We start from the raw sequence: 115343 nt of genomic DNA, 5'->3' as shown, positions 1-115343 counted from the left end.
GATTAATTGAATATTTGATTTTAAGTAACTGAATTTTTTGAGTTAAGTGTATTGGCACGAAAATTGGTTAGCAACACACCGATGTAAAACCAGTTAAAAAGGCCAAAAACATAAACTTTCTTAATTTTGGATAATCAAATACAACTTTATCTGGGAATAATCAAGGTATTTTATCGCATTTTTTGTTTTTTTCTTGATACGAACTTTTGCTATGAAGGGAGATTGATTCATCAGAAAAAAGAAGGTGTGGATAAATTTACAGTAATGAGATGGGTCCACTGAAAGACCCATCCATGGTCTTATTGGCTAGACGCTTGAATCGCTGTCAATGCAATCGTATAGATGATGTCATCGACTAGCGCTCCACGGGACAGATCATTGACTGGCTTGCGGAGGCCTTGCAGCATTGGACCAATACTGATGAGGTCAGCACTTCGCTGTACAGCCTTGTAGGTTGTATTCCCGGTGTTAAGGTCAGGGAAGATAAAGACAGTTGCCTGACCAGCAACAGGGCTTTCTGGCGCTTTCTTTTTCGCAACGTTTTCGATGATTGCTGCGTCGTACTGCAACGGTCCATCGATCACAAGATCTGGACGTTTTTCTTTGGCAAGTTTCGTTGCGTCACGGACTTTATCTACGTCTGCACCACTCCCTGAGCTACCTGTACTGTAACTGATCATGGCGACTTTAGGCTCTATTCCAAATGCTGCCGCAGAGTCAGCGGACTGGATCGCAATATCTGCCAATTGTTCTGCACTCGGATCTGGGTTAATTGCGCAGTCCCCATAGACCAGAACCTGATCAGGGAGCAGCATAAAGAAGATGGATGATACGAGGTTGTAGTCCGGTGATGTCTTGATTAACTGAAGGGAAGGACGGATGGTATTCGCTGTTGTATTCACCGCGCCGGAAACCAAGCCGTCGACTTTATTCGTCGCAACCATCATTGTGCCTAGGACGACGTTGTCTTCTAACTGTTCTCGCGCAACAACTTCTGTCAAACCTTTATGTTTTCTCATCTCAACCATTGGTGCGACATAGTCTTCACGAATATCTTCAGGTTGAACGACTTCAACACCACCATTTAGACTGACACCTTGCTGCTCTGCAATCCGAAGGATCTCTTCACGATCTCCTAATAGAATACAGTTTGCAATTCGTCGCTCAGCACACATTGCTGCGGCTTTGATGGTTCTTGGCTCGTTTCCTTCAGGTAAAACAACGGTCTTGTTGGCTTTTTGTGCCAACGAAGTTAGCTTGTAACGGAAAGCCGCAGGGGAGAGTTTATTGATTTGTGGCGCGTGCTTCATCAGACTCGCAAGCCAGTCTTCATCAATGTGTCTTGCAATGTGATCTTTCACCCGTTCAATCCGCTGGGAGTCATCACTTGGTACTTCAACATTAAATCGTTGTAACTTGAGTGATGTTTGCCATGTATCATCGTCTGTGAGAAGAACAGGAAGTCCTGTATCGAATGCTTGTTGACACAGCTCCATAATATTTGGCTGTGGATCAAATCCACCCGTGAGTAACAATGCACCGATTTTAGTTCCGTTCATTGCTGCGAGCGCGGCCGCGACGATGACATCACTGCGATCTCCTGGCGTCACGAGCAGGACACCTGGTTTCACATGATTTAATACATTCGCAACTGTCCTTGCACAAAAAGTGACGCTACGAAGACGTCGGTGTTCCATGTCTCCCGCAGAAATAACTTTTGCACCGAGATCGTTCACCAAGTCCTTGACGCGAGGTGCGATCAGGTCGAATTCCCATGGGATTGAACCAAGCAACTGGAAATTACTTTTTCTAAATAATGAGATGCTCTGTACACGTCGGACTGCGTCCTTTTCTTTCTCCGGATCGAATAAGTCTGCCCGGTCGGCTCTTGCGCGACCTTCCTCATCAATTGGCGCATTGACCTTGTTAAAGATACAGCCAAGAACACGTTTAGACTTGATACCGCCGTAATTTGCTGCAGCGATTTCTAATTTATCTTCAATTTCATCCAGTGAATCATTGCCCGGTGTGAGGACGAAAACGACATCAGCACCAAGTGTCTGTGCAATTTCGCGATTGACCCGACCAGCATATGGCTGTTTTCTGGTTGGAACCATCCCTTCGATAATGGCGACTTCATCATCAGCAACGTTTTGTTCGAAGCGTTCGACGATTTCTTCGAGAAGCACATCCCCTTTACCATCACCAATCATTTGCTCAGCATAAGCAACATCAAGTGGTTCAATTGGTGTAATGTTAGAGTAGAGTTTTGTGATCTCGGTTGATTTCTCTGCCTTTTGCTGACTATTTCTTGGCTGAAAAATAGGCTTGAAAAAGTTGACGTTCGTCCCTTGTCTTTCCAATGCGTGGACAATCCCCAGACTGAGTGTCGTTAATCCGACACTCGTTCCAACTGGGATCAGCATGAGCCGTTTTGCCATTATTGTTCCTCCTGCGAAGATGTCAGCATTGCAGCATCGTTTGCAATGACCCACTCTTCATTTGTAGGAATAACAAGTGCTTGAATTGCTGAGTCTTTCAGGATATTACCTGATTGACCAAAGCGTGCTGCGAGGTTACGTTCTTCATCCAACTCCAGTTGGAAAATCGCTAATTGACGGATAACTAGCTCGCGAATATAAGACGAGTTTTCACCAATACCGCCAGTAAAGATAATGGCATCCAGACGACCTAATGGCACTGTATAGCTGGCGATATATTTTGCGATACGGTATGCAAAAATTTCGAGCGCCAGTTGTGCACGTTCGTTGACTTGCTCCGCAGCTTCTTCCAGGTTTCGGCAATCATTGGAAATCTCAGAAATGCCTTTCAATCCAGAAGACTTGTTTAGGATTGCGTTGATTTCTTCTGGCGCGTACCCGAGTTGTTCATTTAAAAAGTTAAAAATGCCCGGATCGATATCTCCACTGCGCGTTCCCATCACCAAACCTTCTAATGGTGTCAGACCCATGCTGGTATCAACCGATTCGCCATTTTTGATCGCAGCAATGGAGCAGCCGTTTCCGAGGTGTGCGGTGATGAGGTTACATTGTTCAACAGGTTTACCAAGAGCTTTTGCTGCTTCATTCGCAACGAAATAATGACTGGTACCGTGGAAACCGTATTTACGAACGCCGTGGTTTTGGTAAAGTGAATAGGGTAGTGCGTACAAGAATGCTTTTTGCGGAAGGCTCTGGTGAAATGCGGTATCAAAGACCGCTACCTGCGGTAGTTCAGGAAAAGCAGCCTCAGCAGCATCAATCCCCAGCAGGTTTGCTGGATTGTGAAGTGGGGCAAGTTGACTCTTCTTACGGATGGTTTCTTTGACTTGTTCATTGATGATGACAGACTGTGTGAAGTTTTCTCCGCCGTGGACAACGCGATGTCCCACAGCGATCAATGATGTATCAAAGCCCATTTGCTTGATGATATTGACCAGCGCTTCTAATGCTTCGTGATGCGCAGCATGGGCTGGGAGTTGTTTCTTTTGTTTATCCTGTTGAACTTTCCAAGAGATTTGCGGGTCTTGTTCACCAAGTTTCTCTGCTAGTCCAGACAGAGAAGTGTTGCCACTTTGCGTGTCAATCACGGCAAATTTTAGTGAAGAACTACCGCAATTTAGGACTAGTACGCAAGAAGAAGTCATTCTATTTCCTTAGTTGAGTTACTGCTAAGCACCGTATCGATTCATCACGACGATTCATCAGACAATTTATAACCACACATGTATAAAAAATTGTAGACTCACCTGTGCACTTTCAGGTGAATTAGATGATGTTTTGATGTCACTTCTGGTACAAGGTTGTGCTCCTACCTTGGTATGGAGCGTGCGCGTTTTAAAAGGAATTGTATTTTACCTGATGTTTTATGCTATGGTTAGTTCAGAACGCAGTTTTTGGAGTGAATATGCAAAAAAGTTTGTTTGCACTGATTAAGGACGGTCAAACTTATAGCGAGGTATGGCCAGTGCGCCAGGAGCTAGTGGGGTATTTTCCTGAGTTACGGGTAATTCAAGCCACCCAATTTGCAATGAAAACCATGCCTGCCCTTGTCGCCATCTCACTTGTTGTACAAATCAGCTTTTTAGGAAACACCTTCCTCCCTTCTGCATTAACCATTGCCATTCTATTATTGTCACTACCCGTTCAAGGTTATCTTTGGCTTGGCAAACGCGCGAACGAAACACTCTCGATTGCTTTGATAGGATGGTATCGCGAGCTGGAGCAAAAGCTTCGCCTCAATGGAAACGAAGTCCCGCAGCTCCACACAAAACCACGTTATTTTGATTTGGCTTATCTACTCAAGCGGGCCTTTGATGAAACGGACCGCGCGTTTAAACAAGATAATTTTTAAATCTACTTTTTTGACTGCACTTATTGGACGCCTAGTGATGCTGAGCATTGGTAGCTCGCAATATAAAAATCCAAAGTCATCTCAAGAGGAAGTCGAGATGTTGCATGGGCTATTTTTTCTGGTGTGAATTTCCAGGCAAAAGGGGTCATCTGGATGAGCGTTTTTAAATCACTATCATCTTTGAGTAGAATCGTCGTTTTTAACTGCTCTAAAAACATGCGCTGAAAACCGGCCGGTGTACTTTCAACTTCGTGTGGACGAACAGTTGGGTAAATCATTGCACGGAGTTCTTGCAGGTGAAGTGGTCCTGGCATCACACTGACCAACTTTCCATTTTCTTTTAATACACGGTGTGCTGATTCTGGGTAGAAAGGCGCGAATATCTTAATGATACCATCACAGCTATTTTGCTTGAGTGGCAGGGATTTGGCAGAGGCAACAGCAAAATGTACATCTGTCGCTTGTTTGGAAGCATAACGGATCGCAACTTTGGACACATCAATACCAATGACATCACCCGAGAATGACGTTTGAATTGCTTTTGTGTAATACCCCTCTCCGCAACCTAAATCCAACACACAAGCATCTTCTTCAAACTCTTCTAGACACCGTTGCACGACTTTCTTTTGAAGAGGTGTATAAAAACCTTGAGCAAGAAAAGCGTGTCTTGCCTGCATCATCGCCAAGTTATCACCAGGCATTTTTGAGTTTTTTTGTTGAACAGGTAGCAGATGATAATACCCTTCTTTTGCCAGATCAAAGCTGTGATTATTTTCACAACATAATTGTTTGTCTTTTAAATGAAAGGATGTATGACAGATAGGACACTGAAAATAGGTCAAAAATACATTAGTCATTGAGGTATTCTTTTTCATAAAATGTGGCAACCCACTCTGGGCGATAGGTGATCATAAGGGTTATTGCCATGCCATTCATTGTTGCTTCCGGAAACCAGACTAAAGCGGAAAAGTACAAGTAGCCTTGTAGGATCTGTTCCCATGAGTAGATATCATTCGCAGCAAATAAAAAGCTGTAGCTGAACATTGTTAAGATGATGCTGATACCCGCGGTAAGGAAACAACATAAGAAGACATAGATAAAAAAATGCCTTGGCAAATAATTGTAGATCACCACAAATACTACGTAAGAGAACCAAATTGGGAAAAGGCAGCCCAAAATGCCGTTGACACCAAGCATCGCCCAGCTTTGTACTCCGAAAACAGTTTGAGCCAACAGGGCAAAAAAACTAATAACGGTTGCGACGCGCCAGTTGAATATGAGTGTTGCTGCTGTGAGGCAGACTAGGTGAACCGAAAGGCCATCGAGAACACTGGCTCGGAGCGACCACATAAACCCAAGGAAAAAAATGCAGGCAAATATACGGTGCTGATAGGCCGTATCTTGAATCATACGACCAATGGGTAGTTGCCTGGCACTTTGGAAAACGAGAAGCAAATATACCATCAGTGCACTTCCTGTGATGACATTGAGTGTATTCAGTGCTTCCATTTGTAAGCCTATGGATTAAAAGTAGCCCAGATTGGTGCGTGATCGGATGGTTTTTCGGTCCCTCTCAATTCATAGTCAATGCCTGTTTCTTGTAAATGTGGGATGAGGGACTCTGTTGCCAGGATCACATCAATGCGCAGGCCGCGGTTATCGACAAAGCCTTTCGAGCGATAGTCAAACCAGCTGAATTGATCGTCGACTTCTGGGTTTTGTAGTCGGAATGAATCTGTGAATCCCCAGTTGAGGAGTTTATCAAACCATTCTCTTTCTTCTGGTAAGAACGAACATTTGCCTGTTTTTAGCCAACGCTTACGATTGTTCTCGCCAATACCAATATCTAAGTCGGTCGGAGAAATATTCACGTCACCCATGACAATAATATGCTCTGAAGGATCGTGGTACTCGTTAAGGTAGTTCATTAAATCCGCATAAAACTGACGCTTTGCTGGGAACTTTGTTTCATGTTCTTGGCTTTCTCCTTGAGGAAAGTAGCCATTCAGAACTCGAACTTTTTCACCATTGGCAAGTGTAAAAGTCCCCATGATCATACGGCGCTGTGCATCTTCTTCGTCAGTTGGATACCCTTTTTGTAGGGACTCTGGCTCCTGCTTTGTGAGGAGAGCGACACCATAGTGAGCTTTTTGTCCATGATAGGCAACGTGATAACCCATTGCCTCGACATCTTCGAGAGGGAATGCTTCATCATGAACTTTGGTTTCTTGAAGACCGATGACGTCAGGTTGATGTTTATCGATCATGGCTTGTAGTTGATGCAAACGCGCACGAAGTCCGTTGATATTAAAGGAGATGAATTTCATATTAATGCTATCGTATTCTGCTAAATTAAATTAATCAATAAATTCAGTTGCTTAACTATTGGTTGTCGTTTCTAAAATACCGTATTACACCATATTGCAATTCCCTATTTCAGGGCCTATGTGCTACTGTAACTGCCTCTATGGAAAATACGGTGTCACATATGATTTTTACGGATAAAGGAATAAAAGCTCTGAAGCCAAAAGAGCAAGCGTATATTACTACAGAGGATACAGGCACACGCGGAGAAAGTCGATAAGGCAAACAGACATAACCCGGTAGAAAATGAGATTTAACTGTTTTGCATTCTTTGTTCAAGGTCTCAATAATCCAGTACAAATAACCCAGTTGAATAAACAACTGGGTTATTTGGTTCTGTAATTCCTCAAAGATTTCGGTGGATGTTCAGACCAACTTAGTAGTAGTACTCTGATTCGTCAGTGCTATAGATATACTCGCCTTCGTCGTCCTGTCCAGTCCATTTGTCTTCTTTCAATACGGGTCGACCCTTGCTTTCGAAATAATCGACCATTGCAGCTCTTTGACTCTCTGTTTGGGCCATGTTTGCGTTACGGCTGAAGCGCATATCAGTAACCATTTCCTCTAAAGAGACACTTTTATCGACTCTTTCTGCTGCCATACCAACCAGGACCTGGCCTGTTCTTCCAACACCAGCGTTACAATGAATGAAGGAATTTCCGCTATCTCCAGACCAGTCATTCATCAGGCTACCCATTTTCGCCATTACATTGCCATTAACGGGTGTCATATCTGGCCAATTTGTCACGTGCATGACAGGAACTTGATGAGATGCTTTCGTTTTTTTATCCACAATGGTTAAGTTATAGATATCAGCTTTAACTTTAATCATTTGACCATGCTTGTCTTTCGTGTAACCAAGAGAAATTGTTTCTTCGTAATCGGATGTCGCCTTGATATTTGCATCGCTATAACCTTTTGTAAAATAAGGTGTGAGTCCCTTTTTTTGCATCTCTGAGTTTGTTGTTAAAGCCGCTAATGCAGGTGCTTGGCGATCCATCATTTCACGTAAATGAACCCCGACTTGAGCCTTCGATGGAAACTGGGTTGCAATCCCAATCTTTTGACCTGCAATAGATACTTGGTTTCCATTCAGCTTAGGATTGATGCTTGTCGCGATATTTGTTTTAATGTTACTAAAACGATCTCGAGCTTCATCAAATGCTAAATGCAATTGATCGGTGAACTTGAAATCATTCATCTGTTCTTTCAGGTGATTCATCCGAATTTCGAATTCCTGCTTTTTAGGACGAATAATTTGAATACCGGAAGTATCCTTATTGGAGATCTCTCTTAAGATCGTGGCTTTGGTATTTTTTAAACGGATTTGTTCTTGAACAATACGACCAGATTTTTCGAGCATTTCATTCTTATCAACGAGTGTCATTTCAGGACGACCGTCTTTAAGGACTAACATGCCAAACATTCCTGGTTTACTGCTACTTTCCCAAAACTTTGGTGTCTCAGTCGCCGCATTTTTATTTGGTCGAGCTTCAAGAAAGTGAGGGCTTGCTTTAATGAGTGTTTCATGAAGTTGCTTCTGCATCTTTTTGACATCACCGACAGTAATCTTGTCGCGACCACTTAGCACGCTGCTGATCATCTTGTCAGCAGAAGTCTCATCAAGCCCGCTCTTTGTGAGCATTGCTTTGACTTCTTGCTTTGCGTTGTTTTGGTGGTTGATTCGGCTAGACTCATTCTTAAAGATCTTCGCGGAAGAGTTTTTTACATAGATATTATCTTGACCTTTAGAACGTAGTTCTTGGGAGTCATTGGCATTACCGAATTTATCGACAAGTTGATTTAAATTAGTTGAGCTAATATTGCTATTACTGTTACCAATCATAATGTTACACCTTAATTTTTAAATAAATGAATCATGCACTCGTAGCGCTTTTGTATTGCTTTGAGGTCATTTAACCTCGAATGATAGATGAGCTACTGTACATAGTTTCATCTACTTCTGACTTACTTTGATCTCTCAATAATTCTGCCCAATTATCTTTTAAGATAAATAAGTTACTCATAATCTGGGAGAGTTCACTTGCATCGATATCGGCAGGTTGACTCATTTGCAAATGAATACTGTCATCCTGTGTACTGGCTGCAAAATGTGCCCCGCCTGTGTCACGATATAGAAAATTGAATTTCAACAACATTTGATACTTTTCAATGTTGAGATCATCAAGGGCAATGTGACTATTTATCGAGATGAGAATTTCATTTTTTTCTGAAATGAACTGGATTGTCGTATCCACACCCTCATCGTTTACTAAACTCCACATATCAACATCACTGGATTGATCAATTAATTGAATATCCATTAGGTAAGGGAGCTGTAGGACTAACGATTTAATTTTTTCACCACTCATGGAAATTGCCTCATTAAAAAATTCCGATCATTTATCGTGTTTAGCAAGTCACCGATTGAGCATTCTAAAAAAGAAATCAAATTATTCATTCTGGGTAAATACCACTTTGTATTGATGTTTCTTTACTAATCTGTCAGTAACTGAAATACGAAAAAGGTTTTGTTAAAGTGTAAATTATTGCATCAAGTATAGATTTTAAATAACGAAATTATCATGTATTGAACATCCGAAAATATCTTACAGATAGCTATCAGAATAGTGGTATGATGTATTAATGTAGGAAAACTGGATGGATGCATCGCTTCATCTATAGCGGATTTTCAAGATAAGAAAAATGACTGATCAAAGGGAATAAATGAAACTTACACATTGATACATATTCTTTAACACATTCCTAATGATGATGAATTGTATCCAAGTGTGCCTCAGCATCTTCAATTGCTTCTTTGAGTTTATTGTCTAAATGCTCTGCCATTTCAGCTAAAAAGCTTGCTTCTGATAACATACAGTGTTTCATGGAGGTTGCAGCTTCATATAAATCAATAAAACCAGTGTTAACAGCAACATCACGAATGGCATTCACAAGTTGTAATAGCTCTAGGTTTTTATGTTGGGTAAGAAGGGATTTGACGTCACCAACATGGTGCTTGAAATTGTGTAAGAATACCGTGAGTAAGATATCGTATAAAACAAACTCATCGTTATCTTCATTATGGGTAGATGCCTGCTTACAGGTTTTGCTCTTTGTGACCATACTTTGATCCATTTCGCTATTTAGCGTACGAAGGTACAACGCTGTACCATATTGTGTTCCTAATATTTAACTATATTTACAACTCATGATTTTGTCTAATTTATAGGTATTCATTCAATGAATTAATCCTTAAGTTTTATTATTGCTTTTATCAATGGCTTTCAGTCGCTTCACCATATTGATTGATCATGTATCTTCTTTAATAAAAGAGATGCGGTTATTGATATAGGAACATCATTTTTGGACACTATTAAGGTATATTTGGCCGAAATGAGAATTATTGTTAAAAAAAAGTTGACCTGATTAAAAAATAACCATATTATACACCTCGATTTCGCCATTGTTCTTGCTGTTTTCTGTATGGAGTTGTTGTCGATGCGTTTGAATCAAGGTTTTACACTGATTGAATTAATTACGGTGATGTTGGTTCTTGGAATTATGGCTGCGAGTGCTGCCCCCCGTTTTGTCAGTTTACAGGATGATGCACAAGCTTCGAAAGTGAAGTCTGTTGCAGGCGCATATAAAACCGCTGTTGACCTTGCCCATTTAAAACTTATTTCTAGCGGCCGACAAGCCCCAGCAGAAAACGTTGAAGTATTCGGTAAAGGCCTTCTTGCAACACTTGATTTTAATGCTCAAGGTTTTCCATCTCAGCACTTTTTAGGTGCAAATGAAGCAAACCCGACAACAAACAATGTGGATGACTGCCTTTCATTATGGCGTGCAATGATGGATGGTGGTATTGAGACACAAGTTACCCATGACATTGCAGAAACAGAGAAAGAGTTTCTTGCAGAATATACAGGAGATCAGTCTTGTAAGTACTCCCTGATTTCAAATAACAAGCTTTCTTTCTCTTATGATTCATTGACGGGGAAAGTAAACGTGGATGCTGATTACACTGCATAATCTGCTGTTATCGAAGTATCATATGACTAAAAAAGGGAGCATCGCTCCCTTTTTTGATGAAAAGAACTTAGATTTTTAGTTTTCGATCAACCCAGTGATTCACGTTTGCTTCTAGCAAGTTGAGTGGAAGTGGTCCATCTCTTAAGATAATGTCGTGGAATTCACGAATATCAAAACGCTCATTCAAACTATGCTTTGCTTTTTCACGCAATGTAAGAATTTTAAGCATCCCAATTTTATAAGCAGTCGCTTGTCCCGGCATGACAATATAGCGATCAATCGCTTTCACAATATCGCCCTCAGGATTTGGTGTATTTCGTTTTAAATAATCAATTGCTTGTTCTCTTGTCCAGTGCTTCGCGTGCAGTCCAGTATCGACGACAAGGCGACAGGCTCTCCAAAGCTCCATTGCGAGGCGACCGAAATCTGAGTATGGGTCCTCGTAGAAGCCAATATCTTTTGGAATTAACTCAGAGTAGAGTCCCCATCCTTCAACATATGCAGAAATAAAATCGTATTCCCAGAACTTACGAAACATGGGCAGCTCATCCAGTTCCTGCGTGATAGAAGCCTGCATATGATGGCCAGGTAATCCTTCATGAAACGCCAATGCCTCTAACTGGTAGGTAGGCATATCCTTCATATCATACAAATTGGTGTAGTAGTAACCAGGACGCGAACCATCCATTGATGGGAATGTGTAGAATGCTTTTCCTGCTGATTTTTCACGGTAGGCCTCCACACGCTTCACGACTAACTTTGCTTTTGGTTTCGTGATAAACAACTCGTCCAGTTTTGATTCCATTTGCTTCAGTTTGAGGTCGACCTGGTTCAAGTAAGCTTGGCGACCGGCTTCTGTATTTGGCAGCGTAAAACGTTTGTCATTTCGCATAAAGGCGAAGAAGTCTTGCAGGCTTCCCTTAAACTGGACTTCTGTCATGATGTTTTTCATTTCCAGGTGGATCCTGGATACTTCTTCAAGGCCAATCTGATGAATGGTCATTGCATTCATGTTCGTACTGGTCGTTGTTTTTAATCGGTAACTGTAATATTTACCACCGTTTTCAAACTTCCAAACACCATCTTCGTTGTTAGCCTGTTTTGCTAATTGCTGAACAAAGCTAATTAGCTGAGAGTAAGCTTTGGCGACATCTGTTTTTAGTGCATCAATTGCTTCAGCTTCCAACTGGGTCTTTTCTTTGTTGGATAATTTTGTCTTGACCAGCTTGCTTTTAAAATCGGCTAAAAGCGTGCTGTCTTTGCCTGCTTCAAATGGTGCGCCTTGTAAAATATTTCTTGCGTCCTGGAGAACATAAGCAAATACAAATTTTGGGGGCAGGATACCTTTTTTTGCCTGCTCCCTTGTGATGGTTTCCACTTGAGCGAAAAAGAGCTGCATCCCACGCAAACGCTGGATGTAAGCAAGCGCATCTTCTTTGGTATTAATTTGATGTTGATTGATCAGCATTGATGGGAGTATCGATTGAACACCGTTCATCTGATCTAACATATATTGATATTCAAACCATTCCAGTTCTTTTTCCTTTTGTTCTAAAAAGAACTGCATCAGCGTCAGGTTTAACTTGTCACTATCGGACAGGCTGGTTCTAGGAATTGTCTGTAAACGTGCTTTTTGTTGTTGAATGATGGTACGTGTTTGTTCTCTGTATTCTTTCGAAATGTTATCCCATTTATCCTGATCGGTTTTAATACCCAGTGCTGATTGACGTATTGGACTTCTATTGAGCACAACCTTGGTATAAATATCATCAAGTAATTGTGTCAACTGAACGGCCGGCTGTTGCTGCTGGACATTCACTCCCGGTAAACCTTTGGCTGCTTTTGGTGGTACAGCTTCATCATTCGAGCAGCCTGTAAGCAGGGAAGTGATGCAAACAAAATATGCTAGGGGTTTCATCTTCATAAAATGGCTCAGTCATTTTTATTCGATAAAAAGCGTCAACAACTCGTTTAAGTAACGACTCCCTGTTGGTGTAACTTGCCAGCTATCCTGGTTTTCCTTGAGCAAGCCCTTGGCTAATGCTTTTTTTATCGGTGTTTCTATCATACTCAGAGGTAACCCGGTCATGGTAGAAAAGCTATCCTTAGGGCATGGTTCTACCAATCGAAAACGGTTCATAAAAAATTCGAAGGGGCGATTCTCTGTTTCAATATTTTGTGATTGATATAGATATGGCTTTGCCAGATCCATATATCCTTTGGGATGTTTGACCTTCACAGTCCTTAAAATAGTTCCCTCATTGGGGAAAGAAATTTTACCATGTGCACCACATCCAATTCCGAGATAATCGCCGAAACGCCAGTAATTCAAGTTATGCTGACACTGGTGACCAGGTTTTGCGTAACCAGAGATTTCATATTGTTCAAACCCGGCTGAAAGAAGCAGCTGATGACCTTGTTCCTGTATATCCCATAATAACTCGTCTTCTGGAAGTGTTGGTGGCTTGGAATAAAAAAGGGTATTTGGCTCGATTGTTAATTGGTACCAAGATAAGTGGGGTGGCGAAGTGTCTATGGCCGTTTTGAGATCGTATAGCGCATCTTCCATGGATTGATTGGGAAGGCCATGCATTAAATCGACATTAAAGGTTTGGAATCCACCATCTTTTGCGAATTGAATTGCATTTAATGCTTCTTCTGGACCATGGATCCGCCCGAGTTGAATGAGCTTTTCAGATTGTAAACTTTGGATCCCCATGGAAAGTCGAGAGAGTCCAGCATCATAGTATTGTTGGAATCGCTTTGCTTCGGCAGTTCCCGGGTTTGCTTCCATGGTGATTTCAATATTAGGTGCGAAAGGGACTCGGGATTGGATCTCGTTCAACAACTGAGCCATTCCTTCAGCAGAAAACAGGCTGGGCGTACCCCCTCCGATAAAAATAGTCTCAAGGGTACGACCTTGCACATACTTGAGGTCTTGTTCTAAATCATGGAGCAGGTGTGCGATGTATTCCTGTTCTGGGATAACGCCTTTCTGAGCATGGGAGTTAAAATCGCAGTAAGGACACTTTTGCACACACCATGGAATGTGGATGTATAAGCTAAGTGGAGGCAGTTGCATCACCGGGAACGTATTCAAATATCTACCCCTTTAATGCAGCTAAGTGCTGGATCAAAGGCTTGAGTGCTTGCCCGCGATGACTGAGTGCGTGTTTTTCTGCTTTTGAGAGTTCTGCGGCTGTCCGTTGTTTTTCCTCAACCCAAAAAACAGGATCGTATCCAAATCCACCTTCACCTTGTTGTGTTGCAACAATACTTCCTTCCCACTGACCAAGAGAAATAAATGGGATCGGATCTTCGTGACTTTGCATAAAAACAAGTGAACAAATAAAACGTGCTTTTCGTTGCTCATTGTCGCCAAGTGATTGAAGTAGTTTGTCAATATTGTCCTGATCAGTGGCATTTTGTCCTGCGTATCGGGCTGAGTAGACACCCGGTGCACCGCCAAGGGCGTCGACAGCAAGTCCAGAATCATCTGCAATGGCAGGAAGGCCAGTATGTTGTGCTGCATGTCTGGCTTTAATAATCGCATTTTCAACAAATGTGGTCCCAGTTTCCGCTACCTCTGGTACATCGAACTCGCTTTGCGGCAGAACTTCAATCCCGTATTCTTCCAAATAGGATTGCATTTCTTTGACTTTTCCTGCATTACCAGTTGCGAGAACTACACGCGTCACATTCATTGTTTTTCACCTTTCATTGATAAACTGGAGCGCGATTTTACAGCAAGACGGGGCCTGACGAAAGCAAAGGATGAGGAGATTGAAAGTCTGAATATTTTTGAAATTCGAACTATTCTCTGATTTTATTTTAGAGATACATCGTTAAGATTTACGCTTTTTGTTTCACGGTAAAAAAGATGAGTTTTCAAAGAATAGGAATAGGTAACGCACATTTAGAACTGAAGTCGACTATTGAGGAACAATGTCAGCAGCGTGCAAATCAAATTCATTATGTTCATCTATCCCAAATCGCCCTTAATGAATATGCCATGTGCATCGATGCGAAAGATGTACCCTCAATTGAAGAAATTGGCCAGTTGCTCAAGCAATCAAATGCACTGGAAACGAAAGGAGTCGTTGTTATCAAATCAGCGTCACACCTAGCGACGCAATTACCTGATCTACTTAAGGAGATTTATCAGGAAACGGGTCAAGACTTTGAGGGAAATGCAAGTCGCACGCTGCGAAAAAAAGTATACAAGTCAGCACAGAATGTCTTCCACACAACCCAGCTCCATCATGCGATCACGCTGCCCCAACATAATGAAGCGGCATATCACAACGCTTACCCTAAAATCATGGTTTTTTATTGTAAGACACCCGCATCGAAAGGAGAGGGCGCAACACCGTTGACGAAAAATAATGATTTAGTTAGAAAACTTCCGAAAGCTATTCTTGAGCAGTTACAGGAAAAAGGTTTGTTGTATCGTCGTTATTTACCTTCTCAAACATCACCTGTAACGCAAGCTTTTCATGGTTTCATACAAGAACTCGCATTGGGGACAGCATTTCCATATGCCAGTTGGCAGCAGGTTTTTGATTGCGAGAACCGTCATGTACTTGAAGATAAGCTGAAAAATTTAGGAGCGAAGCAATACACTTGGATGCCAAATGGCGGTATTTGCTATGAAGTACATAAGTTGCCGGATGATCCGGTGTGGTTGTCACCCTTAGGGTTTTATCGTTTTGGCTCAGATACAGAGTCGGGTTTGAGATCATTGCTTGAGCAAATGTTTTCTTTGATTCAACAAAGCTGTCCTCATCTGGATAGTGATGAGATAAAGCAAGAGGTCGATCAATTAAGTCAGCTGAACCTGACATCAGGTTGGCCGTGTGATCTTGTTGGCGTGCCTATTTCAGAGGGAATTTTGCAGCAAGTGCGTCGTACCATGATCGACCAGACAGTTCGGTTTGATTGGGAAGAGGGCATGATCATGATTTTAAATAACCATCTGGTGATGCATGGACGTGAACAATTTCGTACACCAGAGCGAGAAATTCATGTTGTTTTCGCGTAATCGTTCCTTTATCAGGTCTGGACAATTGGCTTGAACCTCTTTATAACGTGAACGAATAACAATCACAAAACGGAGCAGGATCAAGCCGTTCACGGTTTTGCTCGACGCATGATGAGGTATAGAAAGTATGAGTTCATCCAAAGCATTATTGTCGATCCGTCATTCTACACAGATGAAGGATGGAGAAAATCAAGCAGCAGCGATCGAAGCGCAACTGGCTCATTTTGGCATTTCCGCAGACAGTGATTATGGTCGATTACTTGGTGAGTTGTTGCATGGTTTGTTTCATGTCAATCTCAAAGCGACTGAGATCCAAAGCCTGACATTAGAAACTCTTAGCAAACTCGATAGAACACAGAAGCAGTCTTATTTTAATGCGAAAAAATTTATTGCTTTCCAGCTTGCCAAAGTGATCCATAATTTTCACCCGTCTTTTAAAACCTTGACCTATGAATTAGCGGCAGACTCTGGCAGCACACAATCCAGTTATGTATCGGATATTATGGGAAATGTCCCTGCACTTTTCTCTGCCTCGCCAGTGATCACAAAAACGGCGACTTATACCTTTGCTTCAACGGAGTGGATAGCAGATGCTTTTAGCGGGAAGGAGAGTACCCATCATGTATATTCCCGATTGATGAATCCAACATCGATATCTTTGGCGTTAAAAATTGTTGAGTTGGAGGCTGGTCCTTATCGTCAAGATTATATGGCTTGGAACTTTAACAGCGGTATGGCGGCGATTGATGCATTATTTTCTAATGTGTTGAGTTATGGTGATATTCTGATTGTCAGCCGTAATATCTATGGTGGTGTATATCAATTACTACATGATTATTATGCGAAAAAGAGCAAACTAAATTGTCAGCTGGCATGGTTTGATGGAAGCTCAAAAGAAGACTATGAAACGTTTTTAAAGACAGTTCAGGAGAAATACCAGTCACAGATTGGACAGGGGGCAAAAGTCCACACCTATATTGAATCGCCATGTAACCCTCATGGTGTGCTCCTTGATGTACCTGGCATTTGTAAAGTCGCTCACCAACATGGACTGCTTGTCATGTTGGATTCAACCCTTGCTACACCAATCTTGTCTCAACCACTACAACATCAAGACAAGCAATATCGCCCGGATTATGTGCTACATAGTTACACAAAAGATATCGCGGGACATGGGAATGTCATTGGTGGAGTCGTGATAGGTGAAAACCACCGGATGTTTATTCCAAAAGGAGAGTCCAGCCAAGGTGTGGACTGGTCGCAAACGCTATTCTGGGATGTGTACTACATCAAGGGCGGCTTCTTAAGTTCAGAGTCTTGCTATGAAGTGTTGACGGGTTTGAAAACACTAGAACTTCGTATGAAGCAAAAAGCGATAAATACGATGGTGCTAACCAGCTTTCTTTCTTCCAACAAGCACCTGTCTGTATTTTCCCCTTATGTTGATGATGGCCAGCAAAAGCAGCTGCTTGAGCAAATGTTCGTATGTGGCATGCCTAGCCCACTGTTTTCTGTGAACTTTGAATCTTTGAATTTACCAACCTCAGTCTTCACATCATTTCTTGATTCATTGGAGCCTGCGTTTTCTCAGATGGTGAGTATTGGGCAGATCAATACAATGGCACTTTGTCCTGCACAGACAACTCATTCTGAGCTTAGCCGTGAAGCGCTTGCTGACGCCGGGATCACCCCAACGACACTTCGGATCTCTGTAGGCTGTGAGTCGGTTTTATCTTTGTGTGAGCATTTACGTGCAGTAAGTACGCAGTTTATCGATCCCCATTACCATGGATTTTCAGAGAACTTTATGACAAAAATGGATGTGCTGAACTTAGTTGAAGAAACCACAGTGAATGCACATCGTGCATATTTAAAGGAAACTTTAAAGAATTAGCTTTGCATCGTATCAAACTGTGCTTTGGTCATACCAAAGTACAGTTTATCGTCACTGCGATTGGCATCTTGGTAGTAACCCTTCGAACACCCTTCTTGAATATAACCCGATTTTTCCAATACGCGAGCGGAGCCCATATTCCCAGCATAACAATCGGCAGTGACTTTGTGTGCCTCTAGATCATCAAAGGCTATCAGCGTCATGAATTGACAGCCGAGTGTTGCCAGTCCTTTACCCCAAACGTGTGTCGGAATTTGATAGCCAATTTCGTAATTCCCCGGATGAAAATCGATTGGTGCAAGACCAATTTCACCACAAAACTGATTTGTATCTTTGTGACGGATAATGAGGTTAACTGTATTCGGGAGACGATTTTCTGATTTTGCTTTTTCAATTTCTTCAATGATGGGCTGAAAATAACCTTGATAAACTTCATGTGGGGAAGGGGCGAAAAACAGATATTTCGATACTTCAGGGTCATCCAGCATTTTACAGATATCAGGTAGATCATTCGCGGTGAGTAATGCAATATCGAATTCGTCATTGAGTGGAATTGATGGGCTTGAGAGTAATTGTTTGAGCTGCGATGGGTTTGACATACATCCTCCTTCTTCCTGAAAAGAAAGAGGATTTCATTTTATAGATGAATTGTCCAGAACTATAAGCTTTGACTATTGACCGTGAGGACAACATCAATATTCCCACGGACAGCATTGGAATAAGGGCAAACCTGATGCGCTGTTTTGACCAAAGACAGTGCTTGTTCATCTGGTAAATCTAATAAAGTTTCAAGTTGCACGGTTAATGAAAAGCCACCTGATTCATTCGGGCCAATGCCTACTTCCGCAGTGACGGGGGCTGTATTGAGTTTGATTTTTCCTTCTCTTGCGACATGAAGAATGGCATTGGAAAAACAAGCTGCATAGCCTGCCGCAAAAAGCTGTTCTGGGTTGGTTGCACCGCCATTGCCACCCATTTCTTTTGGATAGCTTAAATCGACCGCCAGTAAACCATCTTCTGTTGCAACATGCCCATTTCTGCCAGCGGATGCAGTTGCTTGTGTTGTATAAAGTGTCTTCATCAATATGCTCCAAATAATAAATAGTTAACAATTAAATTGTGTGCAATTATATTTTTGGCAATATTATATTGTGCAATAATTGAAAAGCAACTACATTGTGCGCAATTTAAAAAATTGAGATTTATTATGCCTGTAAAGTCCACTTTACCTCAGGTCTTAAAACTTGAAAAACAGGTGTGTTTTCCTTTGTATAGCGCTGCGAATGCGATGGTTCGTGCTTACCGTCCATTATTGGATAAACTTGATCTGACGTACCTTCAATACCTTGTCATGATGGTTCTATGGGAAAACGATGGGATAAATGTGAAGGAATTGGGCCATCGGCTCTATCTAGACTCTGGGACACTCACACCAATGCTGAAACGCATGGAAGCAAAAGGCTATGTACTGAGAAAGCGTGGCGAAGCAGACGAACGTGTACGCGAGTTATATCTCACAGAAGCGGGTAAGCAGCTGCAAGAAAAAGCGCTGTCTATTCCAGAAGCGATGGCCTGTAAGGTGGCCATGGCTCCGGAAGAACAAAAACAACTCAAAAGTCTCTGTGAAACACTGCTGACTCAGATTGAGGAAGGGTAAACTCAAATAATTTCATTGAAAACGACGAGGAAAAAATCTGACGCAGCTTGTTGAATATAATCAGCATCCTGAAAACGTGATAACAGCATGCTACCTTCTAGCGCATTGAAATATAAGCGGGCGGCTTGCTCTGCGGGAATCCTCGTCTCAAATTCTCCTTGCTCAATGCCATCTGAAACTTGCAGAGCTACCCAATGTTCGTTGAGATTGACGAATGTCTGTAATGCATGTTGAAGGTGGTCTGTGAGTGAGTAAAAATCAGAGGCGTACATCCCACATAAACAGAGCTTATTCGAACGGCGGACGGAAATAAATATATCGGCAAGAGCGATCAGTTTTTCTTTTGCGCTACATTCTCGAATCGCGATTTCTTCCAGACTTGCTTGATATCGGGCTAAATAGCGTTCAAAAACAACAACAGCTAAATCTTGTTTGGTTTTATAGTGATAGTGAATACTTGCTGTTTTGATACCCAGCTCATCTTGTAGGTCACGAAAACTAAACCCATTGAATCCACGCTCTTGGATCAATTGCTCAGCTAAGTCTGCGATTTTTGCGGCAGTTGGATTGATATCTTTCATAGAAATGCTTCTCATACCTGATTTGCCGTGAATGTAGCATGGAGATTGGAAACGGAGCAATCAATTCTACCTATTGGGAGATATATCTCAAACAGGGCAGAACCCCTGTTTGAGATTTGGGATGCTCCTTATACAAGCTTTACATTGAGTTGTATCTCAGTGCCTGCAAACAATCTTGAAATTGGGCACTTCTCTTTTGCGATATTTGCTTGTTCCATCAAGACGCTTTGCGTTAAACCTTCCGCGCTGACTTCGCTACTTAGTTCGATCAAAGTAATTTTTGGACCGTCTTCATCTCCCAAATGCACTTTCGCTTGTGTTTTGATCGTTGGGACCAAATCCAATTCGCTGAGTAGAGCGGAAAGAAACATGGAATAGCAGCCTGCATGAGCAGCACCGACGAGTTCTTCCGGGTTTGTACCTGGACCTGTTTCAAAGCGTGAAGCGAAAGTAAATGGTCCTTCGACATCGCCATATTGCATGTTGCCTTTTCCTTTTGCCAAAGTCCCTTCCCAGATTGCGTTTGCTTGTTGAATTGCCATGATTATTTCCTCGTGTTGAGAGTTTCAATTTAATATAAAAGTAAAAGAATAGCCGTTAGTTTCTGCCAGCCATGACGCCGCCATCGACATCAATAATGCTACCTGTGATCCAACTGGACTTTTCGAACAATAAAAACTCAATTGTGTTTGCGATATCGTCCGGTGAACCAATTCGCCCGATTGGATGAAAGTCGTTAAATCCTGCTAATGCATCATTGATTTCGTTTTCAGCAATAAATGACTTGTAGATGGTGGAACGTACGACCGCAGGTGCAACAGCGTTGACGCGGATCCCATGTTCTGCCAATTCCATTGCTAGGTTTTTTGTCAACGCATGAAGCCCTGCTTTTTGCATGGAATATGCTGAAGATGGTGTTGCTTTGACTGCTTGGTGCGCCCACATTGAGCCGATATTGACGATCGAACCACCACCATGCTTTTTCATATTCTTCGCTACTGCCTGCGTGATAAAGAAAAACGACTTATTGATATCCAGTTGAAGATCATAGTCTGCTTCTTCGTGCTCTAAAAAACTCACTGGCTTAAAGTAACCCGCTGCATTGACCAGATAACGTAGATGGCGTGATTCATTATTCAGTTTTTGAATCAGTGAATCGACGGCGCCTTTGTTTTAAAGATCAACTGCATAGGGCTCAACTTGTCCACCTGTTTGTTGTTCTAAATCTTGTTTTGCCGTAGTGAGCTTTTCAGGATTACTTGATAGCAGTAATACAGGTGTTCCTTCGGTGAGTAAGCGCTTCGCCGCTTCTTTACCCATGCCTGATGAACCACCAACGATAATGGCAAGTGTATTTGATTTTGACATTTCTTTTCTCCAACAGCTATCTACTAGTAGATAGCTGTTCCAGGTAAAAATAAAGCAGTGTGTGCGAAGTTGCACCAACACCGCTGCCTTGGGATCTAATATAATGAGATTGAATAAAAGGATCAATCGATTTATCTATCTATTGGTAGGTAAATTTATTATCCATATGATTTTTAATGAAATTTAATTTTATGTGATGTGATTATTCGAAATGAATCGCCTTAAAATGGCGCTGAAAACTGAGTTTTAATACAAAATAACAGGCTTGAAAAACAAAAGGGTCATGCGCATAGAAAACGTCTGTTTCATTTGAAAAATGTCTGTTTTCAACTAGGTTTACTTGAGGAAAAATGAATCGTTGGGATAGGTTAATGCGCTAATTTACACCTGTCTTTTATGCCTTTCTAAGAAAATAAGATCTGAAACCCTATGAAAAGAGCACCGCTTAGCGTCACCTTACCGATTAGTGTGTCTTTGATAGCAGTACCTTTTTTTATATCTGCACAAACTGAAGAAGATTTAAGTGATTATTCTTTGGAAGAGCTGATGAATACGCCTGTTTCAACTGCATCACTTCGGAACCAATCAGCATTTGAAGCGCCTTCAAAGGTCAGTGTGATCCAGCAACAAATGATTCAAGATCGGAATTACCGTTATCTCTCTGATGTACTCAAAGATCTTCCTGCTGTGCGACTCTCATTGTATGCTGCCTCTCCTGATTCAGGATCATCAGAGATGATTGTGCGAGGGATACGTGGCAATAATAAAGTGGTGTTGATGTGGAATGGACAGCGGCTCAATCATCCAGATTCACAGCCATTGCATATTACGCCGTATTTGTATCCTTTAGCAGATGTCGATCAAATTGAAATTATTTATGGGTCATCCTCAGCACTCTATGGCAGTGATACGGTGAGTATGACCATCAATATGATTTCATCCGCAGAAAAAGCGCTTGGTGATACAACTTGGCAAGTTGCGGCAGACTATGGGCGGTACTCAGAAAAAAAAGCGATGATGAGATATATGGGCTCATTTGGTCAGATTGATACATCGTTTTTGTTTGATATTTATGATACGGATGGTGTTGATTTTTCTGGCTTTGAACAATTCTACAGCCGTTATCCGGATGGGCCAGGTGTTGATGCCGGATTTACCTTTTTTCCAAAAGGAGAAAGAGATCCATTCTATAACCCAAGTGAGCGCAGTATCACCGCGAAACTTCGTTTTGAGCTAGATAAACTTGCAATCCAAACTTACTATCAACGATTACAGACCCAAACGCAGTTGGGTTGGTCACCATTGACATATGAGGCGAATGGTAAGTCTGGGCATTACATTTTTAATCAATTTGGTTTTTTCCTGACCCATCAGTTTGAGGTGGGCGAGGGTGTGATGCTGGAGTCCTCCATCGATCATACACGAAATAAACTCGATCCTGACTCCCATTGGAACCGCCCAAATGCTGGACCATTTCGTATATACAGTGACTCATTAGAACCTCGTGGCAAAGGAACCAGAACGTTTAAGCTGAATTATGGAAACCGAACCAAAATTGATGAACGTCTCTTTTGGAAGGCAATGGAAAATAAACTACATATGATTGTTGGCTTATCACTGACAACAACAGATATGATGCCAAAAACTGCAAACTTGGATGACCCACTTTCTTACGATGATTCTTTTTCAAATCAGGTGAAGGATACACAGAAATTCCACAACCTCACAGAAACGAATATGGGCGTTTTTGTACAAGGTCAATATGATTTTTCCCAACAACTGAAACTAACCGTTGGTGGACGATATGATAATCACAGTCGCTACGGCTCGACTTTTAATCCTCGTGTGGTGCTGAATTACTATGACGAAAAAACTGGCTGGTTCGCAAAAGGAATCGCAGGCACTAGCTTCTTAGCCCCTGCTGCATTTTTTACTTTCGATACCTTCTTGGTCCCAAGAGATTCTCAACAGGTACCAAACACTGATTTAAAGCCAGAAGAAACCAAAAACTTTGAGCTGAATGTTGGGAGAAGCTTTGACAATATAGTGCTAGAAGGAACAATCTTTCGGACTCGAATTGATAATCTGATCATGCAACGTCAAGTCAAAACAATTGAACAACTCACGGATGCGCAAGGCCCATATACTTTTACGACACTCCACACGGTCAACTCGGGTGAGACAGAGATTGATGGTGTATCGCTTGAAGCGAAAGGTAAGTTTGGAGCGAACTTATCGCCCTATGCTTCCTACACTTATATTCGTGGTGAAACAAAAGATACGACCAACAATGGGCAACCTTATGACTTGATCCATAGTCCAGATCATCAATTCAAGCTTGGATTAGACAGCAAATGGCTGGATGACAAACTCACGTTATATACCGAAGCACACTACACCGGAAAAGCGAAATATCATCCAGATAATTTCCGTCTTCCGGCATCTGACAATCAAGGACGTCAATTTGAAATGGCATCATTTTGGGTTGTTGGACTTGGTGGGAAATATGCGATCAATGAGACATTTAACGTCAAATTGGACGTCACAAACCTATTCGACAAATCCTACGACCAACCAATCGTCGGACAAGAGACATCAAGTTGGACAAGGATTGCGGCGACGCCGGGTGTGCCAAGACAATATTCGATCGGTGTATCTGCAAGATTTTAAAGTATTCTCACTCGGAAGCTGCGTATATGCTTCGGATCAGGTAGGATAGCGATTTTTGAAGTCTGGGGAATACCATGAAAATCTGGGTGGATGCGGATGCTTGTCCTGTTGTGATCAAAGAAATCTTATTTCGTGCTGCGGAGAGAACACAAACGCCATTAACGTTGGTGGCAAATCACGCACTGCGCACACCGCCTTCCAAATATATTCGTTCAATTCAGGTGATGCCCGGCTTTGATGTTGCCGATCATGAAATCGTAAAGCGCATGGAAGCGGGCGACTTGGTGATCACAGGCGATATTCCACTGGCGTCAGAAGTCATCGATAACGATGGGGAAGCTCTCAATCCACGTGGTGAACGTTATACCAAAGAGAACATCAAACAAAGGCTGAATATGCGTGACTTTATGGATACGCTTCGTTCAAGCGGAGTTGAAACTGGTGGGCCTTCAGCACTCAGCCAAAGAGAGCGCAAAGCTTTCTCGGATGAGTTAGATAAGTTATTGAGTCAAAAAAAATAACGCCTGTTCAAATTGATTGAAGTTCAAGTGCATTTGCCCCACTTGATACCAAAAAGCATGATTGGATTGGGTCATATATGGGGATTTTTGATAAACCAACACAGGCAAAACTTGGCCAATATATTTTTGTACCTGAAAAAGTGTAATTACGACATGGATGATACATTGCCGAAGAATGACGACTGACATGCATTCCCAGTTGAAATGAGAATTTAAAAGTGGGCAATAAAATGCCCACGATTTTCATATCAATGAATGATCAATAACGAAAACGATCAGGCACTGGCGTCGTATACTGTGGTAATCTGCGGCTAAAGCACTGGATGCCTGTATTATCTAATCCACAGACTGTATCATTATTCATTACAACTTTGCTTGGATTATCGAATGTGTAAGGGAGTGGACGGAAGTTCTCTCCACCAACCCACCATGCTAAATAACCACGATCATCTAAAGAATAAATTGAACGGGTTTTACTCGATAAAATGGTATTTGGTTTTAATACTGGGCTTGATAATTTGCTTGGTACATTCCCCCAACATTGTAGACCTTCGTCACCAGAAGCACAGGCGTATTTATTGGTGACAGCCAAATGTGTCGGGTTAGTCACCGTTGGTACATCGACAGCAATGGATGGTTTAGAGTCGTATTTTTTTGAGCCCCAGCAACTAATTCCGCCATCATGTTTGATACACGCAGTATAGCGACCGACATGAATTGGACCTGGATTCACAAGTGCGTTGTAGTCTGGGATCGGTACCACACCATACTTGCTCCACTGGCCATTATGATTCCAGCACTTGATACCTTCATCATCTACAGCACATGCGTCTGACCCACTGATTCCAACATAAACTTCTTTTGGATTCACGAAATTGACTTCACTTGTACGATACCACTTTGAACCGATAGTTCTTCTTAAACCGTGATATATGTGATCCCAGCAGTCAACTTTCCCATCATAAACAGCACAAGCCGCATTTCTTGTGACATCAATATGGGTCATATTTTTTAGTGGTTCAGGGGTTGGTTCGAAAAAATCGTTTCTACTTTCAATCGCCCAGCATAATGTGCCAACCAAGTCTGTAGCACACGCATACCCTTCAAACATAATGATATCCAGAATTTCGCTCTTTTTCTGGAACGAGAATGCAGCGGTTTTGATTTCGCTGGTCGTTTGATTGTAGGTATTTAAATGATAGGTGAAGTCACCCGCTGGGAAGCTCTCGGGAATATTGAGTTGTTGCCCTGATTTCTCGTAGCTTTGTCCAGCATCTAAAGAGATAACGGTTGGTGGTAGTGGCATGTAAACCTTTCCATCTGGAAAAGTAAAATAGCTATAAGTTTCCAACTCGATAGTATCAGCGCCTGTGTTTTGAATCGACTGATTATAATCGAGCAACCCCCCTGTTCTTTGGAGCACAGGTTTTTCGTCAGAAGCGGTGAGTTGAATATCAACTGAAGCGAAACTTGAAAATGGCATTGAAAGTAATGAGATAAAGCTCCAAGCGCGTTTATTGAACAACATAAGCTCTCCTTTGTTTGAAAGACCAATAAACAGTGCACAAATAGGAAACACATCAATAATGATGGGTGCACGGCGCGGGATTATAACTTTAGTTTAATGTTTGTAAATCAAAATGTTGCATTTATTTTTGTTTAACCGAATATCGATCCTGATATGTGTGTTTTATCATCTTAACTATCTGATTTAGGTCCATACTCTCTAATTGAGTATGAGCGATTCAAAGCGATTATCTTTGCTTTGATTTCCTTCTTCGTGACCAGAGTATTGCCGTCAATAATATGGTGAATAATAGGTGAAAACGACCATGTCCACTGACCGCTGTCTGGATTTTACCACCATCAGAGTCAGTACTATCACCAGTGGGTGGCTCTGGTTCGCCGATGCCTACACCATCATCCGAAGGGGCACTGCTATTGTCGACAAAATCAGCTTTACCATCATTATCTGAGTCTTGCAGTGTAAATGGCTCTCCTGCGGGTGTTGCATCTGGGTCGACTTGGTCAGTCAGACCATTTTGATTTTGGTCGATAGAGTTATCAATGACCCCATCATCATTATTATCAGAGAGAGTTGTTGCGTTATTCGTCTCTTCGAAATCTGTGAAACCATCGTTGTCACTATCTACATCCAGAAAATCTGGCGTGCCATCAGCATCGGTGTCGACTGGCTCACTGGTTGTAGAAATCGAGTCGTTTAAACCATCTCCATTGGTGTCTGTAAAATTATCAATAACTCCATTACTATCTAAGTCATTGTCATTCGTACTATTTGACTCGATACTATCTGGTATTCCATCTCCATCACTATCTAAATCAATTTGGTTTGGCAGACCATCATTATCTGTATCTGCGGAGCCTTCTAAGGTATCCGTAATACCATCATTGTCATCATCCAAATCAATAACATCAATGACGGAATCCTGATCCGTATCTGTTGTCGCATCGAGAACTGAGACACCAAAGGCTTGCGGTAAGGGATCGATCGCATCTGGTACACCATCTTCATCAGTATCATTTAACGTCGCGTCAACTTTACCGTCTGAGTCGGTATCAAATGGCTGTGCCTGCGGGTTACCCTCGATATCAAATGTGCCATCATCATTACTATCTAAATCGAGATAATCTGGCTGAGCGTCATTATCCCCATCTGGCGGTGTTGTAACACTAACGTTTGAATCAATAGTCCCATTGTTATCTGCATCAGGCAGGCCCGCTTCCACGACGTCCATTTGAGAGTCGTTATCACTATCTAAGTCGAATTGATTTGGGCGGCCGTCTAAGTCTTGGTCATTCAGACTTGCCGTATCTGCAATACCATCCAGATTTGCATCATTCCCATTTCCATCGAGGGCATTGATAATCCCATCATTGTCATCATCAGCAAGGTCGAGTGTACTGAGGTTGAGCTCAATCGTATCGGAGAGACCATCATTATCACTATCTATATCGAGGTAATTTGGGATCCCATCACGATCAAAGTCATTCGGTATGAACGCGTCATCAATACCATTGGAATCAGCATCTGCCCCATTGGTATTCGACACATCAAAGCTGTCATCTAAACCATCATTGTCGGCGTCATTTCCCGAAAGGCGGCTTTCCAATGCATCGGGTACGCTGTCGTTATCGCTGTCTCGGTCGAGATGATTAGCGATCCCATCACCATCGGTGTCGAGTGGTTCCAGAGCATCATCAATCCCATTGTTGTTTGTATCGTTCCCGCTTGTTTGATCAATATCAATGGCGTCATCAATCCCATCATTATCTGCGTCATTACCGGATAAATTAGGGAGGTTTGAGGCCTCAATCGCATCAACCAACCCATCATTGTCTGAGTCAATATCTATCTGATCACTGAGGCCGTCGTTGTCCGAGTCGCCATTGCCTTCAAGGATATCTGGGATACCATCATTATCTGAATCTGAGTCCAAATAATTGGGCGTTCCATCACCATCGGTGTCGATGGGTTCAAGACTATCATCGATATTGTTACCATTCGCATCAACCCCCCCTGTATTATCGACATCAATCGCATTGTCAATGCCATCGTTATCCGTATCACTCCCAGAGAGGGTAATGCCAATTTCGTTGGTATCCGATATGCCATCATTGTCAGAGTCTGTGTCTTGGAAGTTCGGGATGCCATCACCGTCGATATCTCCAGCACCTTCGCTCGCGTCAGGGATCCCGTCTCCATCGCTCTCGATATCAAACTGATTTGCGGCTCCATCGGCATCTTGATCAGACAGACTGGCATTATCGGCAATACCATCTTTGTTGGTATCATTCCCATCTCCATCAAGTGCATTGATGATGCCATCCAGATCATCATCATCCAAACTTGAACCAGTGAGATTTAGCTCGACTTGATCACTAAGCCCATCATTGTCACTGTCTGTATCCAGGTAGTTAGGTTGCCCATCATTATCAAAGTCATCTGGAGTAAACGCATCGTCAACCCCATCACCATCGGCATCAACACCATTCGTATTCGTTACATCAAAACTATCATCCAGCCCATCATTGTCCGTATCAGTACCAGAAAGCCTGCTCTCCAGTGCATCTGGGACCTTGTCATTATCGCTGTCTCGATCTAGATAGTTTGCAGTACCGTCATTATCTGTATCGAGTGGCTCAAACGCGTCATCAATCCCATTATTATTGGTATCATTACCAGCGGTTTGATTGATATCAATGGCATCATCAATGCCATCATTATCTGTATCAATACCTGATAAAGTGGGGACAGTTGCGGCCTCGATTGCATCGACGAGTCGATCATTATCCGAATCGATATCAATATAATTGGCTAAGCCATCTCCATCAGGATCACCTGTTCCTTCGATATGATCCGGGATACCATCATTATCAGAGTCGGTGTCCAAAAAGTTGGGTGTACCGTCACCATCACTATCTAAAGGCTCACGACTATCGTCGATATTATTCCCATTGGCATCAATCCCGCCTGTTGCATCAACATCAATCCCATCATCGATTCCGTCAGCATCGGCATCGGTCCCGAGTAAGATTGACCCGAATTCATTTTTATCTGGAATGCCATCATTATCGGAATCGGTATCGAGTGTATTTGCCAAACCGTCACCATCGGTATCCCCATTGCCTTCAAGAAAATCAGGGATGCCATCGTTATCTGAATCCAAGACGATTTGGAAAGGGATATTCACTTGCCCAGTATTTCCTTCTGGGCTGGTAACGTTTGCAGTATAGGAATAAGTACCTGAAGCAATATTTGCGGTTGGTGAACAGCTCCAGGTATTACTCGGTGCTGCTGCAACAGCCGTTGCGGTGCAAACAGTAGTGCCATTCCCATCTTTGATAATGATGACTGTCCCAGCTGCGAGCCCAGTTGTACCAGAGAAGGCCGGTGTCTGATCATTCGTCACCCCAATTTGATTCGCTGTTAAGCTTGGTACTGAGGTGACAATTGCGGGTGTTTGCGTTACTGTTGGGGCGTTATTCCCTACAGCGTCGGACACATTTGCTGTAATCGTCAATGTACCATCACTAAAGCTGGACAAATCAAGAGCATTTGCTGTCCAGGTTCCACTGGAGACTGCTGCTGTTGTCGACACTGTATTGCCTGCGCTATCTGTCAAACTTAAGCTAACAAATTGCCCATCTTCGGCATCCGTTGTGCCACTTAGTGCTACACTGTTCAACTCTTGGCTGTTGTAATTATTGTCACCACCACTGCCATTATTAGTAATGCTTACATTGGGCAGGGCCGCATCTTTCACGAAGGTTTTATTTGTGGTTCCTGTATTGTTGAAACTATCTGTTTGAGAAGCAGAAGCTTGAATGGCTGTATTCCCATCAGCCAGGGGTGAGACATCAAAGGTTGCTGTCCAGTTTCCGCTGTTACAAGCGACTGTTTTTGTTCCACCGGGCGTAAGCCCGGTGATCGTGACTGTCACGTTTCCTTCAGATGTTTCGCAACTTCCTGTGATTGGATAACTTGTTTGGTTATTTGAGGTCGCAATCGTTGTGCTTTGAATACTCATAGTGGGGGCTTGCAAGTCATAGGTCAGCTCATCAGTCGTCGTATCTGTGGATTGATTCTGCGCTGCATCCTTCGATACGACTACAATATTGTGTTGCTGAACACTTCCTATATGGGTGAGAGAAAAAGTACCAGAAACAGGTGTTGTACTGGTGTCGATACTCCAGTTTCCTGATTGTGGTGTGACAACGCGATAGGTTGCACCTGCAACAGTGACATCAAGTGTGGTGAATGCTTCTGCTGTTCCTGTGATTGTTGGTTTTTGATTTCCGCCCGACGTTACTGCATTGACAGTTGGTATGGTAGGAGGTGTTGTATCCACAGCATTTGAACTGGGTGAGGTAAAAAAAGTCTGACTATCTGCATTGCCATCAAAGGTATAGTTCCTTCCAAGAAATATGGCTCCATTTTGATAAATAACTTCAACAGAAGATGTGGGTTGAAATGCAATATAAATGGCGACATTCGTATCATTGCCTGATGCGGAGTCAAAGTCAGATGTAAATTTAATTTCTGTGTCACCAGAACCGTTAACTTGCTCTACGGCTGAAATATTCGTAGCAGGGCTGCTTTCCAATATGTAGTCCGCGACATGATTTTTGAGTACACGTACAGATTCAATTGAATCAGTATTCGTCCCATCAATATCCCCAATCAAGGCAGCAGGGATCACCGTAATCGGATCCGTAGATGCGGGGTTATTTATATCATGCTTGTAGAAATTGAAATGAAGTTTCACGACTTGACCCACGGCCTCTAAACGGACGATGGCATCATCGCTTCCCGTAAAAAAGCCAAGACTGTTTGAATTGGGGTGGGTGTTTTCGATGACCTCGATTTCAACATCAAAATCAACTCCATCTAATGTGCCTACTTTCTGCCATCTGGCCTTTGTACCGATTGAACCAACGTTCGTGCCATCCCCAGCTGTGGTTGTAATCACACCTTGAAATGAGAGTTCAGTTCTGGAAAATGCGGGGGTTGCGCAGAATCCGAGGCACAACAAAAGTATGAAGCTGAGTTTCGTTTTGCATAATTCGCTGAGGATTTTCATAAAATACCATACGGATCATGTGATGAAAGAAAGCGTTGTCATCATTCTTATGTATGAATGAGTATGGATGGATTTATGAAATATACAAAAGAGGGCGTGAGCGAAAGCTTGTCGTTCAACGCTTTCGCTCACGCAGCTTGGTTCACTTATCGTGGCTGACAGATCAGGATATGAATTTTCTTTTCAATTACTTCATCGAAAATGCTTTTTGTCCATTCCTGATGCAGCTCGGCATCCAATATTTGGAGTCCAGCTGATTGAAGGAGTGCTTCAACACTTGGTCGGTCATAGAGTGTAAATCCATAGGATGTAAATGGGAGGCGTTGCATAAATTCGCGATCGCCAAATGCAAGACAAAATCGACCATTGGGTTTGAGTACGCGTCGAATTTCTGCGAGTTGTGCAGCGGGATTTTCCCAGAAATATAGCGTGTGAACCGTCATCACTTTATCAAAGGCGTTTGTGTCAAAAGGAAGAATACTCGCATTTCCTTGTAGAAACGCCACTTGGCTTTCTGTCATCAATTGTGCATTGTGCTTGCTGGCAGCAGCGACCATGTCAGCAGACCAATCGACGCCAATATAAGAAATATTGCGCGCCTTTTTTAAAAGATCTTGAACAAAAACACCATTCCCAGGCCCAATTTCAAGGAAATGATCGTGATCTTCCATGCGAAGTTTATCAAAGCATCGCTGGTTTGTAAGACCATTCGAAAGATTCATTTCTTCAGCTACGTCAAGTGCATCGGTTCCGGATGGACACCGGAGTTGGTCAGCAAGTACTTCATATTCCATATCATTTCCTTTTTTATCCGATAGACATGTCTAGAGCACAATATCAGAGATGAGGAGCGGTTTAAAAAGCGACTAAAAAGGAAGGATTTGAGAATGAATACAAATGGAGCCGTAGGTTTACGGCTCCGAGGTATTGTGTTTTATTTGGTGGTCTGATTAAAGCTACCGACCTCTTCACCAGCCGCCTGCTTATCTGCATGGTAACTGGAGCGAACGAAAGGACCGCATGCAGCTTGATCAAAACCAAGCTTATCTGCGACTTCTTTAATGCCGTTAAACTCGTCCGGCGAAACATATCTTCTCACCGGTAAGTGGTGTTTACTGGGTTGCAGATATTGGCCAACAGTTAACATATCGACGTTATGTTCGCGAAGGTCGCGCATGACTTCCAATATTTCTTCGGTTTCTTCACCAAGACCAACCATAAGCCCTGACTTTGTTGGGACATCCGGGTGCATTTCTTTGAAGCGACGAAGAAGTTCTAGAGACCACTTATAATCCGCACCGGGCCTAGCTAAACGATAGAGGCGAGGGGCGGTTTCTAGGTTGTGGTTGAATACATCTGGCTTCACATCCTTGAAGACTTCAAGTGCGCGATCCATTCGACCACGAAAGTCTGGGACGAGGACCTCAATCTTAATGTTTGGGCTGTATTTCCGAATTGCGGTAATACAATCCGCAAAATGCTGTGCACCACCATCACGGAGATCATCACGGTCTACGGAGGTGATCACCACATATTTGAGTCCCATATCGCGAATAGTGAGACCAAGCTTTTCTGGCTCTTCTGCTGATGGAGGCAGTGGTCGGCCATGGGCAACATCACAGAATGGACAACGGCGAGTACAAATATCCCCAAGGATCATAAACGTCGCAGTACCATGGTTGAAACATTCCGGAAGATTCGGGCAGGACGCTTCTTCACAAACGGAATGCAAACCGTGTTTACGCATTGCACCTTTGATGGCGTCAATTTTATCGCTACTACGAGGTAGTTTTATTTTTAGCCAATCTGGTTTGCGAAGGACTTCATCTGGTTCAGTCGGGAGGACTTTTACCGGGATAAGTGCCATCTTGTCAGCATCTCTGTATTTGACACCAGGCTCAATTCTTACTGGCTTAGTCATTGTTCTCTGTAAACCCTGTTTTATAAATAATATCAGTTGCGTCTAAGCGCTCGGCAATCTGTGTTCCTAGTGCTGTTGCAACATCGTCAAAACCAGCTTGTTGGGACAGCTGGCTGAGTTGAACCATCTCCAGTCCGGCGTAACCACATGGGTTGATCCGTAAAAAAGGCTCAAGATCCATATCAATATTCAGGGCAAGACCATGAAAGGAACACCCTTTACGAACACGCAGCCCCAGCGATGCGATTTTTTTATCATCGACATAGACACCTGGCGCATCCGGTTTTGGATAACTGTTAATTTGAAACTGTGCTAATGTTGCGACAATCGATTCTTCAATGAGCGTAACAAGCTGTCTAACGCCTAATTGGCGACGTCGTAGATTAATGAGCAAATAGATCACCAGTTGCCCTGGACCATGATAGGTGACTTGTCCACCACGGTCGACCTTGACAACAGGAATATCACCCGGTGCAAGCAAATGTTCTGCTTTACCGCCTTGACCTTGGGTAAACACAGGTTCGTGCTGAAGAATCCATAGCTCATCTTTTGTTGCATCATCACGGTTATCCGTGAACGACTGCATTGCTTGCCAAATTGGCTGGTAAGGCTGTCTGCCAAGTTGTCGGAGGATCAGCTGTTCATGTCCAGACATGTTATAGTTCCAAGCTTTGGCACTTCAGTTACAGAACGTAGCGGACAAGATCAATATTGCCAAGTTCGGTGTAAAGTGTCTCGATATGTTCTTTGCTTTTGACGGTGACAGAAACCGTAATGGAAAGGTAAGTTCCTTTTGAACTTGGCTTGGTCGTCGGACTGTATTCACCCGGCGCATGTTTTTGGAGGACACCCATGACGATTTCAGGGAGTTTCTCGTCAGCAACCCCCATGATTTTAAAAGTGAATGGGCAAGGGAATTCCAAGTATTCGTCGAACTTCGTATTTTTGACTTGCTTTACCATGTAGATGCAGCTCCAAATCACAGCATAAATAAAAACTGCGCTATGTTATCACAACAATAGCGCAACCTCTATGGAAGAAACAGGAGGAAAAGCGCACGAAAAACCGCGCGCTTAGATGGGGTTGTTATATATCCAGCTGGAGGCGAATATAATCAAACATTTGGCTAAACCAACCCCCTTCAGCAACATCACTTAATACAACGAGCGGATACGTTGCAACATCTTCACCTTTGAGTTGTAGGTGGAGTGTGCCAACAACATCACCTTTTGCCAGTGGTGCTTTCAGCTTTTTATCTAGCTTAAAGTTTGCTTTGAGATTTTTGCGTTGACCCCGTGGAATGGTGATTGGTGTATCTGTCAAAATACCTAAATCGACCTGTTCTTTGTCGCCCATCCAAACACGTTGAGAAGCAAAGACTTCCCCTTGCTTGTATGGGGTGACTGTTTCATAAAAGCGGAATCCATAGTTGAGGAGCTTTTTGCTTTCGACTTTTCGTTCAACTTTACTTTTCGTTCCCATGACAACAGCAATAAGTCGCATCTCTCCTTTTGTACCCGAAGAAACAAGACTAAACCCTGCTTTGCTCGTGTGGCCAGTCTTTAGCCCATCTACATTCAGGCTTTTATCCCAAAGCAAAGAGTTGCGGTTGTATTGTTTGATGTTGTTATAAGTAAAAGCTTTTTCTTTATAAATTGCGTATTCATCCGGCGTATCATTGATGAGTGCTTTTGCTAACGTCGCCATATCTCTTGGCGTTGTCATATGTTCCTTAGCATCAAGGCCGTGGCTATTTTCAAAAAATGAGGAGGCCATACCTAAGCGTTGTGCATGGGCATTCATCAAATCTGCAAATGCTTCTTCACTGCCAGCAATATGTTCAGCCATTGCGACACAGGCATCATTACCACTTTGGATGATAATCCCTCTGTTTAAGTCAGAAACAGCGACTTCTGTACCAACTTCAATAAACATCTTGGAAGAGTCAGGAAAGTTTTTTGCCCAAGCATTTTTACTAATTTTGACTTTATCGTCGGTTTTCATATTGCCAGCTGCGATTTCACGACCAATGATGTAACTCGTCATCATTTTCGTCAGACTGGCAGGGGCGAGTTTCTTGTCAGCATTCTCTTCGGAAAGCACCTTGCCAGTTGTGTAATCAATTAAAATATGTCCCTTTGCTTTGATTGCAGGTGGTGCAGGGAGAATATCCGTCGCTTGGACAGAGGTGATGGTGAAGCTCAGTAGCGTCCCAAAAAATAACGTTTTCATTTTTTTCATGGATAATAGTTCAAGTCTGATTGGCTGTTGTCATTTTTCATATGCGAGAAAGGGAATTATCTGCCAGCAATTATATGCTGTAAAGCGGAAAAGCGCTTTCGTAACCTTTCTCTGTAAGTTTTTGCTTAATGAGCAAAGCACGGTCACGATTTGTCATTGGACCCAGACGCAGTTTAAAAATTCCGTCTTTATTTTCGATCAGATATTTTAAATTGAGCGATGTGGAGAGTTGGCGACCAATATTCTCAAGTTTTTGTTTATTAGAACTGGCGATGACCTGTACAAACCAGTTGCCCTTTGGAGCCGTTGCTTTGTTTTTTGGTTTTGCGTTGGCTTGTTGCTGTGCTTTACGCTGCTTGTCGAGTTCTTCTTTCGTGACAAGTTCAATATGCACTTTTGCGGTGCCTGTATGATAGACGCCCAGTTTATAAGCGGCAGCATAAGATAAATCAATGATCCGTTTTCCATGAAATGGCCCCCGGTCATTCACACGGACAATCGCTGACTTTTGGTTTGATAGATTTGTGACTCGTACATAACTCGGTAAGGGGAGGGTCTTATGAGCCGCAGTCATTGCGTACATGTTGTAGACTTCCCCATTCGATGTTTTATGCCCATGGAATTTACGGCCATACCAAGAAGCAACGCCCGATTGCTCGAACTTGGTTGGTGCAATTAATGGGGTGTAACGTTGCCCAAACACCTGATACGGTTTATTACCAATGCGACTTGGCGCTTCAACCTTAGGGTTGGGGTCTTTGGACTCCAACGTTGAAGGTGGACGAAGTGGTGCACTGTCATGTTTGTGTTGATAACGGCTTGTTGACTCACAAGCACTGAGTAACGTGATCATTGATGAGATCACTAAGGTACGACAAACTTCCATGGGTTACCTGTTATATATTTTCTTATTCGTTGCAATTGCGTTGAGGATACCAAACCCAGCCATCAAGGTGACCATAGATGTGCCACCATAGCTCACTAAAGGCAATGGAACGCCAACAACGGGAAGCAGGCCAGAGACCATCCCGATATTGACAAAAAAGTAAACAAAGAACGTGAGCGTTAAGCTTCCTGCAAGCAGCTTGGTAAATGGATGCTGTGATCTTGCAGCAATCAATAGCCCTCTACCGATAATAAACATGTAAATCGCGAGTAATAACCCAATACCAATGAGGCCAAACTCTTCACTGAAGACGGAAAAAATAAAGTCGGTATGTCGTTCTGGCAGAAACTCGAGTTGTGACTGAGTTCCCATGAGCCAGCCTTTGCCTTCAAGGCCACCTGAGCCAATCGCGATTTTGGATTGAATAATATGATACCCAGAACCAAGGGGATCACTTTCTGGGTTGAGGAATGTCAGTACGCGTTGCTTTTGATAATCACGCAGTAGATAAAACCAGAGAATCGCGCCAAGGGGAATACTTAAGCATCCAAAAAATCCAATCAGTCGCCAAGACATGCCCGCTAGAAAAAGTACAAATATTCCTGAACTGGCAATCAACAATGAAGTGCCAAAGTCAGGTTGCTTAAAGATTAATAGTGTTGGGACTAAGGTGATCGCAAAGCCTGCCGCAATATGGATAAGTCGAGGCGGCATTGGTTGGCGGCTGATATACCAGGCGACAGTCATCGGCAGGACCATTTTGAGTATTTCTGAGGGCTGAAATTTAATAAAGCCAATGTCCAGCCACCGTTGTGCACCTTTACCAACATGCCCAACAACAAGTACAGCCACAAGTAGCATAATACTGATTAAATACACTGGAACGGATAGCCGCCGATAGACAAGTGGCGGTATTTGAGCCACAGCAAAGCACACAAATAGTGCAACGCCAAGGCGAACTGCCTGACGATTCATGAGGCCCATATCCTGGCCACTGGCACTGTAGACAACGACGAGGCTAATACTCATCAGACTAAGGAGTGCAAGCATCAAAGGCCAATCAATGTGGAAAGTGGAAAGCCAGTCAGCTGGCGTTTTTTTCTTATCGGGATAGTGCATGGCGCACTCCTACGGAAGAACCAAAGTAATAATCCATGACCTGCCTTGCGATTGGGGCAGCCTGAGAGCCACCTCCGCCCGCATTTTCAAGAGCGATGACCACAACAATTCGAGGGTCATCGTATGGTGCAAAGCCGACATACATCGCATTATCCCGCTTACGTTCGTCGATTTTTTCCGCATCATATTTTTCATCTTGTCCAATTGTGACAACCTGCGCGGTTCCTGTCTTACCTGCTGAGTCGTACACAGCACCTTTAAAAGCTTTATGCGCAGACCCTGTTTGTTTGGAAACAGTTGTATGCATCGCACTTAATATAATGTCCCAATGTCGATTCTTTTTCAGTTGAATCGGGGGTTTTTCCTCAATCACATAAGGTTGTTTTTGCTCACCAACCTGAAAGTTTCTGAGTAAGTGCGGCGGGTAGTAAACACCTCGGTTGACCAATGCCGTGATTGCTGTCGCCAATTGAATTGGTGTTGTTGTCCAATAGCTTTGTCCAATGCCGACAGACGTTGTTTCCCCTGGATACCAGGGTTTGCCAAAGCGTGCTCGTTTCCAGCCTTTTGATGGCATGATACCACTGTTTTCTTCTTTGATATCAATGCCTGTTTTTTCACCAAAGCCAAACCCGGTCATAAACTCACTGATCCGATCAATTCCCAATCGATAGGCGAGATCATAAAAGTAGGTATCACAGGACTCTTCGATAGAACGATAAATATCGACCTTACCGTGTCCCCAGGGCTTCCAGTCTCTGTATTTATGTGTTGAACCGGGGATTTGGTAAAAACCAGGATCAAAGATGGTTGTTTTTTCTGTCACGAGACCGGATTCCAACCCCAGTAGTCCCATGAGAGGTTTAATTGTAGATGCGGGTGGGTAGCGCCCCTGAGTCGCTCGATTAATGAGTGGACGATCAATTGATTGTAGCTTTTTATAATCCCTTGAAGAGATCCCGTGAACAAAGAGATTTGGATCATAACTTGGGTTACTGTAAAGAGCGAGAATACCCCCATCTTTTGGATCCATGACAACAACAGCGCCACGGAGTCCTTTCAAAGCTTTTTGAGCAATTTGTTGCAGCTCAACATCCAGCGTCAGGTAAATATCTTTTCCAGGAACCGGTGGGGTTGTTGATAACCGACGAACGACACGTCCCCGGTTATTGACCTCGACCTCTTCTGCACCCACTTTGCCATGCAGGACTTTTTCGTAATACCGCTCAACCCCGTTTTTCCCGATATCGCGTGTTGCTTTATATTGTTCCTCTAGCCCCTCTTCGGTGAGTTTCATCAAATCTCGTTTATTAATTTTTCCGACATATCCCAATGCGTGGGTAAGGACACCTTTGTAGGGGTAATAACGTTTTAAACGGGCTTCGATACTGACACCGGGAAAGCGATGCTGGTTGACAGAAAAAGTTGCAAGTGCGGTCTCATCCAGATTCGTTTTGAGTGGGATACTTTTAAAGCGACGCTGTCGTTTCATTTCTTTAAAGAATGATGCTTTATCTTCATCACTAAACCCTATCAGAGTCTGGAGTTCATCAACGGTGTCTTCAATATTTTTCACCTTTTCTGGAATGACTTCCAAATTGAAGATGGGCTTATTCGTTGCAAGGAGTCGACCATGGCGGTCGTAGATCAATCCTCGATTTGGTGCAATCGGTTGGAGTTTGATCCGATTGAGATTGGATTTTGTCTGATAGAGCTCATGTTGTTCAACCTGCAAATGATAGAGGTTGATGAACAAGATGAGCACAGCTATCGTCACAATAATAAAAGAGAAAAATGCGCGACGGGCAAATAAATTCGCTTCAGCAGAATGATCCCGTATCGCGACTCGCTTTCGCGACATAAATTTTATTATTCCCTATGATAAGGATGATTTTGATTCACACTCCAAGCACGATAGAGACTTTCTGCGAGCAAAACGCGAACCATAGGATGCGGGAGCGTTAATGGTGACAGGGACCATTTTTGCTCAGATGCTTGAATACACTCAGGCGCCAAACCTTCTGGTCCACCAACAAGCAAACTGACATCCCGACCATCCAATTGCCAACGCGCCATTTGGCTGGCGAGATCTTCAGTGGCCCAAGGTTTGCCCAGAACTTCCAACGTGACAATTCGAGATTTTCCCGCAGCGGTAAGCATCAGTTCGCCTTCTTTTTGCAAAATGCGCGGAATATCTGCATTCTTGCCACGTTTTCCTGCTGGGATTTCAATCAGTTCCAGCGACATATCTTTTGGAAAGCGCCGTGCATATTCACTATAGCCTTGCTCAACCCATTTTGGCATTTTTGTGCCGACAGCAATGAGCTTTAGCTTCATCCTAGCCCCAAAGCTTTTCGAGTTGATAGAACTCGCGGGAGTCTTCCTGCATGACATGAAGGATCACATCACCCAAGTCAACAAGAACCCATTCACCTGCATCCTGGCCTTCAATACCCAGTGGTGCTTCGCCTGCTTTTTTTGCCTCTAACGCAACATTTTCAGCGATCGACTTTACGTGACGGCTGGAGCTACCAGAGCAAACTACCATAAATTCCGTCACACTACTTTTACCTCTGACATCCAATTTTTGGATATCTCTGGCTTTCATATCATCAGCTTTGTCAACAACAAACGCGAGAAGTTCCTGGCTATCCAAGTTTTTCACCTTCTGTCTAAATCAGTCATCAAATTACAAACGGTGGATCCTAACATGATGCCGCCTTGAAAAAAACAGGCTGCGATTATCTTTCATCAATATCACAGTAAATGATGCAAAATTACATTGGTTTTCCGTAAGATCAACAGACCCTAACGATAGAGTCCCATTTGTTGGATCATCGTCAATGTCTTCGGGTGGAGGTCCTGCGATGTTTCTGCTTGCGCAAGTTGCTGACGAACTTGTGTTGAAGAAACATCACTTTTTCTCGTTTGGATAAAAAGAAGTTTCCCATGAAGGGATTGTTGAAGCTGTTTGCTATCTGATACTCGGCCATGATCAATGATGGTTTGAATTTCAGGAACCGGCGCTAAAGTATAGCCTGGTCGCTCACAGATGATGAGATGACAATAATCGAGTAATTCTTGATAACGATGCCAGCGATGAAGTTGATTGAGTGAGTCCATCCCAATAACAAAACCAATCGCATGATTGGGAAACTCATTGCGAAGCTCACGTAAAGTATCGACAGTGTAGGATGGGGTCTGACGATTCAGTTCACGATCATCCAATTTAAAATTTGGATAATCTGCAATCGTTTCTAAAACCATGTGTGCTCGAACTTCAGAAGAAACGCCTGGTGGCGACTTTAGTGCAGGAATATGGCACGGTAAAAAGTGGAGTGCAGTCGTATCCAGTTGTTTGGAAATATCCTCGGCAAGTCTTAAGTGGCCAAGGTGAATGGGATTAAAAGTTCCACCAAAGTAGATTAATAAAGGGTTATCGGAGGATTGACTCATCATCTGGGCACTTTAGTTGTGATGCTTTCGCGGTACAGCAGTGGATGCAAATTTGCGTTAATGTGATAAATGGATGTTTCAGTTGATCATCTTTAATTGAGATATCAAAAGACTGTAGTTCATCCAGTAACGTCTGTAGATTTTGTTCCGAAAGGCGACTCCAGGCAGTTCGAAATGCACCTTGGCGCTTTTTCCAGATGCCGTGCTTTTCCCAAGGAACCATGCCGACAGATTGATATTCTACTTTGAGTTTTGAAAGAAGAAGGAGGTCTCGGGTAAGCGCCCAAGTGATTAGTGTTGGTTCAGTGTGATCTTTCTTCAGGCTCTTGAGCATCATCAGCGTACTATGGCTGTTTCCGGATAAAACGATATCCACGAGTTGATAAGCTGTAAAGTGTGACTGATGATTGAGCAGTGGCTCAGCATCCTCATAGGAAAGGTATTGGCCAGCATGACCAATAAGCGATAATTGTTGTAACAACTGATCTGCGGCAAGTAAATTTCCCGCATAAAAAGTTTGGATTGCCTGGATGAGATCTGGCGCACATTGCAGGTGATATTCTTGTGTTTTTTGTGCAAGCCATTTAGCAAATCCTCGGCCATCTTGCGGATAACAAGTGATCAGCAGCTGCTCATTCTCAATTTTTTTGAGCCAACGGCTCCGGTTATCCTCAGGGAGCAGTTTTTCTTTTGAACAGAGAAAAATAGTATCCGGTGAAGTGTACTCTCCTAGAGAAAGCAGCGCATCCTGTGTTTCTTTCTTTAACTTTTTATCAGGAAGAGCGATCTCTATAATCTTTTTCTCACTAAAGAGCGACATTGCAGAAGCATGGTGGTAAACCTCAGCCCAGGGAATATCTGGGGAGGCCTCGATTTTTATTCGTTCATGAAAGCCTTGCGCCATCCAATATTGGCGAATCGTATCTAATGCTTCGAGTCGCTGAAAAGGCTCTTCACCTACGACAAAATATATCCCGCAGTGCTTTTGTTTCAGGTGTCCTTTAAGCTGATTTGGAAAAATGCGCATGGATCACTTACCTACTGTGGGGTTTCTTGACCTTCATCCGGGTGGTAGGTCGATAAGGTTTTGACAACTTTCTCGGCCATTTCGATATGCATTTCGTTTAAGATCAGAGACTTTTCTTTTTGCTTCGCGAGTGGATTACTCGGGTTGTCCTGATAATCACGTCGGATCACATTTGAAAAGTAATGTTTTTTACCATCTGGGAATAGCAATGCGTAGTTGACACGGTAAATCATCTCATACTCTGCTGCTTGGCCATTGGCAAAGAGTGACAATGTTCGAGAACTGATTTTTGCATCTTCGATGATTAAAGCGGGAACTTTTGGATCGCTTTTAACAACTTGAACATTATTGAGCAAGAGTTGTCGAGTCACATTAATATGAAGCGTCGAATGCGGCTCTGCGGAGGTCACATCGAGGCGGTGTATTTCTGGTGCTAAGCGATAGGCACCTCTCAAATGAAAGCCACAGGCAGTCAGCATTATGCTGGTCAGTGCGATGACTGACCAGCGTGCAAGCTTACCGTGACATTGAGATTTCAATCGATTCAATATCATGGCTTACCACTAGTTTGCAACGATGTTGACCAGTTTACCTGGTACATAAATCACTTTACGGATCGTTTTGCCATCGGTAAAGCGAACGACATTTTCATCAGCAAGTGCAGTTTGTTCAACTTGGTCCTGAGGACAATCTGCTGCAACGGTGATTTTGCCACGGAGTTTGCCATTGACCTGAACGATGATGAGTTTTTCATCTTCAACAAGCGCTGACTCGTCCGCGATTGGCCAGAGGGCGTCTTCAATTGTTCCTGCAAGCTTTAACTCTTTCCAAAGTTGGTGTGTGATGTGAGGCACAATTGGGTTGAGCATGATCACAACAGTGGTGATTGCTTCATGTAACAAATACTTGTCAACTTCAGACTCCACTGAGGCTTTCGATAAGTGATTCATCAATTCCATGATGGCTGCAATTGCAGTGTTGAATGTATTTCGACGACCAATGTCATCCGTCACTTTTACAATTGTTTTATGCAGTTCGCGGCGAAGTGTCTTCTGACTGCTATTGAGCGCAGATGTATCCACTTGGCCTGCTGTGATACCTTGCTCAAGGGATTCGAAGGTGAAGCGCCATAAACGTCTTAGGAAACGATTTGCGCCTTCAACGCCAGAATCAGACCATTCCAAAGTTTGCTCAGGTGGAGATGTAAACATCGTAAACAAACGGACGGTATCGGCACCAAACTGCTCAATCACTTTTTGCGGATCGATTCCGTTATTTTTCGATTTTGACATTTTACTCATGCCAGCAGAAATGACAGGTTGTCCATCCACTTTATGCCAAGCTTTTGCAATTCCGCCTTTTTCGTCTTTTTCTGATTCGACGTCTTCAGGAGAGATCCAGTTTTTCGAGCCGCTGTCCCCTTCACGATAATAAGTTTCCGCAAGGACCATTCCCTGACAAAGTAGCTTCTTGAATGGCTCATCACACTCGACTAAACCAGTATCACGCAGCAATTTGTGGAAGAAACGAGCATAAAGCAGGTGCAGGATCGCATGTTCGATACCACCGATGTACTGATCGACAGGCAGCCAGTAGTTTGCTTTCGTTGGATCCAGCATTTGGCTGCTGTCATCGGCATTACAGTAACGTGCGTAGTACCAGGAGGACTCCATGAAGGTATCAAATGTGTCCGTCTCAAAGTAAGCTGCTTGACCATTGTAAGTCGTTTTCGCCCATTCTTTGTCTGCTTTGATCGGCGATGTAACGCCATTCATTTCTACATCTTCCGGCAGTTCAACAGGAAGCATATCTTCAGGGACTGGAATTTGTTCACCATTTTCCAAAGTCATCATTGGAATCGGCGCACCCCAGTAACGCTGACGGGAGACTCCCCAGTCTCTTAAGCGATAGTTGACCTTGATTTCACCTTTCCCTTTCTCTTTTAGATGTGCAGCAATGGCTTGGAAAGATTGTTTAAAGTCCATGCCATCAAACTCGCCAGAGTTCAACAGGATCCCTTTATCGGTAAATGCTGCTTTGGATAAGTCACACTCAACTTCATCACTAGCAGGGCGGATCACTTGCTGGATCGGTAGCTGATACTTTTGCGCAAATTCAAAGTCGCGTTGGTCATGGGCAGGAACAGACATGACTGCGCCTGTGCCGTAATCCATCAACACGAAGTTCGCGACCCAAACAGGAACAGTCTTGCCAGTCATTGGATGAACTGCTGTTAATCCCGTATCAACACCTTTCTTCTCCATGGTTGCCATATCCGCTTCTGCAACCTGGTTGTTTTTGCACTCATTAATAAATGCTGCTAGCTCTGGGTTGTTTTTTGATGCTTCAAGTGCAAGAGGATGTTGTGCCGCAAGTGCAACATAAGTTACACCAAGCAACGTATCTGGACGCGTTGTGTAGACATCAAAGCTGTCTTGTGAGTTTTCAACATCAAAGGTGAGCTGAACACCTTCCGAGCGTCCAATCCAATTCCGTTGCATGGTCTTGACTTGCTCAGGCCAACCATCAAGTTGATCCAGGTCATTGAGCAACTCTTCCGCATAGTCGGTAATTTTGATAAACCATTGCGGGATCTCTTTGCGCTCGACTGTAGCACCAGAACGCCATCCTTTTCCATCGATGACTTGTTCATTCGCAAGGACGGTTTGATCGACAGGATCCCAGTTTACCGTGGCCATTTTTTTATAGACAAGACCTTTCTCGAACAACTTGGTAAAGAACCATTGTTCCCAGCGATAGTATTCTTTTTGGCAAGTCGCGAACTCACGGCTCCAGTCATACCCGAAACCAAGCAGCTTGAGCTGGTAGCGCATGTAGTCGATATTTTGGTAAGTCCATTTTGCAGGTGCGCTGTTATTTTTGAGTGCGGCATTTTCTGCTGGGAGACCAAATGCATCCCAACCCATAGGTTGGAGGACATTTTTTCCTTGTAAACGCTGGTAACGAGATACGACGTCACCGAGGGTATAGTTTCGAACATGCCCCATATGAAGTTTTCCGCTTGGGTATGGGAACATACTGAGGCAGTAAAACTTTTCTTTGTTCGGGTTTGCTTCTACTTTGAAGGTTTGGTCTTTTTCCCAGTGCGCTTGCACTTCCGCTTCAATCGCTTGATGGGTGTACTGTTCTTGCATTAATTTGTCCAGTTCGAACGCTTTGAGATTGGAAAATAATCCTAATAGAATACCTCACACTACGCGCTGCCAACAACCCTAAGATCTGTTCTTTTCTCATCATCTCAATTAGGGTTCCAATCCCCGAAGCGGCTATATTTATATTATGCCTATGTGGGAGCACATACTGAGGGGGTCATATGGCACAGCAAACCGTGAGTTTTAAGGAAACGATGCGAGCTTGTTTCAAATCATTGATGTCTTTTGAAACGAGTGTTTACCAAGAAACAAAGCACATTCTATCCTATGTCTCTGAACAATGGGATGATGAAGTTTGGATGATGAAGAATGACCCGGAGTCTAAGGAGTTACTGAAGCAGGAAGACGATAATGCAGCTTATTATCACGAATGGTGGTTGGCTGAAATAGAGAATCTAGCGGATCCTTATTTGCGTGAAATTTATCAGCTCCCCATTGAGCTAGAACATCAAGGCATCTATTCAGCAGGAGAGTGGGTGCATGTCGGTCATTATCGCTGTCAAAATTGTGGGACAATCACTCACATCTTTCATTTTCAGGAATTGAAAGGTTGTCACCGGTGTGAAGGAAGGCGATTTTTCAGAAAAAATCATCAATCATGACGCATTGATAGGATGTCATGATATCCTATCGCCCTTTTCCAAGTAGTGAATAATAAATATAAGGCAGACGAATGGATGTTGCGGCATTGGCGCGGTTGTCAAAAAGACAGTTAGACTATTCAATCAATAATAAAGTCGTCGATAAACTTGTGGCTGAATCCAGCCACTCCCAAGCAGATTTTATCGGACAAGACCGCGCACGCGAAGCGCTGGAGTTTGGACTTGGATTGGATTTCCCTGGATACAATATTTACGTTATGGGTGAACCTGCACTAGGTCGCCATACGTTGATCACGCGCTATGTGAAGCAAAAAGCGCAACAAAAGCCAACCCCAAGCAGTTGGTGTTACCTGAATAACTTTGAAGATACACGCCAGCCAAATATCCTGAAGTTAGCTGTGGGGGATGGGAAGCTATTCCATCAAGATATCTCATCACTGATTGACGAATTGTTCGATACATTTCCAGCAGCATTTGATAACCCGGGTTATCAACGGAAGAAAAGAGCAATCAATAAAGTATTTGAAAATAAGTACGAAGCAGCGTTGCGTGAAGTGGAAGTCATTGCACAAAACCAAAGTATTGCCATGTTTGAAGATACTGGGACAGTCAGCTTTTCACCGATTGTTGATGGCAATATTATTGATGATGCTGATTTTCCGAAACTGACAGAGGGTCAGCAGGAATTTTTCTACTCAGCGATTGAGTCACTTGAGAGTGTTCTTAACGAAGGTTTACTTGAACTGCCAGGATGGAAGCGGGAGCTGTCTGAGCAGTTGCGTGAATTACAACGAGACACTATCGAAAGTGCGATCAAACCATTACTGAAAGAATTGGAACACAAATACTCCTACCAATTGGGTATTTTGAAATACATCCGGGATATGCGTCCCCATCTTATAGATACTGTTGCGGATTGGCTTGTTGATGAAGGAGAGGAAAAGCACGAAGATATTGACCGAAAATCTATTTTTACCGAGCAATTTCAGCCCAATGTGTTCATTGAGCATGAAGAGAAAACGGGCGTACCCATCATTTTCGAATCAAACCCAACGTATCAAAATGTATTTGGAAGAATCGAATATTCTGGATTGCAGGGGGTACTGCTGACAAATCATCAGATGATCCGAGAAGGAGCACTTCATCGCGCAAATGGTGGCTATCTGATCCTTGAAGCAGAGAAAATGCTTCAGCAACCGAATGTTTGGGATGCTTTAAAACGAGCGCTTAAGCAAAAAAAAGTCTATATGGACCCACCCCAAACGGACAGTACGTTGAGTAACTCAATGACTTTACTGCCCCAAGCAATGCCTCTGGATGTGAAAGTGGTTTTGATGGGAAGTAGAGACTTGTATTACTTTATGCAGGATCATGATGATGAGTTTAGTGAGTGGTTTCGTGTGCTGGCTGATTTCGAAAGTTACTTTCCAAAGGACGAAATCTACTTAAGACAATTTGTTGGTCAGATTAAGACATTTGCCCAAGAAGTCATTGGCAAGGATTTAACTCGAGAAGCGATTAAAAGTTTAATTAAGTTCAGTCATCGACAGGCTGAACATCAGTCAAAATTATCCGCACGGATTGCCGATATCCATGAGTTGATCCAAGAAGCGAGCTTTTTTTCGAAAGAGTTGGAGCTTCAGGCTGATGATGTAAAATCTGCTTTGGAAGCCCGAAAACGGCGAACAGGCCAACTCAGCGAGTTACTTCAGGAAGATATTGAAGAAGGGCAGATCCTGATCGACACAAAAGGTGAAGCGATAGGAAAAACCAATGGACTGACGGTATTAGAAATTGGCGAAAATGTTTTTGGTACCCCCGCTCGGATTTCAGCAACAGTTCATGCCGGAACAAGTGGGATCATTGATATTGAGCGAGAAGTCGACCTTGGCAAATCAATTCATTCCAAGGGGGTGCTACTGTTAAGCGGTTACTTGGGCCATCAATATGCACAGGAGTTTCCTCTGACTCTATCGGCAAATATCGCGATTGAGCAATCCTATGGTCATATTGATGGTGATAGTGCATCCCTTGCTGAGTTGGTTGCGTTGATTTCCGCGATTACACTAGTTCCAGTTCGTCAGGATTTGGCAGTCACAGGCTCGATAAACCAGCACGGGCAAGTCCAGTCAGTTGGTGGTGTGAATGAAAAAATTGAAGGCTTTTTTAGCCTTTGTAAGTCACGTGGGCTGACCGGAGAACAAGGCGTGATCATTCCGAAGACCAATCTAGTGAATCTCGTATTAGATGATGAGGTCATTCTGGCAGTTTCAAAAAAGCGGTTCCACGTCTATTGTGTTGAAAATGTAGATCAAGCTTTGGAATTATTACTCAATCAACCCGTTGGAGAGAAAAGTAAAAAAGGGATCTACCCAAAGCAAAGTATCCACTATAAAGCCTTTAGCAAACTCAAGAGTATTGCAGATGTTGTGGCTGGAGATGCTGGTGAATCATAGCTGGGTAGAATTGCTGAAAATTAAGATTTTTATATTTATTTTCCTAGGAATATTGTCGGAGATAGATCATAGTTAAATAAACGGATTTTAAAGTATTTATTTTGGATACATCGACGTTGGTATTTTGATTAACTAGGGGGTATTATGAATGAAAATGCTTTTCAGACCATTGTATTGGGTGGTGGCTGTTTCTGGTGTGTTGAGGCTGCATTTCTTGAAATTCGTGGTGTAAAAAGTGTGCTCCCTGGCTATGCTGGTGGGGAAATGCATAACCCGACTTATCATGATGTATGTACAGGACAAACAGGTCATGCAGAGGTTGTGAAGGTCTCATTTGATCCGAAAGAAGTCGAGTTAAACATTATATTGAAATTGTTTTTTGGGATGCATGATCCCACATCGCTCAACCGTCAAGGAAACGATGTTGGTACGCAATATCGTTCAATCATCCTCTACCAAGATGAAGCGCAAAAAGAGATTGCTGAGTCAGTGATGAAAGAAGTGGATCAGGGACTACCCATGAAGATCACAACAGAATTGTCCTCCTTAAGTACGTTTTATCCTGCGGAGGAAAATCACCACCAGTATTATGCTAATAATCTAGAAAAGCCTTATTGTATGCTCGTAGTGAGCCCAAAACTCAATGCTTTTCGAGAAAAGTACCGGGACAAATTGGTTGAATAATCATTTCAAGATCTCGTTGCATGATGAGCTTATTGTGCAGCGAACTCCTCTTTATTGATGAGCCGTTATTTTTCATTGAACCTTCCATCATATCTTACGGTCTAGACTAGGGTCTGTTGATCTTTCGGAAATGCACGCTGTTACCGTTGAAAAAGCATCAATCACGGCGCGAGGAGTGAAATTTGGTCATTCCAAATGAACGACGAGCAACAAAGAGTGAGGCTTTTTCAGCCGTAACCCTTCGGACTGGGGCTATTTTTACGCGCTATTGCGTTGTCAGTCGCTCATGTAGAGTGACTACACCACGCTCCATCCGGCCTTATATCGCGAAAGAATAGCCGCCAGCAGCGACATTGATGAAAGATCAACAGACCCTAATTCTTCAGCTTCTATTCAGTTTCTTTGCGTTATATTTCAAAAAGTGAACAAGATCATTGCTTGATAACAATGTGTTCATAATTTGAACAGCTAATTATTCGGTTTGGAACCGTTGAATAGAAAATGAACAGTAAATCTCGTGTTTAAAAGTAACTTTATGGTTAATTTTTGTTCAAATGTTGTTTAAATTAGGTTTCGCTCATATTTTGCTTGTTAACCTTGTAATGAACAACATGAGTCATCTAATAATGCGGAAATTAGCATAGTTTTCATATAAAAATTCAAATTTTTATTTGAATAAAATCAATATATTAGGGAAAAATAGATTTTTTATTCTTAATAAATAAGTCGTATTTGTTTTAAAAACCGAAAAGCATCTGTATAATTGTCGCTCAGCGAAAGTGGGATGAAAGTGAAAAACAGATCGAAATCCTCAAAATGATTGAGGTCATTTTCATTGAGTAGTTTTAAGAGGGAACATTGTATGAATAACTTAAATTTCATTACAAAGCATTTTTCTAAAATATCTGAAGACCATAATGTATTGGCTCAGGAAGAAAACCGTTTTGTAGAAGGTGGCGTTGCTGCGTTACTACCAGATAATGTATTAGGTAGTTTATCTGTCATGCAACAAAATGCAGTTTTAACTTTATTGATGCACCACGAAATGCGCGGTGAAGTCAATGATGCGTTTGGCTCTTTTCCTTCTGCCAAAGCTGCAGATATCGCCGCTCACGAGTTTTACAACCCGTTATCTCAACTAATACATGATGAGATCCAGTGGTTCGTCATTTATGAAGATGGCGAATTTAAAGTCACATTTGGTAGTGTCGCCAGTTTAAGTGCGATTCATGATGACGTACAAGGAAAGAAAGATCCAGCGCTCGAAACCATTTTAAGGCATTTCGACCGGGATCAAGTGATTTATTCTGGTAAGACTTACTGTTCCCATAAGTCTGTTTTTAACGAAGGGGACTTAAAGCGTCTTGCATTTATGCGCCAGTTTTTAAATCAGAAAAACTATAACATTTCGTTCTCAACACCAAATGGAAAGTATTATACCCATGGTGGTGTGAAAACAGGCAGCAACTTAAAAGTTGAGCATGTTCATTAGGGCCTGTTGATAAAAGACTTCATCGTAACCGAACGGGGCTAGATCAAATGTCGTGGATCTGGCCCCGATTCTGTTTTGTTTTTACACGGCTTCCTTTCTACACAGTTTGATTTCCACATCAGATCAATCATTTTTCCGACTGATTCTTTCCTCTATCATATCGAAAATTTGTTGAATATAACTGGATAAGCACTGCTGATTATCATCAAAAATCATCGGTTCAGCTTTTGCTGGGATCTTCTCAATCGATTGATAAACAGCTTCATAAAAAGATTTCAATTGAGGCGCTATCGCTTCATTGCCACAGTAATGCTGATGGATGAGATAGCATCGTAAATCGACGGATTGCACCGCAAAGATCGAGGCGATTGCTAAATAGCGTTGCAGGATCTCTAAAGACTCTCGGGCAAATAATGCGGATCCATATCCAAGGCTATTGATATTTTGGTTAAATTGCTCAGCATGCGTTGGGAATCGATCGACAAAAGTATTTCCTAAGAAGGTCAGCATTGGCATCATGGAATTCCCGCATATCTGAAGCCCCTTTAAACCCATATTCACACTACGATTTGAATTGCCAACAAGTGATTTTGGCAGCTGATTACTAAATTCCGGATGGACGAGCATCGCGATTTGCACATCAATATGTTTGGCAAGCAGACCGATATAGTAACGGAGTTGATCCATGCCGATCCCCACGTATTGTGCGAGGAAGTTACCACCGTGATAAACTTTATCCTCTGCGAAATCGATTAGCGGGTTATCTGTGACAGAATTCACCTCCTGCGTGATCTGCTGTTCAATGAACGTGAGACCTTCTTCAATTGGTCCAAGATATTGCGGTGCACACCGAATGGAGTAGCGGTCTTGTGCGAGTTCATCTTGTTCATAGCTATGATCACGAGTCAATTGAGAGCCGGCAAGAAGGTGATGAAGCTTTTGGGCGACATTGATTTGACCAGAATGCGGTTTGAGTTGATGAATATAGGGTTCGAAACTTTCTGGATTTGCATTTAACCCCTGCATGGCTGCACCATGAAACTCAAGTGTATATTGAAAAAGTTCTTTCGCCCGATAGATATTCCTCGCTGCGATGGCTGTTGTGACGGATGTACCGTTGACCATCGCTAAGCCTTCTTTACCATGTAATCGAAGCGGGGAGAGGCCTAGCTTTTCAAGCGCTGAAATGGCATCCATTTCGACACCATTAAAGTCGACCTTATAACTGGCATCAGCACCAATCAATGCGCCTGTGATGTGCGAAAGTGGGACAAGATCACCACTTGCACCAATTGAGCCATATTCAAACACTTGTGGAGTAACATTTTGGTTGAGGAATAAAATCATGCGTTCAATCAACGCCAATCGAACCCCGGAAGCACCATAAAGATGGGAATGAGCACGGATCAACATCGCAGCACGAACATCCTCATTTGCGATTGGTTTGCCAGTCCCTGTTCTTAAAAACCAGAGTGCGTTATTTTGCAACTCTTCCGTTTCTTCTTTACTTATCCGTACATCCGCCATGCCACCAAAGCCGGAGTTGACACCATAAATCAGTTTGTCTTCCTGAATAGCTTGTTGAATGTAATCATAAGCTTGTTTGACTCGAGAGAGTACCGCTGTGTTTTGAGTGAGCGAGACTTGTAATTTTCCGCTTGCAACCTGCGCAATTTGCTCAAGCGTCAAATCTTGTTCGCCAAGTATCAATACAGGGCGTTGAGCAGATGTCGATGGGTTGTACATAAAACCTCTATATTATTTCAGCCAGATAATTGATGAATGCATCGAGTGCATTGAATGCATATGCAGTTGCGAGACAAGAGCTTGGTGGTTTTTCAACACCGCTCTTTGATTGATATAGCCTTTATCTGTGATTTCATTTTTTGCCATGTCGAGTGGCTTGGTGAGATAAGCCACACGCCTGATTTGTTGTGTCTGTGCAGTGTGTTGTTGGTTATGTTTTTCAATCACTTGTTCTAGTTGATCACGAATTCGTGCTGAAGCAATGATTTCCTGCATATTCGCTGTGGGATCACCCAACATTTTTTGACAGTGGGTTTGACTTAGGATCAGCAGCAAGCCAATATCCACTTGATGTTCACCTGTGACGACAACGTCTTGAAGCAACCCTTCTGATAAGCCAATGATTTTTACACGGAGTGTATTAACCTGAACCCAGTTGCCATTGCTCAATTTAAAGTTCTCCGTTAAACGACCTTCAAAGCGAAGGCCTTTTTGAATATCGTTCGAATCAACAAGGGTTGCTAAGTCTCCTGTATGAAAATATCCCTCTTCATCGACATGTTTCTGGGATTGTTCGCCAAGGTATCCTGTAAAAATATTCGGTCCGCGCACGCAGAGTTCGTAAAGGTGATCATGCCGTTCTAACTTGATATCGCACCCGGGTAATGGTAGCCCAATATTATTACTATGTAGTGCTGGGAAATGGACATTGGTGACCAGTGGCGCGGTTTCTGTACATCCCCATGCAGAGGATAAAAATGCGCGAGACTGATGTTTTTCACTGAGTGCTTGCCAGCGCAGCCAGGTCTCTTCTGGTAACGCTGATGCTGCTGTAAAAATACCTTGTAAATGCTTGAAAAAATGTGCTGCAAATCCATCATCCTGTTCTAGGATTGGCACAAGATGTCCATGTCCATAGGGAACATTCAGGTACAATGTTGGTGAAACGGTTTTTAGGTTGTCCAAGCTGGTTTGAAACGCATCAGGTGCTGGCTTTCCTTCATCAATATAAAGCGAACCGCCATGGCGAAGAACCATGTAAAAGTTATGATTACCCCCAAAAGTATGGTGCCAGGGGAGCCAATCCAGCAGAATAGGTGGTGTCTGTGTTAAAAAAGGCCAGACTTGCGCCAGTGATTGTTGATTCGCACAAATCATTTTGTGTGTATTGGGCACCCCTTTGGGAAAACCAGTCGAACCAGACGTCATGAGGATTTTCACGACCGTATCAGGTGTCACCTGCTTTTCAAACGCGTTGAGCTGTGAGTGAATAGGATGTTCGATGAATGTATCGAATCCAACAGAGCCGGGAATTGGATCACACGCAGTGACGATACAGACTTTTTCTTGCGGTAATAGCGCCAGCGCATCTGAGAATTGTGTGCCAGACTCCGCGAAAACCATGCTCGGAGACAAAGTTGAGAAAATATGTTCCAGCTTTTGACGCGCCTGTGGAATCAGTGAATAGGAAGGGGAAAGGGGAACATAGGTGATGCCGACAAGTGTACAGGCAAGCTGTATCATTGCATGATGGATAGAATTTCCCGAAAGCAATATCACTTTATCATCCATCTGAATGCCACGGCTCAGGATAGCAGAAGCAACGTGTTGCACTTTTTCCCACATCATTGCATAAGTCACAGTATGCCAATCACGTGTTGATTTCTTTTTTTCGGCAAGAAACACTTGTTCTGGTGTTGTATTTGCCCAATGTTTTAACCAATAGCTGACATTTTGTGCATAGGGCTGCAGTGGCATTTTAGAGTGAAGGATCAGTGTATCCTGATCCAGTTGTTTCATACTAACACCGGGTGTATAAAAACGAATATCAGCGGTATGTGACATGTCCCTTTCCCCTTTGATGAGCTATTTTGTGAATTAGGCGATCGATTCAATCTTCATCGGTGCACTATGGGGCAGCCTACCCAGTCCCGTTTCACCCCAGCGGATCACAACCGCGGTACAGCTGGAAACACTACCGACTGTATATACGAGAACATTGTCTCCTGGTTTGATTTTTCCTTCGTAGACTGCGTGATACAAACTCAGAGCGGGCAACGCTGCACCAACATTGGCGTAATAGGGATAAATATTGTGTGTTTTACTTTGGTCGATGTTCAGCGCAGTTGCACAGAAGTCACTATACCAAGCGATAGGTGAGTTAAAGATAAAGTAATCAATATCTTCAAGTTGCATCTCGGCATCCGCAAGAGCACCTTCAACACAATGTTTCAGGAGTGGTTCCGATGTCGCCCTGAGTTTTTCTTTTGCGATCTTTTCATTCGGTCTCAAGAAGGTTTTCATTTTTCCTGTAAGTGGACTGGTTGTGCTTTCGAAGCTGACTGCGCCAATCGTTTCTGCTGAGTGGCGATTACAGCCACCAAGGTAACCTTCGCCTTCATTCACTGCACTAACAACGACGGCTGTTGCAGCATCACCAACACCAAATGCAATGGTGGTATTGATATCGACATTTTTCGAATAGCAGCAGGATGTAACGACAAGAACATTTTTGTATTGTCCGGATTGGACAAGTCCAGTTGCAGTGCGATATCCGACGAGAAAGCTGGAACAGGCAGACTCCATATTCCACGCAGAATGCTGGAGCTCTAACGCACTTGCTAAGTGCGCAGCCCCACCCATTTCAGTTTGATCGGACAAAAATGATGTACAGATAAGTAAGTCAATATCATCGGTTGTTAGCTTCGCTTGGGTTATCGCTTCTTGGGCAGCTTTGAGCTCTAAAGATAAAACGGACTCGTCATCATTCAGATAGTGACGCCGTTTGGCCCCACGAAATGGATCTTCTACATATTGTGCCATTTCCGTATTGAACGCTTGGTTTTCATTCTTTTGTATATCTGATTTCCCCCAAGCCCAGATATTGAAATTCTCAAATAACTCAGGGTGATTGTCTATCCAGAATTGGTTATCGAGGACCTGATCGGGTAGTGCAATTGCAAGTGATTTAATGCCGACGGAAGAATTCATAATTATCCCCTTTTCTTATTTGTCCCAACCCGCTACATTGGCGTCACGGCTCTGCTTTGCAATGCTTTGGAATCGTTTGAATAGTGGTGAAACTTCATTGTTGTCAATATCGACGTCAATGACCACCGGACCTTCAACAGCAATGGCTTCGGTAAGAATGCCATCAATGTCGGTTTCTCTTTTAATTTCTAATCCAGTTGCTCCCATTGCTTGAGATACATGTGCGAAATTGACATTTGGAATCGGCAGCTCGCAATGTTTGGCATCAAGAAACTTGAGTCCCTTTTCACAAGTGTCATAAGCTGCATCATTCAAGACTAACCAGATCACTGGCGCTTGATATTGCACTGCGGTGTTGATCTCGCAATTCATCAACATGGAACCATCTCCAACGACGGCAAGGACTTTACGACCAAGTGTGATTGCTGCTCCAAATGCACCAGCGCTGAAATGACCCATCGAGCCGTAATTTGGGCTGACTCGATATTGCTCAGGGTTATCAAATTTCAGAAGGTGGTTACACCAAGCAAAGGCATTCCCGGCTTCACTCATCAGGATAATATCGGTGGATTCCACAATTTTCTCTTGGATCCGACCCATTAAGTAGGAAGCTCGGACCTTATCGTCTGTTTTAGGAGATTGAACCTCTACTTTTTCCCATTGCTCTTCTGGCAGGGTTGACTCAACCTTGTTGATGTGAGGAAGTAATGCCTGTAGATAAGTTTGGATGTCCGATTGGATCCCGATCACATGAAAGCCAGGTTGTGCACAACCAATCCAGGTTGAGTCCAAATCAACTTGGATGATGGTTTTCGCTGGAAGTAAATCGTTGTCCCAAAACGTACTGCTTTCACCCATACGGCTGCCGAGAACCAGCAAAACATCAGGTTGGTTCTCTTTCATGTATACATTGACTTCATCGCACCCGCCAACACCGGTACTGCCAAGATAGTTCGGATGACTTTCTGGCAAGATACCTTTTCCTCTTGGTGTTGCGAAAGCATGAGCATTGGTTTTTTCAATCAGAGCACGAACTTCTTTTGCCGCCGATTTTGCACCATGGCCGATCGCAACGACAAATGAAGACTGATTTAAGCGCTGTGAACTTTCCTGAAGACCTGCTGCGCTTGGTGCACACGAATAATATTGACCCAAGGTAAAACTTGCAGGTAATGAAGTGAGTGACTTTTGAATACTGAGCGGAAGCGATAAGTGTGCAATAAACCCATCTGGTTTTTGAAACCCAATGTTGATTCGATTCAACACCTGAGCCAGTTCTTGTGGCGTGTCGATGCGTACAGATAAATCGAATAGGTTGTTTTGATTCTCAAAGTCCGCAGAATAGTTATAGCTGCTGGTTTCTTGAGAAGCATTTCGCCCTCGGATATCTGAATTGGTGGAGCCTGTGATCACAATCAATTTCGCCCCATCATACTTTGCCGCGGCGACCCCTGTGAGTCCATTGAGTAAACCTGGCCCTGTTGTCACAAATAGAAGGGCTGGTTGCTTGGCTGCGAAGTAACTTTCCGTCGCACAAAATGCAGCGCCCGTTTCGTGGCGGCAGTGATAAGGATGAATTTCGCTAGTGGTGAGCGCATCATAAAATCGAGAAATTGCACCACCGACAACGCCGAAAGCATGGTGAACCCCCATCTGATGAAGGTGATGTAAAAGCAGCTCAGAAAAGTTTCTGGATTCTTGCATCGTGTATTCCTATCGAGTCTTGGTTCCTATTGAAGTAGGGACACCTAGTTTGGTGGCTGGGATTAATAGCATGGAAATATGATAGAAAAGAATGTCCCTTGGTTGGTTACACAGTGAAGTGGTATCACTATTTGTAAATCATTCATTACAAATGAAAAAATATTAGCAGCTCTTTATTCGTAATTCGAAACCTTGTACCAATAATCGAAAATATTCATTTTCCTGTAATACTTAGGTGCCCCACCTTTCAAATATTGACACGAGAGGGAGTTACCTATGCGATGGTTTGCTTATGCTGGCTTCATGCTAATGGTTGGAGTTTTGTTTTTTATTCAATCATCCCGATATTTTACTTTTTTCAGTGAAAAGGTTGAGATAAATACACACGAACTTTCCATGGAATTGAAAGAAAGAGAAAAAAAGAAAACAACCTCTGACCATCAAAACCATTGGTATTTTGCAGAAGCATGGCTTGAAGAAAACGAACAAGGCGATCCTATAATCCAACAGATTCTGCAACCGCTCTTAGAGGAAAAAGCAGGTGATCGGTATCGGATCCGGCCGCACCAAACTGGGATCCATTTGCGTTCAGACTCTTTCCGAATTGATGGGCCGCCTTCTCTATTACAGGATATAAAAGATGAAGAAAGTGTGTATGTTCAGTGGTCGAATACACTGACAGAGCAGGATAAATCTGCTCTAGAAGCCCAAGGATATCAATTTTTGGACTATCTCGGTGATCAAACTTGGGTGATACAAAAAGGTCAGGCCGCCCTATCGAGTGCTTTATTCAATAAGGTCGCAAAAGTAGGAAAGATCTTACCGCGGGATAAGTTTTCTCTCGCGCTGTTAAAAGGGCAAGTTCGCTCACGTGCTGTGACGGATTCAGAGTTTTCTCAATTCAATGACATTGATTTATCCATTGTTGCATATCGTCAAAGTGATCTGGGACAACTCAAAATACAATTATCTTTCCTTGGTGGTCAGGAGATTTCACAAGGGATTGCATTGGATGAATTGCGTGTTTCACTACCCATTCAACAATTAGCCGCTGTGGGTCAGTTAAAGACTGTCCAGTATATTCAGCCTGCGATTCAAGAATTTACGCATTCTGGGGTTGATGCAAACCGAGTAATCAAACAACCAGAAGTGGGGCCAGAGAGTGTATTCGGGTTAACTGGAGAAGGTGTTGGTGTTGGTGTGTGGGATGGTGGGCCTGCTTTTGTCGTACATCCAGATTTTGATACATCGAAGGTCAAACTGAACGATGAATTTCCTCCCGATCGTGAGCCGGGTTGGCATGCCACCGTTGTTGCTGGCGCAATTGCGGGTCAAGGTGTTATTAATCCTAAAGCGATAGGCGTGGCACCAGATGTATCACTTTGGTCATATAGTTTGCCATCACGTGCGGATGAGTTGATTGAGGAAACCGAAGAAAAAGGGATAAGCCTGAGTAATCATTCATACAGTGCGATGGTGCATGGTAACGGGGCTTCCTATTATAACAGCCTAGCAAGGGCGCATGATCAGGCGAATATAGAGACTGGGGATCAACATTTATCCATTGTTGCTGCCGGTAACCATCAAGCGAGAACATTAACGCATTACAAAGGATATTTTACTGCCAGTGGTGGATCTCAGGCTAAAAATGGGTTGAGTATTGGTGCTGTGACGCCTCGAGGAGGTGATTATCATGTCACTTATTATAGTGGCTTTGGTCCGGGCGCAAATGGAGCAATCAAGCCAGACCTTGTTGCTCCTACGAATGTGTTAGCGCCAGATAGTGCTGGTGGTTATAGCCGAGCTGGTGGAACCTCGCTGGCCACACCTGTAGCTACTGGTGCTATAGCACTTGTTCGACAATTTTTAAATCAGCAATCATTACCTACAGATGCGACATTCATCAAAGCCTTGCTGATACACAATGCAAGAGACTTAGGCGATCCAGGCCCGGATTATCAAACAGGATGGGGGCTGGTTGACTTGCAGCAGACCATGCAGTTTATTGAGGCTTCAAATAATCAGCCGAAGGTGAAGCATCAAACATTCGCTGAAGTCGATGATATTCTGGCTTTCGAGTTTTTCACAGGGGGGGAACCAATGAAACTGACGCTGACTTGGCCTGATCCACCGCCAGCACCAAATTTAGAACATGTGCGTATCCATCACCTCGATTTGAGAGTTGCTTCCCCTTCAGGAGAGGTGTTTCTCCCTTGGCGGCGTTATTCACAAGCACCTTCAGCACCCACCACACGAGGTGAGAACCAAGCCGACACAGTTTTACAAGTTGCATTGAATGAAGCACCTGCTGGGGTGTGGCGAGTGTTTGTTTCTGCAAAAGATATAGCGGTGGAGCAACCCTATCATTTACTGTCTTCCCATGCGCTGGAAGGAATTCATGTCGATGAAATCCCACAGACGCCGAATGATGATCAACAGATTGAAGGCGACTCAGATCACAACCAACTGACTGGAGGTGTCGGGAATGATGTGTTGGTTGGACATGCAGGAGATGACGTTATCAATGGTGGAGAAGGCAATGATCGGCTCATTGGTGGTTTAGGAAATGATGTGCTTGATGGTGGTTTAGGGCATGATGAATATATCTTTCAACCCGGTGATGGTCAGGATACGATTGCACTCGCACATCAATTCCAGTTCTTTGATAATCAGTTGACTTTGGGACCAGGCATCCATTTGGATGACATATCCATTGAGACAGACTTTCATGATTTGGTTATTCAGTTTCAAAGTCGTGATGATCAGATCCGGATTAAAAATTGGGCGAATAATGCCTACTCTGGGAAATATCCTATTTACCGCTTTTCAATTGATAGCAATGTACTCTCACCAAAAGAATTTTTAACACCGTTTGCCCCGATTCAGGTCATCGGTAGCCCAGATGATGATAAGTTATACCCGTTTACAGCGAGTGGTGATCATTTACTTGAAGGGCGGGAAGGAGACGATCACATCATTGGAAGTACTGGGACGGATTTTCTGTTTGGGCAGTCAGGAGATGATCGCATCTACAGCAGTGGTTATCGGACGCAGGTGATCAGTGGGGTCGGTGATGATAAGGTGACAATCACAGGTCGAAACTGCGCTGTGTATACAGGGGAAGGGAATGATTTTGTGCAGATGGCCAATGGATTTGGTGTACAACAGGTGATCCCAGGAGAAGGAGATGATGTGTTATCATCTGTGCGGCCTTACGAATATGAATATCAAACTGGTGATGGGGCTGATATTCACTGGTTTCGGCGCTGGTGGCCCTGGTCGAAAATTACGCGTGCGACAATCCGGTTGAAACATATTCTTCTAAAAAATATCAGTATTAGTGCCGGTTTTAGCAGCCAATATGTCCCGTATGAAAGGCGCAAGTTTCCGTTCGTCAAGCTCGACTTGCCAAATGAAGATGAGATCGTCTTGCTTAACCGCTATAAAAAAACGCCTTCGCTTCCTCTGTTTGAAGTCCCAATGGATCTGCTGACCCAGTTTATCTTCCACATCGATGATGGCCGTATGATCCTTGGGGAAGATCTCCAGAGTCAGATTGAGCTTTCGAAACAGCAAACCATTCTTAAAGGAACGGATAGTGCTGACATCATTCAAGGAACAGAGACAGAAGATATTCTTCAAGGATTGAATGGTCGAGACGATTTGATAGCTGGCAGTGGTGATGATCTTGTTTATGCTGGGGCAGGCTTTGACAATGTTGTGGGGGAATCTGGAAATGACCATATTTATGGTGGTTCCGGTGCTGATTTTCTGAGTGGGGATTCAGGAAATGATGCTTTATTCGGTGGAGAAGGTAACGACCGGATCTGGGGAGGAAGTGGCCATGATCGGCTTTTGGGAGAGGCAGGGAGTGATACCCTGACGGATTACAACGGTGGGGATGATCATTTGGCTGGTGGTCCAGGTCATGATCACTTAAATGGCGGTGATGGGAATGATACCTATTTTGTGGATATTTTCTCAGAAACGGAGCGGATCCATGATAGTGGTGGAATGAATAGTGATCAAGATGTGCTTCAGTTTGGAACAGGCCTGAAGCGTCATCATCTTATCGCAGAAAAATTACAGGATGGTTCTGCTGTCATCCGTATCAAAGGGCTCGATGTGAAGGTCTATATTCAGCATGCATTCGAGTCCAGGTACAAAATTGAATGGGTCAGTTTTGCAGATGGTGAAAAGGTACTTTTTGAAGCCTTGTTTTCACACTAACTTAATCTAGCTTTGCCTCGTAGCCTGAGTCGATCAAAAGGTCTGATTGCTCTGCTGCGAGGCGAGCGATTTCATCACAGCGTTCGTTTTCGGGGTGGCCTGCATGCCCTTTGACCCATTCCCAGCTGACTTGATGATTTTGACAGAGGGTGTCGAGCTGTTTCCAGAGGTCGACATTCTTCACGGGGGTTTTGGATGCGGTTTTCCAGTTTTTGCGCTTCCAGCCTTCAATCCACTCCATCATGCCTTGCTTGACATATTTGCTGTCAGTTGTGACTGTAACAATGCAGGTTTCTTTTAAAGCTTGTAATCCAACAATGACGGCAAGAAGCTCCATTCGATTATTTGTGGTTAACTGATAACCAGCTGATAGCTCCTTGATATGTTGTTTATATTTTAAAACGACACCATATCCGCCTGGTCCGGGGTTCCCTAAACAAGAACCATCCGTAAATAATTGAATTTCTTTAAGCATAAACATCTAAGCGTTTTTTAAAATATCGCAGTATAATACCAACCGTTTTTTTAAATTGCACCTTCGTCATGAGCAGAGAGTTCGAATAGACATGAGACAGATTGTACTGGATACAGAGACCACGGGATTCGATCCGAAACAAGGCCACCGTATGGTTGAAGTCGGTTGTGTGGAGATGATCGATCGGAAATTCACCGGAAATAATTTTCATGTCTATATTGATCCCGAGCGTTATGTCGATGACGAAGTTATTGGTGTTCACGGGATCACCAACGAATTTTTGGTGGGGAAGCCAAAGTTTCGAGATGTGGCAGCGGAGTTCTTCGAGTATATGCAAGGTGCTGAGCTTGTGATTCACAACGCAGCGTTCGACGTCGGCTTTATCGAGCACGAATTCAAGTTGCTTTACGGGACTTGGGGACCAATTACTGAATATTGCCAAGTTTTGGACACCCTCATGATGGCGCGAAAAATGCATCCAGGTCAGAAGAATACATTGGATGCGTTGTGTCGTCGCTACGGGATTGATAACAGCCATCGAACACTCCATGGCGCATTACTGGATTCCGAGATTCTTGCTGATGTCTATCTGAGAATGACAGGTGGCCAATTTAAAATGAACTGGCAATCCAAAGCGACAGAGCATGCCTCAGATGGGCAAGATGTTGGCGTTCAACGTTATTCTGGGGCAATTGATCAAATCCCTGTCATCAAAGCGACGGAAGATGAGCTATCCTCCCATGAGGAACGCTTGGAATTGGTACTCGATAAAGGTGGTGCATGCCTATGGAGAAATTGATCAGAATTTTTGGAATAGCCGGTTTGGTCGTTTTGCTAACGATGAATGTTGCGTTTGGCCAAACAAAAGGAAAATCTGAAGACGATGTGATCAAATCACTCCCCTCAATTAATCAAATTCCACTATTAGATAATCGCTTTCGTATTGATTTTCACGTCGATGAAATCACATTGCTTTTCTTCCGGAAAGAAGGAACTCCTGCGGTTGTTCTTGTGCAGCCAGATGGGAGTAAGTTGTATGCACTGGATGATATTCGTCCTGAGATCAGTTGGTTTGATGAGCAAACTTATGATCTCATTACCATCAAAAACCCTATGAAAGGGCCATGGCAGGCTGTAGGTAGTATCATTAACAAGAGTAAAATTCTTGTCGTCACAAATCTTGAGCTTCATGTTGATCCACTTCCGGATATATTGATCGCTGGCGAAACCATCAAACTGACCGCGTATATTACGAATAATGGCAAGAAAATCGATGAACCGAATTTCCGAGATGTCGTATCCATGGTCGTGGACTTTACGAGTACAAATAAAAAAGGCATGGACAACTTTGGGATTGGTCGCGTTGAAGTCGCTGAATTTTTCGATGATGGCATGGGATTTGATGAGTTTCCTCAGGATGGCATGTTTACCGGGGAATTTAAGCTTTCATTTTCTGCTGGGGAATGGACGCCGAAGTATCATTTGATCACCCCGTTATATAGCCGAGTGATGGAGCAAGATCCTATTTTACTGCATCGGGTACCATTTCAAATTCAAGAGGCTTTAGGAGAAGGAGATAACCCACATCAGGTGACCATCAAGCACATTGGTGATCTCGTGAAACAGGACACCGTTCTTTTTCAAGGAAAGTTATATTTCCCAAGTGGCGAGATCCAGCGTATTGCATTGACAGAAAAGGCACCAGGACCGAAAGTATTCGATGTGATGAGTGATGAACCAGGTGAATACCGTATTGAGCTAAGCGCATTTGGGGAGAACAAAAATGGGCGTGAGTTTATGATCGATATCCCTGAGTATCGTTTTCGCGTTGATCCACCTGCTCTAACAAGCGTACCGACGATTACAACGGGTGAGGCGGCAACGATTGGGGCGGATGGTGCAGAAATTGCCGCTGATGTAATGGAAGCTGGAGAAAAGGCAACGGCAGAAGAAGGCGCATCTCCTGCTGAAGAAGAGAAAAAGTCTTTTCCTTGGGGTCTGGTGATCGTAATCAACCTTGTGATTATGATCGTTGGTGGCATCTTGATTTGGTTTTTCTTATTCCGCAAGCCGGGGGAGAAAAAAGCATCTCCACCGAAGAAAGGTAAAAAAGAAAAGAAAGCCGTCGCTGAAGAGAAAAAAGAAGCAAAAAAAGAAGAACCTAAAGATGAAAAAAACAGCAGCTCTGATGACATTTTAGACCTTTCGATGCCAGATGAGTAGAAAAGGGCTAAAAACGCAAAAAAGTGTTGACTCTATCGTGTGGGATACGTATTATCAGCGCCGCACTGACGAGCAATATAGCGAATCGGTGGTTTGTATGCGAAAGCAGTTTTTGACTGTGGAGCGGTAGTTCAGTTGGTTAGAATACCGGCCTGTCACGCCGGGGGTCGCGGGTTCGAGTCCCGTCCGCTCCGCCAATACAAACATATTATCCTCACGCTGGAGCGGTAGTTCAGTTGGTTAGAATACCGGCCTGTCACGCCGGGGGTCGCGGGTTCGAGTCCCGTCCGCTCCGCCACTAGAGGATAATACAATTTAAAGATGCTTTTGGAGTGGTAGTTCAGTTGGTTAGAATACCGGCCTGTCACGCCGGGGGTCGCGGGTTCGAGTCCCGTCCGCTCCGCCATTCATCATAAGCCCAAAAGTATCTCAAGAATTCTACGGAGTGGTAGTTCAGTTGGTTAGAATACCGGCCTGTCACGCCGGGGGTCGCGGGTTCGAGTCCCGTCCACTCCGCCATTTACTCAGATGGCAGTTTGTAGAATTCAACGATTCCGGAGCGGTAGTTCAGTTGGTTAGAATACCGGCCTGTCACGCCGGGGGTCGCGGGTTCGAGTCCCGTCCGCTCCGCCATTTCTTTTGATATTATTTTCACGTTCAGCATTCTAGAATAATTCCATGGAATCAGTGACTTGTCCAAGCGATGAATATCACTCAAGAAATCATTCAAGAAGAATATGCTCTTGCCCTCGCAGATTGCGCAGCATGTATCCCTCTATCCCGTTGGAAAATCAAACCTAAAGTTCTCAAACTTACGAAAAGAAAACGTGTCTATGGGATGGCGACCATCCACGGCGAAGTCTTGATAAATGAAGCTTTTATTGGGACGACAGCTATCAATCAACTCAGAAAAACGATCCGTCATGAATTGGCACATCTCACCGTTGGCCTCCATCATCGACATAACCATGTTTTTCAACAGTGTGCAAAACGTTATGGTGCTCGCGACGCTGTAGCGACAGAAGAAACTTTGTCATTTCAAGCGAACCAAACTTTTAAGTGGCAACTCATGGCTCATCTAGAAAATGGTGAAGTCCGAGATCTTGGTGGGCGTCATCGTCGGAGTAAACGTTATACTCATTACCCACAAAAGTATGAACGCTTTTTATTAGATAAATCTGTAATTGCGCGGTTTGAGTATATTGAGAATTCATAGCGCTTTGGTTCCAAAATTGGCTTATCGAGTCGTGATTGGGACAAGGAACGTCGATTGCCTTTCTTCAATTCAGAGCAAAACTTCTCGCATCCTATTGGATAAGTTATCGTTTTACAGCATTGCTTTCTCAATATTTGCTGACAATAAATCTGCATAAACAGTCAAAAGGTTGTTTTTGTTACTTGCTAACTTTATGTTTTATTTAGCTTTGTTTATTTTATGATAAAAAAGTTTTATTTATAAGTTGACAGGATATGTCAAAAAGACATATTATGTCGTCAGTTGTCATGATATGTCATTCTTTTTCAGGATGTCGTTGCTATCAGGAGAAGACTTATGAACAATACTTATGCATCAATTCAAAGTTTACAAAATCAGCGTCGAGCTTTGGGCAATGGCGGAATGCTTGAATATCAAAAGCCATCATTGTTTAGCTTTTCTGGGCGTTTAGGAAGGATCCGTTATATTGTTTATAGCTTGATTGCCCAGTTAATTGTTTCCATCTTTGGGTTATTGATGGGATTTGACGAGGAATCAATACAGCAAGCAAATATGGCGAGTCTGAATAAAGGACTATTTGTTTTAGCATTTGTGTCGTTTATTTGGTATCTCTCGATTACTGTACAACGCATGCATGACTTTAATATGAGTGGTATGTATATCATCCCTGCGGTGATCCTTAGTATCGTGATGCTATTTATTTCACCAGTCATCGCATTCTTAATGGTGATACTGTCAAGCTTAGCTTTGCTTGCATGGCCTGGAACTCGTTCAACGAATGATTATGGTGCGCCAACTTATAATAATCAATGGTATCACTATGTTGTGTATGTTGTGTTCTTTATCGTGCCAATCTTGATTGCGATTGTCACCGGTGGCGCAATGATTGCTGGCTGGCTATAAAATTTATCAAACCGTAACCTGGGCCCACTTCGGTGGGCTTTTTTTTTGTCTGTACTTTGAATTACAATATTATTTCAGTAACATAAGTGAGCGTCATATAGCTGCTTAGGCTCAAAATAATATCCATCATGAAGCGATCTGTCTTTGCCATCACTATTATTCTATTGATTGTGATATCAGCCATCACAATCCGATACATTGCGGAAGAGGACTTGAAACAAAATAAAGGACTTGCGACGCCTCAACAACCTGTACCAATCTCTAAAATTCTTGAGGCTTACCGTTCAACAATTTTTGAAGAGTGCTATCGTTACGTTTCTGAAACCCCTGATGGGGTATTTGCAGATGTACAAAAGTGCTATGAAAAAATGCAGAAAGTACATGACTATTGTTCGGATTTAGGTTTTCAGGATGCTCCGGAAAAGCTGAAGTCATATGCGGAGTCACGTCCGTATTCAGATACCTATTGGAAATGCACTGCTTCTAGAGCAGCCCCGCTTGATATATAACGACGGCTGGGTGGCTTGTAGTGAAATATGGCCTGTGAGTGACCACACCTTTGTCACTACGATAAGGATTCACTTTTATGCATGCAACAATAAGGGACCATTCTGGCTGATATCAAGAGGAATTACTTGCCCTGAATACAAACTGTAAGGACATGCTCTTCCTGAGCAAAACCTGAAGGTGAATAGAAAAAAAGCTTGAACAAATGTTCAAGCTTTGAAGAATAGAATGGGACTGTTTCACCCGAAAAGAAACCGTGTTCACGGCTTCCGATGAATGCAAACAGGTTTTAAATGGATATCGGATCTGGTAATTCTGTTACAAAGCCATCATTATCCACGGAGAAAGTCCATCGCTTCTTATTGAGTTCCAGACTTGTAATGTGTCCTTTATCATTTCGGCCAATTTTGATATCGAAGCGGCGTAAATCATCTTTGCTAATCATCAAATAAGCTGGCGCACTATCTGTATTCAAGCTGAAATAATCAATGAAGAGTAGTATCTGGTTGATATTCTCTTTATACCCAGCATCCCAGCGATCCTTGGAAAGCTCAAGCATCTTCTCGGTGCTTGAATAGTACATGTTCGCTAGGCTCGCGAAAGCTTCATGTGGTGCTTCGATAAAGTATCTCACGTTATCATTTCTTAAGAACTGGTAGTTTCTTTCTTTCCCTTGGTTTTGGAAGTAGTTCTCCCAGTCACCTTTCCAGTTCTCATTCTCTCCTGCCCAATAGCCAAGTGTCTTGAAATGAGATTGCGTCTTTGGTTTATCCCAACCTTGAGTACCAGAGTGAAAGAAAACATCAGGGCCTGCAGCGCGTTCAATTAAACGATATTTTCGTTCAAACAAATCGACCCTTGCAGTTTGTGTCTTGTCTGGGTGATCGAGTGATCGGTGGTTCATCTCATGAGCAACGACTTGAAGAAATTGCGGCGCATTGTGTTTTTGCTTCGCACTTCTTGGGAAAGCATTTTCCATCGTTGTGAGGGGTGCATTGAATATATTGACACCACCACGACTTTCAAGATTGAAATCGTTTGGTCCCATATAATCACGGCTGGTAATAATTTTTACATGATACAGCGCTTTTGGTGTATTTTCATAAACCCAATACAATCCATTCAGTTGCGCATCAGTCGATTTTTTATTGTCGATATAAAGGATGCCAAAGTCCACAAGCATATCCCTATAGCGCCCTTCCAAGCCAATGATTTCAGCAGCTTGTTCACGATTTTCCTGGGTTTTATCTCCCAGTGTATCGATCAGGTTGATCCAAATTTGTGCACTTAACCAATCCAAGTGTTTCTGACTGCTGGCGGAATCTTTAGTACCACTATCGAGAGTCTGGTGCTTAAAAATATGTGGGTACTGAGATGTGATCAATGCTTTATACCAATCTACAAGTGCTGCGCGCTCTTCTATTGATAAAGCGTTTAATGCCAGGTTACGTAACTGATGAAGTGGGTTGAGTAACTGTTTTCGCTTGCTCTCAGTATCTAATGACATGGAGAGTGTGCTCATGTTTGTTCTAAGAAACTGCTCAACTTCTTGCTTAAATTGCGTGGTGCCTTTCCCATACGCGATGAGTACATCACCATTTTGACTGCCAGTGATCAAATCAGCGACTTGGTCTCCATTGATATCTGCAATATCTGGTGTTGTATTGTCACCATAGCTCTGTCGCATATCAACTTTCTGACCGGTTTTGTAAACGCTTATACTTGTTTCAGTGAATGTATTTTGGGTCTCACAGTATTTACGACCTGTGTTTTTTAATAGTTTCAAATGTGCCCAGTTATTGCCAATGAGCAGATCCTGTCTTTGGTCATTGTTGACATCAAGAACTCTAGGGATATGGTTGTAGGCGTAGTTCTTATCTGATAATGCAACGGCATCTTCAAAGATTGGGTGTGTTTGACTGCCAGTATTTGTGTAGAGTTTCAAAGGACCATCAAATCCGCCAGCAATAATATCTGGTCGTTGATCGCCGTTCCAATCCGCGATATCAAACCTTGCACCATTGCTTCTGTCCAATGTCAACTTGCCACTTGGAGAGCTCAATAATGATGCTGGTCCAAAAGCAGGTTGAGTTAAGGTTCCAATATTATTGAAAAGGGAAAGTTGTGCACCTGAGTGTGCAACAATCAAATCACGGCGTCCATCCCCATTCATGTCAACGTAAGCAACACCTGTAGGGCCTGACTTTGCAACATCAATGATTTCTACAGGAGCTGCCCACTCGGGTCCTGACTTTGACCCTGTATTTTGGATCAATTTTACTTTACCGTTCACGGCCACCAAAATATCCTGATCCTGATCATTATCCCAATCAATAAAACGTGTTCGAGTTGCACTTGAATAATTGATGGTTTGCCCTTGCGCAACTAATGATTGAATATCATGAAATTCAAAGGTGAAAGAACTATCGATTTTGTTTGATGAATCAGGCGTGGCATTGAGGTTACAACTGGTTTCTAATGTATCACCTTCCGTTCCAACTGATGTATCTGGAGTTGTATCTGAACCACCAGTAGAAACACCAGATGAACTTGTATTGGTCCCTGATTGTTTTGTTGATTGAGAATTATCTTTTGATTCGTTACTGCAACCTGTTGCAATGACAAGCGGAAGCGAAAGTAATAATAGCTTTAAAGACTGATTCAAAACATCTCTCCTATACAACAAGAAGTCAGTTGGTTATAAAATGACCATAAAAAAGTTTGAGAATTATACTTCAATGTAAAATAAATGTATACATTTAGTTTTATTTTGTGTTTTGGTTCATGTGTTCCCGTTCTCATATTCCCATTCAGGCAATTTGAATACTTTTGTACTGCATAGATAGGAGAGGCGATCCTTGTCTATTAGACATAGGACGTTGCTGATAGCAAATATTTGCGAAACAGCGCCTAAACATTGCTTCTGTGCAGGAGCTTCGGTATCTTCATGGGTTAAATCTAGAAGAAGTATTGGAGAGATATGTGGCTGTTTTAATGAACCGAATTGCGCTCGGTGTAAGTACGACTCTCGCATCATTTTCAGCATGGAGTGATGTTGATTATCAATTAACGATCCAAGATCCTGCTCATCACATGGCAAATGTAGTTGTCGCATTTCCTAAAACTAAGCAGAAACATCTGGATGTGAAATTACCGGCTTGGCGTACAGGACGATATGAGATTTTGGAGCTAGCGAATGGTGTTCGTCACTTCAAAGCGACGAATGCGAAAGGCGCGCCGCTTCGCTTTGAAAAAGTAGAAAAAAGCACTTGGCGTGTCTACCTTGAGCAACCAACGCAAGTCAATCTGCAATATGACGTGTATGCGAATCAATTAGGCAAACGAACGCGGCATATTGATGACAGCCATGCATTTATCGATGCTTCTGGTTATTTCATGTATACGGATGCTTACCGTCAGGAGCCTGTAAACGTCAACCTAACTGTCCCACAGGGGTGGAATAGCGTCTCCGGTATGGATTCTGGTAAAAAAGCACATAGCTTTGTTGCAGATAATTATGATGTGTTGGTTGATTCGCCGATAGAAACTGGGGTGAATGAACACCATCATTTTGAAGTTGACGGCCGTCAGTATGAGTTGGTGATCTGGGGGAAAGGTAACTATGACAGCAATCAAATGGTTGAAGACCTGAAGAAGTTGGTCGCGCAAGGCAGTGCAATCTGGAGTGATTACCCTTTCCAACGTTATGTCTTTATGGTTCATGCAACCAGTGGAGCAAGAGGAGCTACAGAGCATCTAAACTCGACCATTATTCAAAAGTCTCGTTATAGTTTTGCACCGAGAAAGAACTATTTAAGCTTCTTGAGCACGGCCTCACACGAATTTGTACATACTTGGAATGTCAAAGCTTACCGCCCCGAAGGCTTAACTCCTTACGATTACATTAACCCGAACTACACGAAGCTTCTGTGGATTTCCGAAGGTTCAACAAGCTACTTTCAGAACCAGCTACTGCTTCGTGCGGGACTTATGAAGCCGAAAGAGTTCTTCGAAGATTTGGCGAAGCGTATTCAGCGCCATCAGCATACACCTGGGCGTGAAGTGATGTCTGCTGCTGAGTCTAGCTTTGATAGCTGGATTGATCATGGTGGTGATTTTGGACGCAACTACAGTGTCAATATTTATTCCGAAGGCTTTTTAGTGTCATGGCAATTAGATACACAATTGCTTTCTCAAACCAAGCTGCAAAAGAGTTATCGTGATTTACATGATGCACTATATCAGAAACATCGTTTACCAAAAGGTTTTACAGAAGATGATGTCAAAGAAGAGCTAAAGCTGATTAGTGGTCAGGATTACACTGCATGGTGGAAAAATTATGTTGAATCTCCAGCAACGTTTGATTTTGAGAAGATGCTAGCTTTGGCGGGTCTCGAAATGGGTTATCCAAAGAAAACGAAAGAAATCGCGGATTTTGGTATCAAGACTAAGTCAAAAGAAGGGTTGGAGGAAGTGATCCATGTTGAGCGTGATAAAACCGCTTGGATTGCTGGACTCGCCGCTGGGGACACTTTAGTTGCCATTGATGGCATGCGGATTAAAGCAGGTGATTTGAAAAAACGTCTGAAAGAAATGAAACCTGGCCAAGCATTTCTGCTTTCTTTCTTCCGTCGCGATGAGCTGATGACAAAGAAAGTCGTTGCTGGGCAGGGCTATGATAAAAAGTTGGAAGTGAAAACGATTGAGTCACCAACTGACCAGCAGAAAGCATTTTATAAGTCATGGTTGGGTGTAGACTATCCTGCAAAGAAAGAAAAATAACCATAAAACATACAGAAAGCCCGCAAATAAGCGGGCTTTTTTCTTCCTATTCTGATTGAGCTTCCGAACTGTCACAATGCAACGTGAGACATGTCTTACATCTTTGTAGTCTATTGGTATTTTTTATGTGGAAATTAACCCTAATATTTTTTTAAGTAATTGATTTAATTAAATTTAATTCGTTTTTATTCTTTTTCGGTACAAAACTTTTTTGTTTTCGCATCTCCTATGCATTACTACAGCTCCCTATAATGCACATCAAAGGAAAGGGAAAAGGATGTGCTTCGGGATTGAAGCGGTAAAAGGAAGTTTGGAATCGGGATACCAGGAAGGGAATAGGAATTGGCGTAGGAGATCTTCAAGGCTGAAGAAAACAAGGATGCTGAGGAAAATCGTATCTAGGGAAAATCAGGAAAGGGAAGAGGATGTGCTTCGGGATTGAAGCGGTAAAAGGAAGTGTGGAATCGGGATACCAGGAAGGGAATAGGAATTGGCGTAGGAGATCTTCAAGGCTGAAGTAAAACAAGGATGCTGAGGAAAATCGTATCTAGGGAAAATCAGGAAAGGGAAAAGGATGTGCTTCGGGATTGAAGCGGTAAAAGGAAGTTTGGAATCGGGATACCAGGAAGGGAATAGGAATTGGCGTATGAGATCTTCAAGGCTGAAGAAAACAAGGATGCTGAGGAAAATCGTATCTAGGGAAAATCAGGAAAGGGAAAAGGATGTGCTTCGGGATTGAAGCGGTAAAAGGAAGTTTGGAATCGGGATACCAGGAAGGGAATAGGAATTAGAGTAGGAGATCTTCAAGGCTGAAGTAAAACAAGGATGCTGAGGAAAATCGTATCTAGGGAAAATCAGGAAAGGGAAAAGGATGTGCTTCGGGATTGAAGCGGTAAAAGGAAGTTTGGTTACGGGTGCTCAAGGAGGAGTGGGAGTAGTGAAAGAGAATGGATATATTCTTTTTTGATAGGATGTTGTGTTAGGACACAGGGAACACAAGGATGCGGGACAAGGAGTCTTTATTGATATGAGCGCAGCATGGCAGTGATGCTGCGTTTTTCTTTTCTACTTTGATATTTTCTATCCACATAGATAAAATCGCCTCACGTTACCTTCAAGTCGTTGACATTCATGGACAACCAATTCGAAATTCTCAGTGATGCACAACTTCCGAGCAACCCATCGTATGAGCAAGCTTGTGTATTTGTTGATCATAAAGAGACACAAGATTGGCTTCCTGTTCTTCAGCGTATATTGAGAGTGCATGATTGGGAGTACCAATCTGTAAAAGTGCTGCGTGATGGTGCAAATATCGTTGCAGATATTGATGGAAAGTTTGTATTAAAAATTGTTCCACCGAACTGGAACGAGCAGGGATTGAAAGAGATAGAATGCCTATCTTTTTTGCGGAATAGCTCTGGGAAAATCCCAACACCAGCGCTTTTATTTTTTGGTGAACTAAATCAATGGACTTACATATGTATGACGCAACTGGAAGGTGAAGGGCTGTGGGATATTTGGTCAGAACTCAATGAGGAAGAACAATGTCAACTTGCTTACCAGACGGGTCAATTTGCCCAGTCTCTCCATCAGACCTCGATCACGAAAACATTTTCTTTCGAGCAAGATTGGCATACTTTTTTAGCGCAGCAGCGCCAGGGGTGTTATGCCAACAGGAAGCGACAGGGACTCAAAGAAAACCTGCTGGAACAAATCCCTTCTTTTATCGAAAAATACACGGGAGAAAGTCCGGAAAGTAAATACTATCTGATGCATACAGATCTTCATCCTGGGAATTTAATGGGACGTCGAACATCTCAAGGGTGGGAGTTATCTGGGGTTATCGACTTTGGTGATGCGGTGATGGGTGCGGATATAAGGTTTGATTTTGCGACATCAGGGATCTTCATGGCACTTGGCAATGCATCCGTCTTTCGTGCATTTTTAGCGGGCTATGGGTTTACAGTTCTGAACCATCGAGATTTTCAGTACCACCTCATGGCACTTTCCTTACTGCGACATACAGGCGAGTTAAACTTTCTTCTTTCCCATGTCCCCGGGTGTGATCAACTTGGAACATGGGAAGACATTGCACAAGTATTCTTTCCACTGGACTAAATCATGATTGATATAACGCAGTATAAAGGGCTTCCCTATCAGATGGCGGTTTTTCATGAGGTGGTGAAGCATGGCTCTTTTACAAAGGCAGCCGATGCCCTAGGCCATACGAAATCGGGTGTGAGTACATATGTCTCTCAATTAGAGCAATCGCTTGGTGTTCGTTTGCTGGTTCGGAGTACGCGGAAGCTCCAGTTGACACAAACAGGGCAACAGTTTGCATTACGCTGTGAAGCATTGTTGAATTTGCTCAATGTGACCGTAGAAGAAGTCCATCAAGACGCACTCCAGCCTCAGGGACGTTTTGCGGTGACGGCACCACTTGGGTTAGATGAGGTATTGATCACGCCACAGTTGTCGATACTTTGTGAACACTTTCCGAAGCTATTACCTGAAGTGACGTTGACTGATCAACGCCTTGACTTATTGGAGCACCACTTGGATTTGGCAATTACGGTTGGGGGTTTAAAAGACAGTAATTACAATGCAATTCAGCTTGGGTACTTAGAATCAATCTGGGTAATATCTCCAGGGTTGTTAGCAAAGCAACCGATTGTGGATAGAGAGTCGATCGCAAACATTCGCTTGATCACTTTGCCATGGCAAATCGAACAGTTTAAAAAAGAGTCACCTGAGAGCGAACAAATTTTGATAAACGCGGTCCCAAGTAGCATTAGTTTTGCAAAGGCTGGACTCGGTATGCTTTGTGTTCCTTCCATTTTTGTTCGAGAGGCGATTCAGGAAGGGAAGCTTTGCCAGGTTCTTCAAACAGAAAAACCGTTACAGGCCAATGTTTATGCGGTGCATGCTTATCAGAAGCATTTACCACCGTTCATGCGTCTGTTTGTTGATTTATTGAAAGCCAAGCTATCTTCCTGATTGAATTTAATTCACACTAAATAAGTGTTTTTGTCATTACAAAACGCTTTTGGTTAACAATTTTGTTACTGTGTGATACATTCAGGCCTGGTTTCTCGACTCATGTTGAGTTTCATTGGTGACGATGTCACCATCGTAGGATCGATTTTGTGAGAGGTTCATGTGAAAAAGTTATTGATTTCGTCCATGGTTTTGTTGGCGACGACAGCTTGCCAGTCCAGCGCTGATAATGTTGTTCAGGAAGTGGCAGATGCGATTGCAATGAATGACTATCGTCTTTACCAGGAGCCCGTTCGTGGGGAGCCTATTCCAGGGTTGGATTATAAACTATGGGACAAGGCTCGTGCGCTTTGTGGTGTGAAAATCATTCAGGATATTACTGACTTTGTGCAAAATGATCAGGATATGCAGGATCGTATTCAGCGTGTGAAGCATGCAGAAGAATACAACAAACTGATGTATAAAGCTTGCACAGATACGCGCTCGAAATAAGCATCCCAACTTGAGTGGGGGCCTATTGCTCCCACTGCTCCTTCATTTGATGATGATACACATATCTCAATTTATCCTTCTTTTTCAGTAACTCAAAGAAAAACAGAGTGTTATCTATTTACAGAAGTGAAGTTTTTCAAAAGTGACATATACTTTCTAGAGATTTGAGAGATGAACGCTTTTGGAGTTCTTTATGAGCTTACCACTTCTGAGTAATCAAATATCCATCAGGAAGCTTTTCAAAGCATCATGGGTAGCGATTGCATGTACAACATTGGCTGCACCTGTTCTTGCAGACACTTACCATATGACAAGCCTTGAGTGGCCACCGTACTCTGGTGCAAAGCTTGATAATCAAGGTGCATCAATTGCTGTTGCCAAGGCTGCATTTAAGGCAATGGGACATGATTTAGTTGTTGAATTCTTTCCTTGGTCGCGCTCTGTAAAAATGGCGCAGAAAGATGGCTCGAAATATATCGGTTATTTTCCAGAGTATTTTTATGAAACAGAAGATTTTCACTTTTCAGAAGTCATGGGATCAGGACCGCTTGGGTTTGTTGAAGCGAAGAAAATGCCGATCAGCTGGGAAAAAGTTGCCGATATTAAGAATTATAAAATTGGCGTAGTTCAAGATTATGTGAATACAAAAGAATTAGATGACATGATCGCAAAAGGGGAAATTAAGGCAGAAGCGGTTGTTTCTGATGATAAGAATGTATTGAAAGTTGCCGGTGGCCGCCTTGATGCTGCTGTTATTGATAGTAATGTATTAGATTACTTAAAGCTAAACAGCAAACCAGTTCGCAGAGTGAGTAAAGATGTGCAAATGAATAAGAAATTATTGGTTGATAAAAAGCTCTACGTTGCGTTTAAAAATACCAAAGAGGGTAGAGCGGTTGCGAAGATATTCAATGAGGGATTGAAGAAGATTGATATCGACGCGATTATGAAAGAAAACATGAAAGAGTAAAGGTAAAAGGCAGGTGCCTTTTACCTTTTATGTTTTACTTCCAAGAAAGAAGAATCAGGACTGGATTATAAAATCCCACCAATTGACTGGATCAACCCTTTGATCAGTAATGGTTCAGCATCTTGATACTCCAGATTTGCTTGATTTGCAGTCGACACTATCCTTGTTTGATATTTTTTTCGGTCTGTTTTTTCTGTTGAATATTGTTTTACGGTGTTCGTCGTCCCAACATTCAAATCTGCCTGGCTGTCTTGTGTAACGATGACACCATTTTTTGCTTTTTCAGAGATCTGAATATCTGTGATCATTGTGTACAATGTGTCATCCACCATAGCATCAGTCATTACACCAATTGCTGCCCCAACAACAGCCGCTGCCACCTGACCTTTACCATCACCCACTTGTGAACCAATCGCACCACCAGCAATCGCACCACCAAACCCTCGAGAAACACTATCTTCAGAGTCTCTCAAATCGGTTTTACCAATTTTGAGAATATTTGCTTGAAGCCAGTAGTAAGCTTCTTCAGGATTATCTGTGATTCGATACCCTTGGGATTGAACCGATTCGATGACTTGTTGGCGGACACGAATGCCTGGCTTGTCAGATGTATTTCTGATTTGGACGAAGACAGTTCTTAATTCCGGGCGGACAGGGTCTAAGAAAATACTCTTTGACATTTTTGTCTGAACATCCAGTTCTCTTTTATCAACTGCCGTATGTAAAGCGGAACAGCCCTGAACGAAAGTAAGCCCAATAATCAGCGCTGGAAGTGTACGCCTTATATTTAACATAGATTTGCCTCATTACTTTTTCTGCGGCTTGGACAGTTCGAAATTATATGCCAGAAGTGCGAAGAACAAAATGTATTCTCGTTTTTAGAGTGTATTTCATAAAATTCGTTCAAATCGATTGTAAAATCAGCACTCAAACATTTTCTGATAAAAAATGCTTGCACTAGGTCAGCAAAATTCATATTATGCGCTCCGTCAACACGGCGCCGACTTAGCTCAGCTGGTAGAGCAACTGACTTGTAATCAGTAGGTCATCCGTTCGACTCGGATAGTCGGCACCATTGACGAAGCCCAGATAGCTCAGTCGGTAGAGCAGAGGATTGAAAATCCTCGTGTCGGTGGTTCGATTCCGCCTCTGGGCACCACAAATTCTAAAAAGCCGCTCCTTCGAGCGGCTTTTTGCTTTCTACACGTTATTCTTTTCAAATGATTTACTTTTCTGATTTCACAGGCACACTAAAATAGTGCTGATAAAACTGGTTCATCCATAACCCACTCGGATCGTATTTTTCTTTCATTTTTTTCCATTGCTGCCACTGTGGGTAGGCTTGGTAAAATTGAGATAAAGTTGGGTAACGTTGATATGTCAGGTAATAGGTCCCTTGATGTTTCAATGCACTTTGAACCAGCTGTTGTGTCCATTGACGTGCAGTATCTATAGCGGTTTTATCCAGGCTTTGATTCACATAAATGACTATGGCCAGCATCTCTTTGGTTGCATAAGGCAATAATGTCACTTCGTCTGCTTTGACATAACGAATGGTCATACTCAGCAGATTGACGTGGTGGTGCCTCAAAATTGTTCGCATATCATCAAGGTATGATGCGAATGCCTCAACGGGTACAAAGTATTCTTGCAAAATATCTGTATCTTTTAGACTGTTATAAGCAAGAAACTGGATTGGAGGGCGCATTGCATTATTCCTGGAAATAAACGAAGTTTTGCCAGCCGGATCGATAATCGATTTCTGAAGTGACCAACGCAGATGTTTACCAAGGTTACTTTGTCTTGAGAAGTGAAAAAATGTCCGATTTCGCTGAATATGTGACTCTTGATGGAGTGGATTTGTATATCGTTTTGCATCTGCGACAGTGTAATTGATCTGGAAGCAGTCATCTAAGAAGTGCTTACCCTGAACAAAAGAACATCGACCAAAGTGTAAACTCAGCCCTTTGGCTAAATCTTGTTTGAGCTGCTGCCAATATTCATCGTATTTCACAGCGTGAACAGTTTTTTTCAAGAGTACATTATCAGTGAGTGCAATCTTCGCTTCCAGAATGATCCCAAGTGCACCATAGCCCCCAATGATTGCGCGAAAGAGTTCTGAGTTTGTTGTACGACTCGCCTGAAGGATCCGACCATCGCTGAGCAGGACTTTGAGAGAAAGGATGGTATCAACCAGCGGACCATAACTGGGATCTCGACCATGGACATTTGCACTGATGGAGCCGCCAATGGAGAAAATATTTGAAGATTGCATGACCTTGACTGATAGTCCTAGCGGATTGATGACTTTTTGGATATGATCCCAAGTGACTCCACTTTGAACCTGAATGGTTTTGTCTTTGGCTGAGATATTCATGATTTGATTGAATGAACGCATATCCAGAACAACGCCATCAAGAGTTGCGATGTGTCCTCCCTGACTATGTTGCGTGCCAGAAATCGAAATTTGCTTTTTGTGCTGTCTGGCATATTCAATGGCGAGTAATAAGTCGGACTCTGTTTTGGCTTCAACAATTTTTGCGACTTTTGTTTGATTGAGTCGACTCACATCGTTCCAGGTTTCAGCGACAGCAAAATAGGTGTTGCTGAGAAGAAAAAGTATGATGCTGATATAAGGTATTTTCATTTGAAAACAACATGAAATGAATGCTTTCATCAAGAATACATGGGATTATGAGGATCACCAAGACATCAATAAACGCTAGTATGGATGAAAAAGGCGTGATTGGTACGGAAATGGAGTAACGACTAGGGAGGCTATATACGAGTCAGCCCATTAATGAGCTGACTGTTGGATCTTCGCGCGGATCACTTTTCGGTGGGCTTCCATGATGCTATCCATATCATAGACCTCAAAGTCTGCCAAAATTTTTGTGGCGTAGGACAGGACCTGATCCAAATCATAGCTTGAAGGCCGGATCTCAAGCCGCTTGGTTTCCGTTGCGATCACTTCCATCGCCAGTGGGATGACTTTTTGCTCAATTGGATCACTGTCCATCGCTTTATCAAATGGGTTTGGGCAGACAGATGGTCCAAATTTCAGCCATGACACGACTCGTTCTGGAAGAATGTCATATTTTGTTGGAATGTGGTTTAAGAAAAAAGTAACGATCTTGACCAAATTCGTATCTTTTGGTGGCTTATTTTTATTGATCCAGTCTCCAATTGACGGTTTGGAGTAGCCCCAAAGTTTATGGAGGTAGGCTGCTCGGCCATTTCCCAAGGGGACATCGATGTTGGACAAGTCGATCATTTCATTAAATCGCTTTGAAAACCCGGCATGAATATCCGTCACATCGAAAGTGGGTGATGCTTGGTATTCTTCATGTAACTTGCTGATAGAATCAATATTTTCCGCTGTGTTTTTCATTCATTTATCCAATCATATTTCATATAATCAACGACACAGAGTGCAAGCTATTTGGATAGCCATGTCTTTCACAATGAAATCACAGAAAGCTAGGGTCTTTTGATCTTACATCGGTAACAGCATGGCTTTCCGAAAGGTCAACAGACCTTCAATTAGAGGCTGATAAATACAAATTGTTCCAATGCTTGGGCGTGTATTGCGTTGTTTTTTCAATGAAAGGTTTTATTCTATTTTTCAGAATTATAATGGAATTCTTGTCGGTGTTAATGCTTTTCTTAGTTTTTCTTATCTTTTCTACTTGAATCACTTTCCAAATGAATCAAAAAGTTGTTTTATTTTCTTTGCTTGGGAGCATGATTATGATAAAAATCGAATTTCTGCCAGATATGGTTGTTCCAATAAAAATGAACAACATGAAGGAATGTAAGCATCTGAGAATGCATGAGGTTATTTGATGATCCGCTGGCTTGTTTCTGTTTTACAACGACTTACAATCCGTAGTCGTCTGATATTGATGTTTTTGCTGCCGTGTTTTGTGTATTACACCTTCTCAATGACCCTTTCTTACGAACATTCAAAAGATATCATCGAAGCTCGGACAGCAGAAGCCAAACTTATCGTTAACAGCATGATGGAAGTCGCAGCAGCACAACTTATGCACCATGGTCTGAAAGACGAACTTTCAGTGATTTTGAATCAGCTCGTTGACACGACTTCAGTGGATTATGTTGTTGTTTATGACCGTGATGGTGATATTTTTGTCCGGGCTGGCTTTTTGCCTTTGCATGTAGATTCTGAAGCGGCTGCAAACCTTCATGACATTGACATTGAATATCGAACACTATTGCCACAAGACGCGGAGCATATTGTTGGTGGAAGTGCAAAGATCGGTTTACCTGAAAAGCTTGGCTCTCTTCAGTTTTTTATTTCTGATGCCGCTTATCGTCATCATGAAGCACTGCAACACGCCTCGATTCTGTTTTTGATCGGTATTTTATTTTGTGCGCCGTTCTGTATTGCCTTGTATCAGTCTTTTTCGCAAACATTGGCTGTTATTTTGAAAAATGTACAAGCGTTCGAACGCGGAAAAATGAACTGGATGAATCCAGTACACCAAGAGAAAGATGAATTTTCAAAGGTTTTTTCAGTATTAAGAAGAGCGGCTTTTCGGATTTACCATCAAACCAACGAAATCAATGCCGCAAACCGCTCTTTAAAAATCAGAACAAAAGAATTAGAAACGCAAGTCAGAATTGCCAGACAAGCACGGGAATGTGCCGATCGTGCCAACGAACGAAAGGATATTTTTGTTGCGAATATTACACATGAAATGCGGAACCCACTCGTTGGAGTTGTGTCCAGTGTTGGTCTGATCGAACAGTATTTAATGCAGGTATTGAATGATGTGATGTCGATGAATGCAGGGAAAGACTTTGAACAACATCAGACACTCTTGCAGATCCGGTCAGAATTAAAAAAGACATTTCGTGCATTGGATATTTCCAAGAGTTACTCGAATGAGCTCTCCGTGACTGTTTCTGACTTACTCGCATCGATTCAGGATATTCAGTATGAAATCACACTCAACCCATTTGCATTTCAACTTGTGGACTCGCTTCAGCTACTACTGAACTCCTACGAGAAAAAATCAGGGCAATTAATTTATTGTGCGCGACTTCATTCGGAAGAGCCAGAAGAACCCACCTATGTCAGTGGAGACTGGATACGGATCAGTCAGGTTGTCGATAATTTGTTGGATAATGCTTTTAAGTTTACATCCAGTGGATATGTCCACGCGGATGCTTGGATTGAGCATCGAGTGACCGAAGTTGATGTCCGGATCCGAGTCACGGATTCTGGGGCAGGGATCCACGAGAAGGAAAAGGAGTCCATCTATCAATCTTTTCATATTGGAGAGGCACCGGAAAATAAAGCTTATGCAGGTTTGGGGACTGGGTTAACCATTGCGAAGAAGATAAGTACTGCGCTGGGTGGTTGTTTGGAGATCGTCCAATCTCAAGTGGGTTTTGGTTCTCAGTTTGAATTTTCATTTACGTTACCCACAATGTTGGAAGAGTCGGTGAAGGAAATACAACATCGACCACTGCAATCGAAAACGATCCGACTACTTTATGTAGAGGACTCCTGGATCAATCGGCATATCTTTGAAATGTTTTGTCAGCACTTTGGCTGGACAGTGATTTTGGCCCAAGATGGCGTTCAAGGGTTGGAAAAATATCACCAACACGATGTTGATGCATTAATCATTGATTGCTATATGCCCAAAATGAATGGGTATGAACTAGTGGAGAAAATCCGCGCGTTTGAATCAGAACATCAACGAAAACGAACACCGATTTTTGCACTGACAGCAGACGGGTCAGATAAGAATAAACACCGTTGTGAACAGGTGGGATTCGATACTTTTATCGAAAAACCTTTTAAATTGGATACATTTCAATATATCGAAACGGTGCTTCAGGGAGATCAGGTGGAGGAGATGGCATAACGCTATACTCGTCAAACATAGTGATTGTTGGGTGGAAATAAACTCCACCCCAACCTTCCTGCATTATTTAGGATCTGTCATTTGAATTTCGGATGATTCAATTGGTTTTTCATCCATGGACCCCACCTGTAATTTCTTCGAATTCAAGAATGGACGGAACCCGAGGATTGTGAAAATGATGAGGACACCGACGATAGCGTAGAAGAATACAATACCGCGACCAGGACCAACGCCAATAAATTCACCGACAGTGGATGCGAGGGCACCTTGAGCTGACAGCATGGGTTCGAATACGTGATCAGCCAATGGGCCTGCGATCAAAAAAGCGACTGGCAAAGCTGATTGTGATAATACAGTTTGTACACCAAGTACTCTACCTTGAATATGTTTTGGTATGACCGTCTGCCAGATCACCTGATCACAGCTGGTGGTGATGACATATGCCGCAGCCAGAAACATGATAATGCCCGAAAGTAACGGAATGGTGTAATCAATATTTTGAAAAATTACGGTTGAACCTATCATCAAAAAACCAATCACGAATAAGCTGCCATAAATACTGTGAAGCTTACTTTGTGGTCCTTTCCATAATGCGAGAATGGCACTCCCAATTAAGGTTCCGATCCCAGCAGCTGTGAGTACTTTTCCAAGACTGACGACATCGGAAAAACTGAGCACGAGCGGTGTAAAGAGAACGTAGATGATCCCGACACTAAAATAAATGATGGACATAAATAATAAAAACTGGAATAGGTGTTGATGCTGCCAGATATACCGGAAACCAAAAGTGAGGTTTTGAAGGAATGGCTGGTGCGCCTCCTCTGATGGTTTTGCTCGGCCATCACACGCATTCACTCGTTTTAAGAAAACACAAATGATGGCAATTGCTGCGACAAAGCTGACAATATCAAACAAGAAGACACCTTGCATACCAATCGTCACAACTGCAAATGCGGCAATCGCAGGTACCAGAATTTCGATAATTCCGAATCCACCTTGTATCAATCCTTGCACACGAACCAGGTGTTCTTCTTCAACAATGGCTGGAGTGAGGACGGTCAGGGTTTGGTTCATCAGTCCATTAAAGAACGAAGCAACACCTGCGAGTAACACAATCATCCATACCGCCAAAATTTCATTGTGAAATAGAAATAGTAAAAGCAAAGTACAGACGCCTGCACCTGCATGACCGATAATCATCAACAGTGCTCGGGGATAGCGATCGATCAGCATTCCAATCAAGGGTGCAAGGAGCAATTGTGGTGCGAGTGTCGCAAATCCTATCAAGCCATAGCTGGTTGCCGATTTGGTTTCATTAAATACCCATTGTCCCAAGGCAAAGTCAGTCATCATGGTGCCCAGCATGGACACCAAAGTTGCAATCAGTAGCGGGATGAACGTTATCATCCCTTTTGAAAATTTAAACGACTTCACGTTGCTGCTCCTCACCACGTAAGTGCTGTGCCATGATTTGGGCAATGATATCGAGGGATGCATCATGATCCATGATCAAGTCATGCTCGATGTCCAACTTGATATATTGAGCTTGTGTTAAACGCTTGGCATATCCATTGTGCTTCATTGCGAATGCATCGAAATACAGCTTTTCGATATCGATATAGTCATTCAAAAATGCTAACTCCTCTGTGGGTAAACCTTCTTTTCTGACGGTATCGGTCTCAAAGAAGGTGACTTTGCCGTCATATTGGCTCATCTGGTGACCATAGTCTGCGAGTGAGAAGAAGAGGTCGATGATCTCTTTTTCTTTGTCGGTAAATTGCCCTTCAACCACATCAATGCGCACTTGAGCCATGATGTGTTGATCGAGGTTCAAGGTCATCGGATCGATCAGGAAAAGTTCCTCAACAATTTCTCCCATTGCGCGAAGACGTTTGGCAACTTCAAGCGAGACCATCGCTCCTTCACAATAACCACCAATGGTATACGGCCCTTGTGATTGTTGGCGCTTGATGACCTCAAAATAGTAATCGACAAGGATATTGAGCGGCATTTCTCGTCCGGCGAATAGCTTGATGTTTTCCATTACATGGATGGTGTGTGTGTTATCCAATTGGGCCAGAAGCTTTTGATAGGTATCCATTCCCCAGCCACCCGCGGGGATCATAAACACACCGTTTTCTCTTGACGGGTTGATGGTATGCAGTGGTTCAAATCCTTGCGCATCCAGTACAAACTCGACAACTTGGGTATCAGACAGCGCTGAGATATCCATCAAGTTGCTCGGCCGTAATTGTGCGACCAGTTGCGCAATGGTTTGATACTTAAAGAGCATTTGTGAGGTTAAACGCAATCCAGCTTCTTGGCACAGGCGAGTGACTTTAATTGTTGAAATAGAATCACCGCCAAGGTTGAAGAAGTTGTCATGCACGCCAACACGTTCAGCACCAAGAACAGTCTGCCAAATCGTACACAGTTTCTCTTCCAATTCATTGCGGGGGGCAACAAATGCTTCGGTACTGGCAAATGTGGGTATTGGCAGTGCCTGACGGTCAATTTTACCGCTGGCATTCATTGGCATCCGGTCCATGAAGTTAAAACTTGCGGGCAGCATATACTCAGGCAGCTGACTAAGCAGATGGCTTTTTAAGTGATCGACATCAACCGGATCTTGACCTTCACAGACTGCGTAGGCAGCAAGGAAGGTTTGGCCTTCGTGCTGTTTAGCAATGACAATCGGTTGTGATATCGCGTCATACTGGTCGAGCGCTGATTCGATTTCGCCTGTTTCGATACGGTGACCGCGGATTTTTACCTGAAAATCATTGCGCCCTAAAAACTCAAGCGTACCATCTTCAAGCCACCTGACTTTATCGCCTGTTTTGTATAAACGTGTATCGAGCGAGTCTGTGATGCGAACCTGAACAAATCGCTCCTGTGTCAACTCTTCTCGGTTTAAATAGCCCCGTGCTAAACCGATACCGCCGATATAAAGCTCACCTGTGACACCTGTTGGAACTGGCTTGAGATCTTGGTTCAACACATAGACTTGCTCGCCCGGTAGTGCTTTACCAATCACTTTTTCTCGGCCTGGAGAAAATCGAGCAAATGCACTCCAAACACAAGCCTCAGTTGGTCCATAGCCATGATAGACCTGCTTAAAGTTTCGGTGAAGTTGCGCAAACATGGATGGTGAGCCGCTTTCACCACCAACCAGCACTTCAATATGTTTTAAGTCACAAGGCTGGGTTGCTGCAAAGAATGCCTGCCACATCGACGGCGTTTGTTGAAGCATGTTGATATTTTCACGATGTGCACTCAAATCGGCATCAACGCGATCCAGTGATGATAAAATCATACGGCCACCTGATGTGAGTGGTGCCGCATATTCAACGCCAAAAATATCAAATGTGTAATGGGTAAGACTGAGCGTTGATAAGTGCTCGGATGAAAACTGCGTGCGAACATTTTGAATAAATGACGCAAACACACCTTGCTCAATCATCACACCTTTTGGCTTTCCAGTTGTCCCAGACGTGTAAATCACATAAGCCAGATCGGCAGGCTGGCTGATGAGTTCTGGATTCTGGGTTTCGGTTGTGGGCGGAACGTGATCAACCAGCATCAACTGTGCAGGACAGTCTATTTCAGATAATAGCTCTGATGTGGCCTCGAAAAACTTATCTTCTGTGAGTACAAACGCAGCTTGCGTATCTTCCAAAATAAACTGAGTACGTGCTTTTGGATAATCGGGTGAAACTGGCACATAAGCCGCTCCCGCTTTTTGGACAGCAAGCAGGCTGACTATCATGTTGACATGGCGTTCCAAAAATAAAGCAATCAATGTATCTGGTTGGAGTATTTGTCCAAAGTGAGATTGGTATTTATCACGGATATGATGGGCCAATTGATTGGCTTTCTCGTTGAGCGCTTGATACGTGAGCTGTTGGTCTTCGACAACCAATGCGATTTGCTCAGGTGTTGCTGCAACTTGTGCTTCGAATAATTGAACGAATGTTTGTTCCAAAGAAGCGGGCGCCTCGGTTTGGTTCCAAGTGTACAACAGCTCATGCCTTTCAGATTCTGATAAGACATCAATGTGATGAACACGTTGAGAAATATCATCTGCAAATCCTTGCATCACACGTGTGTAGATATTTGCCATTCGTTCAATAGTTTCTGGTTTAAATATGCTTTGTGCAAAGTTAAAGCTTGCCATCAGGTGTGTGTCATTATCAAAAACGGACAAACTTAAGTCGACTTTTGCCGGGGTAAACAAGGCTTTCTCTGCCAGCAAATTACTCGGGGTAAATGGCAGCATTGAGGTTGTTTGTGTTTCCCCACCAAAACTTTCCATATCAAACATTACCTGGAAGATCGGATGCCGAGAAGGGTCACGTTCGACATTCATCAAGCTCACGAGTTTTTCGAATGGTAAAGACTGATGTACTTTCGCCCCTGTGACAACGCTATGTACGTGCGTGACAAAATCGGACAATTTCATTTGACGATCAACTTGAGCACGCAGGGGTAGGGTATTGACAAAGAAACCCACCATATTTTGTGTCTGCGAATGATCCCGGTTATCGGAAGGCGTCCCGATGACAATATCGGCTTGGTCGGCGCACAACGCAAGCGTGGTGTAGAAGCCACTCAGCAACAAGGTAAACAGGGTTGTTTCCTGTTGCTCGGCCAGCTGGCGTAATTTAGCAGATAATGCTGGCTCAAGGTCAAACTCAAACTCTTGACCGCGATGGTCTTGTTGCGCAGGACGTGTAAAGTCAGTCGGCAGGTTGAGCGTTTCAAATCCTGATAGCGTATCTTGCCAGAACCCTTTGAGTTCAGACAGGTAACGGCCAGAAAGGTAGTCGCGTTGCCAAGCTGCATAATCCGTGTATTGAATGGATTGCTCAGAAAGGACAGTAGAACTGTTCGTTGCGAACCCTTGATAGGCAATCGATAAATCATCCATAAACCGCTCAACAGACCAGCCATCGAATGCGATGTGATGCCAGAGTATCAACAAATAAGCTTCGCTGTTTGGCAATGCGTATTGTGTGACTCGTATGCTGGCTTCATGTTGCAAATCAAAAGGTGTTGCGATATTTGATTGAACCGCTTCGTACAGCCCTGCTTCATCAGTGACCATCACCTGACTGATCTCAATGGACTCATCCAGAATATGTTGATAATCCATACCATCATGTTGACGATATACCGTTTTTAAAACAGGGTGATGATCGATGACTTGGTTTAAGGCATCTTGGATTAGTTGGGCTGAGACACCTTCATCTAACTTCGCCAGATATGGAATATGGTAAGCATCGGAGCCATGTTCGAATCGTTCGATAAACAGTAAACGCTCCTGAGCAAATGACAGCGGAGGGTAGTTGTGCTCCACTGTTGGGATCAGGATTTGCTTTGTATGGCTGAGGTGTTTGGCCATGCCTGCGACGGTTTTGTGATCAAAGAGTAATGCCAGTGGCATCTCTACATCGAGCGCTTTTCGGCATGCTGAGATCAGTTTAATTGCAATAATGGAGTTGCCACCTAAGCGGAAGAAGTTATCTTCTACCCCGACTTTTTCTATACCGAGCACCGTCTGCCACGTCTCGCAAAGGGTGCGCTCTATCTCTGTGCGCGGTGCAACATAGGACTGTTGTTGCACAAACTCTGGTGCAGGCAATGCTTTGGTGTCGACCTTTCCGTTAATCGTCATTGGAAGGTGGTCAATCTCCATGAAGGCACTTGGCACCATATGACTTGGCAGGTTGTTTGTGAGTACTTCCTGCATCGATGCAACATCAAGAGGTGAGTTTTCAGCGACCAGATAGGCAACAAGGTGAACCTCTCCTTGATGACGTGGCGCGCTGACATGTGTTTGTTTGATGGCATCCATTTGTAAGAGTACTTGTTCAATTTCGCCAAGCTCTACACGGTAACCGCGGATTTTGATTTGATCGTCATTTCGACCAAGAAATTCCAGCTCGCCGGTCGGTAACCAACGAACCTGATCGCCTGTTTGATATAAACGTGCTTTATCATCTTCTCTTGCGAGTGGATGTTGAATGAACCTTTCTTGAGTCAACTCAGGGCGATTGAGATAACCCCGAGCCAACCCAGCACCGCCAATATACAGTTCACCTTGTGCGCCAATGGGTACTTGCTGGTGTTCTTTGTTCAATACATAAACTTGTGCATTCGAAATAGGACCTCCGATATTGGTTGATATATCACCTGGCTGATAGTCATGGGTTGTTGCGCAGACAGTGCCTTCCGTTGGGCCGTAAGCATTAATGACCTGACAGTTTTCGTGGCTGAATTGACGAAGGATCTCATCGGAAGCTGCTTCACCTGCACTGACGAGTACCTTGAGGCTTTGTAGTGAAGCAGGCTCAAGCAGGGTTAATAGTGCTGGTGGTATCGTTGCAAGCTCGACTTGATGTTGTTCAATGAGCGCAGATACCGCCTGTGGATCTTTGCGTTCCTGTTCGCTACAGACATAGACAGTCAGTCCATGCGTCAGGGCGACGAATATCTCGGAGACACTGGCATCAAAAACATAAGCAGCAAAACTGAGTGCGCTTTGGCACTTTGAAACATAGAAGTTTTGATGTTGTGCGTTCATCAAGAATGCAGCGTTGCGGTGTTCGATCATCACCCCTTTGGGTTGGCCCGTTGTGCCTGAGGTGTAAATGACGTATGCCAAATCGTGTGGACCTGAGATGGATTGAAGCTCAGGTAAATCGGATCCATCAAAAGACCGTGTGACATCAAGGAGAATGGGCTGGTTTTTATTCGAAGCGAGGCAACTTTGTAGCGTCTTTTGATGCTTGGGCTGCGTCAAGATCATGGTTGCTTGGGTATCTTCTAAAATAAACCGGGTTCTTGCTTGCGGATACTCTGGTGAGATAGGCAAATATGCAGCGCCCGCTTTCATCACAGCGAGCATACTGATCACCATCTCTAAGCTACGGTCGAGATATAATGCGATGAGACAATCTGCACGCATGTCATCTCCATACTGCGCCTGAATTTTGCGAGCCAGTCGGTCTGCTCGGTCATTTAATGCTTGATAACTCAGTGGCTCACCTTCAAAGACAAGGGCTGTGTCATCTGGTGTTTTCTTCGCTTGTTCTTCGAACAGTCCGTGTAGGGTTTGCATGGAGGCAAAAGGTGCTTGGGTTTGATTCCACTGGGTAATTCTCTGAGCCATCTCTGGGGTAACCAAGGAGAGTGAATGATGGCTTCTTTCTGTACTTTCAGTCACTTGATTAAGGAGCATTTCCAGCTGAGCGAGTAATGCAGCGGCATCCTCTGATGTCAACCAGTCTGCGCCGAAATTGAGCTTCAAATGTAAATCACTGTGACTGTCTGATTCTTGCTCGAATGCCATCAAAGAGAGTGGGTAGTTTCCTTTTTCAACTGCATGGCGAATGTTGAAGTGATTTTCTATCGCATCGTGACTTGATTGTGAAGGATTCACATCCGGGTAGTTCTCGTAAACAAACAGCGTATGGAATAAACGTTCCCCTTGAGTTTGCAATTCACTTAAGGCCACATTGCTGTAAGTATTGAGATTGGCAATACTGAGTTGGATCGCTTTTAAGGTCGACTCAATACTTGTATCTTCTGACCAGTGGACAGCTAGAGGCAGCGTGTTGATATATAACCCCACACTGCCTGAAACGTCTTCGACAGGTAAATCTCGGCCAGAAACCGTCGTGCCAACGATTGTTTGCTCATCTTGGGTATAGGTTTGGATGAGTTTATGCCACGCAAATTGAAGCAGGACATTCATGGTGACACCAAGGCGCTGACACAAGGACTTCATACCTTTTGTGATCTCTGGCTGGATCGTGAACGTAGCAGCTTCTGGCTGTGCAATCGTTGTGGTGTGATTGAGATCAATTTTCTTGCTCAGCATGAAATTGATGTCGTTTGCCGAGGTAAACTGTTGCTTTTCTTGTCGCCAGAATGCATTGGCCTGTGGTGCTTGTGCAATCCCGTGATCTTGCGCTTCAAAATAAGCTAGATCGACATCGACTGTTGGTGTGTGCTGATGAATAAGTTGGTTGTAGTAACGATGAACCGTTTGCAGAAGCACAGGACCGCTCCAGCCGTCCATAATACTGTGGTGCTCTGATTGGATCACTGTCACATGATGCTCAGATTGCTGGAGCAAAGCAAAACGCATCAAGCCAGGTTTACGTAGGTCGAACGTCTGCTGACGCTCAATTTCTTGCGTACTATGAAGGTATGCTTCTCGTTCACCTGCATCTAGCTCACGCAAGTCATGCAAGGTAAAGTTGGAAGCGGTAATGCTCGCTTCTTTCGTGATCACTTGCAGCACATCACCATCCCAGTCAAATGCAGTTCGCAGCGCTGGATATTGCAGTGACGCCAATCGCCATGCTTCTTGATAAGCATCTAGATCAAGTGGGGTTTTATAGTCCATTACCATTTGCACCATATAAGCATCATCCTGAGGATGCGAGAGTGCATGGTATATAAATCCTTGTTGAAGGCTATTTGCTGGATACAGTGCTTCGATATCGTACTTTTCTTCCAAGCTTCTCAATCTTTCCAGTGTTAAATTTGGAATTTGATAATCTGCTGGAGACTTCAATCCGCCTTGTGCGGCTTGTTGTATCGCATGTTTAACGATGTCATGTAATGCCGTCTCAAATGTTTGTAGAAATGTCTTGGTATTTGTTTCATTCAATCTGGATAAAAGTTTAAACTGCAACTGACCATCTAATACTGCACCATTGAAGTTAATCAGCATGGCTTCCTGGTTTCGTGGGTCTGATAAAGTTCCACAATAGTTTGCTTCAATCTGCCATGTCGCTTCTTCGTGAGTTGAATCTAATTGGCCCAGATAATTGAATGTGACTGGCGGAAGCCCGTCAATCAGCTGACCTCGTTGTTGGAACGTGCCAAACCCAATGCCTTTATTCGGAATTTGGCGCAGTGTTTCTTTTGTATGAATGATGGTGTCTTCAATCGAATCAAATGTGTTTAATTTGACGGGGTAAGTCGTCGTAAACCAACCGAGTGTGCGAGTGACATCAATACTTGCATCAAGTTCTTCACGACCATGGCCTTCTAATGTGATCACTTGGGTTGTTTGACCAAACGTGTCATGCATTGCCATAGACAATGCGCTTAAAAGCAGGTCATTGATTTGGGTGTGATACCCAGCGTTTGCCTTTTGTAATAAATCTTGGGTAAAGATTGGAGAGAAGGTTAGTGTGTACTCCGCCGTCTCTTGCTCAAAGGCAGGAAGCGCAGGCATGTCTGCTAAGATGTTTTGCCAAACCGTAACTTCTTCTTGATGGGTGTTTGAATATTGCTGCACCGTGTTCACCCACTGGCGATAGCTACTCGTTTTTTCTGGGAGTAAATGGCCTTGGAGCAGTGTTTGAAGGTCTGTTGCAATGATCCGCCAGGAGACCGCATCAATGATCAGGTGATGGGCTGCAAAAAACAATCTTGGCATATGATCATCAAACCCAGTCAATACACCGGCCTGCCAAAGTGGGCCATGTTCCAAATCAAAATCTTGCTGCCATGTTGTGAGCAGTGTTTGAACCTCATCGCTATCTAACTCTACAACATTCTGTGTTTTTAGTTCCGGAATTTGCACATCTGAGCGGTATACTTGCTGCCAACCTGTAACTGATTGAGCAAACTGCACACGGAGCATGTCATGATGTAAAGCTAAATCGGTCAAAGCTTTTTCAATGGATGTCATAGTGATCGTTTCTGGCAATGTCACCATAAACGCTTGGTTCCAATGGTTTGGCTGGTTGAAGTTCTCTTCAAAGAACCATTGTTGAATTGGCAGTAAATCGAATATACCGCTCAAAATACCTTGCTCAGCGTTGATTCGGATGCTTTCGGATTGTTGTTCCAAATACTTTGCAAGTTTCGCAATGGTTGGCGCTTCAAATATCGCTTTGACTTGTAGCATAAAACCGTGCTGACGGAGCTGATTGACCAGTTGAATACTGATAATTGAATCCCCACCGATCTGGAAGAAATTATCTTCAATGCCAACTTGTTCGAGGCCAAGTATATTTTGCCAAATCTCGCAGAGTTGCGTCTCGATAGCATTGCGCGGTGCAGTATAAGACTGTTGGTTGGAAAAGTTAGGCTCCGGAAGTGCTGCGCGGTTAAGCTTACCGTTGACCGTGAGCGGGATTTGCTCAATTTGTGTATAGCTTTGCGGCACCATGTATTCGGGTAGTTTTTCTGTGAGCGCTGCTCGAATATGCTCGACATCAATACTGCCTTGCTGTGTAGGGATAATATATGCAGCCAAGGATTTTTGGTTGTTGCGTGTGATATCAATCACAACTGCCTGTTTGATGGATGTGAACGCATTGAGCGTATTCTCAATTTCGCCCAGCTCAATCCGATAACCACGAATTTTTACCTGAGAGTCATTGCGACCAAGGAATTCAATATTGCCATCCGGTAACCAACGAACACGATCGCCAGTTTTGTAGAGGCGTTGATTTGATTCACTTTGGTCGAATGGGTTGTCGATAAACCGTTCTTCGGTTAACTCAGGGCGGTTGAGATAGCCGCGTGCGACCCCAACACCACCGATATAAAGCTCGCCAGGTGTGCCAACAGGAACGGGCTGTCCATGAGTATCCAAAATGTAGCTTGTCAGGTTGGAAACTGTTTTACCAATGGGGATGGTTTGGATTCCTTTACCCAGTGATGCACAGAGGAACTGGTGACTCGCAACACTGGTTTCTGTTGGACCATATTCATTGATCAGCTTGTCTTTGAATACATCATATAGCTTCATCGGAGTCGCTTCACCCCCAGAAACAATCCGACGAATCGAGTCACTTTGGCTGAGGTCAACGGCGAGTAACAAGCTTGCTGTTGCATCTAAGTGAGTGACTTGATGGGTATCAATCAGGTCTTTCAAAAGATCTGTGGATTGACGCTGTGATTCGCTAATCACAAAGAGTGTCGCGCCACTCAAGAGTGTCATACCGATCTGTTCAATAGAAGTATCAAATACATAGCTGGTGAGCAGTGCAACTACTTCGTCCTGTTGGAATGCATACGCCTGAAGATTGTGATGAATGAGATTATGAATGGAACGATGCTCGATCATTACCCCTTTTGGTTGCCCGGTCGTGCCAGATGTATAAATGACGTAAGCGAGATCGGTTGCAGTATTGATTGGTGTCGGGTTTTCTATATTGCGAGAACTGATTTGGTCGACAAGGAGTAATTGTGTTGCCTGTGCTGCTTCACTTAAGTAGTTGTCCAATACAGCTGTATGTGATGAGTGAGTTAATAACAATGGCACTTGAGTATCTTGCAGAATAAATCCTGTTCTTGCCTCTGGGTACTCAGGTGAGACGGGAACATAAGCGGCACCAGCTTTGAGTACTGCCATGATGCTGACAATCATTTCAATACTACGGTCAAAATAAAGGGCAATTAAAGTATCTGGTTGCAACGACTGGCCGTGTTGCGTTTGGTAAGTCTCACGAATTTGATGGGCAAGCTGGTTTGCACGCTCGTTTAAGTCACGATACGTCATTTGCTGATCTTCAAAAATGACAGCGATGTGATTTGGGGTGATTTCAACCTGTTCTTCAAATCGTTGCTGGAGCGTTTTATCTTGTGGATAATCCGCCTGGGTTTCGTTCCAAGTATGTAACAGCGTATGACGTTCTTCTGGTGAGAGAATATCAATCTCGCCAATGGGTGTTGTTGCTTTTTCAACAAAGGCTTTCAATACACGTTGATAGACATTAGCAAGTCGAGCAATGGTTTCTACTTTAAACAGGCTGGTCGCAAAGTTGAAGTTGGCACTTAGGTTTTCCTGATTATCGAATACGGATAGGCTCAGGTCGAATTTTGCTGGGGTATACAGGTCGTTCTGAACTAACAGATTCTTTGCTTCGAATGGCAATGTGATGTCATCATTTTGCCCCCCAAAGCTTTCCAAATCAAACATCACTTGATAAACCGGATGTCTTGAAGGATCGCGTTCAATGTTGAGCATTTGGACCAGCTTTTCAAATGGGAGTGCTTGATGCAGCTTCCCTTGTGTGACCACATGATGAACTTGCTGGATCATCTCAGTGACTGTTTGCTGATGCGCTACTTGTGCACGAAGCGGGAGAGAGTTGACGAAGAAACCAACCATAGACTGGGTATCCGGATGCTCCCGGTTATCCGAGGGCGTCCCGATGACGATATCATCTTGACCACTGACCAATGACAACGTGGTGTAGAATGCGCTCAGTAAAACGGTGTAGAGCGTTGTTTCTTGCTGGGCTGCCAAGTGACGAAGGGCATTCGATAACTCTGAGTTGAAAGTCAGATTGAAGTCTCTACCTTCGTAACTTTGTTGATTTGGCCGTTGATAGTCTTGTGGCAATGTGAGTGATGTCAAGTCAGCGAGTTGCTGCTGCCAGTAATGGCGGATTTCTTCTTGATGTTCACCAGAAAGCATTTCTTTTTGCCAAACAGCATAATCTGCATACTGTACTTGCGTATTTACAATCTCCTTGCCTTGATAAGCGAGAGAAAGGTCACTGAAGAATAAGTCAACTGACCAACCATCAAACCCGATATGATGCCAGAGGATGAGCAAGTATGCTTTGTCTTCTACTTGATAGTGATGAAGACGGATACTGGGTTCATTTTCGAGATCAAACGGTTGTTTAATATGTTTGGCAACGGTCTCATTGAGTATCGATATATCGGTTACGGCATGTGTCTGGATGTGCACCTGTTGATTCAATATATGCTGATACGCCAGGCCTTGATGCTGGCGATAAACGGTTTTTAATACCGGATGAGAGTCAATGACTTGATTGAATAGCGTTTCGAGGTGTTGAATTTCAATACCATCGCTCAGCTCGGCTAGGTAAGGAATGTGGTATGCATCTGAACCTTGTTCAAACTTTTCCAAAAACAGAAGACGCTCTTGGGCAAAGGAAAGGGGTGGGTAAGGGTGGCTGGAAACCGGGATATGTGTTTGAACTTCGAACTTTAAGTGTTTCGCCAGCCCTGCAATTGTTTTGTATTCGAATAACTGTGCAAGCGTCAAGTCGATATTGAGTGCTTTTCGGCATGCTGAAACCAGCTTGATTGCCATGATAGAATTTCCCCCGATGCGGAAGAAATTATCTTCTATACCGACTTTCTCGATCCCAAGAATCTCTTGCCAAACCTGAGTGAGCCTCTTTTGAATTTGCGTTGTTGGTGCGATGTAAGCTTGTTGATTGATAAAATCTGGTGCAGGAAGTGCTTTGGTATCAACTTTACCGTTGATGGTCAGTGGGATTTCATCGATTTGCACAAATGCGCTTGGGACCATATGACTCGGTAACTCAAGGTTGAGCGTGTTTTGAACCTTTATTAAATCAATCGTGTGGTCATTTGGGACGAGGTAAGCAGCTAGGTGAACTTGACCATGATGGTCACACGCGATGACGAGTGCTTGTTTTATTTCATCAAATTGCGTCAGTGTTTGTTCGATTTCGCTTAGTTCTACACGATAGCCACGAATTTTGACTTGCGCGTCATTTCGACCCAAAAACTCCAACTGACCATCTACAAGCCAGCGAACCAAGTCGCCAGTTTTATACAAACGCGTATGGCCTTTTTTGAGATCGTCAGCAGTGGCAAATGGATTTTGAATAAACTTCTCTTCAGTCAACTCAGTTCTGTTTAAGTAACCACGTGCAAGCCCTGCACCACCAATGTATAGCTCTCCCATAGCCCCGACTGGTTGCAAAGAAAGTGTTGGAGAGAGTACATAAGCTTTTACATTATCGATCGGTGTACCAATACGGCCTGACTCTGGGTAGAAGCTGATGTCCATGCAGCGGATTGGTGTAACCGTTGTTTCTGTTGGACCATACTCATTGATGAGTTTTCCTTTCCAGTTATCTTTGAGCGTTTGGCTGCATGGTTCACCGCCTGTGATCACGCGGCGAATGGAATGCGGCTCATCAAGCTTGCCCAGCAGAGTAAGGTAGTTGGCTGTGCCAACGAGGTGGGTGACTTCATTGGCTTGTATGAGCTGGTGGATAGTCTCTGGTGACTTCATTTCTTCCTGAGAAGGGATGATCAGTGTTGCGCCATTGAGTAAGGTCAAAAAGAGGAGCTCGATGGATGGGTCAAATACATATTCTGGGACCCAAAGTGTGGTTTCATGTGCATCAAACCCAAAGGAACGAGTATGACTTTGCGTCAGATTCATCAATGAACGATGCTCGACCATGACTCCTTTTGGTTGCCCAGTTGTACCTGATGTGTAGATAACATAAGCAAGATGATTGGGTTCACAGCCGTAGTCAATTGGTTCAGGTAAAGCTGCTTGTTCTTCTTCAACATATAGTCGTGGGCTGTCATGGTGTTGGAATCGGTCTGCATAATGCTGATGCGTGATGACACAAACAGGTTGTGTATCTTTGAGCATGTATTCCAGGCGAGAATCAGGGTAATCTGGTGAGACTGGCACATAGGCACCACCCGCTTTTAATACAGCGAGGATACTAACCACCATCTCAAATCCACGATCGAGATAGAGCGTGACAAAACTCTCCGGTTGGAATGGTTTGCCGTGGATTTCCTGATAATCCATCTGAAGGGCTGAGGCGCGTTGGTTTGCTCGCCTGTTGAGTTCTTCATAGGTCATTGTTTGGTTGTTAAACACGAGAGCAATCGCATCCGGTGTTGACTTTGCTTGAGCTTCGAATGCCCGATGGGTTGTTCCCTGGTCGTGAAAGTCATACGTGGTGTCATTCCAAGACTGCAAAATTTGGTGTTTTTCTTCGTGGCTAAGCAGCTCTATCGTCGTATGTGGTTTTTCGGGCGTACTGATCACACATTGTAGAACTTGGTTCATTTGAGCTAAAAGTCGTGCGGCTTGAATATCATTCATCCAACCTTGGCCTGCACTTAATGTGATGCAAAGTGTGTCTTGTTTAGCCTGTTCGCTGACTAAGATTGATAGCGGGTAATCGACTTTTTCGATGGTTGGGTGGCAGTGTGCTTGGCTGTGTAGATTGTGGCCTTCTCTTCGATATTCTGATTGATTTTCATAATCGAATAGCGTGTGGAATAAGCGCTCACCACCCGGTTGAATATTGCTCAGGGATACACTGCTATAGCTGTTGAGCGAAGAGATAGTTTGCTGGATCTGTTGGAGCATGTCTTGTGTGCTGGTTGGATCTTTCCAGTCAATTGCAAGCGGCAAGGTGTTGATATATAGACCAACGCTTTCATTAATCCCATCGACAGGAATATCTCGCCCAGAAACAATGGTGCCCACAATGGTTTGTTCATCTTGTGTGTAAGTTTGCAAAACTTTATGCCAGGCGAATTGCAGCGCAACATTGAGAGTGACTCCCAGCAATAAACAAGCTTGCTTGAGATCTTGATACGCATGGCCATCAATGCGAATTTCATGGGTGATCACATCGGATACGACCGAATCGCTCAAATTGATAGGCTGAGATAGAAGCAGATTGATGTCGTTTGCTTTTGCAAAGCGTTGCATTTCTTTCTGCCAGTAAGCTTGGACTTTTTCTTGTTGTGAAGCATGGTAAGCTTGGGTAGCAATATAAGCAGTTTCTGCTTCTACGATTTTGTCTGAGCCAGTTCCGAGTGAGTCATAGTCATCATGCACTGATTGAAGGAGTAATGGGCCACTCCAACCATCGCCAGTGCTGTGATGCTCTGTTTTTAAAACAGTCCATTGTTGATCATTTTGCTTCATGAGTATAAATCGAATGAACCCTGGCTGACGGAAGTCAAACTGGTGTTGGCGATCGGCAGCTAATCTTGCGGTGACTTCCGCCTCAAATGCTTCCTCAGATAAGGCGCTTAAGTCAATCACTTCAAAATTTTTGTCCGAGATACTGCGACCTTTTGTGATCACTTGCAGCATCTCCAGAGTATCCCACTCGAATGCGGTACGAAGCGCAGGAAAACGCTCTGATGCTCTAGCCCAAGCCTCCTGATACCGAGGAATATCTAATGCTTGTGTGTAATCAATGCGTTGTTGCACTAAATAAGCATCGTCTCTCGGCTGATTTAAATGGTGGTAAATAAACCCTTGTTGAAGGCTATTTGCTGGGAAAATAGCTTCAATGTCATAATGATTTTGAAGCTGCTTGAGGTGTGCTTTTGTGAGATCAACGGGAAAATCATGGGGTGTGTGAAAGCCGCCCATATTTGCTGTGGTTACGCACTGTTGGATAACGGTTGCTAAGGCTTTTTCGAAGGATTGAGCAAAGATTGCTGTGAGCCCTTCTTCAGCTTGAGAGATAACCCCAAGCTTGAGCTGGCCATTGGTTATCCCACCACGAATATTGAATAAATAATCCTCGACGTTCTCGGGTGCTGCCATTTCACCACAATTGTCAGTGATCAGTGACCATAAGCCTGCACTATCGCCTTGATTATCGAATTGTCCTAGATAATTGAAGATCACAATGGGTAATCTTCCACAAATCTTGCCTTGCTGGTGAAGTGTGCCATAGCCAATCCCTTTGTTTGGGATGGTGCGAAGCATTTCTTTGGTATCGATGATCGTGTCTTCAACATGCTCGCTCGCCGTCAGTTTGACCGGGTAAGCGGTTGTAAACCAGCCGACGGTATGTGAAATATCTAAGCTCGAATCAATTGGTTCTCGACCATGTGCTTCTAATGTAATGTGATTCACATTGCTCTGAAATGTTACTTGAAGTGCAATGGCAAGTGCACTGAGCAATATATCGTTAATTTCTGTGTAATAGCCCTGGTTGGCTTGATGAAGCAGGGATTGTGTTAATGAGTTCGAAAGTGTGACAGTCTGCTGGGTGGGTGATGCTGTGTCTGGCATGGAACGAGATCCTTGTGTGACAGCTTGCCAGTAAGGGATCTCTTCCAAATGTGATTGTCCGTATTTTTGGACTGCATCGACCCATTGACGATAGCTACTTGTTTTGTTCTCGAGCGTTTTTCCTTCAAGTAACTGCTGAACATCTTCTGCAATGATCCGCCAGGAAACAGAATCAATGATGAGGTGGTGTGCAGCAAAAAAGAATCGTGCTGAACCATCGTCGTAGCCTTTGAGTAGGCCGGCTTGCCACAATGGCCCATCAAAAGTATGGAAGTGGTTTTGCCAATCGGTCAATGTATCATGGATATCCTGTTGTGATGCATGGCGAATATCCAGTTGTTGTAGTTGAGGTTGAGTGCAGTCATGAGCATTGAGATAGTACTGGCAATATCCTTCTTCTTTCTTTTCGAAACGGCTGCGTAAAACATCATGTTGTAATGTGAGCGTTTGAAGCGTTGCCTCAATCTGTTCAACGGAAACATCACCGGGAACTTTCAGCATGAAGGCTTGATTCCAGTAGTGGATCTGTTGCATTGGATTGTCGAAAAACGCTTGCTGAATTGGCAAAAGACGGAATTCACCTTCCAATATCCCTTGTTCAGCTTGAATAGCAACTTGCTCAGCATCGTTCAAAATGACTTCGGCGAGTTTGGCAACTGTTGGTGCTTCGTAAATCGTGTTTACTTGAAGGGTGAAGCCATTTTGACGCAGTTTGGAGACGAGCTGAATACATACGATTGAATCACCACCAATTTGGAAAAAGTGATCGTGAATGCCAACCATTGGCAAGCCAAGTACATTTTCCCAAATGCGACACAATTGCTCTTCTAGTGCGCTTGTTGGTACAGCGTATTCGCTACTATTTGTATTCTCAGGCTCAGGCAATGCTGCGCGATCCAATTTACCATTGATAGTGAGTGGAATTGCTTCAATGAGTGTGAAGCTTTGTGGGACCATGTAAGCAGGGAGCTTTTCTGCCAGTTGTATTTTGATGGTACTTCGGTCTAATGTTTGGGTTGCGACAACATAGGCAGCTAAGTACTGATGGCCATTGTGTTCGATATCAATCACAGCGGCTTGTTGGATATTTGGTAGTGTGCATAACGCAGTTTCGATTTCAGCAAGCTCAATTCGAAATCCACGGATTTTTACCTGGCGATCATTTCGGCCAAAGAATTCCAAATTGCCATCAGGCATCCAACGTGCCAAGTCACCCGTTTTATACAAGCGAGTCTGTCCTTTCTTGACATCTTCTGCTGTGGTAAACGGATTTTGGATAAACTTTTCTTTTGTCAGATCTGGACGGTTTAAATAACCTCGAGCAAGACCTGCACCGCCAATATGAATTTCACCTACTTCACCCGGAGCGACTTCTTCCAGTTGCTCATTGAGGAGGAATACTGTTGCATTATCGATAGGCTTACCGATGCAGTTCACAGTATCAAATTTGTATACATCAAGGCTTGCGATAGAAGTAACGGTTGCTTCTGTTGGGCCATATTCATTGATGAGCTTTTCTTTCCAAAATGCTTTTAGCTCTGCTCGGCAAGCTTCACCACCCGTGATCACACGGCGAACATGTTCTGTTGAACCGAGTTCTCCTAACAGGGAGAGGTAGTTTGATGTTGCGACCAAGTGTGTGACTTGAAATTGACTGATAAGCGTTTTGACACCATCAACAGATTGAATATCTGATTGGGTTGGTATAAGCAGCATTGCACCATTGAGTAACGTCATCAATAACACTTCAACAGATGCATCAAACACATATTCTGGTAGCCAGAGAGCGATTTCTTCCTGGTCAAATTGATAGGCTTTCGTTTGACTTCTGATGAGGTTCAATACGGTGTGGTGCTCGATCATCACTCCTTTTGGATTTCCTGTCGTTCCTGAGGTGTAGATAACGTAGGACAAATCGTTTCCGTGAGTCGGAGTCATGGGTTGGTAATGTGATGCTTGATCTGTTATTTCGCTATCGGCAAGCAAAACAACGGGTGACTCCACAAGTAATTGAGTGACTGTCTCGACTTTTTGAAGCAAGTGTTTTTGTGACAGTATTAACGGGGTTTGCGTATCTTCCAGGATAAATTGCAGCCTCGATTGAGGATATTCTGGCGACATGGGAACGTAGGCACAACCTGCTTTCAACACAGCAAGGATGCTCACGATCATGTCTAAGCTGCGCTCGACATATAAACCGATTAATGTGTCTGCTTGTAACGGCTGGTGATATTGTTGGTGGTAACTTTGCCGGATCGTATTGGCGAGTTGGCTCGCACGCTCATTTAACTCTTGATAAGTGAGAAAATTACCTTGAAACACAACAGCAACTTTATCAGGTGTGCGCTGTGCCTGCATTTCGAAGGCTTCTTGAATCGTTTGTGGGGAGCAGGAAGCACAAGTGGGATGACAAGCATCCTTATTGGTAAGAACTTCCATTTTACAGACGTTGCCATCAGTTGCTGGGTGATTAAACATGAGTTCTGCCCTTTTTGAATTCTGAAAATCATTTCATAATATGTTTGCAGAATAGGTAACCTGATTTTTAGATTTGTTTTTCAAAAAGGTACTTATAGCTGATTTTTATAAAAATATTGATTAAATTAGGTACAAAATAGTTATTTAAATAATCCTTATTAATGACTTTTATATGTTCAATCATGAATATTGGTGATTTTATAGTCTGTACGCTTTATCAAAGTGTTGTGAAATCGATACATTAAAGCTCTGCCTGCTGATTAAATTCGATGATTTCTTCAATCGATAAAAAGTCTGGATTATCATTTGATGAATATTCGAACCCTTCTGACACGACTTTTCCTTTTTCCTTGAGTGCATTGACTGTATAGTCATTTGCTCGGCTACTAAAACTGATGGTGGGGGAAATCACATAGTGATCGTCGTATTCGTAGGTATGATGGGATAATTCACCTGGACACATGATCTCGTGAAGCTTCTCGCCAGGACGAATGCCAATATATTTGGTGGCCATATCCGGTGCCATGGCTTTTGCCAAGTCAGTAATTTTGATGGATGGGATTTTTGGAACAAAGACCTCACCACCAAACATCCGTTCAAAGTTCTTCAGGACAAAATCGACGCCTTGTTGGAGCGTGATCCAAAACCGAGTCATCTCTTCATGTGTGATGGGAAGATAATCCGCTTTTTCTTGGATCAATTTTTCAAAAAATGGCACAACAGAGCCGCGTGAACCAACGACGTTACCATAGCGAACAACGGAAAAAGTCGTTGAGTGGCCCCCAGCAATGTTATTCGCTGCGACAAAAAGTTTATCTGAGCATAGCTTCGTTGCACCGTAAAGGTTGACAGGATTTGCGGCTTTATCGGTTGATAATGCAATGACTTTTTTGACGTCACAATCCAGCGACGCGTTAATGACATTTTCAGCGCCGTCAATATTGGTCTTAATGCATTCCATTGGGTTGTATTCTGCGGCTGGCACTTGTTTGAGTGCAGCTGCATGGATCACATAGTCAACATCGCGCATTGCACGCTTAAGGCGATCCCCATCACGGACATCCCCGATAAAGAAACGCATACAATCTTGGTTAAAAACTTGCTGCATTTCGAATTGTTTAAGTTCGTCTCGGGAATAAATAATGATCTTACGTGGCTTGAAACGCTTGAGTAGTGTTTGGGTATATTTTTTACCGAATGACCCCGTGCCACCTGTGATCAAAATCGTTTTTCCGTCAAACATGGCTTCCAACGCCTCATTAAAAAATATTGTCAACGCATAAATATCAGGATAGCAGGTATAACTTCTTAGAAAGCAGAATCTTAGCCACAAAAGGGATAATCATAGCGATAGAACCCAATGTTAATGCAGGTTTTCGCTCGGTCTTGGTTGGTTTTGACTGCTATGCTTAACTGTAGGCAAGTGTAGGAGGAGGCTGGACAATGGTGATGAGAATTGACGGTGGGATAAACTCATTCCTGACTCAGACGCAAACAGAGAAAACGAATAATCTGTTTAAACAACTTGCGTCAGGGCAAAGGATCAACAGCGCTGCTGATGATGCAGCAGGACTACAAATTCTGGACCGACTCAATGCTGAGTTGGATGCTTTTCAACAAGGGATACAAAATGGATCGGATGGATTATCACTCGCGCAAACAGCGGAAGGTGCACTCTCCGGAATTGGAGACTCTGTCTCACGGATCCGTGAACTTTCTTTGCAAGCGAGTAATGGCGCATTGACCGATGCAGATCGAACATCCATTCAATCCGAAATCGATCAGCTCACCACACAGGTGAATGATACAGTTCAAAATACTTCTTTTGGTGGTGTCGATTTACTCAATCAAAATGGCAGTTTAAATATTCAGCTGTCGGGAGATAGTACAGTCGGTGTTTCGACATTTGATGTTGGGACCGATTTAGACGGCCTAGGATTGAATAATATTGACGTCACAACTCAGGCTGGTGCTCAAGCAGCGATTGGTACTGCGGATGGTCTACAAGCTCGCGTAAATGAAATTCGAGGTGAGTTGGGGGCACAACAAAATGCTATTGAATCTTCTATCCGTGGTCTGGCGAATCAACAAGTGAATACTGCGGCAGCCGCACAGCGGATCGGGGATACTGATTTTGCTTCCGCATCCTCACAACGGGCACAGAATGATTTTCTGAATCAAGCGAGTCTGAGCGTGCAAAGTCAGGCGAATTTGAGTCAGAGAAATGTGTTAAGTCTTTTAGGATAGGGGTAACCCTATCCTCCTATTTTATAAGTGTTTTTTGTTTAATCTTTGTGAATCCTTCCTTCTTTTTTGTTAAATCTGGCCAATTTTTTGACACTTAACGTCAATATTTTGTCTTATTCCTTGACTCTTTTTGACGAAGGATTATTTTTTAATAAAAACAAACGGAAAATCAGCAATTCAGCTCAATTGAATGCGGTTTCTGTTCCTATTTTAAATCACTTTAGGGTCAGTATGTTAGGCGAAGCTTCGATATATTATTTCGATCTCAATGCGCAAAGACGTTCTTTATTTGAACAGCTCACAGGTTTCATTGATGAGAAAATTAATTTTCTGGAAGAAGCGGATGCAATTCAATCCGTTCAGTCGTCTTCTGATACTATTTTAGTGATCTTGGGGGAAACCGGGGAACACGCATTGATTGACTTGGTCAAAAGTCGGCCCGATTTACCTTTTTTATGCATTGAACAACATGGTATTGACTCTTCCCATGCAGCAAACCTGATTGGTCTGCTGTCACAACCCTTCAAATACAGTGAATTGACACAGTTACTGCGCGATTGTCAGGAATATCGTCGATTTTTACCTGGTCGAAAGGGACAGGGTGTTGATTTACACTTCAGTGGTCTGATTGGTGCAACGCCTGCGATGTCTGAAGTGAAGTTCTTGATTGAACGAGTCGCAAAGACAGATGCAAGCGTCTTGATCTTGGGTGAGTCAGGAACTGGTAAAGAGGTGATTGCAAGAAATATTCATGAGCGTTCAGAGCGTTGTCTGGGACCATTTGTTCCTGTGAATTGTGGAGCCATCCCGGGTGAGCTGTTAGAAAGCGAGCTTTTTGGTCACGAAAAAGGCGCGTTTACAGGTGCGATTGCAGCCCGAAAAGGGCGCTTTGAGCTGGCACAAGGCGGGACGTTATTCTTAGACGAAATTGGCGATATGCCACTGCAAATGCAGGTAAAATTGCTTCGTGTGCTCCAGGAGCGAACCTTCGAACGCGTTGGGGGCACAAAACCAATTCAGGCGAATGTCCGGATCCTGGCGGCAACTCATAGAGAGCTAGAAAATATGATTGAAGAAGGTCGGTTTCGTGAAGATTTATTCTACCGACTCAATGTATTTCCTATCGAATCACCAGCTTTAAAAGAGCGTTCTGAAGATATCCCTGCACTTGTGGATGAACTGATGAAGCGATGTATGACGGTCTCGAAGGTGAAAGTGAAGTTGACCGATACTGCGCTGGACTCTCTCAAACAACATGACTGGCCTGGCAATGTGCGTGAGCTTTCTAATCTGATCGAACGCTTGACCATCATGTATCCGGACCAAGTGGTAGACGCCCATGACTTGCCACAAAAATATCGTTATATCGAAACAGAAGGTTATCAGCCAGAATACCCAGAAGAACTCTACGAACGTGATGCACTCAATGCGCTCTTTAGTGATATTGCCGCGATGGATGAAACCCTAGAGCAGGACGAAAATGCAGATATATTCAGTCAAAATGCATTTGGGTTATTGCCGCCAGAAGGTGTGAATTTGAAGGATTATCTCTCTGATCTTGAAGTTTCCATGATTAATCAGGCATTGGAGTCGACAGGCCACATTGTTTCTCGCGCGTCAGAATTACTGGGGATCCGCCGGACGACGCTGGTAGAGAAGATGAAGAAGTATAATATTGAGAAAAAGGAAGCGGGGTAGCGATGAAAAGGAACTAAGAAAGAGAATGTTTTTGCTTAATTTTTTTACAAAAAATTGACATATTCAGGTTGTGTTCAGTTTGTATCCATAAAATAACTACCACTTTAGTATTGGAGTTGTTTTATGTTTTTTCGTTCAAAAATCACAATTGCCCTCATCAGTACATTTTCTGCTCTTACTCATGCAAACACTTTATCTGGTATCACGCTAGAAAATCTTAATAATGAAATGGGAAATGAAGGTGTTTACCAATTTGATGAAAATAAAGATGGACAGCATGAATTGATCGCCACTTCATCAACGTTATATAACGATGAAGTCGTCAGCCTTTATGGTCCTTTTGGTGGAGCAGTAGAACAAAAAACATTATATCAGACAGAGAAAGATCAAATCTTGGATATCGCTGGTGCTCAAACGACTGATTCACTTCATCAGATTTATGTCATCGAGAAAAATAAGCCAGCCGTAACCGTCATTCAATATGGCTTTTTTCCTGAACCGTTAGAAATTGAGCTGGATAGCGATTTTCAACCAGTTGCAGTTGAAAAAGTTCAACTCAGTGGTAAAAATAAAGTACTTGTTTTTGGTCAGGATAAGACCAGTCTGATCGATACAACGTCTAATAAAGTCGAAAAAACTTATCCTTTTGGTATTAAGAAAAAGTCAAATTATACTCTGGGCTTTTTCACACAATCGGCGGATTTGGAAATCGCTTTGTTGATGAACGGCAATGACAAGATCACGCTCCATCAGTTTAACAAAACTGAGCTAACCCAAATAGCAGACGTCGATAAATACAAACACCCGCTCATCGGAATAAACAGTAAAGGGCTTCGTCTTACAACATTATCAACAGAGTCTGGTTCAGATAGCTTAGGTATATACTATCTTAGTTGTGGTTCTGGATATGGCACCTTTCATCAAATTGGCTTCTCTGGCGGAGCGCAATCGCAGCTATGGGATGTTTTAGCAAATGCAGATACAAACCATCTGATTGATGATTACTCTCATGCTGTACGTGATCTGGCTGCTGTTGATTTCAACCAAGATGGTGTGAAGGATATGCTTGTGCTGATATCAGGACAAGATACAAAAAATATACAAGTCAAAAGTGTCCCATCATTTGATGGGGTAAGTACAACAAATACAATGGTTGAAAGGAAAACCGCTTACCTTCGCTGGATTGATGGAAAAACAGGCTCAGTTATTCAAGATAAGCAACTAAATAACTTTGTGGAAAGTAAAGTCGATTCTAGAACATGTTTTGCTGAGCAAGGTGCTGAAATCTACCAACCCAGATTACATATCGGGAAGGACGATAAGGGACGACCTGCGGTATATATGAGCCATTTCAATGATCTTTCTCAGAAGAAAGCATCATTAAGTCGAGTCACATTAGAAAGTGGTAATTTGGTCATTGATAGTCAGTTGGATGACCAACGTCGACAACAGACGTCTCGTCAAACACGGCGTGCAATGCTGAATACGCAACATGGTTTGAAAGCTTCGTTGATTGTGAGTGAATTTGATACGACAACCAATCAATTCTCTGTTGCATTGTATGACGAAGAGATGGCAAACCTAGTTTGGTCCTCTCAACATCAGGGTGACTTACAAAAACTTTCTATCAATACAACATTCCCTTACCCAAAAAATGTCATCGTACGTGACTTGAACGGCGACAATATTGAAGATATTGCTTTCTTGCTCAAATCAGGTGGACAGGAAAAATTATTTGCTTTTGATGGAATCTCAGGAAAGTTGGTGGAGCCAGCGGGGCTTTCTACAAATATTGAGATGTCTTCTGTAACTTATGATTTTCATGAAGTATCGTCGAAGTCAGACTCGAATGTTCTTGTTGCAGGGAAGCCCGTAAGTGGTATGGTCGAATTACTTTCTCTGGATCTAAAAACAGGGAAAACGACACCTGCTTTAACAAATTCATCCATTATGCTTCCAACAATGAGCGGCTTTGAAACTTATCTGCAAAAGATGAATCTTAAACCATGCTTCGGCGACAAGCTATGTTACTCAGATAAAATCAATTTCTCAATTCTAGATAATATGTCATCTTCTCACTCAAGCCGTGCTTATGTATTATCGTTTGTGTCGCTAGAAAATGGTCATCTACTTCAGTTGGTCAATGAGGGAAGCGGAGATCTCGTTCTCATTGAACTAGACAAGACAAAACAACCTGTTCATCGTACCCCACTTGATAAAGCACAATTTGGTTTGACTCAATTGGAAAAATTGGCAAATGGACATATTAGTGTTTTGTATAAAAATCATATTGGCCAGGTAAAGATCAGCCAATATGATACGAAAAAACGTATTATCACAAAAGAACTCATTCTTGATAAACACACGCAACATATCACAGCAACACCTATCTTAACGCGTGATGATGTCGAAAATGGCGAGAACTTTTATGTAGATTCACAATATGAAACGCATTTAAAAACTAGCAAGGACTGGGAGAAAGCACCAGATTTAAGAGATCATCTCACTGTAAAAGTTGTTGGGCCAAAAGGACAGCATACGTCCTATGATTTTACGAAAGAAGTATCGGAGCAGCTCAATGCTCAGGGTATCATTATCAATGTGAAAACCCAAATGACATGGGCTGTTTCATCTGATGTTCGTAAAATTGAGTCTGGTAAAACAATGATATATCGTTTGAAAAGTGGACAGGATTTACAAGGGACAGATCAAGCGAGAGCGATCATTCGAAATGACCAAGGAGAGATCCAGGGGCAGGTAGCAGTTTCGTTTGACTTTTCGAATGAAGCACCAGCAGCAAATAGCTTGGCAATGGAAGTACTGACTTTAGAACCAGTTTCTAAACAACTTCCGGCTGAAGATGCAGAAGGTGGTGTACTCACCTTTGCTGTTGAGCAACCAACTTCTGGTACTGTCGTGCTTGATGATGCTTCTACGGGTGCATTTATATTTACACCAGACCAAAAAAATCCGCAAAACACATCGTTCACGTACACGGTAACGGATAATCAAGGTTTTTCCAGTGAAGGGACAGTCACGTTGACGCAAAATACGGCACCACAACTGGTTGCTCAGACATTCCAGATGAAAGATAAGCGGACTGGAACAGAGGTTGTGAAAGCGGAAGACACCCAAAAGGACAGCATGTCATTTGTTGTAAAAGTACAGCCAAAACAGGGTGAAGTGAAGATCACGAAAGAGACAGGTGAATTTACTTTCCAATCGGCAACGGATGTAAATACTGATGTGACTTTTACAGTTGAGGTGACGGATGAACATGAGATGAAGAGCGATGTTGTCATTACATTGAAGGCCATCAAAGTGACAACACCACCCGTTGTTACACCAGGTACAGGTGATGATTCTGAGCCGACAACACCTCCAGTTGTTACACCAGATACAGGTGATGGTTCTGAGCCGACAACACCTCCAGTTGTTACACCAGATACAGGGAATGAGTCTGAACCGACCACGCCACCAGTTGTGAAATCAAATACGGATGATGAGTCAAACACAGATAAGACACAGCCGTCGAATGAAACCAAACCAGAGACAAAGTCTTCTCACTCAGGGGGTTCGATGTTCTATGCGTTTGGGCTTTTGCCACTCGTTTTGAGAAGAAAGCGTCAGTAATTGAACATGAACCTTTCTCTTGATAAAAAGCCTTCTTGATGAAGGCTTTTTTTGTGGGTCTATCATTTTAAAATACAAAGGGTAAAGCAACTTCCTTGTTGCTTGATTGGTTGAGTTCAGGTCTATCAGTTCAGTTTGTTACCGTGGATCGATGCCAGGAATTGGCCCGCCAAAGAAGACCTCTTCCACGGCTGCATTTGCATCAACCAAACCGTCACCACACTGATTACAACCACTGTCTCGTGCGGTGGCTTTGAGTGTTTTTTCAATTTCATCGGGCGTCATTTCTGGCTCAAGCTCTGCAATTAGGGCAACTGCGCCAGCCACATGCGGCGCTGCCATAGATGTACCTTCATAGAATCGATAATCGTTATTTACTGCTGTAGTTGTTCCTGAGTTTGAAGTCGATAAAACCCCATCTGGATTTTGCTCATCTGCGCCAGTTAAACCACCTGGGGCCGCAACATCAATGGTTGGTCCAAAGTTGGAATACGGTGCTAAGTTCCCATCTCTGGAAAGGGCTGCAACATTGATCACGCCATTACAATTACCGGGGTTTGCTCTATCCGCTGAGATGCTTTCGTTTCCAGCGGCAGTCACAATAACGGTCCCCTGACTACGTGCAAAATTTATGGCGTCTTGGAAGGCACTCGTACAAGCCCCTAAACCACCGAGGCTCATATTAATTACTTTTGCTGGATTCGCGTTGTCTGGCACACCCAAAACTTGTCCTCCAGCTGCCCAAACAATACCGTCGGCGATATCGGAAACACTACCGCCACATTTCCCGAGTACCCGTACAGGGACGATATTTGCCTGATAAGCAACACCAGCGACACCAATATTGTTGTTTGCCACAGCGGCGATAGTTCCCGAAACATGGGTGCCATGCCATGAGCTGTCGCGCCCACGAGGACGTCCACATTCACCAGCTGCAAAGCCATCTCCTGGATCAAGTGCATCCTGATCTCGGCCATCTCCATCGACAGCACGTGCCGGATCGGAAATCATGTCATAGCCGGGCAGGATATTTCCAACTAAATCAGGGTGAGCGAGATAACCTGTGTCCAGCACTGCAACATTCACATTCTCTCCAGTTGCCAGACCCCAGGCGAGGGGGAGGTTGAGTCCCGCATTTTCTTCAAAGTAATGCCACTGCTCAGCATAGCGAGGATCATTCGGTGCTGCGGCAATTTGCAACAGCTTATCCTCCTGTACAGAATCAATCTGTGGGTTTTGTTCTAGCTGCGTGATAAACGACGCTTTACGAAGCTCGCTCATTTGCTCCGGCATACTCACGACATGGTACTGTGCAAGCCCAAGTGGGCGGACATAGCCAGGCTTCATATTGGAACGCTTTGCCATTTGGCTCAGCATATGTCTCATCATCTTTTGTTCTGATTTTACACGACGATGTGTTGCGAAAAATCGTTTCGAATCTTTCGACTTTAGTTTCACAATAAATGAAGTTTTCTTCTCTGGATTGGATTGAATATTGATACTTTCTGCGTAAACAGATGAAATACTCAATGAAGCAGGGATAGCAATTGCCAATAAAGTTTGGGAGAAATATTTTTTCATTATAATTACCTCATAAAATATGAATTATTTATAAATCTTTCTTATTGTTTTTCGCGAAAAAACAGTCAAAAAAGTCTTTTGATACGAAAAATTCCCTGAATTTATAGAAGTGATCGTCACCACGTTCTAAAACGATGTTCCGAAGACTCTCCCAGGAGCAGAAACAGGTAACTTCAAAAAAATTTCAAAAAATTAATATTTATTTTCATATTTTAAATAAATATATACATATGATAAATGTGTCTAAACTCATTTACCTGTACTTAAATTTTTAACTTTCTTTCGATATGCATTGACTGAACTGGCTTCAATAAAAAGGCTGACTCTCAAGCTAATCACTAAATGCTTAATGATAATACTTTTAACTTATTTAAATGATTCCTTTTAGGGGCTTATAATATGAAGTTTTTTCTCATTGAATCCATTTTGGAATGAATCTGTTTGTCATCCACATCTAAGAAATACGCTTTCATATTGGAAAGATGAATTCGGGTCTGTTGATATTTCCCGTATATATTTCACTCAACAGTACATTGGAAACCACATCAGCATGAACGCCAGTGATAACATGCTGGCATAATTCCTTGCTATTTTATTGTATCGTGTTGAAATTGAATGAAAGTGTTTCAGCCTCGCAAGTTGAAGTAGCAAAAGCCACCGTTGATCGGTTAGCATTGTTCTTGGCATGGTGATGTTTGATTGCTTTGCCGTATAACGCTGCGTGATGAGTAAAGATAATATGGGCGTAAGAATAATTATGGAAAGAGATGAGTTAGTTGAGCTAGTCATTCAGTATTTCAAGAAAGTAGACGCAGGTGATCCTAGTTATCTGGATCTGTTTGAAGAGGATGTTGATTTTTTCTTTCCTAAATTTGGACAAGTGAAAGGAAAGAATGCCTTAGTGGCGTTTGGCAATAGAATTGGTCGCTCGTTAAAAAGTATTTGGCACGACATAGACGGCTTTCAAATAACAACCGCTGGAAACAAGGTAATTGTTGAAGGGCAGGAAGGCGGTGTCATGAGTGACGGTACTTCTTGGCCGGACAACAATGTGTCCACTGGTCGTTTTTGTAGTGTTTTTGAATTTAAAGGAGAAAGAATAAGTCGTATGTATGTGTATGTAGATCCTGACTTTCCAAGCCGAGATTTAGAAAGAATTTCTGTGCTGTCAGGAGAATGTTACGCATAATAAAGCGCCCAAGAGGGATCCGCAACGCGTGGCATTTTTGTTACGCGTTGAGTTTATTGACCTTTGAGGACTTCCCAGCCGAGCATTGGCAACACGTTTAAACGACAAATCAAATCATTCCTTATACTACAAACGTAATACTTCACTCTTACCAAGTTGATGAAACTTCATTATTTTGGGTAAATAGCCGTAAGAATGCTTTCTGCTCTCAATCCATTGCTCAATCGGTTGCGTAGTTTACAAGCACTTTGTGATGGCGAAGTTACGAATAGAGTGAGAGTGTGGAGTTATCATCATTCTGTGTAAAAATTGCGGATTGGCTCTTGTTCGAGAGTTTTACATATCAGCTTTCACAAGAGCCAGGATAAGGAACTTGAATTACTCTGCAAGAGAACAAAACACAGAAAACTGACCCATCATTCCCCGATCTTCATGCTCCAAGATATGACAGTGATACATGTATGGGATGTGGTGATTGATATCTTTCGCGACCTCTGGGTCATGAGATATATTCTCTAGATCTCTATCCGTTGTGAAAGGAAAGCGCATTCGGATCACGAGTGTCAGTTCTTTGGAGCTGGGGAATTTCTCATAGCCAACGGGGAATACAATGTCTTTCCAACCGCGATAAATGGCTTCGGGCGGTTCGCCGTTGATGGACAAGATCAAAAACGAGCATCCGTGGATATGAAAAGGATGCGGGCCAGCCTTGGAGATAATTTTCCAGACCTGCTCTTGTTCGAGCGGGATCGCTTCATCGATTCGCATCATGTTGTACTGTTTCGAATTGATCATCATTTTTGTTCGATTGGAGTTCATGCTCATTTCGAAGGTTTTAGTGATTGGTGGCGCTGTTTTGACTGCTTCCTCCCAATGAATTGGCTCACGCCTTAAAGTGTTGGGGAGTATTCCTATTGGCGAGTGGATAAGGTCTGTCACAAACCTGATTAATTGAAAATCACCAACAGCAGGATCGCCATGACTCGGATTTGGAGTAAATGCGATGAGATCTGCGATCTCACCAGGCTTTGGTTCAAAATAGATCATGATTTCAAATCGCTCGCCGGAGTTAATGAGAAAGCGTTTTGTTTTGACCGGTGCATTGAGCAACCCGCCATCACTGGCAATCACATAAAAAGGACGGTCATCTTTAAAATGAAGTTCATAAAAGCGTGCGTTTGATGCGTTCAGTATCCGAAAGCGGATCCAACCGGAAGGAACACGATGAATTGGGTTAATAGTCCCATTGACCGCTAAATGTTCACCAAAGAAAGCGGGCTGATCACGCAGTGCGTAATATTGCTGTCCATCTTTATCCAATAAGGTGTCCTTTAAAATTAGCGGAATATCATTGAAACCGTAAATATCCGGAAGGCCAAGTGTCGTTGAATTATTATCCTCAATGATGAACATACCGACATGTCCTTCATACACTTGGCGCGCAGTTTTTTCGCAGGTGTGAGCGTGATACCAGTTCACAGAAGCTTCCTGCCGAATTGGCATATCGATGGCCCAGCGTTGCCCTGGCTCGATGAGTTGATGGGGACCGCCATCGTATACCCCCGGAATATGCAGACCATGCCAGTGATTCGTTACTGCTTCTTCGCGCAGATTGTGAATTCGAAATCCAACAGTATCGCCTTTTTTGACCTTAATCGTTGGCGCGAGGAAGGAGCAAGGATGGAAAAATGTAGATAAGCTTACACACGTTGATTTTTTCCCTGGGATGAATTCGTGCTCCGAATCCATGACAAATAAAGTTGGAAATAGATAATGTTGTTGGGTGGGGTTTTCAAGAAGCGGTGGGATCCAAAGTGGTTGAAATGCATCATCGTTTGATTCATCCCAAACACTCTCCGCAAACGAATACATGCCGGAAGCCGCTATGGCGACCCCACAACTTTGCACAAAAGTTCTTCTTTTCATAACCAGGTTTGCTGCTTATTCGCTGTTGTTTTATTGCCTTATGATGGCTGAATTGGCTGAGCGCGGGTGTCAGTCAAAGGTTTTGTTTACATAAAAATGACAGGAGAAAGGCTCGGAGGAATCATGACTGGATGAATTTTTTAGCAAATAAAATCAACCAATTAAATAAGGATGAGTTTTAGATGGGGGCGTATGAATATTCGACAATTCTTTACAGTCGAGGAAAAGAGCCTACGATGTTTGCAGGCTCGAAAGAGAGAGTTAAGCGAGTTTCTCTTGCAAAAATGCAAGGACATCCTCAGCTTTGATTTTTTCTTTGTCACCACTTCGGCGATGTTTGTATTCGACTAATCCTTCATCTAGGTTGCGTTCACCAATCACGATGCTGTGTGGTACACCAACCAGTTCCATATCTGCGAACATCACACCAGGGCGATCTTTACGATCATCGAAAATGACTTCGATGCCTGCTGCAACAAGCTCAGTGTAAAGCTTTTCTGCTACTTCCTGGATCCGCGCAGATTTGTGCATATTCATTGGGATCAATGCAACTTTGAACGGGGCAATGGCATCTGGCCAAATGATGCCATATTTGTCATGGTTCTGTTCAATTGCAGCTGCAACGATACGAGAAACGCCAACACCGTAACAGCCCATTGAAAGCACTTCGTTCTTCCCTTGCTCGTTCAGCACACCAGCTTTCATGGCTTCGGAGTATTTGGTACCCAGCTGGAAGATATGGCCGACTTCAATACCACGTTTGATATTCAATACACCTTGACCATCTGGGCTTGCATCACCTTCGTAAACATTACGCAAGTCCATGACTTCGTAGTTGCTGATGTCGCGATCCCAGTTGAGGCCTGTTGTGTGGTAGCCTTCTTCGTTTGCACCAGCAACAAAATCAGCAATGTGCGCTGCACTGCGATCAACAATCACAGGAATTGAAAGACCAGCAGGGCCAACAGAACCTGGTGTAACACCAGTGGCATCTTTGACTTCTTCGTCAGTCGCCATGGTAAGTGGTTCAAGAATGCTTGCGTGTTTCTCAGCTTTGATTTCGTTCAGCTCATGGTCACCACGAAGTACTAATGCAATGAAACTTGGTTTATCCGAACCGTCTTCAGGTTGGCCATGAACAATCAGTGTTTTGACGGTTTGAACTGCCGGAAGTGATAAGAAATCGCAAACTTCTTGGATTGTACGGCAACCAGGTGTTGCGACTTTTTCCATCGTTTGAGATGGTGCAGGGCGGTCACCAGCAGGGGTTATGGCTTCTGCCATTTCAACGTTTGCTGCGTAATCGCTCTCTGAGCTAAATGCGATTGCATCTTCACCAGACTCTGCAAGGACATGAAACTCGTGGGAAACATCACCGCCAATAGAACCTGTGTCAGCAAGTACAGGGCGATAATCAAGGCCCATCCGTTCGAAAATATTACAATAAGCTTGATACATGCCTTTGTAAGTTTCTTCCAAGCAACTTTGATCTAAGTGGAAAGAGTAGGCATCCTTCATCAGGAATTCGCGTGCGCGCATTACACCAAAACGTGGGCGAACTTCATCACGGAATTTGGTTTGGATCTGATAAAGATTAAGTGGCAACTGCTTGTAGCTGTTGATCTCTTTACGCACGAGCTCAGTGATCACTTCTTCGTGCGTCGGGCCTAAAGCAAATGGTCGTTGATGGCGGTCTTTAAAACGCAGGAGCTCTGGGCCGAATTGTTCCCAGCGGCCAGATTCTTCCCATAGGTCGGAAGGTTGAACAACAGGCATGGATACTTCAATCGCATAAGCGCGATTCATTTCTTCACGAACGATGTTTTCAACTTTCTGAAGAACACGCAAGCCCGTCGGCAGCCATGTGTACAACCCAGAAGCAATTTTGCGGATCATGCCTGCACGGAGCATGAGTTGGTGGCTGACGATTTCTGCATCAGCTGGTGTTTCTTTTAATGTTGAGAGTAAATATTTGCTTGTACGCATGAATGAATTATCCGTTTAATCTGACGTCTTAAGACGCTTCTGTTTTCATTGACCATCATCAAACTGGCTATTCTAGCAGTCTTACTAGGTTGCCTAAAGGGTTGCTAGCGAATTTCCTCAACGAAATGATGCTGCGCATTGACTCGCCATTGAATATTGAATTCATAGAGGGACATGCCATAAGTTTGTTCGCCTTCACGCTTTTTCTTATAGGCAGGTCTCGGATCCTGCTTGAGGACTTGGGTGATAAACGCCATCAGTTGGGGGTAATTTTGACTTTGTTGCAGGCAGAATTGTTGTGCTTGCTCAGAGAATTCAACAGTCATTTCTGTTTCTGGGCGGGCATCCGCAAAACCGCCAGCCGCTTGTTCAATACTATCGGAATAAGGAAGGTAAGGTTTAATATCCAGAATGGGTGTTTGATCGAGTAAATCAATACCAGCCAGTTCCAGTCCCCAACGGTTTCCTTTTTTCTTGATACCG

At 43.2% G+C, this 115343-nt stretch carries 74 protein-coding genes, 7 tRNA genes and 2 pseudogenes (1 of these 83 running past the window's edge); 34 read left to right on the top strand and 49 right to left on the bottom strand.

The window, feature by feature from the left end; genetic code table 11:
• Nucleotides 1-299 precede the first annotated feature (299 nt).
• Together pta and C505_RS0102355 are read right to left on the bottom strand one after the other, a co-directional pair.
• Nucleotides 300-2441 carry a phosphate acetyltransferase gene (pta, locus tag C505_RS0102360; RefSeq protein ID WP_018690994.1) on the bottom strand — a complete coding sequence of 714 codons (2142 nt, stop codon included), beginning with the start codon at nucleotides 2439-2441 and terminating at the stop codon, nucleotides 300-302.
• The gene (locus tag C505_RS0102355) at nucleotides 2441-3646 is read right to left on the bottom strand and encodes an acetate kinase (protein ID WP_026317679.1); all 1206 of its coding nucleotides are present in this window, start codon (nucleotides 3644-3646) and stop codon (nucleotides 2441-2443) included. Before C505_RS0102355 ends, pta begins: the two co-directional genes overlap by 1 nt.
• 260 nt (nucleotides 3647-3906) lie before the next feature.
• On the opposite strand from C505_RS0102355, the gene yfbV reads away from it, so the two are divergent.
• The gene (yfbV, locus tag C505_RS0102350) at nucleotides 3907-4353 is read left to right on the top strand and encodes a terminus macrodomain insulation protein YfbV (protein ID WP_018690992.1); all 447 of its coding nucleotides are present in this window, start codon (nucleotides 3907-3909) and stop codon (nucleotides 4351-4353) included.
• 20 nt (nucleotides 4354-4373) lie between these two features.
• On the opposite strand, the gene C505_RS0102345 is transcribed toward yfbV, so the two are convergent.
• From C505_RS0102345 to C505_RS0102320, 6 genes are all read right to left on the bottom strand, one after another.
• Nucleotides 4374-5210 (bottom strand): putative RNA methyltransferase, encoded by an 837-nt coding sequence (locus C505_RS0102345; RefSeq protein WP_018690991.1) that lies wholly within the window; start codon nucleotides 5208-5210, stop codon nucleotides 4374-4376.
• The gene (locus C505_RS21185) at nucleotides 5203-5862 is read right to left on the bottom strand and encodes an energy-coupling factor ABC transporter permease (protein ID WP_018690990.1); all 660 of its coding nucleotides are present in this window, start codon (nucleotides 5860-5862) and stop codon (nucleotides 5203-5205) included. The genes C505_RS0102345 and C505_RS21185 overlap by 8 nt, the downstream gene beginning before the upstream one ends.
• Before the next feature lie 8 nt (nucleotides 5863-5870).
• Nucleotides 5871-6680 (bottom strand): exodeoxyribonuclease III, encoded by an 810-nt coding sequence (xthA, locus tag C505_RS0102335; protein ID WP_018690989.1) that lies wholly within the window; start codon nucleotides 6678-6680, stop codon nucleotides 5871-5873.
• A gap of 413 nt (nucleotides 6681-7093) precedes the next feature.
• The gene (locus tag C505_RS0102330; RefSeq protein WP_018690988.1) at nucleotides 7094-8563 is read right to left on the bottom strand and encodes a protein-tyrosine phosphatase family protein; all 1470 of its coding nucleotides are present in this window, start codon (nucleotides 8561-8563) and stop codon (nucleotides 7094-7096) included.
• Nucleotides 8564-8633: 70 nt separating this feature from the next.
• Nucleotides 8634-9089, bottom strand: a complete 456-nt coding sequence (locus C505_RS0102325; RefSeq protein WP_018690987.1) for a CesT family type III secretion system chaperone — start codon at nucleotides 9087-9089, stop codon at nucleotides 8634-8636.
• Between the two features lie 394 nt (nucleotides 9090-9483).
• Nucleotides 9484-9843, bottom strand: a complete 360-nt coding sequence (locus C505_RS0102320; protein ID WP_018690986.1) for a hypothetical protein — start codon at nucleotides 9841-9843, stop codon at nucleotides 9484-9486.
• A 375-nt stretch (nucleotides 9844-10218) separates the two neighbouring features.
• Between C505_RS0102320 and C505_RS0102315 the strand changes: the two genes are divergently transcribed.
• Nucleotides 10219-10752, top strand: coding sequence for a type II secretion system protein (locus tag C505_RS0102315; protein ID WP_018690985.1), 534 nt, complete (start codon nucleotides 10219-10221; stop codon nucleotides 10750-10752).
• Nucleotides 10753-10819: 67 nt separating this feature from the next.
• Here C505_RS0102315 and C505_RS0102310 read toward each other — a convergent pair whose 3' ends face one another.
• Genes C505_RS0102310 through C505_RS0102300 form a run of 3 tightly spaced genes read right to left on the bottom strand, consistent with a single transcriptional unit; the run spans nucleotide 10820 to nucleotide 14456 of the window.
• Nucleotides 10820-12670, bottom strand: a complete 1851-nt coding sequence (locus C505_RS0102310) for a DUF885 domain-containing protein (protein ID WP_018690984.1) — start codon at nucleotides 12668-12670, stop codon at nucleotides 10820-10822.
• Nucleotides 12671-12694: 24 nt separating this feature from the next.
• On the bottom strand, nucleotides 12695-13834 hold the full coding sequence (hemW, locus tag C505_RS0102305) for a radical SAM family heme chaperone HemW (RefSeq protein WP_018690983.1): 1140 nt from the start codon (nucleotides 13832-13834) through the stop codon (nucleotides 12695-12697).
• Between the two features lie 22 nt (nucleotides 13835-13856).
• Nucleotides 13857-14456, bottom strand: a complete 600-nt coding sequence (locus C505_RS0102300) for an XTP/dITP diphosphatase (RefSeq protein WP_018690982.1) — start codon at nucleotides 14454-14456, stop codon at nucleotides 13857-13859.
• Nucleotides 14457-14632: 176 nt separating this feature from the next.
• On the opposite strand from C505_RS0102300, the gene C505_RS0102295 reads away from it, so the two are divergent.
• On the top strand, nucleotides 14633-15793 hold the full coding sequence (locus C505_RS0102295; protein ID WP_018690981.1) for a TauD/TfdA family dioxygenase: 1161 nt from the start codon (nucleotides 14633-14635) through the stop codon (nucleotides 15791-15793).
• 127 nt (nucleotides 15794-15920) lie between these two features.
• Nucleotides 15921-17687, top strand: a complete 1767-nt coding sequence (locus C505_RS0102290) for a trans-sulfuration enzyme family protein (RefSeq protein WP_018690980.1) — start codon at nucleotides 15921-15923, stop codon at nucleotides 17685-17687.
• Here C505_RS0102290 and C505_RS0102285 read toward each other — a convergent pair.
• Both C505_RS0102285 and C505_RS0102280 read right to left on the bottom strand, forming a co-directional pair.
• The gene (locus C505_RS0102285; RefSeq protein ID WP_018690979.1) at nucleotides 17684-18286 is read right to left on the bottom strand and encodes a GNAT family N-acetyltransferase; all 603 of its coding nucleotides are present in this window, start codon (nucleotides 18284-18286) and stop codon (nucleotides 17684-17686) included. The genes C505_RS0102290 and C505_RS0102285 overlap by 4 nt on opposite strands.
• 59 nt (nucleotides 18287-18345) lie before the next feature.
• Nucleotides 18346-18768, bottom strand: a complete 423-nt coding sequence (locus C505_RS0102280; protein WP_018690978.1) for an organic hydroperoxide resistance protein — start codon at nucleotides 18766-18768, stop codon at nucleotides 18346-18348.
• A gap of 126 nt (nucleotides 18769-18894) precedes the next feature.
• On the opposite strand from C505_RS0102280, the gene C505_RS0102275 reads away from it, so the two are divergent.
• Entirely contained in the window at nucleotides 18895-19344 is a 450-nt protein-coding gene (locus C505_RS0102275; protein WP_018690977.1) for a MarR family winged helix-turn-helix transcriptional regulator, read from the top strand.
• 2 nt (nucleotides 19345-19346) lie between these two features.
• Here C505_RS0102275 and C505_RS0102270 read toward each other — a convergent pair whose 3' ends face one another.
• The 3 genes and pseudogenes from C505_RS0102270 to C505_RS21180 all read right to left on the bottom strand — a co-directional run bounded on the left by C505_RS0102270 (nucleotide 19347) and on the right by C505_RS21180 (nucleotide 21293).
• A complete protein-coding gene (locus tag C505_RS0102270; RefSeq protein ID WP_018690976.1) occupies nucleotides 19347-19925 on the bottom strand; it encodes a TetR/AcrR family transcriptional regulator in 579 nt (192 codons plus the stop codon).
• A gap of 128 nt (nucleotides 19926-20053) precedes the next feature.
• Nucleotides 20054-20467 (bottom strand): OsmC family peroxiredoxin, encoded by a 414-nt coding sequence (locus C505_RS0102265; protein ID WP_018690975.1) that lies wholly within the window; start codon nucleotides 20465-20467, stop codon nucleotides 20054-20056.
• 55 nt (nucleotides 20468-20522) lie between these two features.
• A pseudogene (locus tag C505_RS21180) lies at nucleotides 20523-21293 on the bottom strand (SDR family NAD(P)-dependent oxidoreductase).
• Between the two features lie 429 nt (nucleotides 21294-21722).
• Between C505_RS21180 and C505_RS0102255 the strand changes: the two are divergent.
• Together C505_RS0102255 and C505_RS0102250 are read left to right on the top strand one after the other, a co-directional pair.
• Nucleotides 21723-23963, top strand: a complete 2241-nt coding sequence (locus C505_RS0102255) for a TonB-dependent receptor plug domain-containing protein (RefSeq protein ID WP_018690972.1) — start codon at nucleotides 21723-21725, stop codon at nucleotides 23961-23963.
• A gap of 74 nt (nucleotides 23964-24037) precedes the next feature.
• Nucleotides 24038-24484 carry a YaiI/YqxD family protein gene (locus C505_RS0102250; RefSeq protein ID WP_018690971.1) on the top strand — a complete coding sequence of 149 codons (447 nt, stop codon included), beginning with the start codon at nucleotides 24038-24040 and terminating at the stop codon, nucleotides 24482-24484.
• Between the two features lie 259 nt (nucleotides 24485-24743).
• On the opposite strand, the gene C505_RS0102240 is transcribed toward C505_RS0102250, so the two are convergent.
• From C505_RS0102240 to leuS, 16 genes are all read right to left on the bottom strand, one after another.
• Complete coding sequence (locus tag C505_RS0102240) at nucleotides 24744-26012, bottom strand: RCC1 domain-containing protein (RefSeq protein WP_018690969.1); 1269 nt, start codon at nucleotides 26010-26012, stop codon at nucleotides 24744-24746.
• 226 nt (nucleotides 26013-26238) lie between these two features.
• On the bottom strand, nucleotides 26239-31086 hold the full coding sequence (locus C505_RS0102235) for a beta strand repeat-containing protein (RefSeq protein ID WP_018690968.1): 4848 nt from the start codon (nucleotides 31084-31086) through the stop codon (nucleotides 26239-26241).
• Nucleotides 31087-31232: 146 nt separating this feature from the next.
• Nucleotides 31233-31880: a class I SAM-dependent methyltransferase gene (locus C505_RS0102230; protein ID WP_018690967.1), complete on the bottom strand. Its 648-nt coding sequence runs from the start codon at nucleotides 31878-31880 to the stop codon at nucleotides 31233-31235.
• 140 nt (nucleotides 31881-32020) lie between these two features.
• Nucleotides 32021-33007: a lipoyl synthase gene (gene lipA, locus C505_RS0102225; protein WP_018690966.1), complete on the bottom strand. Its 987-nt coding sequence runs from the start codon at nucleotides 33005-33007 to the stop codon at nucleotides 32021-32023.
• Nucleotides 33000-33662 carry a lipoyl(octanoyl) transferase LipB gene (gene lipB, locus C505_RS0102220; protein WP_018690965.1) on the bottom strand — a complete coding sequence of 221 codons (663 nt, stop codon included), beginning with the start codon at nucleotides 33660-33662 and terminating at the stop codon, nucleotides 33000-33002. Before lipB ends, lipA begins: the two co-directional genes overlap by 8 nt.
• Before the next feature lie 28 nt (nucleotides 33663-33690).
• A complete protein-coding gene (gene ybeD, locus C505_RS0102215) occupies nucleotides 33691-33969 on the bottom strand; it encodes a DUF493 family protein YbeD (RefSeq protein ID WP_018690964.1) in 279 nt (92 codons plus the stop codon).
• A 124-nt stretch (nucleotides 33970-34093) separates the two neighbouring features.
• Complete coding sequence (locus C505_RS0102210) at nucleotides 34094-35239, bottom strand: serine hydrolase (RefSeq protein WP_245556321.1); 1146 nt, start codon at nucleotides 35237-35239, stop codon at nucleotides 34094-34096.
• A 79-nt stretch (nucleotides 35240-35318) separates the two neighbouring features.
• Nucleotides 35319-36134 (bottom strand): septal ring lytic transglycosylase RlpA family protein, encoded by an 816-nt coding sequence (locus C505_RS0102205; protein ID WP_018690962.1) that lies wholly within the window; start codon nucleotides 36132-36134, stop codon nucleotides 35319-35321.
• Nucleotides 36135-36137: 3 nt separating this feature from the next.
• Entirely contained in the window at nucleotides 36138-37253 is a 1116-nt protein-coding gene (gene rodA / locus C505_RS0102200) for a rod shape-determining protein RodA (protein ID WP_018690961.1), read from the bottom strand.
• Nucleotides 37237-39114: a penicillin-binding protein 2 gene (gene mrdA, locus C505_RS0102195; RefSeq protein ID WP_018690960.1), complete on the bottom strand. Its 1878-nt coding sequence runs from the start codon at nucleotides 39112-39114 to the stop codon at nucleotides 37237-37239. Before mrdA ends, rodA begins: the two co-directional genes overlap by 17 nt.
• An 8-nt stretch (nucleotides 39115-39122) precedes the next feature.
• Nucleotides 39123-39590, bottom strand: a complete 468-nt coding sequence (rlmH, locus tag C505_RS0102190; RefSeq protein WP_018690959.1) for a 23S rRNA (pseudouridine(1915)-N(3))-methyltransferase RlmH — start codon at nucleotides 39588-39590, stop codon at nucleotides 39123-39125.
• Nucleotide 39591: 1 nt separating this feature from the next.
• On the bottom strand, nucleotides 39592-39909 hold the full coding sequence (rsfS, locus tag C505_RS0102185; protein ID WP_018690958.1) for a ribosome silencing factor: 318 nt from the start codon (nucleotides 39907-39909) through the stop codon (nucleotides 39592-39594).
• 152 nt (nucleotides 39910-40061) lie between these two features.
• Complete coding sequence (gene nadD / locus C505_RS0102180) at nucleotides 40062-40709, bottom strand: nicotinate-nucleotide adenylyltransferase (protein ID WP_211215039.1); 648 nt, start codon at nucleotides 40707-40709, stop codon at nucleotides 40062-40064.
• Nucleotides 40690-41736, bottom strand: a complete 1047-nt coding sequence (holA, locus tag C505_RS0102175) for a DNA polymerase III subunit delta (protein ID WP_018690956.1) — start codon at nucleotides 41734-41736, stop codon at nucleotides 40690-40692. Before holA ends, nadD begins: the two co-directional genes overlap by 20 nt.
• Before the next feature lie 11 nt (nucleotides 41737-41747).
• Nucleotides 41748-42290 carry an LPS-assembly lipoprotein LptE gene (locus C505_RS21175; protein WP_018690955.1) on the bottom strand — a complete coding sequence of 181 codons (543 nt, stop codon included), beginning with the start codon at nucleotides 42288-42290 and terminating at the stop codon, nucleotides 41748-41750.
• A gap of 9 nt (nucleotides 42291-42299) precedes the next feature.
• On the bottom strand, nucleotides 42300-44891 hold the full coding sequence (leuS, locus tag C505_RS0102165; RefSeq protein WP_018690954.1) for a leucine--tRNA ligase: 2592 nt from the start codon (nucleotides 44889-44891) through the stop codon (nucleotides 42300-42302).
• Between the two features lie 179 nt (nucleotides 44892-45070).
• On the opposite strand from leuS, the gene C505_RS0102160 reads away from it, so the two are divergent.
• The 4 genes from C505_RS0102160 (at nucleotide 45071) to C505_RS0102145 (ending at nucleotide 50143) form a co-directional block, all read left to right on the top strand.
• Complete coding sequence (locus C505_RS0102160; protein ID WP_018690953.1) at nucleotides 45071-45511, top strand: zinc ribbon-containing protein; 441 nt, start codon at nucleotides 45071-45073, stop codon at nucleotides 45509-45511.
• Nucleotides 45512-45582: 71 nt separating this feature from the next.
• Nucleotides 45583-47967, top strand: a complete 2385-nt coding sequence (locus tag C505_RS0102155; protein ID WP_018690952.1) for a Lon protease family protein — start codon at nucleotides 45583-45585, stop codon at nucleotides 47965-47967.
• 144 nt (nucleotides 47968-48111) lie between these two features.
• Nucleotides 48112-48651, top strand: a complete 540-nt coding sequence (msrA, locus tag C505_RS0102150; protein ID WP_018690951.1) for a peptide-methionine (S)-S-oxide reductase MsrA — start codon at nucleotides 48112-48114, stop codon at nucleotides 48649-48651.
• A gap of 862 nt (nucleotides 48652-49513) precedes the next feature.
• On the top strand, nucleotides 49514-50143 hold the full coding sequence (locus tag C505_RS0102145; RefSeq protein ID WP_018690950.1) for a hypothetical protein: 630 nt from the start codon (nucleotides 49514-49516) through the stop codon (nucleotides 50141-50143).
• A gap of 123 nt (nucleotides 50144-50266) precedes the next feature.
• Here C505_RS0102145 and C505_RS21170 read toward each other — a convergent pair whose 3' ends face one another.
• The 4 genes from C505_RS21170 to C505_RS21155 are packed head-to-tail and all read right to left on the bottom strand — an operon-like array spanning nucleotide 50267 to nucleotide 56584.
• Nucleotides 50267-51889 carry an HAL/PAL/TAL family ammonia-lyase gene (locus tag C505_RS21170; protein WP_018690949.1) on the bottom strand — a complete coding sequence of 541 codons (1623 nt, stop codon included), beginning with the start codon at nucleotides 51887-51889 and terminating at the stop codon, nucleotides 50267-50269.
• A gap of 12 nt (nucleotides 51890-51901) precedes the next feature.
• Nucleotides 51902-53734 (bottom strand): AMP-binding protein, encoded by a 1833-nt coding sequence (locus C505_RS21165; RefSeq protein WP_018690948.1) that lies wholly within the window; start codon nucleotides 53732-53734, stop codon nucleotides 51902-51904.
• A 33-nt stretch (nucleotides 53735-53767) separates the two neighbouring features.
• Entirely contained in the window at nucleotides 53768-54880 is a 1113-nt protein-coding gene (locus C505_RS21160) for a 3-oxoacyl-ACP synthase III family protein (RefSeq protein ID WP_018690947.1), read from the bottom strand.
• Between the two features lie 15 nt (nucleotides 54881-54895).
• On the bottom strand, nucleotides 54896-56584 hold the full coding sequence (locus tag C505_RS21155; protein ID WP_018690946.1) for a thiamine pyrophosphate-binding protein: 1689 nt from the start codon (nucleotides 56582-56584) through the stop codon (nucleotides 54896-54898).
• Nucleotides 56585-56980: 396 nt separating this feature from the next.
• Between C505_RS21155 and C505_RS0102120 the strand changes: the two genes are divergently transcribed.
• A complete protein-coding gene (locus tag C505_RS0102120; protein ID WP_169336990.1) occupies nucleotides 56981-60814 on the top strand; it encodes a S8 family serine peptidase in 3834 nt (1277 codons plus the stop codon).
• 1 nt (nucleotide 60815) lies between these two features.
• Here C505_RS0102120 and rnhA read toward each other — a convergent pair whose 3' ends face one another.
• Nucleotides 60816-61295, bottom strand: a complete 480-nt coding sequence (gene rnhA, locus C505_RS0102115; RefSeq protein ID WP_018690944.1) for a ribonuclease HI — start codon at nucleotides 61293-61295, stop codon at nucleotides 60816-60818.
• 85 nt (nucleotides 61296-61380) lie between these two features.
• Here rnhA and dnaQ point away from each other — a divergent pair, with 85 nt between their 5' ends.
• The 10 genes from dnaQ to C505_RS0102065 all read left to right on the top strand — a co-directional run bounded on the left by dnaQ (nucleotide 61381) and on the right by C505_RS0102065 (nucleotide 66140).
• Nucleotides 61381-62088: a DNA polymerase III subunit epsilon gene (dnaQ, locus tag C505_RS0102110; RefSeq protein ID WP_018690943.1), complete on the top strand. Its 708-nt coding sequence runs from the start codon at nucleotides 61381-61383 to the stop codon at nucleotides 62086-62088.
• Nucleotides 62076-63512, top strand: a complete 1437-nt coding sequence (locus C505_RS0102105) for a TIGR03503 family protein (protein WP_018690942.1) — start codon at nucleotides 62076-62078, stop codon at nucleotides 63510-63512. Before dnaQ ends, C505_RS0102105 begins: the two co-directional genes overlap by 13 nt.
• A 120-nt stretch (nucleotides 63513-63632) precedes the next feature.
• Nucleotides 63633-63709 (top strand) — tRNA-Asp (locus C505_RS0102100).
• A 24-nt stretch (nucleotides 63710-63733) separates the two neighbouring features.
• Nucleotides 63734-63810, top strand: a tRNA-Asp gene (locus tag C505_RS0102095).
• A 31-nt stretch (nucleotides 63811-63841) separates the two neighbouring features.
• Nucleotides 63842-63918 (top strand) — tRNA-Asp (locus tag C505_RS0102090).
• 36 nt (nucleotides 63919-63954) lie between these two features.
• Nucleotides 63955-64031 (top strand) — tRNA-Asp (locus C505_RS0102085).
• 37 nt (nucleotides 64032-64068) lie between these two features.
• Nucleotides 64069-64145 (top strand) — tRNA-Asp (locus tag C505_RS0102080).
• A 70-nt stretch (nucleotides 64146-64215) separates the two neighbouring features.
• Nucleotides 64216-64728, top strand: coding sequence for a hypothetical protein (locus C505_RS0102075; RefSeq protein WP_018690941.1), 513 nt, complete (start codon nucleotides 64216-64218; stop codon nucleotides 64726-64728).
• 336 nt (nucleotides 64729-65064) lie between these two features.
• Nucleotides 65065-65631, top strand: coding sequence for a DUF805 domain-containing protein (locus C505_RS0102070; protein ID WP_018690940.1), 567 nt, complete (start codon nucleotides 65065-65067; stop codon nucleotides 65629-65631).
• Nucleotides 65632-65759: 128 nt separating this feature from the next.
• Nucleotides 65760-66140: a hypothetical protein gene (locus C505_RS0102065; RefSeq protein WP_018690939.1), complete on the top strand. Its 381-nt coding sequence runs from the start codon at nucleotides 65760-65762 to the stop codon at nucleotides 66138-66140.
• Between the two features lie 287 nt (nucleotides 66141-66427).
• Here the strand turns inward: C505_RS0102065 and C505_RS0102060 are convergent, their stop codons facing one another.
• Entirely contained in the window at nucleotides 66428-68803 is a 2376-nt protein-coding gene (locus tag C505_RS0102060; RefSeq protein ID WP_018690938.1) for an FG-GAP repeat domain-containing protein, read from the bottom strand.
• A gap of 329 nt (nucleotides 68804-69132) precedes the next feature.
• Between C505_RS0102060 and C505_RS0102055 the strand changes: the two genes are divergently transcribed.
• The 5 genes from C505_RS0102055 to C505_RS0102020 all read left to right on the top strand — a co-directional run bounded on the left by C505_RS0102055 (nucleotide 69133) and on the right by C505_RS0102020 (nucleotide 75379).
• Entirely contained in the window at nucleotides 69133-70920 is a 1788-nt protein-coding gene (locus tag C505_RS0102055) for a M61 family metallopeptidase (RefSeq protein WP_018690937.1), read from the top strand.
• Nucleotides 70921-72051: 1131 nt separating this feature from the next.
• A complete protein-coding gene (locus C505_RS0102035; protein WP_018690933.1) occupies nucleotides 72052-73038 on the top strand; it encodes a phosphotransferase family protein in 987 nt (328 codons plus the stop codon).
• A 3-nt stretch (nucleotides 73039-73041) separates the two neighbouring features.
• Complete coding sequence (locus C505_RS0102030) at nucleotides 73042-73917, top strand: LysR family transcriptional regulator (RefSeq protein WP_026317671.1); 876 nt, start codon at nucleotides 73042-73044, stop codon at nucleotides 73915-73917.
• A gap of 162 nt (nucleotides 73918-74079) precedes the next feature.
• Complete coding sequence (locus C505_RS0102025) at nucleotides 74080-74409, top strand: hypothetical protein (RefSeq protein WP_157368736.1); 330 nt, start codon at nucleotides 74080-74082, stop codon at nucleotides 74407-74409.
• A gap of 193 nt (nucleotides 74410-74602) precedes the next feature.
• Nucleotides 74603-75379, top strand: coding sequence for a substrate-binding periplasmic protein (locus C505_RS0102020; protein ID WP_018690930.1), 777 nt, complete (start codon nucleotides 74603-74605; stop codon nucleotides 75377-75379).
• A gap of 65 nt (nucleotides 75380-75444) precedes the next feature.
• Here the strand turns inward: C505_RS0102020 and C505_RS0102015 are convergent, their stop codons facing one another.
• Nucleotides 75445-76173, bottom strand: coding sequence for a complement resistance protein TraT (locus tag C505_RS0102015; RefSeq protein WP_018690929.1), 729 nt, complete (start codon nucleotides 76171-76173; stop codon nucleotides 75445-75447).
• A gap of 205 nt (nucleotides 76174-76378) precedes the next feature.
• Here C505_RS0102015 and C505_RS0102010 point away from each other — a divergent pair.
• A tRNA-Thr gene (locus C505_RS0102010) sits at nucleotides 76379-76454 on the top strand.
• 8 nt (nucleotides 76455-76462) lie between these two features.
• Nucleotides 76463-76538: transfer RNA gene (locus C505_RS0102005), tRNA-Phe, on the top strand.
• Nucleotides 76539-76604: 66 nt separating this feature from the next.
• Here the strand turns inward: C505_RS0102005 and C505_RS0102000 are convergent.
• Nucleotides 76605-78026: an FAD-binding oxidoreductase gene (locus C505_RS0102000; RefSeq protein WP_018690928.1), complete on the bottom strand. Its 1422-nt coding sequence runs from the start codon at nucleotides 78024-78026 to the stop codon at nucleotides 76605-76607.
• 150 nt (nucleotides 78027-78176) lie between these two features.
• A complete protein-coding gene (locus C505_RS0101995; RefSeq protein ID WP_018690927.1) occupies nucleotides 78177-78770 on the bottom strand; it encodes a hypothetical protein in 594 nt (197 codons plus the stop codon).
• 454 nt (nucleotides 78771-79224) lie between these two features.
• Between C505_RS0101995 and C505_RS0101985 the strand changes: the two genes are divergently transcribed.
• Entirely contained in the window at nucleotides 79225-81279 is a 2055-nt protein-coding gene (locus C505_RS0101985; RefSeq protein WP_018690925.1) for a response regulator, read from the top strand.
• A 63-nt stretch (nucleotides 81280-81342) separates the two neighbouring features.
• Here the strand turns inward: C505_RS0101985 and C505_RS0101980 are convergent, their stop codons facing one another.
• The 3 genes from C505_RS0101980 to pseB form a co-directional block, all read right to left on the bottom strand.
• On the bottom strand, nucleotides 81343-82713 hold the full coding sequence (locus C505_RS0101980) for an MFS transporter (RefSeq protein ID WP_018690924.1): 1371 nt from the start codon (nucleotides 82711-82713) through the stop codon (nucleotides 81343-81345).
• Nucleotides 82700-100600: a non-ribosomal peptide synthetase gene (locus tag C505_RS23380; protein WP_018690923.1), complete on the bottom strand. Its 17901-nt coding sequence runs from the start codon at nucleotides 100598-100600 to the stop codon at nucleotides 82700-82702. Before C505_RS23380 ends, C505_RS0101980 begins: the two co-directional genes overlap by 14 nt.
• 241 nt (nucleotides 100601-100841) lie before the next feature.
• Nucleotides 100842-101843, bottom strand: coding sequence for a UDP-N-acetylglucosamine 4,6-dehydratase (inverting) (pseB, locus tag C505_RS0101970; RefSeq protein WP_018690922.1), 1002 nt, complete (start codon nucleotides 101841-101843; stop codon nucleotides 100842-100844).
• A 200-nt stretch (nucleotides 101844-102043) separates the two neighbouring features.
• Here pseB and C505_RS0101965 point away from each other — a divergent pair, with 200 nt between their 5' ends.
• The 3 genes from C505_RS0101965 (at nucleotide 102044) to C505_RS0101955 (ending at nucleotide 108178) form a co-directional block, all read left to right on the top strand.
• Nucleotides 102044-102847 carry a flagellin N-terminal helical domain-containing protein gene (locus C505_RS0101965; RefSeq protein WP_018690921.1) on the top strand — a complete coding sequence of 268 codons (804 nt, stop codon included), beginning with the start codon at nucleotides 102044-102046 and terminating at the stop codon, nucleotides 102845-102847.
• A gap of 231 nt (nucleotides 102848-103078) precedes the next feature.
• Nucleotides 103079-104545, top strand: coding sequence for a sigma-54 dependent transcriptional regulator (locus C505_RS0101960; RefSeq protein WP_018690920.1), 1467 nt, complete (start codon nucleotides 103079-103081; stop codon nucleotides 104543-104545).
• 123 nt (nucleotides 104546-104668) lie between these two features.
• Entirely contained in the window at nucleotides 104669-108178 is a 3510-nt protein-coding gene (locus C505_RS0101955; RefSeq protein WP_018690919.1) for an Ig-like domain-containing protein, read from the top strand.
• Between the two features lie 138 nt (nucleotides 108179-108316).
• On the opposite strand, the gene C505_RS21145 is transcribed toward C505_RS0101955, so the two are convergent.
• Both C505_RS21145 and C505_RS24195 read right to left on the bottom strand, forming a co-directional pair.
• Entirely contained in the window at nucleotides 108317-109759 is a 1443-nt protein-coding gene (locus C505_RS21145; RefSeq protein WP_018690918.1) for a S8 family peptidase, read from the bottom strand.
• Nucleotides 109760-110281: 522 nt separating this feature from the next.
• Nucleotides 110282-110392, bottom strand: a pseudogene (locus C505_RS24195) (IS5/IS1182 family transposase); the annotation flags it as partial.
• Between the two features lie 124 nt (nucleotides 110393-110516).
• On the opposite strand from C505_RS24195, the gene C505_RS0101945 reads away from it, so the two are divergent.
• Nucleotides 110517-110948 (top strand): nuclear transport factor 2 family protein, encoded by a 432-nt coding sequence (locus C505_RS0101945; RefSeq protein ID WP_026317668.1) that lies wholly within the window; start codon nucleotides 110517-110519, stop codon nucleotides 110946-110948.
• Nucleotides 110949-111326: 378 nt separating this feature from the next.
• Here C505_RS0101945 and C505_RS0101940 read toward each other — a convergent pair whose 3' ends face one another.
• From C505_RS0101940 to tsaA, 3 genes are all read right to left on the bottom strand, one after another.
• On the bottom strand, nucleotides 111327-112856 hold the full coding sequence (locus C505_RS0101940) for a multicopper oxidase family protein (protein ID WP_169336989.1): 1530 nt from the start codon (nucleotides 112854-112856) through the stop codon (nucleotides 111327-111329).
• Nucleotides 112857-113135: 279 nt separating this feature from the next.
• Nucleotides 113136-114860, bottom strand: a complete 1725-nt coding sequence (locus C505_RS0101935) for a proline--tRNA ligase (protein ID WP_018690915.1) — start codon at nucleotides 114858-114860, stop codon at nucleotides 113136-113138.
• Between the two features lie 104 nt (nucleotides 114861-114964).
• Nucleotides 114965-115343, bottom strand: the 3' portion of a protein-coding gene (gene tsaA, locus C505_RS0101930; protein ID WP_026317667.1) for a tRNA (N6-threonylcarbamoyladenosine(37)-N6)-methyltransferase TrmO. 323 nt of this gene lie beyond the right edge of the window; only the last 379 of its 702 coding nucleotides appear in the window; the start codon falls outside the window, past its right edge; its stop codon occupies nucleotides 114965-114967.

The sequence above is a fragment of the Algicola sagamiensis DSM 14643 genome, assembly GCF_000374485.1.
In the GTDB taxonomy this organism is placed as follows: domain Bacteria; phylum Pseudomonadota; class Gammaproteobacteria; order Enterobacterales; family Alteromonadaceae; genus Algicola; species Algicola sagamiensis.
Note: the sequence above shows the minus strand (reverse complement) of the source record. Positions and strands in the feature narration are given on the sequence as shown.

What these genes read in the sequence shown, in the direction of transcription:
- pta (WP_018690994.1), bottom strand. Translation starts at nt 2,441, where the DNA reads ATGGCAAAACGGCTCATGCTGATCCCAGTTGGAACGAGTGTCGGATTA.
- C505_RS0102355 (WP_026317679.1), bottom strand. Translation starts at nt 3,646, where the DNA reads ATGACTTCTTCTTGCGTACTAGTCCTAAATTGCGGTAGTTCTTCACTA.
- yfbV (WP_018690992.1), top strand. Translation starts at nt 3,907, where the DNA reads ATGCAAAAAAGTTTGTTTGCACTGATTAAGGACGGTCAAACTTATAGC.
- C505_RS0102345 (WP_018690991.1), bottom strand. Translation starts at nt 5,210, where the DNA reads ATGACTAATGTATTTTTGACCTATTTTCAGTGTCCTATCTGTCATACA.
- C505_RS21185 (WP_018690990.1), bottom strand. Translation starts at nt 5,862, where the DNA reads ATGGAAGCACTGAATACACTCAATGTCATCACAGGAAGTGCACTGATG.
- xthA (WP_018690989.1), bottom strand. Translation starts at nt 6,680, where the DNA reads ATGAAATTCATCTCCTTTAATATCAACGGACTTCGTGCGCGTTTGCAT.
- C505_RS0102330 (WP_018690988.1), bottom strand. Translation starts at nt 8,563, where the DNA reads ATGATTGGTAACAGTAATAGCAATATTAGCTCAACTAATTTAAATCAA.
- C505_RS0102325 (WP_018690987.1), bottom strand. Translation starts at nt 9,089, where the DNA reads ATGAGTGGTGAAAAAATTAAATCGTTAGTCCTACAGCTCCCTTACCTA.
- C505_RS0102320 (WP_018690986.1), bottom strand. Translation starts at nt 9,843, where the DNA reads ATGGTCACAAAGAGCAAAACCTGTAAGCAGGCATCTACCCATAATGAA.
- C505_RS0102315 (WP_018690985.1), top strand. Translation starts at nt 10,219, where the DNA reads ATGCGTTTGAATCAAGGTTTTACACTGATTGAATTAATTACGGTGATG.
- C505_RS0102310 (WP_018690984.1), bottom strand. Translation starts at nt 12,670, where the DNA reads ATGAAACCCCTAGCATATTTTGTTTGCATCACTTCCCTGCTTACAGGC.
- hemW (WP_018690983.1), bottom strand. Translation starts at nt 13,834, where the DNA reads ATGCAACTGCCTCCACTTAGCTTATACATCCACATTCCATGGTGTGTG.
- C505_RS0102300 (WP_018690982.1), bottom strand. Translation starts at nt 14,456, where the DNA reads ATGAATGTGACGCGTGTAGTTCTCGCAACTGGTAATGCAGGAAAAGTC.
- C505_RS0102295 (WP_018690981.1), top strand. Translation starts at nt 14,633, where the DNA reads ATGAGTTTTCAAAGAATAGGAATAGGTAACGCACATTTAGAACTGAAG.
- C505_RS0102290 (WP_018690980.1), top strand. Translation starts at nt 15,921, where the DNA reads ATGAGTTCATCCAAAGCATTATTGTCGATCCGTCATTCTACACAGATG.
- C505_RS0102285 (WP_018690979.1), bottom strand. Translation starts at nt 18,286, where the DNA reads ATGTCAAACCCATCGCAGCTCAAACAATTACTCTCAAGCCCATCAATT.
- C505_RS0102280 (WP_018690978.1), bottom strand. Translation starts at nt 18,768, where the DNA reads ATGAAGACACTTTATACAACACAAGCAACTGCATCCGCTGGCAGAAAT.
- C505_RS0102275 (WP_018690977.1), top strand. Translation starts at nt 18,895, where the DNA reads ATGCCTGTAAAGTCCACTTTACCTCAGGTCTTAAAACTTGAAAAACAG.
- C505_RS0102270 (WP_018690976.1), bottom strand. Translation starts at nt 19,925, where the DNA reads ATGAAAGATATCAATCCAACTGCCGCAAAAATCGCAGACTTAGCTGAG.
- C505_RS0102265 (WP_018690975.1), bottom strand. Translation starts at nt 20,467, where the DNA reads ATGGCAATTCAACAAGCAAACGCAATCTGGGAAGGGACTTTGGCAAAA.
- C505_RS0102255 (WP_018690972.1), top strand. Translation starts at nt 21,723, where the DNA reads ATGAAAAGAGCACCGCTTAGCGTCACCTTACCGATTAGTGTGTCTTTG.
- C505_RS0102250 (WP_018690971.1), top strand. Translation starts at nt 24,038, where the DNA reads ATGAAAATCTGGGTGGATGCGGATGCTTGTCCTGTTGTGATCAAAGAA.
- C505_RS0102240 (WP_018690969.1), bottom strand. Translation starts at nt 26,012, where the DNA reads ATGTTGTTCAATAAACGCGCTTGGAGCTTTATCTCATTACTTTCAATG.
- C505_RS0102235 (WP_018690968.1), bottom strand. Translation starts at nt 31,086, where the DNA reads ATGAAAATCCTCAGCGAATTATGCAAAACGAAACTCAGCTTCATACTT.
- C505_RS0102230 (WP_018690967.1), bottom strand. Translation starts at nt 31,880, where the DNA reads ATGGAATATGAAGTACTTGCTGACCAACTCCGGTGTCCATCCGGAACC.
- lipA (WP_018690966.1), bottom strand. Translation starts at nt 33,007, where the DNA reads ATGACTAAGCCAGTAAGAATTGAGCCTGGTGTCAAATACAGAGATGCT.
- lipB (WP_018690965.1), bottom strand. Translation starts at nt 33,662, where the DNA reads ATGTCTGGACATGAACAGCTGATCCTCCGACAACTTGGCAGACAGCCT.
- ybeD (WP_018690964.1), bottom strand. Translation starts at nt 33,969, where the DNA reads ATGGTAAAGCAAGTCAAAAATACGAAGTTCGACGAATACTTGGAATTC.
- C505_RS0102210 (WP_245556321.1), bottom strand. Translation starts at nt 35,239, where the DNA reads ATGAAAACGTTATTTTTTGGGACGCTACTGAGCTTCACCATCACCTCT.
- C505_RS0102205 (WP_018690962.1), bottom strand. Translation starts at nt 36,134, where the DNA reads ATGGAAGTTTGTCGTACCTTAGTGATCTCATCAATGATCACGTTACTC.
- rodA (WP_018690961.1), bottom strand. Translation starts at nt 37,253, where the DNA reads ATGCACTATCCCGATAAGAAAAAAACGCCAGCTGACTGGCTTTCCACT.
- mrdA (WP_018690960.1), bottom strand. Translation starts at nt 39,114, where the DNA reads ATGTCGCGAAAGCGAGTCGCGATACGGGATCATTCTGCTGAAGCGAAT.
- rlmH (WP_018690959.1), bottom strand. Translation starts at nt 39,590, where the DNA reads ATGAAGCTAAAGCTCATTGCTGTCGGCACAAAAATGCCAAAATGGGTT.
- nadD (WP_211215039.1), bottom strand. Translation starts at nt 40,709, where the DNA reads ATGAGTCAATCCTCCGATAACCCTTTATTAATCTACTTTGGTGGAACT.
- holA (WP_018690956.1), bottom strand. Translation starts at nt 41,736, where the DNA reads ATGCGCATTTTTCCAAATCAGCTTAAAGGACACCTGAAACAAAAGCAC.
- C505_RS21175 (WP_018690955.1), bottom strand. Translation starts at nt 42,290, where the DNA reads ATGATATTGAATCGATTGAAATCTCAATGTCACGGTAAGCTTGCACGC.
- leuS (WP_018690954.1), bottom strand. Translation starts at nt 44,891, where the DNA reads ATGCAAGAACAGTACACCCATCAAGCGATTGAAGCGGAAGTGCAAGCG.
- C505_RS0102160 (WP_018690953.1), top strand. Translation starts at nt 45,071, where the DNA reads ATGGCACAGCAAACCGTGAGTTTTAAGGAAACGATGCGAGCTTGTTTC.
- C505_RS0102155 (WP_018690952.1), top strand. Translation starts at nt 45,583, where the DNA reads ATGGATGTTGCGGCATTGGCGCGGTTGTCAAAAAGACAGTTAGACTAT.
- msrA (WP_018690951.1), top strand. Translation starts at nt 48,112, where the DNA reads ATGAATGAAAATGCTTTTCAGACCATTGTATTGGGTGGTGGCTGTTTC.
- C505_RS0102145 (WP_018690950.1), top strand. Translation starts at nt 49,514, where the DNA reads ATGAATAACTTAAATTTCATTACAAAGCATTTTTCTAAAATATCTGAA.
- C505_RS21170 (WP_018690949.1), bottom strand. Translation starts at nt 51,889, where the DNA reads ATGTACAACCCATCGACATCTGCTCAACGCCCTGTATTGATACTTGGC.
- C505_RS21165 (WP_018690948.1), bottom strand. Translation starts at nt 53,734, where the DNA reads ATGTCACATACCGCTGATATTCGTTTTTATACACCCGGTGTTAGTATG.
- C505_RS21160 (WP_018690947.1), bottom strand. Translation starts at nt 54,880, where the DNA reads ATGAATTCTTCCGTCGGCATTAAATCACTTGCAATTGCACTACCCGAT.
- C505_RS21155 (WP_018690946.1), bottom strand. Translation starts at nt 56,584, where the DNA reads ATGCAAGAATCCAGAAACTTTTCTGAGCTGCTTTTACATCACCTTCAT.
- C505_RS0102120 (WP_169336990.1), top strand. Translation starts at nt 56,981, where the DNA reads ATGGAATTGAAAGAAAGAGAAAAAAAGAAAACAACCTCTGACCATCAA.
- rnhA (WP_018690944.1), bottom strand. Translation starts at nt 61,295, where the DNA reads ATGTTTATGCTTAAAGAAATTCAATTATTTACGGATGGTTCTTGTTTA.
- dnaQ (WP_018690943.1), top strand. Translation starts at nt 61,381, where the DNA reads ATGAGACAGATTGTACTGGATACAGAGACCACGGGATTCGATCCGAAA.
- C505_RS0102105 (WP_018690942.1), top strand. Translation starts at nt 62,076, where the DNA reads ATGGAGAAATTGATCAGAATTTTTGGAATAGCCGGTTTGGTCGTTTTG.
- C505_RS0102075 (WP_018690941.1), top strand. Translation starts at nt 64,216, where the DNA reads ATGAATATCACTCAAGAAATCATTCAAGAAGAATATGCTCTTGCCCTC.
- C505_RS0102070 (WP_018690940.1), top strand. Translation starts at nt 65,065, where the DNA reads ATGAACAATACTTATGCATCAATTCAAAGTTTACAAAATCAGCGTCGA.
- C505_RS0102065 (WP_018690939.1), top strand. Translation starts at nt 65,760, where the DNA reads ATGAAGCGATCTGTCTTTGCCATCACTATTATTCTATTGATTGTGATA.
- C505_RS0102055 (WP_018690937.1), top strand. Translation starts at nt 69,133, where the DNA reads ATGAACCGAATTGCGCTCGGTGTAAGTACGACTCTCGCATCATTTTCA.
- C505_RS0102035 (WP_018690933.1), top strand. Translation starts at nt 72,052, where the DNA reads ATGGACAACCAATTCGAAATTCTCAGTGATGCACAACTTCCGAGCAAC.
- C505_RS0102030 (WP_026317671.1), top strand. Translation starts at nt 73,042, where the DNA reads ATGATTGATATAACGCAGTATAAAGGGCTTCCCTATCAGATGGCGGTT.
- C505_RS0102020 (WP_018690930.1), top strand. Translation starts at nt 74,603, where the DNA reads ATGAGCTTACCACTTCTGAGTAATCAAATATCCATCAGGAAGCTTTTC.
- C505_RS0102015 (WP_018690929.1), bottom strand. Translation starts at nt 76,173, where the DNA reads ATGTTAAATATAAGGCGTACACTTCCAGCGCTGATTATTGGGCTTACT.
- C505_RS0102000 (WP_018690928.1), bottom strand. Translation starts at nt 78,026, where the DNA reads ATGAAAATACCTTATATCAGCATCATACTTTTTCTTCTCAGCAACACC.
- C505_RS0101995 (WP_018690927.1), bottom strand. Translation starts at nt 78,770, where the DNA reads ATGAAAAACACAGCGGAAAATATTGATTCTATCAGCAAGTTACATGAA.
- C505_RS0101985 (WP_018690925.1), top strand. Translation starts at nt 79,225, where the DNA reads ATGATCCGCTGGCTTGTTTCTGTTTTACAACGACTTACAATCCGTAGT.
- C505_RS23380 (WP_018690923.1), bottom strand. Translation starts at nt 100,600, where the DNA reads ATGTTTAATCACCCAGCAACTGATGGCAACGTCTGTAAAATGGAAGTT.
- pseB (WP_018690922.1), bottom strand. Translation starts at nt 101,843, where the DNA reads ATGTTTGACGGAAAAACGATTTTGATCACAGGTGGCACGGGGTCATTC.
- C505_RS0101965 (WP_018690921.1), top strand. Translation starts at nt 102,044, where the DNA reads ATGGTGATGAGAATTGACGGTGGGATAAACTCATTCCTGACTCAGACG.
- C505_RS0101960 (WP_018690920.1), top strand. Translation starts at nt 103,079, where the DNA reads ATGTTAGGCGAAGCTTCGATATATTATTTCGATCTCAATGCGCAAAGA.
- C505_RS0101955 (WP_018690919.1), top strand. Translation starts at nt 104,669, where the DNA reads ATGTTTTTTCGTTCAAAAATCACAATTGCCCTCATCAGTACATTTTCT.
- C505_RS21145 (WP_018690918.1), bottom strand. Translation starts at nt 109,759, where the DNA reads ATGAAAAAATATTTCTCCCAAACTTTATTGGCAATTGCTATCCCTGCT.
- C505_RS0101945 (WP_026317668.1), top strand. Translation starts at nt 110,517, where the DNA reads ATGGAAAGAGATGAGTTAGTTGAGCTAGTCATTCAGTATTTCAAGAAA.
- C505_RS0101935 (WP_018690915.1), bottom strand. Translation starts at nt 114,860, where the DNA reads ATGCGTACAAGCAAATATTTACTCTCAACATTAAAAGAAACACCAGCT.